The 83177-nt window shown below is 38.1% G+C and carries 71 protein-coding genes and 5 tRNA genes; 34 read left to right on the top strand and 42 right to left on the bottom strand.

What is annotated here, in order from left to right:
- From AC1M89_RS12320 to AC1M89_RS12305, 4 genes are all read right to left on the bottom strand, one after another.
- Positions 1–1891, bottom strand: a 1891-nt coding sequence (locus AC1M89_RS12320; RefSeq protein ID WP_481614267.1) for an Ig-like domain-containing protein, incomplete at its 3' end; no start/stop codon positions are given.
- Between the two features lie 577 nt (positions 1892–2468).
- Positions 2469–3968, bottom strand: a complete 1500-nt coding sequence (locus AC1M89_RS12315; RefSeq protein WP_179998547.1) for a cation:proton antiporter — start codon at positions 3966–3968, stop codon at positions 2469–2471.
- 203 nt (positions 3969–4171) lie between these two features.
- Positions 4172–5071: a KPN_02809 family neutral zinc metallopeptidase gene (ypfJ, locus tag AC1M89_RS12310; protein ID WP_481591661.1), complete on the bottom strand. Its 900-nt coding sequence runs from the start codon at positions 5069–5071 to the stop codon at positions 4172–4174.
- A gap of 55 nt (positions 5072–5126) precedes the next feature.
- A complete protein-coding gene (locus AC1M89_RS12305; protein ID WP_481614266.1) occupies positions 5127–6050 on the bottom strand; it encodes a DUF808 domain-containing protein in 924 nt (307 codons plus the stop codon).
- A gap of 202 nt (positions 6051–6252) precedes the next feature.
- On the opposite strand from AC1M89_RS12305, the gene trpS reads away from it, so the two are divergent.
- The 4 genes from trpS to AC1M89_RS12285 all read left to right on the top strand — a co-directional run bounded on the left by trpS (position 6253) and on the right by AC1M89_RS12285 (position 10926).
- Positions 6253–7266: a tryptophan--tRNA ligase gene (gene trpS, locus AC1M89_RS12300; protein WP_092767023.1), complete on the top strand. Its 1014-nt coding sequence runs from the start codon at positions 6253–6255 to the stop codon at positions 7264–7266.
- A gap of 386 nt (positions 7267–7652) precedes the next feature.
- Entirely contained in the window at positions 7653–8291 is a 639-nt protein-coding gene (locus AC1M89_RS12295; protein WP_481614265.1) for a YqiJ family protein, read from the top strand.
- Between the two features lie 18 nt (positions 8292–8309).
- Positions 8310–10019, top strand: a complete 1710-nt coding sequence (locus AC1M89_RS12290; RefSeq protein ID WP_092767021.1) for a flotillin family protein — start codon at positions 8310–8312, stop codon at positions 10017–10019.
- A gap of 169 nt (positions 10020–10188) precedes the next feature.
- Positions 10189–10926, top strand: a complete 738-nt coding sequence (locus tag AC1M89_RS12285; RefSeq protein ID WP_481609034.1) for a sulfite exporter TauE/SafE family protein — start codon at positions 10189–10191, stop codon at positions 10924–10926.
- Positions 10927–10957: 31 nt separating this feature from the next.
- Here the strand turns inward: AC1M89_RS12285 and AC1M89_RS12280 are convergent, their stop codons facing one another.
- Both AC1M89_RS12280 and AC1M89_RS12275 read right to left on the bottom strand, forming a co-directional pair.
- Complete coding sequence (locus tag AC1M89_RS12280; RefSeq protein WP_481609033.1) at positions 10958–11545, bottom strand: 1-acyl-sn-glycerol-3-phosphate acyltransferase; 588 nt, start codon at positions 11543–11545, stop codon at positions 10958–10960.
- Between the two features lie 194 nt (positions 11546–11739).
- Entirely contained in the window at positions 11740–13341 is a 1602-nt protein-coding gene (locus tag AC1M89_RS12275) for an isocitrate lyase (RefSeq protein ID WP_035267987.1), read from the bottom strand.
- A gap of 681 nt (positions 13342–14022) precedes the next feature.
- Between AC1M89_RS12275 and AC1M89_RS12270 the strand changes: the two genes are divergently transcribed.
- The 3 genes from AC1M89_RS12270 (at position 14023) to AC1M89_RS12260 (ending at position 18153) form a co-directional block, all read left to right on the top strand.
- Positions 14023–15015: a LysR family transcriptional regulator gene (locus tag AC1M89_RS12270; protein ID WP_035268043.1), complete on the top strand. Its 993-nt coding sequence runs from the start codon at positions 14023–14025 to the stop codon at positions 15013–15015.
- Between the two features lie 141 nt (positions 15016–15156).
- The gene (paeA, locus tag AC1M89_RS12265) at positions 15157–16479 is read left to right on the top strand and encodes a polyamine export protein PaeA (RefSeq protein WP_035267989.1); all 1323 of its coding nucleotides are present in this window, start codon (positions 15157–15159) and stop codon (positions 16477–16479) included.
- Between the two features lie 336 nt (positions 16480–16815).
- The gene (locus AC1M89_RS12260; protein WP_035267991.1) at positions 16816–18153 is read left to right on the top strand and encodes a CitMHS family transporter; all 1338 of its coding nucleotides are present in this window, start codon (positions 16816–16818) and stop codon (positions 18151–18153) included.
- A 58-nt stretch (positions 18154–18211) separates the two neighbouring features.
- On the opposite strand, the gene AC1M89_RS12255 is transcribed toward AC1M89_RS12260, so the two are convergent.
- From AC1M89_RS12255 to AC1M89_RS12210, 10 genes are all read right to left on the bottom strand, one after another.
- On the bottom strand, positions 18212–19753 hold the full coding sequence (locus AC1M89_RS12255) for a TolC family protein (RefSeq protein ID WP_481609032.1): 1542 nt from the start codon (positions 19751–19753) through the stop codon (positions 18212–18214).
- Complete coding sequence (locus tag AC1M89_RS12250; RefSeq protein ID WP_481607706.1) at positions 19750–21882, bottom strand: peptidase domain-containing ABC transporter; 2133 nt, start codon at positions 21880–21882, stop codon at positions 19750–19752. Before AC1M89_RS12250 ends, AC1M89_RS12255 begins: the two co-directional genes overlap by 4 nt.
- Before the next feature lie 11 nt (positions 21883–21893).
- Positions 21894–23162 (bottom strand): HlyD family secretion protein, encoded by a 1269-nt coding sequence (locus AC1M89_RS12245; protein ID WP_481609030.1) that lies wholly within the window; start codon positions 23160–23162, stop codon positions 21894–21896.
- A 235-nt stretch (positions 23163–23397) separates the two neighbouring features.
- A complete protein-coding gene (locus AC1M89_RS12240) occupies positions 23398–25185 on the bottom strand; it encodes a cholesterol oxidase substrate-binding domain-containing protein (RefSeq protein WP_481609029.1) in 1788 nt (595 codons plus the stop codon).
- A 95-nt stretch (positions 25186–25280) separates the two neighbouring features.
- Positions 25281–25619: a hypothetical protein gene (locus tag AC1M89_RS12235; RefSeq protein WP_481591651.1), complete on the bottom strand. Its 339-nt coding sequence runs from the start codon at positions 25617–25619 to the stop codon at positions 25281–25283.
- Positions 25620–25917: 298 nt separating this feature from the next.
- Positions 25918–26136 (bottom strand): hypothetical protein, encoded by a 219-nt coding sequence (locus tag AC1M89_RS12230; RefSeq protein WP_481596292.1) that lies wholly within the window; start codon positions 26134–26136, stop codon positions 25918–25920.
- A gap of 112 nt (positions 26137–26248) precedes the next feature.
- Entirely contained in the window at positions 26249–26761 is a 513-nt protein-coding gene (locus AC1M89_RS12225; protein WP_481610089.1) for a hypothetical protein, read from the bottom strand.
- A gap of 125 nt (positions 26762–26886) precedes the next feature.
- Entirely contained in the window at positions 26887–27795 is a 909-nt protein-coding gene (locus tag AC1M89_RS12220) for an AEC family transporter (protein WP_180028101.1), read from the bottom strand.
- A 140-nt stretch (positions 27796–27935) separates the two neighbouring features.
- On the bottom strand, positions 27936–28655 hold the full coding sequence (locus tag AC1M89_RS12215; RefSeq protein WP_481610126.1) for an HAD family hydrolase: 720 nt from the start codon (positions 28653–28655) through the stop codon (positions 27936–27938).
- A gap of 110 nt (positions 28656–28765) precedes the next feature.
- Complete coding sequence (locus tag AC1M89_RS12210; protein ID WP_481610090.1) at positions 28766–30052, bottom strand: MFS transporter; 1287 nt, start codon at positions 30050–30052, stop codon at positions 28766–28768.
- A gap of 137 nt (positions 30053–30189) precedes the next feature.
- Here AC1M89_RS12210 and AC1M89_RS12205 point away from each other — a divergent pair, with 137 nt between their 5' ends.
- From AC1M89_RS12205 to putP, 5 genes are all read left to right on the top strand, one after another.
- Positions 30190–30807 carry a lysophospholipid acyltransferase family protein gene (locus tag AC1M89_RS12205; RefSeq protein WP_481591646.1) on the top strand — a complete coding sequence of 206 codons (618 nt, stop codon included), beginning with the start codon at positions 30190–30192 and terminating at the stop codon, positions 30805–30807.
- Positions 30808–30881: 74 nt separating this feature from the next.
- Positions 30882–31811, top strand: a complete 930-nt coding sequence (locus tag AC1M89_RS12200) for a patatin-like phospholipase family protein (RefSeq protein WP_051586590.1) — start codon at positions 30882–30884, stop codon at positions 31809–31811.
- An 86-nt stretch (positions 31812–31897) separates the two neighbouring features.
- Positions 31898–32371, top strand: a complete 474-nt coding sequence (locus AC1M89_RS12195; protein WP_481610091.1) for an NfeD family protein — start codon at positions 31898–31900, stop codon at positions 32369–32371.
- A gap of 24 nt (positions 32372–32395) precedes the next feature.
- On the top strand, positions 32396–33250 hold the full coding sequence (locus AC1M89_RS12190; RefSeq protein ID WP_035268029.1) for an SPFH domain-containing protein: 855 nt from the start codon (positions 32396–32398) through the stop codon (positions 33248–33250).
- 168 nt (positions 33251–33418) lie between these two features.
- Positions 33419–34909 (top strand): sodium/proline symporter PutP, encoded by a 1491-nt coding sequence (gene putP, locus AC1M89_RS12185; RefSeq protein ID WP_481596299.1) that lies wholly within the window; start codon positions 33419–33421, stop codon positions 34907–34909.
- 36 nt (positions 34910–34945) lie between these two features.
- Here the strand turns inward: putP and AC1M89_RS12180 are convergent, their stop codons facing one another.
- The 3 genes from AC1M89_RS12180 to prpF all read right to left on the bottom strand — a co-directional run bounded on the left by AC1M89_RS12180 (position 34946) and on the right by prpF (position 38377).
- Positions 34946–35857, bottom strand: coding sequence for a polyprenyl synthetase family protein (locus tag AC1M89_RS12180; protein ID WP_092767007.1), 912 nt, complete (start codon positions 35855–35857; stop codon positions 34946–34948).
- A 135-nt stretch (positions 35858–35992) separates the two neighbouring features.
- Entirely contained in the window at positions 35993–36955 is a 963-nt protein-coding gene (locus AC1M89_RS12175) for a GGDEF domain-containing protein (protein ID WP_481607713.1), read from the bottom strand.
- A gap of 234 nt (positions 36956–37189) precedes the next feature.
- The gene (gene prpF, locus AC1M89_RS12170; protein ID WP_481609022.1) at positions 37190–38377 is read right to left on the bottom strand and encodes a 2-methylaconitate cis-trans isomerase PrpF; all 1188 of its coding nucleotides are present in this window, start codon (positions 38375–38377) and stop codon (positions 37190–37192) included.
- A gap of 322 nt (positions 38378–38699) precedes the next feature.
- Between prpF and AC1M89_RS12165 the strand changes: the two genes are divergently transcribed.
- The 5 genes from AC1M89_RS12165 (at position 38700) to AC1M89_RS12145 (ending at position 44898) form a co-directional block, all read left to right on the top strand.
- A complete protein-coding gene (locus AC1M89_RS12165; RefSeq protein ID WP_180028093.1) occupies positions 38700–40049 on the top strand; it encodes an amino acid permease in 1350 nt (449 codons plus the stop codon).
- Between the two features lie 72 nt (positions 40050–40121).
- Positions 40122–40197, top strand: a tRNA-Arg gene (locus AC1M89_RS12160).
- A 218-nt stretch (positions 40198–40415) separates the two neighbouring features.
- On the top strand, positions 40416–41705 hold the full coding sequence (locus AC1M89_RS12155; RefSeq protein WP_481614264.1) for an OmpP1/FadL family transporter: 1290 nt from the start codon (positions 40416–40418) through the stop codon (positions 41703–41705).
- Between the two features lie 335 nt (positions 41706–42040).
- A complete protein-coding gene (locus tag AC1M89_RS12150; protein ID WP_481614263.1) occupies positions 42041–43414 on the top strand; it encodes an OmpP1/FadL family transporter in 1374 nt (457 codons plus the stop codon).
- 296 nt (positions 43415–43710) lie between these two features.
- Entirely contained in the window at positions 43711–44898 is a 1188-nt protein-coding gene (locus tag AC1M89_RS12145) for an OmpP1/FadL family transporter (protein WP_481614262.1), read from the top strand.
- A 51-nt stretch (positions 44899–44949) separates the two neighbouring features.
- Here AC1M89_RS12145 and thrH read toward each other — a convergent pair whose 3' ends face one another.
- Positions 44950–45567, bottom strand: coding sequence for a bifunctional phosphoserine phosphatase/homoserine phosphotransferase ThrH (thrH, locus tag AC1M89_RS12140; protein WP_035269809.1), 618 nt, complete (start codon positions 45565–45567; stop codon positions 44950–44952).
- Positions 45568–45765: 198 nt separating this feature from the next.
- Between thrH and AC1M89_RS12135 the strand changes: the two genes are divergently transcribed.
- Both AC1M89_RS12135 and AC1M89_RS12130 read left to right on the top strand, forming a co-directional pair.
- Positions 45766–46500 carry a phosphoadenylyl-sulfate reductase gene (locus AC1M89_RS12135; protein WP_035269807.1) on the top strand — a complete coding sequence of 245 codons (735 nt, stop codon included), beginning with the start codon at positions 45766–45768 and terminating at the stop codon, positions 46498–46500.
- A 166-nt stretch (positions 46501–46666) separates the two neighbouring features.
- Positions 46667–48121: a WS/DGAT/MGAT family O-acyltransferase gene (locus tag AC1M89_RS12130; RefSeq protein ID WP_481587254.1), complete on the top strand. Its 1455-nt coding sequence runs from the start codon at positions 46667–46669 to the stop codon at positions 48119–48121.
- A gap of 52 nt (positions 48122–48173) precedes the next feature.
- Here the strand turns inward: AC1M89_RS12130 and AC1M89_RS12125 are convergent, their stop codons facing one another.
- The 6 genes from AC1M89_RS12125 to AC1M89_RS12100 form a co-directional block, all read right to left on the bottom strand.
- Complete coding sequence (locus AC1M89_RS12125; protein ID WP_171076802.1) at positions 48174–48341, bottom strand: PA1571 family protein; 168 nt, start codon at positions 48339–48341, stop codon at positions 48174–48176.
- A gap of 136 nt (positions 48342–48477) precedes the next feature.
- Positions 48478–49932, bottom strand: a complete 1455-nt coding sequence (rng, locus tag AC1M89_RS12120; RefSeq protein ID WP_035269804.1) for a ribonuclease G — start codon at positions 49930–49932, stop codon at positions 48478–48480.
- Between the two features lie 51 nt (positions 49933–49983).
- The gene (locus tag AC1M89_RS12115; protein WP_035269801.1) at positions 49984–50550 is read right to left on the bottom strand and encodes a Maf family nucleotide pyrophosphatase; all 567 of its coding nucleotides are present in this window, start codon (positions 50548–50550) and stop codon (positions 49984–49986) included.
- Positions 50538–51032 (bottom strand): rod shape-determining protein MreD, encoded by a 495-nt coding sequence (gene mreD / locus AC1M89_RS12110; RefSeq protein WP_481591637.1) that lies wholly within the window; start codon positions 51030–51032, stop codon positions 50538–50540. The genes AC1M89_RS12115 and mreD overlap by 13 nt, the downstream gene beginning before the upstream one ends.
- On the bottom strand, positions 51019–51876 hold the full coding sequence (gene mreC / locus AC1M89_RS12105; RefSeq protein ID WP_035269796.1) for a rod shape-determining protein MreC: 858 nt from the start codon (positions 51874–51876) through the stop codon (positions 51019–51021). Before mreC ends, mreD begins: the two co-directional genes overlap by 14 nt.
- A 30-nt stretch (positions 51877–51906) precedes the next feature.
- Positions 51907–52953 (bottom strand): rod shape-determining protein, encoded by a 1047-nt coding sequence (locus tag AC1M89_RS12100; RefSeq protein WP_035269793.1) that lies wholly within the window; start codon positions 52951–52953, stop codon positions 51907–51909.
- Between the two features lie 133 nt (positions 52954–53086).
- Here AC1M89_RS12100 and gatC point away from each other — a divergent pair, with 133 nt between their 5' ends.
- The 4 genes from gatC to AC1M89_RS12080 all read left to right on the top strand — a co-directional run bounded on the left by gatC (position 53087) and on the right by AC1M89_RS12080 (position 56993).
- Entirely contained in the window at positions 53087–53401 is a 315-nt protein-coding gene (gene gatC / locus AC1M89_RS12095; RefSeq protein WP_035269791.1) for an Asp-tRNA(Asn)/Glu-tRNA(Gln) amidotransferase subunit GatC, read from the top strand.
- 45 nt (positions 53402–53446) lie between these two features.
- The gene (gatA, locus tag AC1M89_RS12090) at positions 53447–54925 is read left to right on the top strand and encodes an Asp-tRNA(Asn)/Glu-tRNA(Gln) amidotransferase subunit GatA (protein WP_481597676.1); all 1479 of its coding nucleotides are present in this window, start codon (positions 53447–53449) and stop codon (positions 54923–54925) included.
- The gene (gene gatB, locus AC1M89_RS12085) at positions 54925–56400 is read left to right on the top strand and encodes an Asp-tRNA(Asn)/Glu-tRNA(Gln) amidotransferase subunit GatB (RefSeq protein ID WP_035269785.1); all 1476 of its coding nucleotides are present in this window, start codon (positions 54925–54927) and stop codon (positions 56398–56400) included. The genes gatA and gatB overlap by 1 nt, the downstream gene beginning before the upstream one ends.
- Before the next feature lie 158 nt (positions 56401–56558).
- Positions 56559–56993, top strand: coding sequence for a hypothetical protein (locus AC1M89_RS12080; protein WP_035269782.1), 435 nt, complete (start codon positions 56559–56561; stop codon positions 56991–56993).
- Positions 56994–57187: 194 nt separating this feature from the next.
- Here the strand turns inward: AC1M89_RS12080 and AC1M89_RS12075 are convergent, their stop codons facing one another.
- Positions 57188–58414 carry an SEC-C metal-binding domain-containing protein gene (locus tag AC1M89_RS12075; RefSeq protein ID WP_481614261.1) on the bottom strand — a complete coding sequence of 409 codons (1227 nt, stop codon included), beginning with the start codon at positions 58412–58414 and terminating at the stop codon, positions 57188–57190.
- 412 nt (positions 58415–58826) lie between these two features.
- Between AC1M89_RS12075 and AC1M89_RS12070 the strand changes: the two genes are divergently transcribed.
- The gene (locus AC1M89_RS12070) at positions 58827–59726 is read left to right on the top strand and encodes an NADP-dependent oxidoreductase (protein ID WP_481614260.1); all 900 of its coding nucleotides are present in this window, start codon (positions 58827–58829) and stop codon (positions 59724–59726) included.
- 138 nt (positions 59727–59864) lie between these two features.
- Here AC1M89_RS12070 and AC1M89_RS12065 read toward each other — a convergent pair whose 3' ends face one another.
- Complete coding sequence (locus AC1M89_RS12065; RefSeq protein WP_481589100.1) at positions 59865–60350, bottom strand: hypothetical protein; 486 nt, start codon at positions 60348–60350, stop codon at positions 59865–59867.
- 307 nt (positions 60351–60657) lie between these two features.
- On the opposite strand from AC1M89_RS12065, the gene salA reads away from it, so the two are divergent.
- The 3 genes from salA to AC1M89_RS12050 all read left to right on the top strand — a co-directional run bounded on the left by salA (position 60658) and on the right by AC1M89_RS12050 (position 64403).
- Positions 60658–61965, top strand: a complete 1308-nt coding sequence (salA, locus tag AC1M89_RS12060; RefSeq protein WP_481614259.1) for a salicylate 1-monooxygenase — start codon at positions 60658–60660, stop codon at positions 61963–61965.
- A gap of 58 nt (positions 61966–62023) precedes the next feature.
- Positions 62024–63388: an MFS transporter gene (locus AC1M89_RS12055; protein WP_051586596.1), complete on the top strand. Its 1365-nt coding sequence runs from the start codon at positions 62024–62026 to the stop codon at positions 63386–63388.
- A 124-nt stretch (positions 63389–63512) separates the two neighbouring features.
- Entirely contained in the window at positions 63513–64403 is an 891-nt protein-coding gene (locus tag AC1M89_RS12050; protein ID WP_228143106.1) for a LysR family transcriptional regulator, read from the top strand.
- A gap of 71 nt (positions 64404–64474) precedes the next feature.
- Here the strand turns inward: AC1M89_RS12050 and sbmA are convergent, their stop codons facing one another.
- From sbmA to AC1M89_RS12030, 4 genes are all read right to left on the bottom strand, one after another.
- Positions 64475–65674 carry a peptide antibiotic transporter SbmA gene (gene sbmA, locus AC1M89_RS12045; RefSeq protein WP_481589098.1) on the bottom strand — a complete coding sequence of 400 codons (1200 nt, stop codon included), beginning with the start codon at positions 65672–65674 and terminating at the stop codon, positions 64475–64477.
- Between the two features lie 165 nt (positions 65675–65839).
- Entirely contained in the window at positions 65840–66178 is a 339-nt protein-coding gene (locus tag AC1M89_RS12040) for an FKBP-type peptidyl-prolyl cis-trans isomerase (protein WP_035268363.1), read from the bottom strand.
- Positions 66179–66216: 38 nt separating this feature from the next.
- Entirely contained in the window at positions 66217–66747 is a 531-nt protein-coding gene (locus tag AC1M89_RS12035) for a YaeQ family protein (RefSeq protein ID WP_481614258.1), read from the bottom strand.
- 102 nt (positions 66748–66849) lie between these two features.
- Positions 66850–67851 carry a CobW family GTP-binding protein gene (locus AC1M89_RS12030; RefSeq protein WP_481607727.1) on the bottom strand — a complete coding sequence of 334 codons (1002 nt, stop codon included), beginning with the start codon at positions 67849–67851 and terminating at the stop codon, positions 66850–66852.
- 581 nt (positions 67852–68432) lie between these two features.
- On the opposite strand from AC1M89_RS12030, the gene AC1M89_RS12025 reads away from it, so the two are divergent.
- Both AC1M89_RS12025 and AC1M89_RS12020 read left to right on the top strand, forming a co-directional pair.
- Positions 68433–68663 carry a hypothetical protein gene (locus AC1M89_RS12025; protein ID WP_035268355.1) on the top strand — a complete coding sequence of 77 codons (231 nt, stop codon included), beginning with the start codon at positions 68433–68435 and terminating at the stop codon, positions 68661–68663.
- Positions 68664–68888: 225 nt separating this feature from the next.
- Positions 68889–69239 carry a hypothetical protein gene (locus AC1M89_RS12020; RefSeq protein ID WP_228143104.1) on the top strand — a complete coding sequence of 117 codons (351 nt, stop codon included), beginning with the start codon at positions 68889–68891 and terminating at the stop codon, positions 69237–69239.
- A gap of 31 nt (positions 69240–69270) precedes the next feature.
- On the opposite strand, the gene AC1M89_RS12015 is transcribed toward AC1M89_RS12020, so the two are convergent.
- The 5 genes from AC1M89_RS12015 to AC1M89_RS11995 all read right to left on the bottom strand — a co-directional run bounded on the left by AC1M89_RS12015 (position 69271) and on the right by AC1M89_RS11995 (position 74428).
- On the bottom strand, positions 69271–69786 hold the full coding sequence (locus AC1M89_RS12015) for an acyl-CoA thioesterase (RefSeq protein WP_035268353.1): 516 nt from the start codon (positions 69784–69786) through the stop codon (positions 69271–69273).
- 170 nt (positions 69787–69956) lie between these two features.
- Complete coding sequence (locus AC1M89_RS12010) at positions 69957–70136, bottom strand: hypothetical protein (RefSeq protein ID WP_035268348.1); 180 nt, start codon at positions 70134–70136, stop codon at positions 69957–69959.
- A 153-nt stretch (positions 70137–70289) separates the two neighbouring features.
- The gene (locus tag AC1M89_RS12005) at positions 70290–71285 is read right to left on the bottom strand and encodes a patatin-like phospholipase family protein (protein WP_481609010.1); all 996 of its coding nucleotides are present in this window, start codon (positions 71283–71285) and stop codon (positions 70290–70292) included.
- Positions 71286–71416: 131 nt separating this feature from the next.
- A complete protein-coding gene (gene gltS, locus AC1M89_RS12000; protein ID WP_481596313.1) occupies positions 71417–72664 on the bottom strand; it encodes a sodium/glutamate symporter in 1248 nt (415 codons plus the stop codon).
- A 510-nt stretch (positions 72665–73174) separates the two neighbouring features.
- Entirely contained in the window at positions 73175–74428 is a 1254-nt protein-coding gene (locus AC1M89_RS11995) for a DcaP family trimeric outer membrane transporter (RefSeq protein WP_481609009.1), read from the bottom strand.
- A gap of 376 nt (positions 74429–74804) precedes the next feature.
- Between AC1M89_RS11995 and AC1M89_RS11990 the strand changes: the two genes are divergently transcribed.
- The 5 genes from AC1M89_RS11990 to AC1M89_RS11970 all read left to right on the top strand — a co-directional run bounded on the left by AC1M89_RS11990 (position 74805) and on the right by AC1M89_RS11970 (position 82140).
- Positions 74805–75512: a nitroreductase gene (locus AC1M89_RS11990; RefSeq protein ID WP_481614257.1), complete on the top strand. Its 708-nt coding sequence runs from the start codon at positions 74805–74807 to the stop codon at positions 75510–75512.
- A gap of 146 nt (positions 75513–75658) precedes the next feature.
- On the top strand, positions 75659–77833 hold the full coding sequence (gene yccS, locus AC1M89_RS11985; protein WP_481607731.1) for a YccS family putative transporter: 2175 nt from the start codon (positions 75659–75661) through the stop codon (positions 77831–77833).
- A 101-nt stretch (positions 77834–77934) separates the two neighbouring features.
- Positions 77935–78495, top strand: coding sequence for a YcxB family protein (locus tag AC1M89_RS11980; RefSeq protein WP_035268336.1), 561 nt, complete (start codon positions 77935–77937; stop codon positions 78493–78495).
- Between the two features lie 155 nt (positions 78496–78650).
- The gene (locus tag AC1M89_RS11975; RefSeq protein WP_481614256.1) at positions 78651–81257 is read left to right on the top strand and encodes a PepSY domain-containing protein; all 2607 of its coding nucleotides are present in this window, start codon (positions 78651–78653) and stop codon (positions 81255–81257) included.
- Between the two features lie 142 nt (positions 81258–81399).
- Positions 81400–82140, top strand: a complete 741-nt coding sequence (locus AC1M89_RS11970; RefSeq protein ID WP_481614255.1) for a YdcF family protein — start codon at positions 81400–81402, stop codon at positions 82138–82140.
- Positions 82141–82145: 5 nt separating this feature from the next.
- Here AC1M89_RS11970 and AC1M89_RS11965 read toward each other — a convergent pair whose 3' ends face one another.
- The 5 genes from AC1M89_RS11965 to AC1M89_RS11945 all read right to left on the bottom strand — a co-directional run bounded on the left by AC1M89_RS11965 (position 82146) and on the right by AC1M89_RS11945 (position 83164).
- A complete protein-coding gene (locus tag AC1M89_RS11965) occupies positions 82146–82616 on the bottom strand; it encodes a DUF2750 domain-containing protein (RefSeq protein ID WP_035268330.1) in 471 nt (156 codons plus the stop codon).
- A gap of 76 nt (positions 82617–82692) precedes the next feature.
- Positions 82693–82768, bottom strand: a tRNA-Val gene (locus tag AC1M89_RS11960).
- A 92-nt stretch (positions 82769–82860) separates the two neighbouring features.
- Positions 82861–82937: transfer RNA gene (locus tag AC1M89_RS11955), tRNA-Asp, on the bottom strand.
- A 51-nt stretch (positions 82938–82988) separates the two neighbouring features.
- A tRNA-Val gene (locus tag AC1M89_RS11950) sits at positions 82989–83064 on the bottom strand.
- Positions 83065–83087: 23 nt separating this feature from the next.
- Positions 83088–83164, bottom strand: a tRNA-Asp gene (locus tag AC1M89_RS11945).
- Positions 83165–83177: the final 13 nt, after the last annotated feature.

Here is an 83177-nt window from a genome sequence, read left to right as displayed (position 1 = left end):
TATACGACCAGTTACCTTCTGGATCTACAGTCGCATCACCTGTTGCTACAGGGTTGCCATCTTTGTCTAAGATTTCAACTTTTACTGTTGCGCCTGGTTCAGTCTTACCATTAATTTCAGGAGTTGTATCACTAGTATCTTCTAGAGGATCGATTGTAATTTCCGGATCGATTGTATCAACTTCAACCGTAGTTTTAGCAGGTTGACTTACATTTCCTACCGCATCACGAGCTGAAGCCTCGACACTATATGTACCATCTGGTAACGCTTTAGATGGCTTATATGTCCAGCTACCATCGGCTGCAACATTCACAACTGCAGATTGAACAACCTTGCCAGCCGCATCCTTGATTTCAACACGTACTTGTGTTGCACCATCTTCAGTTTTACCTTTAAAGGTAGGCGCATCAATGTTAGTAAGTGGTAACTCTTCAATCGTTACTTTAGGTGGAGTAATATCCACAGTAAAGCTTGAAGTAGCGACTTTACTATTACCAGCCGCGTCATATGCTGTTGCTTCTAGTTTATAGTCACCTTCAGCTAATGTTACAGGTGATTTAAACTGCCATTTACCGTTGGTCACTGTAGCAGGACCTTCTGCGATAATCTTACCTGAACTATCGCGAATCACTACTTTTACGCTCTCACTATCTTTAGTGGTTCCCGTAAATGTAGGAGTTTGATTTTTAGTTGTAGTCACTGGATTATTCTCCGATTCCGAAAGAGTATTTGCGATTGCAGCGATTGCAAAAGTTGATTGATTCGTTGCTGTATCCCAACCCTCAGGTTCAGGATCAGTAGGGATTGGATCGATGTCTATGTCTGGAGGAGTTAAGTCAACATTGAATTCTTGTTTTTCTTCTTCACCTTTATTTCCTGATTTATCAATAGGCGTTACGATAACTTCGTATTTACCTTCATCCAGGTTTTTCTCAGGTGTATATTCCCATTTACCATCTTTATCAACAGGAACAGTTTCTTTATCAACCACGTTCCCATCTTTATCTTTAATTTCTATTTCAACATTAGATTCTGGCTCACCTTCACCTGATAATTTAGGTGTTTCTGAGTTTGTTTCACCCTTATTTCCAATTTCATCAATAGTGATGTCTGATGGTGGGACAGTATCAAGCGTGATTGTCTTAATCGGTGATTTATCACTTTCTTGACCACTTACAGTTTGTGTGACAGAAAGCTCATAGATACCATCTTTTAAATCTTGATCAGGTGTAAAACTCCAATCACCATTAGACAATGCAACCGTCTCACCAATTAGTTCATCGCCATTATAGATTTTGATGATTGCACCAGGTTGAGCTCCAGAACCTTTGATTTCTGGACGAGCATCATTTGTTACACCACCATCAGCAACTTCACCGATATGCTCTGGTACATCATCAATGACGATTGGTGCATTTAATAATGCATTTGGCTTTGGCTGAGGGTTAGGCGTAGGATTAGAGTCAGAACCATTATCTGCGACTGCCGCAATTGCACCAGCTGCACCAGCACCAATTAACCAAGGGAGAATACCACCGATAAAATCATCGGAATAAAGAAGAGGTTCGATTTCTTCGATTGGGTAATACAGAATTGTTTCTGCAATTGAGCCATCTTCATTGGTAAATTTAACCCAATAAAGTTGACCACTTTCATCTTGGAATACGAGGCTGTTATCAGCAAATGAAGGATTGAAATAGTTTTCAATCACAATCACTTCACCATTACGCAAATTGATTAGAGCATTATTATTATCACGAGTGATTGAAGCTACATCATCTTTAGATACTTGAACGACAACTACAGAGTTTTCGTTAAGCCCCACTTGACTAGAGTTGACATTCTCTAATACCTGATGACTCTCTTTAGATATTACGGAGATATTAGCCATGGTAAATTCTCACTTATAAATTTTATTTTTATCGATCTTTCTACATCTAAGATACAAAAAAGATAGACACTATTATCTATAAGTGAGATTTATATCACATTTTTAAGATTTAATGCGAATAGATTTTGCGTCTTTTATCAGCTTTTTGTAACCGCCTATCCACAATCAAAATATATCTTTTATTTACAAACACTTATGACATAAGAATTAATATTTTTACTTACTTTTAGGATATTTCAGGTCACCAAATTTCAAAGGCTTACTTTTCATAATTTCTGCTATATTTAGCTTAACTACATACGGTAACTTGCTCACCTAACATTTTAATGTTAGTAAACTAGTATACTTTTCATTTTATATTGAAAATTAATACTTACTTTTTAGTAAGTTAAGAAATAAAATTTGCTTTAAATATGATGTAATTTTCACATTTTAATTTTATATTTCATCGATAAAATTCTGCGTAACTGAATAAAATATTTAAACAATATCACTGTTATCTTCTGCATTGATCATGCTTAATTCATAAAAAAAAGAGCAAGCACTATCATGCTTGCCTCAATTAAATATAATTTTTTTAGAAATTTTCTGGATTTTCTAACTTCTTCACCTCTTCAGCTTTAGCGGGATGATGGACGATTGCCACACCATCATCAGAAGTCCGATCTAATATCACTTCAGGATTATAAATCGTAATAATCTCATTACCTTTACTATCTTCACCAACAATATATTTAAATCCTTTACGATTAAGCTTATTACATAATCGCTGATATATTCCCTTTAAGCCCTCTTTTTCCTCATTAGGGTTGTAATAGAAAGCATTCATGACTGCTGGCAAACCTAAACCACATACTACGCCCGATAATAAAACAACAATAAAAGTATAACCAATCAAGATACTACTGTATTGCCTTAACTCTGGGACATTAGCAACCGCAAGAATTAGAGCCAATGAAATCCCTCCTCTTACTCCCCCCCATGATAAAATTGCTAGGCTACCGTTATAGCTTTTCTTACGAAACGATGGGAAGAATGCAAAAGCCAGAAAGTTCGCAGCAAAACGTGAAATATGTAAAATTACAAATGCGATAATACCGCCAAGTATCATGCTGGCATTAAGATCAAGAATAAACAGCTCTAAACCAATTAAAGTAAATAAAAAAGAATTAATGATACCTTCAACTGTATGCCAAAAGTGATTTACTTCTTGGATTTCACGATTTTGTAAAATTTCTTTCCATTTATTACCAACAATAAGTCCACCAATCACACATGCGATTGGTGCTGATGCATGAGCAAATAAAGCAACCAAATATGAACCACAAGCCAGTAAAGCTGTCGTTAGGATTAATGATTCCATTTCATGCTTCCCGCGAAGCAATCGTAAAATCCCCCAACCAAATACCAAACCAATAATTACAGCTACCACAATTTCATAAAGGAGTGTTTGTAGTGTCAGCAACAGACTAAAATGCTCGCCTTCAAGAACATTCAACAATGTCATAAATACAGCGATACACATTGCATCATTGAACAGTGATTCACCCTCCAATTTCACCATTAAATGATGTGGTGCACGTACAGAACTGAGTACCCCTTTGATTCCGATTGGATCTGTAGCACCTAAAGCAGAACCGAGTAATAAAAGTACGAGTATTGGTACAGGGTTACCAATCAAATATTGAAATCCAAATAATAATCCACCAAACAATGCTGCACACAAAACCAAAGCAATAGTGGCAAGAATACTAATTGGCTTCCAATACACTTTTAGATCAGACACTTTAAATTTCAATGCCGACGATGTAAGAATGAAGCAAATAACACCATTTACGAGAAAATCATAAAAATCAATATGACGAACTGCTTCTTCAATATTTGCCAAATTAATAGTGATAAAACGATTATCCCCTAATAAATTGGCAGCCCATTGCAGAATAAAGACAAAAATTGCTGAAACAATTGGCACCCCTATCGCTTGGGGAAAACCTAGAATTCGTTTATTGAATATGGTTGTGGCAATTGAGAGGGCAAAAACCACTGTAAATACTTGGAGAAAAAAAAAGTTGCCCATTTTGCACTCTATGATATGTTTTATTTAAATGAGATCATTTAAATTTTAAATGAAAAAACTATAGCCATTTATTTATTTTATATAAAGAATGTTTACTCGCAATCCCTTTTTTTTAAAGATGTGTAGCCTTCCTAATAAATTATTCTATTAGCAGGCTACATGTTTTAACTTTGCAGAAAAACAATCGATTCTGCTTGGTAGATTTAGATTGAGGTATTGAATGTATCACATTGGTTCACATCACCTGTTTTCATGCCACGATCGAACCAATACATTCTTTGTTGGCTTGTACCATGGGTAAAGCTATCAGGAACCACATGTCCTCTCGCCTTTTTTTGCAGATAATCATCTCCGATCTTATGCGCAGCATCCATTGCCTCTTCAACATCACCTTGCTCCAAGAATTGAGTTCGTTGATGTGTATCTTTTGCCCACACACCAGCTAGACAATCAGCTTGCAATTCCAAACGGACTGATAATTGGTTCCCTTGAGCTTCAGTAGCTCGTTGTCTAGCTTGTTGGACTTGAGTTGAAATACCTAAAAGATTTTGAATATGATGTCCGACTTCATGCGCAATCACATAAGCTTGTGCAAAGTCACCAGCAGCATTTTGTGTAGATAATTCTGATTGATTGCGTTCACCCGAAATACCCATTTGCTGGCGCATATCTTTAAAAAAATCAGTATCAATATAGATTTTTTTGTCTGCAGGACAATAAAATGGCCCCATCGCGGACTGCGCTGTACCACAGCCTGAATTAACTACGCCACTAAACATGACAAGTTTCGGAGCTTGATATTGCATTCCCTGTTTTTGAAAAACGGTGGTCCATGTATCTTCCGTATCAGCAAGTACTGTACCAACAAATGCCGCTGTTTCTTGTTGCTCGGGTGTTGGGTTTTCAATCCCTATCGCTTGTTGCTGATTATTAGAAGTCACTTGTTTAGTTGCCTGATAGGCTTGTTGTGGATCAACCCCAAAAAATTTCCAAGCAACAAATGCAACAACTAAACCGAGAATACTAATTCCACCAGCTTTAGCCCCACCACCTCCACGGCGATCTTCTAAATTACTACTTACTCTCCGGCCTTTCCAACGCATAATCTCAGCCCTTTTAAATCATATAACTTCTTATAATACGTTATTTCATCAAACTCTAAACTTTTCTAGCGTTCCATAGTTTTTGTATTCCTGAAACAACGACCAAAACAATAAGTCCTGCAATAAAACCTATGACAAAGTTTAAGAGCGTCGGGGTTAAAGCACCGATGATACTGCCTACATTTGGAATATATTCAATATAATCGACGGAATCTTCAGTAAAATGATGAAATAATGGGATGGTATGATTAATAATACCACCACCAACCAAGAACATCGCGATTGTTCCGACAATGGTTAGTGTCTTCATAAGTTTAGGCGCAAAAGCAAGTAAGCCCTGACCAATTCTCTGTTTCAATGTAGACGTTTGTTTGACGAGATAAAATCCCAAATCATCAATTTTAACAATCATAGCAACTAAACCATAAACACCAATCGTCATTAAAATTGCGATGACTGACAAGACTGCAACCTTTATTCCAAAAGTAGCTGCTGCAACTGTACCCAATGAAATCACGATAATTTCAGCAGATAAAATAAAGTCTGTTCGTATCGCGCCTTTGATTTTATCTTTCTCAAAAGTTGCTAGATCTACATTTAAGTTTTCGAGTTCTTTTTCGGCCTGTTCAGATGTTTTAGCTTTTTTATGGTGTAATGAGTGAATTACTTTTTCTACACCTTCATAACATAAAAATAATCCACCTAACATCAATAAAGGATTTATAAGCCAAGGTGCAATCACACTAATTAATAATGCTAATGGAACCAAAATTAATTTATTAACAAATGAGCCTTTTGCAACAGACCAAACGACAGGCAATTCACGGTCGGCTTTCACACCACTAACTTGTTGAGCATTGAGTGCCAAGTCATCACCCAATACACCGGCCGTTTTTTTTGCAGCCATTTTACTCATCAGCGCAACATCATCAAGAATGGTGGCTATATCATCTAATAGCACTAATAAACTATTTGCCATTATTGTTATCCTTCTTTGTTTTTTGGAATTTTATTCTTCTATTTCAATTTATTCTGTATCAACATTATTAATACGATCTCAAATAAGGCGTTTTTAATTCGATTCTTTCGATGCTTTATGCTGACATAAAAAAAAATAATGCCGTACAATATTGCGAAATTTTAAAAATTCAGCCCTAGTGTTGATGACTTTGGTATAGAAAATGAGTAATCAAGATAATCGCCCTGTTATTTTGACAGGTGACCGTCCAACTGGACAACTTCATTTAGGCCACTTTGTCGGTTCTTTACGTTCACGAGTAGGTTTGCAAGATTCCCATCACCAACATCTATTATTGGCTGATGCACAAGCTTTTACAGACAATGCTGATAACTTCGAAAAAGTTAGACGTAATATTATTGAAGTTGCAACTGACTATCTCGCTGTTGGGATCGACCCGACAAAAACAACAATTTGCGTTCAATCAAGCTTGCCAGCTTTGAATGAGCTGACCATGCTTTATTTAAACTTTGTCACAGTTTCAAGACTAGAACGAAATCCTACGATTAAGTCTGAAATACAAATGCGTGGGTTCGAGCGTGACATCCCAGCTGGATTCTTATGCTATCCAGTTGCTCAAGCAGCTGATATCACTGCTTTTAAAGCATCGATTGTGCCCGTAGGTGAAGACCAAATTCCAATGATTGAACAAACAAATGAAATTGTTCGTCGTTTAAATCGTCAGATTGGGCAAGAGCTTTTGCCTGAATGTAAAGCTTTGCTATCGAATGTTGGTCGATTACCAGGATTTGATGGTAAAGCTAAAATGTCTAAATCATTGGGCAATACAATTGTTTTAGATGCTTCTGATAAAGACATTAAAAAAGCTGTAAATGCTATGTATACAGATCCTAACCATCTTCGTATTGAAGATCCAGGTCAGGTGGAAGGTAATGTTGTATTTACTTATTTAGATGCTTTTGATCCAAATCCAGAAGAAGTAGCAGAGCTTAAAGATCACTATCGTCGTGGTGGGTTAGGTGATGGTACAGTCAAAAAACGCCTTGAAGGTGTTTTAAAAGAGTTGATCACGCCTATTCGTGAACGTCGTATGGAGCTTGCTAAGGATCCTGATTATATTATGGATATCTTAAAAACTGGTACAGACAAGTGTCGTGATATTACGCAAGCAACATTGGATGAAGTCAAAGCTGGATTAGGTGTTTTTAAATTTTAATCCCTAAAAAATAAGCACACTTAAAGCCGCATCACATTGCGGCTTTTTTTATGGCTATTTATTAACCTAATTAAAATTAACCTTCAATTAAACTTATTAACGTAATCTTACACGTTTTAACCCGACTACCAATGAGTTGCTAAATGAAATTGAATATCATTTAATTACTGTTATGAATACCCCCAAAATTCATAACATTTCTCCTTAACCGAAACTGTGTAAGCAGATTCGTTGTTCTGCGCAGTGATCACCCCAATCACTGCGTATTTTTTATGTTGAATCCATTCAAAATGAAATCAATATTATATAATTGATAATTAGGTCACTTTATTTTATTATTTTGATTAAAATTTGATAAAAATTCTAATATCTATAAGAGACTACCCATGTGGGACATGTTTATAAATCCGTCGAACCTATTCTTCAGTATTAGTATCTGCTTGATGTTTTTTATAGGCATTCTTGAAGTCTTTCTATTAATAACAGGTCTCAGTAGTCAAGGATTTTTAGAGCAATTTCTACCTAGTTCATTAGATTCTTCTCCTGAAATGATCGTTGACCATCAATCTAGTATTTGGATGCAATTTTTAGATTGGCTTTATCTTGGACGTATTCCTGTATTAATTTGGCTGATCATCTTTCTCACGACCTTTTCAATTGTTGGCTTCTTAGCCCAATCTATCATCCATCATGTATTTGGATCATTTTTAACAGTCTGGCTCATTACTCCACTGGTACTTGTGGTCTGTATGCCATTCGTACGGCTATTCTCAAGATGGATAGCAAAAATCATCCCTAAAGATGAAACCACAGCAATTCATAGCGACGATTTAATTGGACTTCGAGCAGAAATCATTTTAGGCACTGCTCGACTGCACTATCCTGCGCAAGCAAAACTCAAAGATCGCTTTGGTCAAACACATTACATTTTGGTCGAACCTGAAGCTGACGAAATATTCGTACAAGGTCAGCAAGTCTTACTTACACAACGTAGTCTCAAAGGCTTTCAAGCAATTTCACAATAAATCAACTTAGAGAAAAAAATGTTTAGTTCAAGTTTTTATCAAATTATTATAATTGCAGGACTTATTCTCATTGCGCTGGTTGTCATCGGAACCATTATTGCAAGACTATATAAACGCTCAAGCAAGGAAGTTTCATTTGTCAGAACTGGTTTTGGTGGGGAAAAAGTTATATTAGGAGGCGGTGCAATTGTACTTCCTGTTTTACATGAAGTCATTCCTGTTAATATGAATACCCTTCGTTTAGAAGTTAAACGTGCAGCTGATCAAGCCTTGATTACGCGTGACCGAATGCGTGTAGATGTGATGGCTGAGTTCTATGTTCGTGTTAAGCCAACAGCTGAATCCATTGCTACCGCAGCACAAACTTTGGGTCAAAAAACCATGTCACCAAATGAATTAAAAGATTTGGTTGAAGGTAAATTTGTAGATTCCCTGCGTGCAGTAGCAGCAGAAATGGCTATGGAAGAGTTACATGAAAAACGTGTCGACTTCGTACAGAAAGTTCAACAAGTTGTTTCAGAAGATCTGTTCAAAAATGGTTTAGAACTCGAAACTGTATCTTTAACAGGACTTGATCAGACCAGCTTTAAATTTTTTAACCCACAAAATGCATTTGATGCAGAAGGTTTGACAAAATTAACAGAAACTATTGAAGATCGTCGAAAAAAACGTAACGATATTGAACAAGATGCTGACTTAGCCATTAAAGCAAAAAATTTAGAAGCTGAACAAGCACGCCTTCAAATCCTGCGTGAAGAAGAATACGCAAAGATGCAACAAGAGCGTGAAATTTCGATTCGAAAAGCTGAACAACTTGCTGAAATTGCAACACAAGAAGCTGCCAAAAAGCGTGAGGCAGAAGAAGCCCAAATCGCTGCAGAACGTGAAATTGAATTAAAACGTATTTCAGCTGCACGTGATGTCGAAAATCAAAATATTCAAAAAGCACAAATTATTGAACAAGCGCAAGTAGAACAAAAGAAAACCATTGAACTTGCGGAACAAGATCGCGCAATCGCGATTGCCGAGAAATCTCGTGCTGAATCCGAAGCCAAAGCACTTGCTGACCAAGCTCGTGCGCAAGCAGTGAAAGCCGAGGAAGAAGTTGTGACTGTTCGTGAAACACAGCGAGCTGAGCGAATTAAAGCGGTTGAACTTGTTGCTGCAAAACAGGCTGCAGAAACTGATGCTATTTCAATTACTGTGGCTGCCGAGGCATCAAAACAAGCTGCTGTAGATGAGGCTGAAGCTGTTCGTACTGCGGCTGAAGCAGAAGCTGAAAAAGTCCGCTTGAAAGCTAAAGGTGAAGCTGATGCTAAAATTCTTTTGGCTCAAGCTTTAGAAAAACAATACCAAGTCGATGCTGAAGGGACACGCGCAGTCAATGAAGCAAATAATATTTTGTCAAGTGAACAAGTTGAGATGCAAATTCGTTTGGCACTTTTGAAGTATTTGCCTGAAATCATCCGTGAAAGTGTTAAACCAATGGAAAATATTGATGATATCAAGATATTACAAGTGAATGGTCTGGGTGGCATTACTGGCGCCACGACTTCAGCTGATCAAGCAGATCAATCACAATCTGTTGCACTTTCAGACCAAGTGGTGAATAGCGCACTCAGATATCGTTCACAAGCCCCTCTTATTGACAGCTTAATGAGTGAACTCGGTATTCAGGGTGGAGACATCAACGGTCTTACACAAAACCTAAAACCTAAAACCAATTAATGATAAAAGCCCTGATTTTCAGGGCTTTTATTCGCTTTACTGCTAGCTATTGCTTTTCTTATTATTTTTAAGATAACAAATATTATTTTAAGATTGATCAGTTTTCCCTACCCGACGATCTCATGCATTTTTCTTTTACTCCTGCTTCAGCAATTGATGCAGTCACCTTATGACGTTATGTATCTTTATTCTAGGCGCAATTTTTGCTGGATTTATTCAAGGTCTCACAGGTTTTGCCTTCGCTCTTATTGCGATGTCTTTTTGGGTATGGATTCTACCGCCTCAGATCACCGCCCCCTTGGTCGTTTGTGCATCACTATGGTGTCATATCATTTCAATGTATAAAGAACCAAGAACCTTTATAAAGCCCTCTATCGTTTGGGTCTATATTATCGCTGGCTTAATTGGGGTACCTTTGGGTACTTTTTTGCTTCATTATATCAATGCAGACACGTTCAAATTACTACTTGGGATATTTTTATTAATTTGGTGTCCACTCATGTTCTTTAATCCGCAACTACATTGCTTAAAAGATACCGAACTCAGGATGGACGGCTTGATTGGTTTTTTGGGTGGAATTTTAGGTGGGCTCGGTGGATTCTGTGGTGCAATTCCCTCAGCTTGGGTGATGCTAAAACAACTTCCTAAACATGAGCAACGCAACATTCTTCGACATTTTAATTTCGCCATTCAACTGTTTACTTTGCTCATCTATTTATTTAACCAGACCATTAACGTGAATCACTTGTCTTATTTGTGGATTTTGATCTTTGCAGTTAGCCTACCTACGATCATTGGTGCAAAAATTTTTTATCAAATATCTGAGCAAAAATTTAAATCGATTGTCTTAACTTTATTGTTTTTTTCAGGCTTTATTTTAACCCTAAACGCAATTTTCTTGTATTAAAAAAGGCAGATTGTTCTGCCTTCTCCATATATTAACTGTTGTGTGAATATCGTTGGTCAACACTAAATTTTTCGGGGAATTTAGCTGAAATCTTTGAATAAAATTCCATAATTTCTGCCATATCCACTTCTATATCTCCAGTAGGATAAATAATTTTACCTACACCGCATTTTTTTTGCCTGTAATCCATATATGCTAAAGCGATTGGGACATTCGCTGTAATTGCTACATGGTAAAAACCCGTTTTCCATTTTTCTTGTTTTGACCTTGTTCCCTCTGGCGTCACCAACATGACCAATTTTGGATGATCTTTAAAAAGATCTGCCATTAATTGTACCATGCTTGGTCTTTCCTCTCCCTCTTTCTTCGGTCGGCGATTAATTCCGATCCCTCCCATAGCCCGGACAAAAGGACCAAATGGAAACTTCATATAGCTGTCTTTAATTGTAATTCTGACATTTACACCTAAAGCTTTGAGCGCTAATCGCGCGTATAAAGCATCCCAGTTACTGGTGTGTGGTGCAGCAATCATGACACATTGGTCTAAATCTAAGGGCCAATGGTTATCAATTTCCCAACCTAATGCATTTAAACTCTGTTCAGCAAATTTTTCAAACATATAAATATACAAATGTAAATTTTCGGGATTGTAACAGCTTTGGCATTACTTTTATTCAAAATATGTATTAGGTTTTACTACCGCTGTTTTTCTATCTATACATCAATTAAATTGGCTCATGTATTTAGTTAAATAATTTCATTAACAATAAAAAAACCCTGCTTACGCAGGGTTTTTTTGAATCAGTTCAGTGCTTATGCAGAGAATTGGTTCATTGTATTTTTCGCATCGTCACCCGCTTTAAGCGCGTTGTCGCCAGCGAAGATTTCTTTATGGTCATCACCGATGTCTGAACCAGCCATTGCTTGATGTTTAACACAAGCGATACCACCACGGATTTCTTTACGTTGTACACCAGCAACATAAGCCAACATACCTTCAGAACCGAAGTAACCTTCTGCAAGCTCATGTGTAGAAAGCGCAGCAGTGTGGTAAGTCGGAAGTGTAATCAAGTGATGGAATACACCTGCTTCACGAGAAGCATCAGCTTGGAACGTACGGATCTTCGCATCAGCATCAGCAGCTAATTCAGTATTGTCATACTCAGCGCTCATTAACTTAGCACGGTCGTAAGCAGATACGTCTTTACCTTCAGCAACCCAACGGTCGTAAGCTTGTTGACGGAAGTTTAACGTCCAGTTGAATGATGGTGAGTTGTTATAAACAAGTTTTGCATTTGGCACAACTTCACGTACACGGTTCACCATGTGAGCGATTTCTTCAACGTTTGGCGTTGCAGTTTCGATCCAAAGAAGGTCAGCACCGTTCTGTAAACTTGTTACACAGTCAAGTACAACACGGTCAATTTGAGTACCTTCACGGAATTGATATAGACCAGAAGCTAAACGCTTAGGACGGTGTAATTTACCATCACGTTTGATTAGGATTTCGTCTTCTTGCGCTTCTGAAATATCAATTTCAGTAGTGTCTAAGTAGCTGATGTATTGAGAAGCGATATCGCCTGGCTCTTTAACCACTGGGATTTTTTGAGTCAAGTCAGCGCCTTCAGAGTCAGTACGTGCAACGATGATACCATCGTCAAGACCCATTTCTAAGAATGCATAGCGAAGTGCATGGATTTTCGCAATGAAGTCTTCGTGTGGAACAGTTACTTTACCTGCTTGGTGACCACATTGTTTCGCGTCAGAAACTTGGTTTTCGATTTGAAGTGCACATGCACCCGCTTCGATCATTTTCTTCGCAAGTAAGTAAGTTGCTTCTTCGTTACCGAAACCAGCATCGATGTCGGCAATAATTGGCACAACGTGAGTTTGGAAGTTGTCGATTTGTGAAGTGATTTCAGCAGCTTTAGCAGTATCACCCGCTTCTTGCGCTTTTTTAAGTGCACGGAATAAGTCGTTTAATTCTTTTGCGTCTGCTTGACGTAAGAATGTGTAGATTTCTTCGATCAATGCAGGAACTGAAGTTTTTTCGTGCATAGATTGGTCAGGAAGTGGACCAAACTCAGAACGAAGTGCAGCAACCATCCAACCAGAAAGGTAGATGTAACGGCGTTCAGTAGTGCCGAAGTATTTTTTGTTCGCAATCATTTTTTGTTGTGCGATGAAACCATGCCAGCAACCCAGAGATTGAGTATATTTGCTAGAATCAGCATCATAAGCAGCCATATCACGACGCATAATCGCAGCTGTGTATTTCGCAATATCTAAACCAGTTTTGAAACGGTTTTGAAGTTGCATACGTGCAGCATCTTCAGGACTGATGTCTGCCCAAGTGTTGCCGAATTTTGCTTTTAATTCGCGGATTGCATCAATCGCTGTTTGGTATGTAGTCATGATATTTTACCCTGTATATAATTTTAGGATTTATCAATCGAAGGACTAAATCTACTCGGTATTAATTGTTCAGATTTAGAGCGCTTCGTTGCTATGGACTTAGCTTAGATTGACTCTAGAAATTAATCCAATATTTTCGTTTAATTCTCAGTATTTATTTAAAAAATATGTAGATTAAAGTCGTAACATAAATGAAATACCATTCTATAAATCATTGATTTTAATAAAATTTATAAAATAAGTATTTGTACACTTTTAACACAATTTGAGTGATTCTTATTCATTAGACTTAAGTATCAAGCTCACAATTACGTTTAATTTTTCTTCAAACATCTTTAGATTTTAATCTTCAATTGACTTTTCTGACAGAGCCTCGTTATTAAACTGTTAGTTTTAAATGAATATTTTTTAAACTGTGAACCATATTGATGGAATTACCAATAAAGCATTTAAATTGAGATAAACCTAAAAACAATTTAGAACATAGCATAGTAATTTCAAAAACAACTAAAGCCCTATTTCTTAAATAAATGTATAGGGTCTGTCTTATGACAAAAAAAACGTAAATTTGATGAATATATGTTAAATTCTGCTGAAAAAATCAGCATAAAAACACACAAACCTAAGCGCTTATGGCATAATTCCCCACGATTTCAAAAATTTATTTTCGGTATTTTTTTTATGAATCTTGAGCGGGTTGATCTCAATCTCTTAATTTACTTAGATGTTCTTTTGCGAGAGAAGAATGTTACACGTGCAGCAGAACAATTGGGTGTTACTCAGCCTGCAATGAGTAATATTTTACGTCGTCTTCGTAACTTATTTAATGATCCGCTTTTAATTCGCTCTTCTGAAGGAATGACTCCTACAGAAAGGGCTTTAGAACTACAGCCTCGTATTCGTGATGCTCTTTCTGATCTATCTATGATCTTAGAACCACGAACAGAATTTAGACCTTATACGTCAAATCGTGTTTTCCGCATCATGACTTCAGATTATGCTGAAGCTACACTTGTGCCTCGCTTAGTTAAGGCTCTGCGTTCAGAAGCACCAAATGTTGTTTTAGATTTTCTAACACCGAGTGATGTATCTTATCGTGATATGGAACAAGGTAAAGTTGATCTTGCCATCAACCGTTTCAACGAAATTCCACAAAGTTTTCATCAGGTTCTGGTGTGGCGTGACAGCTTTTCATGCTTACTGAATAATAAGCATCCTGCCGTCAATAATTTGAATCTTAAAAGTTATCTAGATGCGCAACATATCTGGGTTTCTAAAACTGGAATGGGGGTAGGATTTGGTGTTAACCCAGAAAAACAAGCTGGTTTAGGTTGGATTGATCAAGCTTTAGAACGTATTGGTCAAAAACGCAAAATTTCGGTATTTACACGTCATTATCAAATGCCAGGTTTATTAGCGTCTAATGTCGATCTCATTGCGACATTACCGACGAAAATCGCTCGCCTACAAGCTAAAAGTCAAAACTTGATGCTCAAAGACCCTCCATTTTACATTCCTGAATTTGAACTCAAAATGGCGTGGTGCCCTCTATTACATCATCATCCTGCTCATCGTTGGTTACGTCAGTTGATTTTATATGTAGCTCGTCAAATGACTGAGGAAGAAAATCGTGAATTTCTTTCAAATAACAATACCCACTTCTCACAATTTTGATTGAGTAGAGCTGATTTAAATCAATACTTTAAAATTTTTTACTCAATAACTATGATATTGAGGTAGTGTAAAAATTCACTACCTCTATGTTTTTTGTGATAAAACTTTCCTCATAAATAATTTAAAAACAAAGGTGTTCGTGTGAGCCTCTTTCAGAATTTCGTGATCATTATGATTTTGATTGCTGGAGCTGGATTCTTATCATTAAGTGAAATCGCACTTGCAGGATCACGTAAAGTGAAACTGAAAATTTTGGCTGAGTCTGGTGATGATCGTGCACAAAAGGTGCTTACGCTTCAAGAGAATTCAGCTGATTTCTTTGCTGCCTCTCAAATCGGCTTAAATGCTATTGCAATTTTGGGGGGGATTTTAGGTGAAGCTGCATTTAGACCTTATTTTGTGATTTTGGTCGATCGTTTCTATGATGGTCCTTGGTCACAATCAATTGGTTTTGCATTATCATTTACTTTAGTGACATCACTGTTTATTTTATTTGCTGATCTTATGCCTAAACGATTGGCAATGATTGCACCTGAAAAAATCGCTGTCTCTTTAATTAATCCTATTCAGGTATTCATTACTGTTTGTCGTCCATTAGCTTGGTTTATTAATGCAATTGCCAACCTCTTATTCCGTTTATTCAAAGTAAATACTACTCGTGATGATAATATTACTTTTGATGATATTTCCGCGGTAATGGATGCAGGGGCACAAGCAGGTGTCTTACAAAAACAAGAACATCACTTTATTGAAAATGTATTTGAACTTGAAGAACGAAATGTTCCTTCGAGCATGACTACACGTGAAAACGTAGTTTTCTTTACCATCAATGAATCAGAAGAAAGTATTCGTCAAAAACTGGCTGAATTTCCCTATTCAAAATATTTAGTCTGCAATGAAAATATTGATCAAGTGATTGGCTATGTTGATGCTAAAGATATCTTGATTCGTATTTTAAATAATCAAAAATTTAATCAGTTGAATGAATCCACTATCCGTAATGTATTAACGATTCCAGATACACTTACACTGTCAGAATTACTTGATCGCTTCAGATCTAGTAAAGAAAAGTTTGCCGTAGTCATCAATGAATATGCCTTGGTGGTTGGTGTTATTACCCTATCTGATATTATGATTACCGTGATGGGTGACTGGGTTACGCCAACGGATGAAGATCTTCAAATTATCAAGCGGGATGATCATTCTTGGCTTATTGAAGGCAGTACACCTATTGAAGATGTCAAGCATGCATTAGAAATTGATGAAATGCCTGATGATGAAAACTATGAAACTTTAGCTGGGTTTATGATGTTTAAACTTCGTAAGATTCCACGTCCTGCTGATAGTGTAGTATTTAATGGTTATAAATTTGAGGTGGTCGATGTTGACCATTTTAAAATTGACCAACTACTCGTGACCAGATTACTTGATGAAAAAGCAGAATTAGAATCAACTGTTGAATAAGACACTATCCACCACTCAGGTGGATTTTTTATTCAGTTTATCTAATTAAACTTGAGATTTTTCGCCTTCAAAAATTATTAAAATTAGAATTTATACTCAATTTTTATTACAACTATCACACTTAAAAATCATTTTTAATGTCTCCAATCACAAAATATAAATCTTAAACTTATGAATTTTAACTACTATTTTTTATAAAAATTATGGTTATTTTAATATTTTCTAAACAATATTTAGTTTAATCATAAATTTCTCTAAGATGGTCGGCGTTTTCGAAGATAACAAATACTGTAATAGAAACAATATTGATTAAAACGCTAATCTAAGGATAGATCCATGTTGACCTTGCTTGGTTTGGGCATGATTTTGTGCTTTATGTACCTCATTATGTCTAGACGTATGACTCCCCTCGTCGCACTCACGCTTATTCCCGTTCTTTTTGCGCTAATTGCATATGGATTAGGTTTTTTTGTAGATAGTTTGAACCATATTCAACTTAATGAACTTGGTGAAATGATGTTAGATGGTGTTAAAAAGTTAGCACCTACCGGCGTCATGTTGCTATTTGCTATCTTGTATTTTGCCATCATGATTGATACGGGTTTATTCGATCCATCAGTGAAATTTATTCTCAGATTGGTAAAAGGTGATCCCCTCAAAGTAGTATTAGGTACGATTACCTTAACATTGATCGTGTCTTTAGATGGTGATGGCTCTACCACTTATATGATTTGTGTTGCTGCCATGTTACCGCTTTACAAGCGATTAGGCATGAGCCCTTTAATTATGGCCTGTCTCATGATGTTAGCCAGTGGAATCATGAATTTAACGCCATGGGGTGGACCTACTGCACGTGCGGCAAGTGCACTCCATGTAGATCCTAGCGATGTGTTTGTTCCTATGATTTTACCGATGCTGTTCGCCATTGCTTGGTTGTACTTTTTAGGAACCATGTATGGCCGAATGGAGCGAAAAAGATTAGGCATCATGGAATTGGATATTAGCCATGGCGACAATATTCAAATTTCATCAAACCCAGAGGCAAATCGAGCGCATTTGAGATGGTTTAATGGATTATTAACTCTTGCACTGATGGCCAGCCTAGTCATGGGTATTTTGCCTATGCCTATTTTATTTATGATTGCATTGTGTATTGCTTTAGTCGTGAACTATCGTGATATTGATATGCAAAAAAGCTTAGTCGCTCATCATGCTGGTAGTGCTTTAAATGTCGTTGGTATTATTTTTGCCGCTGGTATTTTTACAGGTTTACTCACTGGCACGGGTATGGTCGATGCCATGTCAAAAGAGTTAGTAGCGATTATTCCAGATAGTATGGGTCCATATTTGGCACCAATCACAGCCGTTTTAAGCATGCCTTTAACGTTCTTTATGTCAAATGATGCTTTTTACTATGGTGTTCTGCCCATCTTATCTGAAGCTGCAGCACATTATGGCATCTCTCCTGTGGAAATGGCTCGTGCATCGATTGTTGGTCAACCCGTTCATCTGCTCTCACCCTTAGTTCCATCTACCTTTTTACTCTGCGGGCTTGCTGGGATTGAGTTTGGTCAACACCAAAAATTTACCATTAAATGGGCGATTATTACGTGCTTAGTGATGCTTGCAAGTGGATTAATATTTGGGATGTTCCCATTCTATTCTGCTATTTAATCGTATCTCGAGTTTCGGAGTGATTTTTTGATCACTCCAATCTCTTATTTATAAAGACTTATTGAGCTTGGGTCTCATTCCAAATATTCAAGTTCCCCATGTTAGATAGAAGTTGATACCTCACCACTAAAAACTCTGTCAACAAGGTGGAATAATTCATTTTTGCTTCACTCAACACATTCTGAGCATTAAGCACTTCGAGTAAATTTCCTACACCCGCTTTATAACGTCCTTGGGCGACTTCATAGGCTTCTGAAGCACTTTGATTCAATATCGTTAGCGCCTTAATATTGTCATGGATTGCATTTAGCTCATTATAGCTTTTCCAGATTTCAGCATTAATTTCAAGCTTCAATCTTTCTTGCTCTAATTGCTTTAATTTTAAGTTTTCTTGAGCAACGACAATTTGATTTTTTCGATTATAACCATCAAACAATGGGAAATTGACTTGCACACCTGCTTGTAGAGATTGGCGATCACTTCCATAACTGTCACTCGTTTGTTTTTGATGATCATAAATGCCGTTAAAACTTACAGATGGATATCTAGACCGCTGTATTTCCTTAATTTTATTTTCAGCTGCGAGTGAATCATACTGTGCAGCTTTAAACTTTGGATGCATTTTTTCAGCATCCTGAATGAGGATTTCAATCGGTTTAAGATCTAGCTCTTTTGGAATTTTTAATTGATTATTAATTTTGAAATTTTGGTATGCAGGCACACCCATTAATGATGCTAAAAGTCCTTTTGCTATTTTTAAATCACCTAAAAATTTAGTTTGATCTGACTTTGCTTTCGCCAAATTTGCGGACATTTGTAATGCATCTGATTTGATGCCAACACCCGCACGATATCGAGCATTTGCAATTTCATAGTTTTTTTCTGCAAGTACAACCAACTCATTAATATTATTTAACTTTAACTCAGCCTGAATAATTTGATAATAAGTCGAAATCGTTTTGATGATCATATTTTGCAAAGCAACATCATGCTGTGCCAAAGACATCGCTAATAATTTTTCGGCTTCTTCTGCTTGATAAAATCGACTACCAAAATCATAAAGTAGCCAATTGGCTCTTATTCCAAGTCCGTAACGGCGTAGGTCAGTGTCATAACTCAAAACAGGACGATCTTTTACTTGATTATCATCACGTGACCAATCGTAATTCAAGGTGCTATTCACTTGAGGATAATAATTTGCTTTGGAGATTTTAAGCTGAGCAGCTTGAATACGCGTTTGTACCCAAGCACTTTTAGTCTCAGGATTACGACAAACTGCACGTTCAATGGCATCAATCAGTTCTATTTGCTGTTCATTCTTGAGATTATTTTGAGATAAACAATGTTGAGGTTGACTTAACATTTTCTGATTTTGAAGATCAAGTGACACACTTTGATTGAGTTGTTGTTCTATTTGCTTACGTTTTGTCTCATTCTCACGGGCTTTACGCTGAGCCGTGAGCTCATCAAACCATAAAGTCTCGCGCTGTTTTTTTAGATTTGGAGTCAGTTTTGACAACCAACTCTCTGCATAAGCCAACGAACTATGTCCGAATAGAGACCCTGCAACAACAATGAAAGCGATGTATGTAATTTTCATTTAGGTTGCAAATCCTTGGTCAACATATCACGGACAATCACGCCATCTTGTAAAGCGATAATCCGCTCAGCAGATGAAATCGTTTCTGGACGATGTGCAATAATCAATTTGGTAATATTCAAATGCTTGAGATTTGCATTGACCTCTTGTTCTTTTAATACGTCTAAACTACTGGTCGCCTCATCCATAAATAAAATCTTTGGTTTTTTATAGATAGCACGAGCCAATAAAATTCTTTGTTTTTGTCCTCCTGACAACATATTACCAATATCCCCCACTAAGGTTTGATATCCCATTGGCATACGGCTAATGTCATCATGAATTGCAGCATAGGCTGCACATTGTTGTACCCATTGCATATCTGGATTTGAATCAAAAAAGCAAATGTTTTCTGCGATTGAACCAGCAAATAGAATGTCATCTTGTAACACTGTCGCGACTTGATCTCGCACAGCGTTTAATCCTAATTGTTCAAAGTCACGCCCCATGATTTTGACTTCACCTTCATTCTGTTTAAATACGCCTAACAGAACATGTAGCAGTGTGGTCTTACCGCAACCTGTTGCCCCGACAATGGCGACAGATTGATTTTGGGGAATCTTAAAACTAATCCCCTTGAGTACATAAGGATCATTTTCTGAATATTTAAAGTGCAGATTTTCGACTTCAATTGCATTCTCAACCTGATCTACATTTGTGATTTCAGCATCACCGTATAATTTTTCTTGTTCTGTTAACACAATATCGGATAAACGCTCTACATCAATTTGAAGCATTTTAACTTCGATAAACTTATCGATTAGTCCTGCAACCCGACTATCAAATTGGCCTTTATACGCCATAAATGCCATCAGCACACCAACTGTAAAATTACCCTCCAATACCAATGTGGCACCTAACCAAATAATTAGAATGTTCTGAATCCCAAATAAGACTCCATTCGCCAATGAGAATCCTAAACCTAACTTTTGGGTCGTTAATCCAGCATTGACTTGATTGACCATAAGGTTTAACCAAGTCGAACGGCGAACATCTTGTCGCTGGAACAGTTTTATGGTTTTAGCTCCACGCACAGTTTCCATAAAATGGCTGCTTTGCTTCGCTGCATGAATAATTTGCGCTTCAGTCGCTCGCTTCAAAGGTGCATACCAAATCCATCGGATTAAGGCGTATAAGCCCATGGTAAAAATTGCAATCCAAGCTAACTTCGGACTGTATACAAACATTAAAATCAACGTAAATACTGTCATTAATCCATCAAGAATCGCAGCTAAGAACGTTGTGGTGAGCGTGGTTTGAATGTTACCAATTGATCCAAATCGCGAAACAATGTCACCGAGTGATCGTCTTTCAAAATAAGAGACAGGAACATTAATCATGTGATTAAAGACGTTGGCTTGCCACTGCACACTTAAATGTGTGCTCATATACATCATGATCCAAGAACGAAGTAGCCCGATAAACTGCTGAAGCAACATCAACATGCCAAACCCAATAGCCAGTATCGTTAAGAGATCCCGATCTGCAGATACGATCACATGGTCGATCACCCATTGCATAAAAAATGGGCTAATTAATGAAAAAACTTCTAAGGCTAAGGCCAAGATTAAAATTTGCCCGAGAGATTTCCATAAACCACGAACATGACCGATTAGACCTTTAAGCTGAATCTGATTTTTATCTTCTTTTTTTTCAAATTCAGTATCTGGCCAAAGCTCTAATGCAACACCCGTAAAATGTTCAGACACCTCATTGAGTGTCAGTACACGTTTACCAAATGCTGGATCTAAAATCGTGACTTTATTGGCACTGACTTCTTGCAATACCACAAAGTGGTTGAAATCCCAATGTAAAATACACGGGGTTTTAAGCTGATCCAAATCTTCTAAATCCAGCTTTAATGGGCGTGTAACCATTTTCAACTGATTACTAATTTTGATCAGCTGATTGAGATTTGAACCCTTTTGAGAAACTGAAAAACGACGTCTTAACGTTAATAAATCAGACTCATAGCCATAATAATGCGCAATCATCGCAATACAGGCTAATCCACATTCTGTCGCTTCCGTCTGTAAAATGGTTGGAATTTTCCGTCCAAATCCAAGAGAAATTTTGTCTAATATCTGCATGTTATTTCTTCTTATATCTTGCCAGTGATGCTATATAACGGTTCGAGTACCCATTCATATAGTTTTCTTTTTTCTTGCATGATATCTGCATCAAAGGCCATGCCCACTTTAAGAGGCTTACTTTCACCATAGGCTTTTACAAACTGTTGTTTTAATTTGACTTTGACTAAATACACAGGTTCACTTTGGTTAAGTGTTACACCCTGACTTAACTCGCCTAAATTGGTCAGTTCTTGTGGGTTCATCGTCGTCGCTGAGATTGAATGAATCACACCTTCACCTTGACCAAATTTTTGGTAAGGATAGGCTTGAAAACGAAGTTTTACGGTTTGACCAGTCCTTATAAATCCAATTGCTGAACTGGGTACAAAAAGATGTGCTTCTAAATAAGAAGGCGTCGGAACAATATTCATAACAGGAATATTAGGAGAAATAAACTGACCAACCTCTGCATTAATCGATGCTATTTTTCCTGTCGCATTGGCTTGTAATAGCAAACTATCCCGCGCTTTATTTTCTAAAAATTCTTGCTGATTCGAAGCTAATTGACGATCGACCGAAGTCAGCTCACTTTCCAACTTCGATGCTAGTCCTTGCTGAGCCAATAATTTATTTTCTAATTCAGCTTGTTTAGTATTTTTTTCTCGCTCATAGCTCTGTAAAGCAACTTTTAGGCTGATATAGTTATCTTGCTTCAGTTGATATTCTTCAATCGAAATATATTCTTTATCTTTTAAATCTCGATAACGATGTGCATTTTCTTGTGCAAGTGCTAGACGTTGGCGTTGCTCGGCAATTAAGCCATCTAATTTTATTAAATCTAAACGTATAGATTGAATTTCTGCATTTAATTGTTGAACACTATTTAAATGTAAGTCTTTTAGTTTATTTTTTTCAGTATCTAAACTTTGTTTTTTTAACTCAATTTGTTGTTGTACAGACTCATTATAGTTACCTGTACTATTATAACGCGTCATTTTTAATGCAATTAATGGTGTCCCTTTCTCCACTAACTGACCTTCTTTGACGAATTTTTCACTAACTGTGCCGCCTTCGGCACTATAAACTCGGATTAAACCCGTATTAGGAATCAATAATCCTTTAACACTCGTCCTCTTCGTATAGCTTCCAAAAAAAATAAAACTCACTAATAAAACAGTAAAAATGGCGACAACAATCGTGAGTACCGTAAATGAAAATGGTCGAATCAAAATGACTTCACCAATCCACTTTGACTTTTGTGCATCAATCGCTTTGTCTCTAAACAGCTTATTTGTCATATATATTTGTAATTAATTTTTCAAGTACGGGTTTTTATATTGAATTTTCATCAAGTTGACTGCATTTCAACAGCGTGCTTAAAAGAGACAAACATAAACCAAAAGTTTTCAATAAAATAGTCATGATCTGTGTTGTCTCCTGTTCTATCCCACACTTCGCTCAGCTAAATCTGCTTTGAATAAACTCAGTTGGATACTGATTTCAATAGATTAAAAACGAAGCGTTCATCTTGTTTTATTTCAAAACTCGATTGACTAAAGGTGCTGTGAACAAAGCATGAGGATCATATTGCTTTAAAATATGACTACTCGACTGAATAGTTAAATGATTAGATTGACCCTGAGCATGGACGCGTGGAATTTCGTAATCGATATAAGTTGAACTATCCCAAGCTTTTTGATTGGTATAGCCCCACCCTTTAGACCATTCTGGTCGCATCAAAGAATCACCTTGATAACGTTGTGACATCCACTCCTCAACTTCTGTGTAAAATTGCGCTGAGAATGGCGTACCTGGCAAGGTTAAAATATCAAACCAAACGGCACAGTCCCATTCGGGATGATCAGGACAAGGTTTAATGGCTGATAATGCTGCTGTTTGAGCGCCGTGAACAATTGAATCTTCTGGATGATCCAAGCCCGTAACTCGAATTTCAACAGGTCCATTCATTGGGAAACGACCCATTTTTTGATATTGCTTCATCTTAATGCCGTAATAATCACAAAAATCAGCAATAACCCGTTGAACGTTTGCACGACTGGTAATGACAGCATAGCCATTTGCAGTAACACGCAAAGTTGTTGGTTTGACATACAGTAAAACGTTTTTTGACGTTCCCCATAAATCATAAGTTTGAGTAGAAGCCAAACCACCAGTCAAAATCGTCGTGATTCCAGATAATGGCGTACCATTTAAACCTAGTTTAGAGATTTCATACTGAGTAAAACCGAAGGTTGGCGTGAGATAAGTACTTTTATTGACGATGATTTTATGAATTAAATCTGTAATAGGTTTGATTAAATTATCTGAGAACCAATAATTGAATGGTTTGACTGTCTGTCGAGCAGTCAAAGGACGATACGGAGTAACAGTCCAAACTTTTAACCAAGGATAATCGGTGAATGGAAACCAAATTGCTTCTGCACGACCAGATTTATCCAGGAAATGTGAGAAGGTACGTCCAGCATGCTTATCTTGAGCAAATAGCTCATTGATATGAATGTCGGTATAGCTTTCACAACGAATATATTGATTTTTTGACGTTTGTAATTGTGCAGATAAAATAAATGCACGACCTATATGGACTAAAAATGCACGAATTTCAGGATCATTTCGCAGGAAGGTTTTTGCAACGTATCGACCTTCTCGTTGGTCGAAAACAGCAGCAGTGATCGATACCACTAAATTACTGATCGAACCATAAGTTTGACCTTCTTGTTTTATTTCCCCTACGGCAGGTACACCTGTGCCATGACCGTCGATGGCCAACACACCACCCAAAGTTAAATCTCCAGGTGCTGGCACTGCCACAAATCCACGATTACGGTATTCCATTGCGGTTAACAATGCTTCCATTTGAATGCCTGCTTCGGCAGTCACAATACCGTTTGCATCAATACTGACTTTGTTGATATGCGTTGGCATATCAATCAATAAAATTTTAGTAATCTTGTCTTGATCATCCAACAATAAAGGTGACCAATTATGTGACATCCCTTTGGCTCTGACTTTATAACCATTTTGATAAGCCCAATTAATCGCTTTTAAAACTTGTTCTTGATTACTGGGTGATGCTGTCCATGCATTTTCATAACGAGATTCCCCAGACCAATTTTCATATTCCTGTTTAAAAATTGAGATTTCAGTTGGGAAATTTACCAATCTTTCTTGTAAAGGAAAAAACCAAGCTTCTGCCTTTTGTGTTGGGAACCATGCTGAAACAGCACCAACAGCAGCTAAGCTACCCATTGTTTTTAGAAAGTTTCTTTTATCGTGATCTATTTGTTCTGATGAGTTTTGCATTGTTATAGCCACCAAAAGTTTTAGCTTTATTATTTCTGTTACTGAAAGCAGACCAGTACTCATGACCAGTCTGCCTTTAACACTTTATTTAAAACTTATGAGAGCCAAGCACGAACGCCATTCAAAGTCGGAAGAAGTTTATATTGACCTTCTGCCTTTTCTTTTTCGTAATGGTTTGGAGTTTCATCTACATCGCCACCAAGTGCACGACCTAGACCAATTAATGTTTTTGATGCCACTAAACCAGTAGTATCAGCAGCTTGGTGTACTAGCCCTAAACCTACTGCACTAAATACAACACCAACTGATGAAATCAGTTTTGAATTAAGTGTTTGATTGAATAAGTTCACACCGTGGATGATTGAGTCACCAATCAATGTTCCAGCACCAGATACTTCATTGATTTCTTCTTGCTTTAATTCAACTAAGCTCATGATTAAAACCTCGTTATAAAGAATTTATGTTAAATACACCTAACTTTTGTTAAGCATTTTTTTAATATACAGGATGAAATATGTAGTATTAATGACAAACAACTAACGTTTTTTAATTATTTTGTGATTTATTTAACATTATTTATGATAATCTAGTCGACTATTTTTATCGAAAATAACTGTTCAATTTCAAATGATAGATACATCATTGGCCCGTTCATCACCATTGATAGAATATTTAGGAGCATTACAGACATGGCAATAAAAAACTAAATTTTAAGGTCTATTTTAGAAGGTCTTAATATTTACTAATCCAAAATACACCATGATCATCATGAGCAATAGCACTTGAAAAGTCAGCACCAAGACAAAGCAAAACTGAATACAAAGCAATAAGTATGGTTGTATAACTGTCATAGGGGGTCATAGTATCTGCAGCAATTCCGATAAAGAATCCTAATACAGCGGGCAGATTAAAAAAGTATCCCAGTGCAATGTCCGAGTAGAACAACACCATGGTTGATGGTAAAAGAAAAAACCGATTTAAGTCTGTTACTTAAATCGGTTTTCAGCCAGTTGATTCACTGAACTACGTTTTCAATTTTTTGTTTAACTTAAATAATAAAGTATTAACGACCATAGATTTCTAAAAGTATATCTAAAGTTGCTTGATAATGAATATTAATGTCTTCAGCTAAAATAGCATACGCATTATCTAACTGAACCATTGGCCAGCCTTCTTTCCAAAATGGAAAAATATTGTGTAGATCATGCGTTACGATTGCTTCTTCACGTGTAATCGCCTGTGCAACCTGCGATAAAACTTGTGCTGTTTCAGCACCATCAATCTCAAGATAATCAATACCACGCGCTTTAAGAATACGAATTCTGTCTTTTTTATATTTAATTTTTTTTGCTTGTGCTTCATTTAAGCCTAGCGCAAGTGTCACTGCTTCAACAAACTTTTCTTCAAAAGATTGATGTAATGCAACCAAGGCTTTTTTATGTGCTTCCTGACGCCCCTCTTTACCACCACTTCGAATCAGTTTATTCGCCTCAACATTAAGTTCGTCAGATTTCATTGACTGCAAAATATCTAAAATTTCGATATCACTTAAAGATTCAGCATTGTGGTGTGTCATGGGAGTACTTCAATTCAACTTAATCTTGCATTTTCTCATAATTCAACACAAATACATAATCTAATTCAAATTGAATCGATAAGCTTTCAAATGATTCTAAATATTTGGAATTATACTTCTGAGTTTTAGTGCAATATTAAAGTCAGAACGATGGGTAGTGTGATTGCAGCACCGATAATTTGCAGACTAATTACGCCAGCCATTAATTGACTGTCACCACCCAATACTTTTGTCAGAATATAAGCAGCTGAAGCCGTTGGTAATGCAAAATATAAAATAAAGATTTGCGTCTCTAAAGCATTGAAGCCCAGCATTTTACAGACCAACCAAGCCAAAATCGGCATTAAACATAAACGCGATAGCGTGTTGATCATTAGCGGAAATGATTCTTTTTTAAGAGCCACAAATTGCAATGCAGCACCGACACACATTAGTCCCATAGGTAAGCTACATATCGCAAGTTGGTAAATTAATGACTCTGCACCCTTCCATAATGGCAGCCCGGATACATTGTAGAGCACCCCAACCAGACAACCTAAAATTAAAGGATTTTTGAGTAACGATATAATCACTGCGCGAAAATTCATATTTTCATGATCGGTCAGTGCCAATACCGAGATGATATTCACAACAGGAATACTGATCGCCAACAGTAATGCAAAAATCGTCATGCCTTCTGCTGGAAAAAGCGAAGCAACAACTGCTAAACCAATATAGGTATTAAAACGTACATTACTTTGAACATAGACTCCAAATCTTCGTGTTGGGGTCTGAAAAATTCTTTTTAAAATATATAAAACTGCACAAGCAATTGGAAAGACCACGAGTAAAATGACTAAAATTTTACTCACCATCTCCATATGAATATCAGCTTGAGCCAAATTACCAAAAAGCATGGCAGGAAAAAACACAAAATAGTTAAGTTTCTCTGCACCCGCCCAAAACTCGTCTGTTAAATACGATTTCTGTTTAAGAAAATATCCAATTAATATGAGCCCTATCAGCGGCACTAAGGATAAAACAATGCTGTACATAAATGATGAGCCTAATCGAGTGCAGATCGCTCAGCCCTAATACGCTCAATCAACCACAGTGGTTTATTGCATGCATTTTGAACTGATCATTTTATATTACACTGCATCAAGCTGATCGTCTCAAAAATTCATCATTTACATCATGCATTGACTTGTTTTTTATACGCTAAAATTTCAGGCAAAGTCTGAATTGTTTTATTTAACGGCGGTTGATGTTCAGCTAAGGATTGGTGAAACCCCGCCAAATATAGTCCATCTAATCCAGCCTGAGTAGCACCCCAATAATCATTCACTGGATGATCACCAACATAAAGACAATGGTCAGGTGCAATTCCTAATTGTTGACAAGTCATATGAAATATTTCTGCTTGAGGCTTTGACACACCTGCCTTCTCAGAACTCATGATCACATCAAAATAATGCGCGATTCCTAGACCTTCGATAATTTTGTGTCGAGTAAAATGTCCTCCATTCGAAATGATTGCCAACTTAAATCCTTCGCTTCTAAGCTGATCAAGCGTCTGAATAGCATTTGGCATCATGACTGCGTTTAGTCCAAATTGATTAAACCAATAGTCACTTAATTCATCTAATTCTGGTGCTTTTTTCCATTTCAACTGCTTGAGTAATGCATGAGCGACTGAACCACCAATGGTAGGTGCAGTCATTCTTTCTCGGATGGGATAGCCACCATGATCAATATATCGAATCGTTTCGAGAATCTCAGCTTGCGCAGACGAGGCAGATTGATCAATTTGCTGTTTATAAGTATTAAATAATGCCCGACTAAAAGTTTGAACACTTAAATCTCGGTGTGTCAGTGTATTGTCCAAATCAAAAATAACAGCTTGAATTTTCATAGTGCTTAGAGGAGTGTATTCATTTGCCCATGCTATCAACTCTCCGTAATCTCGATTATTCATTTTTATTTCATCCTAAGCATGAAAATGAATAAAAGATAGATTACAGACTAATTCCATTGATGTTTGTTTTGAGCTGTATACCGACTCCATACTAAAATCGGTATGAACAAAAATAATCCTAATATACAGATCAAAATGAGATATGAGGTATAACCGAGCCAATCGCCTAATATGCCACTCACGGTATACAGTGCTCCCGCAATGGAAGCCATCAATGCGACTTGGAAAGTAAAATCTGTTCCTGCAAATTCTTTCCGACTGTATTGCATCACCATGGTTAGAATAATCACCAATAACATCGCAGCGAACATATCTTCTAAAGCATTGATGATATAGATCCACACGACGTTCAATTCAGAAGGTCGCGCCTCATAATGCGATAACCATGCAAATCCAATGAGACTCAATAATTTAAGCAGTGAAAAAGTAATTAAAGCACTTTGACGCGAATAAAACCTAAGTAGCCAACCTGCAATACCTGCTCCGATCAAAGCAGCAAATGCTCCAAGCATGGTCACATTGACACCAATTTGCGTCTTAGATAGTCCTAAATCGACCAACAATGGTTTAAGAATGGGTCCAGACAATCCATCCGTCACTTTAATGCTACACAATACAAAAAACCAAAGTCTGAGTTCTCGATTTTGAAAAAAATATTTTAAGTAATGACTTAAAGCTTTCACGAAACTTTGAGTTTTAGATGATGAATCATCATCTTGATGATTATTGATACTTTGTGAATCATGTTGAGGCTCACGATACAATAATACGGGTAGCGTATTAAATGCCACCAAAACAGCCAAGCATAAAAAAGTGGTTTGCCATGTCAATGCATCTAATACCCACAATATCGCACCGCCTCCCACAATAAAGCCCAATCTTGAACCAATCACTTGGAACATATTGCCTAGATGCTGTTGTTCGCCTTTTAGAATATTCACAGCTAAGCCATCAGTTGCTATATCTTGAGTCGCTCCGATACTGTTCATTATCAACAGTGCCACGAAAAATCCAAAGAGATATTGAGGTTGATTCAGTGATTGAATGGGGATAAATGAAAAGATAACCAGCGTAATCATTGTGAGTAACTGAGTGGGTATAATCCAACTGCGGTAACGCCCTTGATTGAACAAATGATGGCGATCAACCAATGGAGCCCATAAAACTTTGAGTGCCCACGGAGCCATCAGCAATCCAAATCCACCAATATGCGTTAAGGAAACACCTTCAGCACGCAGAATCACGGGCAAAGCATGTGTCATAAATCCTACTGGCAATCCTTGCGCCCAATAGAGTGAAAATAAAAGCACATACATTTTGGTATTTGGTGACATGAAAGAGGTGTCCTGCAACTGATGTTTTCTTAATCAATCCGTATTGAGATGTCCTTGTCACTTGATTCTTATTCTGCCAATGTATCTCATACACAAGGTCTTTATAATAAGTTTAATAAGCAATTATACAACGCACAATGAACAATAGATTTCCAAAATTACCATCACAAGTTCCTCAACGCGGTTCAACGTTGAGTCGAGCAGCGTTCAAACAGCTTTATCTTCGACAAGGCTGGTCTTTTGAAGGAGAATTTCCAAATTTTCCCAAAGCTGTCGCAATTGTGTCCCCGCATACATCAAATTATGATGGACTGTATGCCTTTCTCGCGATGCTTGGCATTGGTATTGAAGTCACAATCTTTGGAAAAGATAGTCTGTTCAAATCTCCACTCAAACACTTACTCAAATGGATCGGGGTGATTCCGGTAAAACGCGATACCCCCCAAGGCTTGACTCAACAAATTGTTCAAGCTATTCATGAACGAGATAAAATTTGGGTGGCAATGGCACCTGAAGGTACACGAAAAAGTGCTAAAAAGATTCGCAGCGGTTTTTATCACATTGCCTTAGGTGCAAATATACCAGTGGTAATGTTTGCATTTGACTATGATCATAAAGTCATACGATGTTTAGGAAGCCTTGAAATGACGGGAGACTATGAATCTGATCTGCACAAAATATTAGAATATTATCGTGGAAAAATTTCTCCTAAAAATATAAGTCGTTTAGCATTACCCTTTAAAGAACTTTTGTAAAAATGCTAGAAAAATAGACAGCAATCTGTTGAGATATGCCTAAAATTTTGACACTTTTTAGCAGATTAATGTCTATGTCATTGCTCCTCAATCTTCCCAAAATCAGCTTCATTGGCCTGAGTTTATTGGCGCTATCAGGCTGTAACTCTACTGTAAAAAATCCTACACAATCCACTCAAATTCAAGCACGCGAGCCAGTGATCGCCATTGCTCTAGGCGGTGGTGGTGCAAAAGGTTTTGCGCATATTGGTGTATTAAAGGTTTTAGAATCTCATGGTATAAAACCCAAAATTGTTACGGGTACAAGTGCTGGAAGTTTTGTCGGTAGTATTTATGCTTCAGGCAAATCTCCCTATCAACTACAGCAAATTGCACTTCAGCTGAAAGAGTCCGATATTCGTGATTTAACTTTAAATCGACAGGGTGTGGTCCTCGGTCAAAAGCTCCAAGATTATGTCAATCGACAGGTTGGGAACAAACCGATTGAACAATTCCCGATTCGATTTGCTGCAGTTGCCACACGTTTAGATAATGGTAAACGCGCTGATTTCGTCAAAGGTAATACAGGTCAAGCCGTAAGAGCGTCATGTAGTATCCCTAACGTCTTTGTTCCAACAACGATTGGCAAAACCAAATATGTTGATGGTGGACTCGTGAGTCCAATTCCAGTTCAAACTGCCAAAAATATGGGTGCAGATATTGTGATAGCAGTTGATATTTCTGCACGCCCTGCAGGCAATAAGCCGATGAGCATGTGGGGACTGTTGGATCAAACGATTAATATTATGGGTCAACAAAGTATCAATACTGAACTCAATGCAGCTACAGTCGTGATTCAGCCAAAAGTTGGCCATTTAGGAACTTTGGATTTGAAAGCCAGCAATGAGGCAATACTTGAAGGTGAGAAAGCAGCGCAACTGAAAATTAAATCAATAGATACCGCAATTGCCAATTTCAAAAAATCTCCTGCTGCTTTCAAACCTGCACCAACAGCTCGCTTTTAAGCATTTTTTATAGGCTTCTCTGCCCTAGTCTGTTATCTTGATATAGATGTTTTCGTCTATAACAAGATAACGATTAGAGTAGATGTATGGACTTATTGATTGAACCTTGGCATTGGTTTGTATTAGGTATTTTGCTCATCCTGTCTGAGCTCATTTTACCGGCCTTTGCTGCACTGTGGTTTGGTATAGCTGCAGTCATTATTAGCATACTGGTGTGGCTATTTCCTTCTATGGGGCTTCCAGCTCAAATTATTTTATGGGTTGTCCTATCGATTTCATGTACGGTGATTTGGTTTAAATTTATTAAACCACTTTCCGTTGATAAGACTAAAGCGGGGCTCTCACGTGAAGCGACAATCGGACAAGTTGGGATGGTGATTCAAATTGGTCATGAACCTGAATTAGTCAAAGTTCGGTTTCAGCTTCCAGTTCTCGGCTCTGACGAATGGAATTGCAGAACACTGAACCCTGTTCAGGTCGGTGATCGTGTCAGAGTTACAGATATTTTAGGTAATGAGCTGGTCGTTCAAGCGCACAGTAACCTCAACTCACCGTTATAAACAATAATTCTTAAAGGAGTAGAAATGTCTGGTTCAATTATTGCCATCGCATTTTTGGCATTCGTCGGGATCACTATTTTTAAAGGGGTTCGTATTGTTCCTCAAGGCTATAAATGGATCGTACAACGTCTGGGTAAATACCATACAACCTTAAGTCCAGGTCTAAACTTTGTGATTCCTTATGTTGATGAAGTCGCATATAAAGTCACGACAAAAGATATCGTTCTCGATATTCCATCTCAGGAAGTGATTACAAGAGATAACGCAGTTCTTTTAATGAACGCTGTTGCCTATATCAACATTACTACACCAGAAAAAGCAGTCTACGGTATCGAAAACTATACTTGGGCAATCCAAAACCTTGTCCAAACTTCTTTACGTTCAATCGTAGGTGAAATGGACTTGGATGATGCTTTATCTTCACGTGATCACATTAAAGCGAAGCTAAAAGCAGCAATTTCTGATGATATTTCAGATTGGGGAATTACGCTTAAAACGGTTGAAATCCAAGATATTCAACCATCAGGTACAATGCAATCCGCAATGGAAGCCCAAGCCGCAGCTGAACGTCAGCGTCGTGCGACAGTGACACGTGCTGATGGTGAAAAACAAGCTGCGATTCTTGAAGCTGAAGGTCGTCTTGAAGCATCACGTCGCGATGCTGAGGCTCAAGTTGTACTCGCTGAAGCTTCAGAAAAAGCCATTAATATGGTTACCAATGCTGTAGGCGACAAAGAGATCCCTGTCGCTTATCTACTTGGTGAACAATATGTAAAAGCAATGCAGGATATGGCTAAATCTAATAATGCTAAAACTGTGGTATTGCCTGCTGACATCATGAATACGATTCGTGGGGTAATGGGTCGTAATAATCCTTAAATCGCTCAAACACTCTTCAAAATTTAAAAAGGCAGCTTCGGCTGCCTTTGTTATTGATATGACTCAAGATTCAATTCTTCAGCATTTATTTTAAATTTATGGTTAAATTTCGCATCCTGAAAGATTGCATGAAAACAATCTATCGTCTAACTGCATCATGGAAATTGTATGAGCACCTTTGATCCCACCTTAATCACTTTCTTGTTCTATATTGTCGCCATGGTCGTGATTGGTTTAATCGCGTATCGAGCGACCACGAACTTTTCAGATTATATTTTGGGTGGACGACGCTTGGGAAGTTTTGTAACAGCCCTTTCAGCTGGTGCTTCTGACATGAGTGGCTGGTTACTTATGGGTTTGCCAGGTGCTATTTATCTTTCCGGTCTATCAGAAATGTGGATTGCAATTGGTTTAATTATTGGTGCATGGCTCAACTGGCTGTTAGTGGCAGGACGTCTCAGAGTTCATACTGAAGTTCAACACAATGCCCTTACACTCCCAGATTACTTTTCCAATCGTTTTAATGATCAGAAAAAAATTCTACGAATCGTTTCTGCATTTGTCATTTTAATCTTCTTTGCCATTTATTGTGCTTCAGGCATGGTGGCAGGCGCTCGATTATTTGAAAGTATGTTTGATCTTTCTTACAGCACTGCCCTTTGGATTAGTGCAATTGCAACGATCAGTTACGTTTTTATTGGTGGGTTCTTAGCTGTTTCTTGGACAGACACCATCCAAGCGGGATTAATGATTTTTGCCTTATTGCTTACCCCCATCGTGGCTTTACTGACTTTTTCCGATTTATCTCAAGTGAATCTAGCACTTGAAGCAGCGCGACCAGAAGCAAGCAGTTTAATGGGTAACTTAAGTACCGTCGCAATTATTTCATTACTGGCTTGGGGTTTAGGCTATTTCGGACAACCTCATATTCTCGTACGTTTTATGGCTGCTGATTCAGTTAAATCGATTCCTAATGCTCGTCGTATTGGTATGACTTGGATGATTCTGTGCCTTGGTGGTGCAGTGGCTGCTGGATATGTCGGTATTGCTTATTTTCAGCAAAATCCACAGTTCGCTAATATTGTGAATGCTAACCCTGAAACTGTATTTATGGAGTTAACGAAAGTTCTATTTAACCCATGGATCGCCGGCATTGTATTAGCTGCCATTTTGGCTGCGGTAATGAGTACATTGAGTTGTCAACTTCTTGTTTGTTCAAGCACTTTAACCGAAGATTTTTATAAATCTTTCATCCGTAAAACTGCTTCTCAAAAAGAACTGGTTTGGGTGGGTCGCTTGATGGTGCTACTGATTGCTTTACTTGCGATTGTTTTAGCGTCAAACCCTGAATCTAAAGTACTTGGTCTAGTTGCCTACGCTTGGGCAGGCTTTGGGGCAGCATTTGGCCCGCTCATTATTCTGTCTTTATTCTGGAAACGCATGACATTAAATGGCGCTTTGGCGGGGATGATCATTGGTGCAGTGACCGTTATTGTATGGAAAAATATTTGGGCTGATACTGGAATCTATGAAATCATTCCTGGCTTTATTTGCTCCCTCATCGCAATCATTGTTGTGAGTTTATTAGGTAAGCAACCGACCTCAGATGTTACTGACCGATTTGACGAAGCAGACCGATTATATAAAGCGACAAAATAACAAATGAAAAAGAGGACTTTCAGTCCTCTTTTTTTTTTAACTTTTTCGAGCAAGTAAAAAAGCTGAAATCTGCTTAAGTTCAGATGCCGAATCACCAAAATAATCTAAAGCACTAATGGCTTGCTGATGAAGCTTATTTGCATATTCTTTTGCAGCATCTAAGCCCAATAAAGCTGGGTATGTTGATTTTTCTACAAGTTCATCTTTTCCAGCGGTCTTTCCAAGCGTTTCAGTATCCGAAACTATATCTAAAATATCATCTTGTACTTGAAATGCTAAACCTAATGCCTGACCAAATTCACGCAATTTCGGTATTCCTGCATCTACACCGTCCATCACTGTCACTGCTGACATCATGATTGCGGCCTGAATCAGTGCACCAGTTTTATTACGATGAATATTTTCCAATGCTTCCTGATCAATTTTCTTGCCTTCCGCTTGCAAATCTAGGACTTGACCACAAACCATCTTAGAAGATGATGTCGCCAATATCTGCATTTGCTTCAACACAATAGAAGGATCTACAGTGACTTGTGTATCAAAAAGGCGACTTCCTAAAACCTCAAATGCCATCGACTGCAAGATATCTCCTGCAAGTAGTGCTGTATCTTCACCATATGCAACATGGCAAGTTGGTTGACCACGACGCAACAAATCATTATCCATACATGGTAAGTCGTCATGAGCAAGTGAATAGCAATGAATTAACTCGACTGCAACTGCTGCACGTCGCACAGCAGCAAAATTTTTATGATCTTCACTTAATTCTGCTGTTGCATACGCTAAAGCTGGACGAACCCTTTTTCCACCTAACATGACTGCATGATTTACAGCACTTTTCAATGGCTCTGGAATGAAAAATGCATCTAGGGCAATTTTCAAATCCTGTTGGATTTGCTGTTGAGCACGTTGTAATACTTCACTATTCACAGAGATATGTACTGTCACTGCCGTCTTTGAACCTCAAGTTATACCGTTTCATGTCGGTATATATAAAATTGTCCTTATTCTACAACCAATTGTGATTGCTACAAAACACAATGCTGATTTGTTTTATTTAGTGATAGTTTAAATGAAGAGTGACTATTCATCTAACACATGAATCGAGTTTCGACCCAATACATGTGCAATGTCAACAGCACGATCTAAGGTTTCTAATATTTGCTTTTCTGAGTACATTTTCTGGCAATTAGGATGAAAAATCCCAATCGCACACGTGAGTACCTCATCCTCTTGAGGATCGAAATAAATTTTTTCACGGACCAATGTTTGTTTTAGCCGTTCAGCAATGGTGAGAATTTTCCAAGGAGTCGATTCTTGAATCACCAAGATAAAACTTGCAGAATTCAAACGATAGACTTCTGCTAAATCTTGATTCAACTCCTCTTTAATCAGAGATCCAATACGACTCAAAATTTCATCGCCAATGGTATAACTATTGAGCTGATTAAACTTTTTAAAATTTTCGACTTCAAACTTGATAAAAGAATAATTCTTCCGATCTTGAATAAGGAAGCGATCTTTTAAAAACTGTTCAAATGCCAGCTTATTGTTCATCCCAGTCACAGGGTCCAAATATAGCTCTTCAAACAACCTTTTATTATTTTGGATCAAGACACGTTCACGTCTTTTCAATTTTGTTATATCTGCACATACGATCAACACGCAATCCAAAGAGGATGATTTATCTCTTAAAGCACTAAAATAAATTTGAAAAAAATGCCCTTTTGAATAGAACTCATTTTCAATTTTGTATAAGCGTGAATCATGTCGAAACAATTGCAGCGCATCTTGAAATAATTGGTAAACAGTTGTTGATACGAAACCTAATTTCTTTCCGAGTAAATAGAGTGCATCACTCTCATAGATATCAGCAAATAATTGATTTGCACTAATAAAGACACCATCATGCTGAACTAGCGCCACAGGCACAGGGATTTTGGCAATCACGGATACCAAATCTAATTTATTTGTAGCATGAATTTGGTTTAGAAACTCTTGATCAATCTTGGGCGTATCCTGCTCAAAATTATTATCCTTCTTCATTGGTCTTTCTCATTTTAATTATTCGTGGAGCGAAGGCTATTCAGCAACTTAATTTTATGAATTCGGTGAATATAATCACGTTGACTTATTTCCTTAATATAACATGTCAAAATTGTCATAGTCTTATTTATTTATGAGTGAATCGTACTGTTAGTAATGCTTTCAGACTAATTTAGTATACTTATCACATATTTTAAGCGCGTAAAAAAACCACTCGAAAGTGGTTTTTTCATCTTAAAACGTATCGCCAGGAATTCGCACCCATCCTTCCATGAGTACTCGAGCACTGCGACTCATAATGGCCTTTTTTACCGTCCATTGGTCATTAATTTTCTCCGCTTCAGCGCCTACTCTGAGTGTTCCAGAAGGATGCCCAAATCTGACTGATTTTTTTTCACCACCACCTGAGGCTAAATTGACTAATGTTCCAGGAATTGCAGCGGCGGTTCCAATCGCTACAGCTGCGGTTCCCATCATGGCATGGTGTAGTTTACCCATAGATAAAGCACGAACCGTCAAGTCGATCTCATCAGCGTGTACTGCTTTTCCGCTAGATGAGATGTAATTTTTAGGCGCAGATACAAATGCAATTTTAGGTGTATGCTGACGTTGAACCGCTTCATCAATATGCTGAATAATACCCATCTTTACAGCACCATAAGCACGAATTTTTTCAAACTTGACCAAGGCCTCGACATCATTATTGATATGATCCTGAAGTTCAGTTCCTTCATACCCTAAGTCTGAAGCACACATAAAAATAGTTGGAATACCCGCATTAATCAGCGTCACCTGAAAGCGACCAATATCTGGGACTTCCAGCTCATCAACCACATTTCCTGTGGGAAACATGGCAGCCCCATGCTCTCCATCATCTGCGGGATCTAAAAATTCTATTTGCACCTCTGCAGCTGGAAATGTTACCCCATCAAGCTCGAAATCACCTGTTTCCTGAACCTGACCATTTGTGATTGGGACATGCGCAATAATCGTTTTCTGAATATTGACCTGCCAAATCTTTACCGTACAAATTCCATTCTCTGGGATCTTTTCTGCACTCACGAGACCATTTGAAATCGCAAATGAGCCTACAGCAGCCGTAAGATTGCCACAATTACCACTCCAATCGACGAATGGTCGATCAATTGCAACCTGTCCAAAAAGATAATCTACATCATGATCAGATTGAGCGCTTTTAGAGAGAATGACTGTCTTACTGGTACTAGATGAAGCACCACCCATTCCATCAATTTGTTTGCCATAAGGATCAGGGCTTCCTATCACACGTAATAAGATTTGATCTCTTGCTTTACCTGGAACTTGAGCTTCTTTGGGTAAATCATTTAAGTTAAAGAAAACACCTTTACTCGTTCCTCCACGCATATAAGTGGCTGGAATTTTAATTTGTGGTGTTGAACTCATAGCTCATTCCTTCTCTTTTAATATTTGTTATCAATCGTGATTTTTAGTTCAACACAGTATAAATGATTTTTTATGTGAACATGAGCACTTAACACTATGGTATGAATTTCCATCAATTACGATAGATTAAATTTAATTCACTCTAACAAAAATAAACTCTAATAAAATTAAATGATTGATTAAAAAATAATTAAATCATTTTTCTATAATAATTTTATTTTATTTAAATCATAAAAAACATTCATGAACGCTGACGTACTAGGCTAATGCAATTTGATCTATTACAATCTTGTAACTTATTTCAATCGTCGGGCTGAATACTTTGAATAACAAGTCTTCACAACTTCAGCGTGGCTTAAAGAATCGTCATATCCAATTAATCGCTATGGGTGGTGCAATTGGTACAGGCTTATTTTTAGGTTCCGCACACGTGATCCAATCTGCCGGCCCATCTATTATTTTGGGTTATGCAATTGGTGGTTTAATCGCTTTTTTAATTATGCGCCAATTAGGCGAAATGATTGTTCATGAACCTGTTGCAGGATCATTTAGTCATTTTGCAAATAAATATTGGGGTAAGTTTCCTGGATTCCTAGCAGGTTGGAACTATTGGATTCTTTATATTTTGGTCGCGATGACCGAATTAACAGCTGTTGCAAAATATATTAACTATTGGTGGCCTCACATTCCTGCTTGGTCATCAGTTCTTTTCTTCTTTATTATCATTACCTTAGTTAACCTCTGTAATGTTAAATTTTATGGAGAATCAGAGTTTTGGCTGTCTATTATTAAAGTAGCAGCTGTCGTGTCGATGATTATCTTCGGTCTATTCTTGTTGTTTACAGCAGGATCTGACTCTACTGCATCATTCAGTAATCTTTGGACTCACGGTGGTTTCTTCCCTCATGGATTCGAAGGTTTATTCTTCATGTTGGCATTCCTGATGTTCGCCTTTGGTGGTATTGAACTGATTGGTATGGCGGCAGCTGAGGCTGAAAATCCAGAGAAAACGATTCCTAAAGCAATTAATCAAGTTGTTTTCCGTATTCTGATTTTCTATGTTGGGTCGCTTACAATTCTTCTTTCTTTAGTTCCATGGAATCAACTGCAACTTGGTGGTCTAGATAAAAGTCCATTCGTAATGATCTTCAGTCAACTGGGTATTGATTGGGCTGCTCACCTGCTCAACTTTATTATTTTGACTGCTGCGCTATCGGTATATAACAGTGGAATGTACGCGAATAGCCGTATGCTTTTTGGTTTAGCAAAACAAGGTAATGCCCCTAAAATTTTTGAAAAAACCAATAAACAAGGAGTACCTGTTCCTGCGGTATTGTTGTCAGCAGTGTTAATTTTCGGATGTGTTTTATTAAACTATTTTGCACCTGAAGATGCTTTAAGTAATTTAATTTATATTGTCGTTGGTGCTCTAGTACTTAACTGGGCGATGATTGCTTTGACTCACTTGAAATTTAAGCAAGCGATGAAACAGTCGAATACCACTTCTAAATTTCCTGCTTTATGGTCACCAGCGAGTAACTATTTAGTTCTTGGGTTTATTCTTGTCGTGCTTTACATCATGTGGACTCAGGGCTTAAGCGGTGCTGTGATCATGATTCCGATCTGGATTATCCTGATGTTGGTATTATTTAAATTACTTTACCGAAAATAGTAATATTCATTAAAAAAAAGTTATTGTTAAGCAATAACTTTTTTTCAAAAGTTTATTTGATCAGATTAGCATGCGTCCTTAGCTTAACTGGATAGAGCAGTTGCCTCCTAAGTGACCGGCGTGGGTTCGAGTCCCGCAGGGCGCACCATTTTTGAGTTTAATACACTTATCAACAAATTGACCCAAAATAAAAAAAATAATGTCATTTCAGTCAAATTTTTGTTGCATCTCATTACCTTTATGATATGTTGTTTGTAGAGTAAAAAATAAACATTTTAGCATAAATCGTTTATTTATCAGCTCTTAAGGAAATAACTAAAAAAATTCTATTAAATTAAAAATTCACATTATCTAAGGATAGATAACATGAAATTAAAAACCATCAGTGCATCTGTATTATTTGCTTTATTACCGATTTCTGGGGCTTATGCAGCCGCTATGGATCGCTCAGGTCAATCGATAGGAGCATTTTTACAACCAAATAACTACTTTGAAGCTGGTATCTCCATTATTGACCCTTCAGTTGGAGGTATTACAACAGATGGAGATAGAGTTTCAGATATGGCTGAAGATTACTACTTCCCAAGCGCAGCTTTAAAATTACAACTGAATGAAAATTTCTCATTTGGTTTACTTTACGATCAACCATTCGGGGCTGCAGCAGACTATACTGATGGAGGCAAATATACAGGTACCAATGTAAAAGTTAATTCGAATAATATTTCTGCCATAGTTGGTTTTCAACCAAATGAGCAGTTAAATTTTTATGCTGGGGGCGTCTATCAAGATGTGAGAGGCAATCTAACACTATCAAGTCTTGAAAACTATCAAGCTAATTTTAAACGGGACGAGGGGTATGGCTGGTTAGCTGGTTTCGCTTTTCAAATCCCAGAGATCGCCTTAAAGCTATCAATTACTTATCGCTCTGAAATTGATCACGAATTAGAAACTAAAGAATCATTAAACGGAATAATAAATCTATACAATAGTCCTAGTGTACAGCTTTTAGCCCCTTTAGCTAGTACCTTATTAAGTACAATGGATTTATTAGGAGTTAATGAATTACAACCAATCCCAGGTACTACAGTTACTCGTGAACAAGCTCAACTTGTTGCTGGCTTGAATCAGCTTGATGCGGCAGGTTTATTAGAGCCAAACCTGCCATCAAAAGATACTAAAATATCTACACCACAATCTGTTAATTTAGATTTCCAAACAGGTATCATGGCCAATACAGTCGCTTTTGCGAATGTGCGCTGGGTTGAATGGGGCGGCATGAAAATTGATATCGAGCAATTTAGAAATCTCTCTGCAGGCTTAACAGGCACTCCTCAATACATTATAGAATATGATAAAGATCAATGGTCTGCCACAGTTGGTGTTGGGCGTAAAATTAATGAAAAATGGAGCGGTGCTATTTCTGCTGGCTGGGACTCAGGTGCTGGCAATCCTGTTACCGCACTTGGCCCTACAGAAGGTTATTGGAATTTTGGTTTAAGTGCTCAGTTTAGCCCTACCCCTGCAACCTTTATCGGTGGTGGCGTAAAATATTTCATATTAGGAGATGCTGATGGCCGATCAGCTGGTCGACCAGTCGGCAAATTTGAAGACAACGATGCTTGGGCATATGGCCTAAAAATGGGTTATCGTTTCTAAACTCTATTCATTTTATGAAGAGCACTTAAGTGCTCTTTTTTTTTTAATCATGAATGCCATTGACTGACTGTATAGTTCATTTATGTATTAACGATAAGATAGTGTCATTCAAAATTAAATAACTCATAAATTCAATAATTTATATAAAAATAAAATTCCTATTATTTTTATCAGAATTAAAATTCAATTATAAATTTATTTCCTTAGAGTATTTACTCTGATTCTTAATGTGTTATTTTGTGAACATAAGATTTAGGATCAGTTTAAGATAACTAATCCTCAATTCAATTGGAAAATACAAAATAATTCATTGAAGAAGATCAGGGAAAATTCAAGTGAAATTAACAAAATTATCAGCTGCTGTATTATTCGGTTTAGCATCATCAGGCACTTTTGCTGCTGCATTAGATCGTTCTGGACAATCTATTTCATCATTCCTTCAACCAGGAAATTACTTCGAAGCTGGCATCTCAATTTTAGATCCATCTGTCTCTGGTAAAGACTTATCTGGTAATTACACTGGTGATATGGCTGGTGATTACTACTTTCCTTCTGCAGCATTAAAAATTCAAGCGACCGATAAAATTTCATTTGGTTTGATTTATGACCAGCCTTTCGGTGCTGATGCAGCATATAAAGGTAACAATAATTTTACCACACAAGGTTCTGATACCATTTTAGGTGCACTCCCAGTTTACCTTGGTGAAAAGCCAGCAAGTGCTCCTATAGGTGTAGGTTTAAATACTGGTGTAACAGGTGGCACATCAGTCGAAGTAGATACACAAAATATTTCCGCTATTATCGGCTTCCAACCTAACGAAAATTTTAATTTCTATGGCGGAGCTGTTTATCAAACTGTTAAAGGAAATGTAAAATTAAGAGGATCGACGTATAGTATCTTTAATGGATACGATGCTGATATTAAAGAAGACGGCGACTTCGGTTGGTTAGTCGGTGCAGCTTATCAAATTCCTGAAATCGCTTTAAAAGCCTCTTTAACATATAGATCTGAAATTAGTCATGACGTTGAAGTAAATGAAAGTATTCCTGCTGCAACCGCATTAGCAAATCCAGCAAATGCTCCTCAATTGATTAACCTCATTACAACTTTGACTGCACTTGGACAAATCGATGATCGACAAGCACGTAGCCTACAAGGAGCAATCGGTGCTTTAGGTGCTGGCTTCAAACCTGGATCTACAAATGTTACTACTCCACAATCTGTCAACTTAGATCTACAAAGTGGCATTATGGCGAACACCGTAGCATTTGCAAACATACGTTGGGTGGATTGGTCTAGTTTCTCAATTAAGCCTAATAACTTCGGTCAATTGGCTGATGCACTTGGTAGTGCCGGACTTATCCCTGGCAAACCTAATGGATTTAACCTAGTTGATTATTCTAAAGATCAATGGTCTGTAACAACAGGTGTAGGTCGTAAATTTAACGAGCAATGGGCTGGTAATGTATCTGTTGGATGGGACTCTGGTGCAGGCAATCCTGTAACGACACTTGGACCAACAGAAGGTTATTGGAACGTAGGTTTAGGTCTTCAATATAGCCCTACTCCAGCTACGTTTATTGCAGGTGGTGTTAAATACTTCTGGCTAGGTGATGCTGATGCTCAGACAGGTGCACATAGTGCAGCAGGCAAGTTTGAAGACAATGACGCTTTAGCTTATGGACTTAAAATCGGCTATAAATTCTAATCATTCGTCAATAAAAAAAAGACCACATGATTGTGGTCTTTTTTTATTTTTATACAAGTATAAATTAATTGTCTGTTATATCATCATTTAAAATAAGAAAACGACTCAAACTACAATTCCTTTTTTGCTCAATAATACTTTTTAAAAACATGGACATAATTATTTAATCTCATAACTTGATAATAAAGCAATATAAATTTGATTATATTTCAATCACTTCCGAGTATTTACTCTTTTTTTATTTATGTTATTTTTCATGCAATTTTTTCGCCATATGGCATTCATGGATGAACATCATGAAATTTAAAGTACTTTCATACTCAGTCTTATTATCTACGCTCCCATTAACTTCAATTTACGCCGCAGGATTAGATCGTTCAGGTCAGTCGATTTCAGCATTTCTCCAATCAGGTAATTATGCAGAAGCTGGCATTTCTGTTTTAGATCCCACCGTTAAAGGTTCTTCCACAGTGATTAATAAAATCACTGGTCAGGATTTAACAGGCGAAAAAATTACAGATATGGGCAGTGATTATTATTTTGTAAACACTGCTCTTAAACTACAGGTTACTGACCAAGTTTCTTTAGGTTTAATTTACGATCAGCCTTTTGGTGCAGATGCATTATACGATGCTAAAAATCAATCATTTGGCAATAGTTTAAGTGGTACATCAGTTGAAGTTAAGACACAAAATTTAACTGCACTCATTGGTTATCAACCCACTGAAAATTGGAATTTTTATGCTGGTCCAGTATGGCAAACAGTTGAAGCTGATATCAATTTAAAAGGTAGTGCATACCAAGTCTTAAATGGCTATAACATCCATGTAGACCAAAAAGAAGCTTACGGCTGGATTGCAGGTACTGCATACCAAATTCCAAAAATTGCATTAAAAGCATCTATCACTTATCGCTCTGAGATTAAACACAAAGCTCAGTCGAATGAAACCTCGCTCCTTCCACTTTACGCCGATGCATTAAAAAAGCCTGAGTTTAATAGATTAGATAAGATCGCTGCAGTAACTGAAGCAGTTACTCCACAATCTGTAAATATTGATTTACAGTCTGGAATTGCAACAAACACTTTGGCGTTTGCTAACCTGCGTTGGGTTCATTGGGATCAATTTACGGTTACACCTAAATTACTTGGATTAGTTGGACAGGACCTCATTTCGTATTCTGATGATCAGTACTCTGCAACCTTAGGTGTTGCACATAAATTTAATGATCAATGGGCAACAACCACAACTGTAGGCTATGACTCTGGAGCTGGAAACCCTGTAACCACTTTAGGTCCAACTGAAGGTTATTGGAGTGTAGGCTTAGGTGGTCAATTCAACCCATCACAGCAAAGCTTTATTCAAGCTGGTGTTAAATATTTCTGGTTAGGCGATGCAACTGCTCAAACGGGTGGCATAAATGTTGGAGAATTCAGCAACAATTATGCATTAGGTTATGGCATGAAAATCGGGTATCGATTCTAACAATTGTTATAAAAAAAGGACGCTAAAGCGTCCTTTTTTCAAAGTAATAACTTAGGCTGGAATATCACGTACAGAAGCGTTGCGGATCGCTTCTTTCAATGCAGCATAACCATTAATCGCAGGAAATTGTGGGAATTCTGCAATTACATTATCCGGCGCATCAAATAAGAAACCTTGATCTGCTTCACCGAGCATCGTAGTATCGTTATACGAGTCGCCTGCAGCAATTACACGGAAATTTAAACCGTGTAAAGCTTGCACTGCTTTACGTTTTTGATCAGGTTGACGTAGTTTATAATTTGTAATCATACCATTTTCGTCAGTTTCTAATTTGTGACAGAAAATCGTAGGCCAACCTAACTGCTTCATCAATGGATGAGCAAATTCATAGAATGTGTCTGATAAAATGATGAGTTGGAAATGAGTACGTACCCACTCGACAAACTCCTTAGCGCCTTCAAACGGTCCCATATCTGCAATAACAGCTTGAATGTCATTTAAACCTAAACCATGCTGTTTAAGAATATTTAAACGCTGAGTCATGAGCACATCGTAGTCTGGAATATCTCGAGTTGTTGCTTCAAGCTCTTTAATTCCTGTTTTTTTTGCAAAATTAATCCAAATTTCAGGAACCAAAACGCCTTCAAGATCTAGACAAACGATTTCCATGATACTGCCCTCAGCATTAATAAAATTTGCAATATCATAGCCGAAGATTGTTGAATATCGATGTAATTTTTTAAATCTATTTTATTCATAAGTATTTATTTTTATTTCATAAGATAAATCTCTGAATTCAACTAAAATATACATCAAATATTTTAATATAGGACTTGTTGTTTCCAAGCCTATATCGCCAGGATTCTCATGACTACCATTCCAAGCATAGATTTAATTGATGCACTTGCATCAGAGTATGAAGATAAATCCCCTTCGGAAATTATAGCCTTAGCTTTAAATCAAACAGGTGAAATTGCCATTTCATTTTCAGGTGCTGAAGATGTTGTATTGATTGATATGGCTGCAAATTTAGGTAAACCTTTTCGCGTGTTTAGTCTAGATACAGGTCGCTTGCATTCAGAAACTTATCAATTTATTGAGACTGTTCGTAAGCACTATAATATCAACATTGAAATATGTTTCCCGGAAGCTGAAGCTGTTCAGAATCTAGTCAACGAAAAAGGACTGTTTAGCTTTTATCAAGATGATCATAAAGAGTGTTGTGGTATCCGTAAGGTTCAACCTCTTCGTAAAAAGTTAGCAACACTTGATGGTTGGATCACGGGTCAACGTAAAGATCAAAGTCCGGGTACACGTACTGAAATTCCAGTCATTCAAGCTGATCTAGGTTTTTCAGGTGAAGGTAAACAACTCATTAAATACAACCCTTTGGCGAATTGGACGAGTGCTGACGTTTGGAATTATATTCGCATGATGGAAATTCCATATAATCCATTGCATGAAAAAGGTTTTATTTCAATTGGATGTGAACCATGCACGCGTCCAGTACTTCCAAATCAGCACGAGCGTGAAGGTCGTTGGTGGTGGGAAGAAGCAACGCATAAAGAATGTGGTTTACATTCAGGTAATTTAAAAAAGTAAAAACTGTCTCACAAAGTTTTAAGCCACTGATTTAAAGTGGCTTTTTTGTACTGACCATTCATTAAAAAAATTTATGCCCCCTCCAACAAATACGTCTATACTGATCTCTTGGATTGATAATTCTAAAAAACAATTTTAGAAATTTGCAGTGAGGCAAACCTAGACTATGCGCCCATTACACCCGCTTGATTTTATTTTCTTATCTTTGGAAAAAAGACAACAGCCCATGCATGTTGGCGGATTATTTTTATTTGAAATTCCAGAAGATGCACCACCAACCTTTATTCAAGATTTAGTGGCAGATATTCGCAACTCAAAATCTATCCCAATTCCACCGTTTAATAATAAATTAAACGGACTGTTTTGGGACACAGACACTGAATTCGATCTTGATCATCACTTCAGACATATTGCTCTACCACATCCTGGTCGTATTCGTGAGCTACTCACCTACATTTCCCAAGAGCACAGTTCATTAATTGATCGAGCTAAGCCATTATGGATGTGTCATATCATTGAGGGCATTGAAGGCAATCGTTTCGCCATGTATTTCAAAATACATCATGGGATGGTCGATGGTATTGCAGGCATGCGTTTAATTGAAAAATCACTCTCTCATGATCCAAATGCAAGAAGTATCGTTCCGCCATGGTGTGTCGAAGGTCCGCGTGCTAAGCGACTTAAAACACCTAAAGTAAGCCGTGCAAAACAAATCTTGTCTAATTTGAAAGGTCAAGTGCAGTCTACACCAGGTGTATTCAAAGTGCTGTCTGAAACTGTCTTTAAAGATATGGGACGTAATCCGGACTATGTATCCAGTTTCCAAGCCCCAAGTAGTATTCTGAATCAAAAAGTCAGCTCATCGCGTCGTTTCGCTGCTCAGTCATATGAGTTTAAGCGCCTCAACCATATTTCAAAATCATTGGGTGTGACCATTAACGATATTGTTCTCGCGATTTGCTCTGGTGCTTTGCGTGAATACTTAATCAGTCAAAGTGCTTTACCTGAGAAACCATTAATCGCTATGGTTCCTGTCTCCGTTCGTACGGATGATTCAGACATGTCAAATCGTATTACGATGATTCTGGCGAACTTAGCGACACATAAAGCCGATCCATTAGAGCGACTCGATCTTATTCGTCGTAGCGTAATGAATGCGAAACAAAAATTCAAACGCATGACTTCAGATCAGATTCTCAACTATAGTGCCTTCGTATATGGTCCTGCAGGTTTAAATATCATCTCTGGTTTAGCACCTAAACGTCAGGCATTTAACCTCGTTATTTCTAACGTACCAGGACCTAAAGAGCCGCTATATTGGAACGGAGCACGTTTGGACGCACTTTACCCTGCTTCTATCGTACTTGATGGTCAAGCGTTGAATATCACAATGACCAGTTATATGGATAAATTAGAAGTCGGTTTAACCGCATGTCGAAATGCTTTGCCTAAGATGCAAAATTTATTGACCCATTTAGAAGATGAGATTCAACGATTTGAAAAAATTGTGGGTCTACCTGAAGATGACAAACCGCAGATTATGAAAAAGGCTACTAAGCGTAGTGCAGCAAAGAAACAAGTAGTAGCGGATATAGAAATTGCAAATGAAAAACCAGCTTAAGGCTGTATATTTCGATATTCACAAAAAAATTAAGGGGCTTTAAAAAGGCCCCTTAATTTTTAATATTACGACACTGCTTGATTAATTGCTGACAGAGCGAAACGACCATCGCTTGTGTAACTCGAACTTCTTGACCTTGATCGTTGAGCATCAAGCAAGCGCTTTTGTTTGAATCCACAATTTGACGATGGCTACCCGCTAATTGTTCCGTTAAATTCATACCCACTTTGACCTCACTTTGCTAAGACAACATCGCTGTCTTTGGCTATTCGATTTGATTTCTTAAGTATTGAGAAATCGAGATCGAATGTAAAATCTCAGTTGTAACAAGTGTTTAACGATATTCTGTTACAATTTCAGTTCAAAATGATATCGTATTGCTCTTGCGTGTATAAATTTTCGACTTGGAACTTAATGACACGTTTCACAAAATGCTCTAAATCAGAGACGGCCGCAGCTTCTACGGTTAATAATCGATCCACAACCGATGGATGCGCAACGACAGTAAAGTCAGTCTGAGACTCAAAATCTCGAGCATATCTTAAGATCTCTCGAAAGATTTCGTAACAAACAGTCTCGGCACTTTTCACATAACCACGTCCCTGACACGTCGGACAAGACTCACATAACAAATGCTCAAGTGATTCACGCGTCCGTTTACGCGTCATTTCTACCAAGCCAAGCTCAGACACTTGGGTGATTTTAGTTTTTGCATGGTCACGTTCTAAGACTTTTTCAAATTGCTTAAGCACTTCATCACGGTGTGAGGCCTCTTGCATATCAATAAAGTCAATAATGATAATTCCACCTAAGTTGCGCAGTCTGAGTTGACGCACAATGACTTGTGTCGCTTCCATGTTGGTCTTAAAGACGGTGTCCTCAAGAGAGCGTCCACCTACATATGAGCCTGTATTGACGTCAATAGTGGTCATGGCTTCTGTCTGATCAATCATGAGATAACCACCAGACTTTAATGCAACACGTGTTTGCAGTGCTTTTTGAATATCTGTTTCAACATTGTATAAGTCGAATATCGGACACTCACCAGGATAATGTTTCAGACGATCAACCATATTTGGTACAAACTCAGCCACGAACTCTTGTAGCTTGCCAAACACTTCTCTTGAATCGACTTGAATTTTTACCGTATCTTCATTTGCCAGATCACGGATGATACGTTGAGGAAGTGGTAGCTCTTCAAAGATAAGTGATGGCACCACGACACTTTTTTGTTTACGTTGAATAAATTCCCAAAGTTTTGCCAAATACGCCATATCTTGCGCAATAGCGGCTTCTTCGATCCCCTCTGCTGCAGTTCGTACAATGACAGAACCGGGTAACTTATGTTCAGCTTGAATACGCTCAATGATCGAACGTAAACGATCACGCTCTTCTTCTGATTCGATTCGCTGAGACACGCCAGTATGATGTCCATAAGGCATCATCACCAAATAGCGAGAAGGAATGGAAAGATCAGTACTTAAACGCGCACCTTTCGTGCCTAACATATCTTTCATGACCTGCACTGTCAGAATCTGACCTGGTTGCAGAAGATCAAAGACATTTGGCGTCGGTTGATTACGAGGCCAAATCATGTCATTGATATGTAAAAAAGCAGTACGAGATAAGCCAATGTCTACAAATGCCGCTTGCATACCAGGCAATACACGTACAACTTTGGCTTTATAAATATTCCCGACTAAACCACGTTTAGCGTTGCGTTCAACAAATAGTTCGTTGACCGTCCCATTTTCAACTAACGCCACCCGACACTCCATTGGGGTGACGTTAATCAACAACTCGTCAGACATAAAAAACACTCAAAACATTATAAAAATTTTTTAAAAGGTTAATTTAGTGCCTTAACCACTTTTCAATATTTGATTCAGTAACTGTGATGTTTCATGTAAAGGCAAACCCACCACATTGGTGTAGCTACCTTCAATACGAGGAACAAACTTTGCGGCGATTCCTTGTATTGCGTAAGCCCCTGCTTTTCCTACAGGTTCCCCAGTTGACCAATATTCTTCCATATCATGATGACTGAGTGATTGAAAATCAACCTTTGTGCTCACTACCGTACTTATTGTTTTATGTTGTGAAGCCACACAAAGGCCACTGAGAACTTCATGCTGACGTCCTGACAAGGATTGCCAAATTTCAAACGCATGTTGCTTCGAGTCAGGTTTGCCAATAATTTGCCCATCTAAACTGAGGCTTGTATCTGCAGCAATGACCACCGCATCTGGAAATTGTGCTAAAACAACCTGAGCTTTTTGTTCTGCCAAACGTCGAACATAATCATGTGCTTGCTCACCATCATGTACAGACTCATCGATTTCTGGACTAAAAATATCAAATTTAAGTCCAAGCTGTGCAAGCAGTTCTTTACGCCGAGGCGAGCTCGACGCCAGGATTAAATTCGCCATTTTCTAAGCAAATAATACAAGATGGGCCAAGTTAAAATACTGCTCATTAGTGGCTGCCAATGACGAGTTATCGAAAATTGCATATCGGAAATAATTTGTGCAAAAAGGACGTAAATCAAATGTGCCAATATAGCAACACTAGCGATTGCCCAAGTATTTCCAAACGTCATTAAACGGCGTTCACGCACAAACCAACGGATGCTAAATGTTAGTAAAACGAAGCTTAACGCATGTAATCCAAGGGGTGCATCAAGCAGTAAATCGGTAAATAATCCGACTGCAAAAGCAAACCAAACACCACACCATGTCGGTTGAAGCAAGATCCAATACATCGTAATCATCAGCATGATCAGCGGTCGCCATCCTGCCAATGAATAAGACAGCGGATACACCACCAAGACTGAACCAATAATGATTGAAAGCACGATGATCCATAGTGGATCACGTGTTTTAACTGATGATATTTTTTTAGCGCTGAGCATGAGGTTGCTCCATGGCTAATGAGTCTGAGAACAGTACCACTACATGGTGTCCACCGGCCAACTGAGCTGCAGGTTTCACGTCTATCTGCGCAAACTCACCGGTATTTTCACGCTTAACTTTGGACACTGTTCCGACCAAATAACCCGCAGGAAAATGTTGTCCTAAACCTGAACTATACACCTTGTCCCCGACTTTGACGTTAGCGCTGGTCGGTACATATTCCATTTTCAGACGACCTAAATCACCAGTGCCTGACACAATGGCACGCATGCCAGAGTTTTCAAGACGTACTGATAGGGAGTGTTCTTTATCAGACAATAACATGACACGGCTACTGTGCGGATAAACATTGATGATCTGCCCCATGATACCGTTATCATCCAACACCGTTTGCCCGACACGCAGTTGGCTCGCAGCACCGCGGTTAATGATAATGATATGACGTAATGGATCAGCATCTGTGCCGATCACCTCAGAGATTTCCATACGACCGTCAATGATCAAAGGCGTATCCAATAATCCACGTAAGCGCGTATTTTCAGCGGAGAGTTCTGAGAGTTTTTGAAGGCGAACCTGAGCCTGAAGCAGCTCTGCCTGCATCGCAGTATTCTCACGACGCAATTGCGCTTCAGACTTGGTTTGTTGACTGAGCCATTCTTTCGATAAAACGGGATAACTTGCAATGGCATAAATGGGATTGTATGCCGCGTACAAGACATCTCTTGCTGGTTGAATCAAGTGTGGAGCACGCCAATTAAACATTAACACGAACAAACACACGATGACTGCAATGATGAAAGAGCGAAAAGATGGCGGTTGTCTTGAAAACAGATTCGGTTGCACCGCCTCGTCCTTAAATTAAATTACAGAAAATTAACCAACAAACAGCATGTCATGGTTCGGGTTGTCAAAGAGTTCTAAGACTTTACCACCACCACGTGTTACGCAAGAAAGCGGATCTTCAGCAACTACTACTGGCAAACCTGTTTCTTGTGACAATAACTTGTCTAAGTTACGTAATAGCGCACCACCACCAGTCAATACAATACCGCGCTCCGCGATATCTGATGACAACTCAGGAGGTGTTTGTTCAAGCGCAGATTTCACTGCAGAGACAATGCTTTGCAATGGATCAGTGATTGCTTGAGTAATTTCATCAGAAGTCACCGTAATTGCGCGCGGAACACCTTCCGCCAAGTTACGACCTCGAACTTCGATTTCTAGCACTTTGCCATCTTCATCCGGAAGTGCCATACCCACTTCTTTTTTGATGGTTTCAGCTGTCGTTTCACCAATGACGCAACCGTGTGCTTTACGAACATAATGAATAATTTGTTCGTCAAAAACATCACCACCAATGCGTAATGAGTCTGCATAGACACAACCTTGCAATGAAATGATTGCAATTTCAGTTGTACCACCACCTACGTCTACGACCATCGAACCACATGCTTGCTCAACTGGCATGCCTGCACCAATCGCTGCTGCCATTGGCTCTTCGATTAAACGTACATCACGTGCGCCTGCATTGAATACAGCCTCACGAATCGCACGACGCTCAACCAAAGTTGATTTACATGGCACACACACCACAACACGCGGCGCTGGTGGGAAAAGACGCTTTTCATGCACTTTACCAATAAATTGGTTTAACATGGTCTCAGTGACTTCGAAATCCGCAATCACGCCATCTTTCATTGGACGAATTGCAGAAATATTCGCAGGGGTACGACCAAGCATTTGCTTAGCATCCAAGCCAACAGCGGCAACTATTTTTTGTGAACCACTGTGACGAATTGCCACAACAGTCGGTTCATTTAATATAATGCCCCGTCCTGGCGCATAAATTAGTGTATTAGCGGTGCCTAAATCTATGGCTAGATCTGGCGAAAACAAGCCAATTAGTCGTTTTAGAATCACGGGTCGTTCTCAGTTCAACGTTATATAGACGTAAGATGGCAACTTTAACTAAATGTGATGCTTTGGACAAGTCAATCGCTTATTATAACGCATGATATTTTGAATATTTTTATTACTGATTAGGTGAGACAGCATGTCAGCATCAGATGCTCAGCAATCTGCAGATTTAAATGCACAAACCGTTTCAAGCATTGCACACTTAGCACGCTTGTCTTTGGATGATACTCAATCTGCTGAATATGCTCAAAGTTTGAATAAAATTTTAGGTATGATGGAAACCTTGAAAGGCATTGATACCGAAGGTGTTGAGCCATTAAAGAGCCCATTTGACCATCCACAGCCATTACGTGAAGACGCTGTGTCTGAACAAAACCATCGTGATGACTATCAAGCCGTTGCACCAGCTGTGCAAGACGGTTTGTATCTTGTTCCACGTGTAATTGAATAATTGTTCAGTTTTGCCCTATTTAAATTTTAGTTAAGAATTTTTCTCATGACAGATTTACATCGCTTATCGGTTCGTGAACTTATCGATGGTTTAGCAACCGCTAAATTCTCTTCACGTGAATTGACGCAACATTATTTAAACCGTATTGAAAAAATTGATGCACAAGTCAAATCATATGTCACTGTGACTGCTGAACAAGCATTGGCTCAAGCTGATGCAGCTGATGCAGCGATCAAAGCAGGTACAGCGACCACTTTGACTGGTTTACCTATTGCACATAAAGATATTTTCTGTACGCAAGGCATTAAAACCACGGCTGGTTCTAAAATGCTAGACAACTTTATCTCTCCGTACGACGCAACCGTTGTAGCGAAAGGTAAAGCTGCGGGCCTAGTGACTTTAGGTAAAGTGAACATGGACGAATTTGCCATGGGTTCTACATCAGAATCATCTTACTTCGGTGCAACGGCGAACCCTTGGGCTTTAGATCGTGTCCCAGGCGGGTCATCAGGTGGTTCTGCTGCGGCTGTAGCAGCTGACCTTGCACCGTTTGCGACTGGTACAGATACAGGTGGTTCAATCCGTCAACCTGCATCGTTCTGTGGCCTTACAGGCTTAAAACCAACCTATGGTCGTGTATCACGTTTCGGTATGATTGCCTATGCATCATCACTTGACCAAGGCGGTCCAATGGCACGTTCGGCAGAAGACTGTGCGTACCTTATGAACGTGATGGCAGGTCATGACGCAAAAGATTCAACATCTGTACAAAAAGATGCTGATGACTACGTTGCAAACTTGAACGGCACGTCTGTAAAAGGATTACGCATTGGTATTCCTAAACAGTACTTTAATGTTGAAGGTTTGGCTGCTGACGTTAAAGCACGTGTTGAAGAATCTCTAAAAAAATTGGAAGAGATGGGCGCAACGCTTGTTGAAATTGACCTCAACATGACTGAAGCTTATGTTCCAACCTATTACCTGATTGCCCCTGCTGAAGCATCTTCTAACTTGTCACGTTTTGACGGCGTACGTTATGGCTACCGCTGTGAAGATCCAAAAGACATCATGGACTTGTACAAACGTTCTCGTTCTGAAGGTTTTGGTGCTGAAGTTCAACGCCGTATCTTGATTGGTACTTATGCGCTGTCTGCAGGTTATTACGATGCGTACTATGTCAAAGCACAAAAAGTACGTCGTTTAATCCAACAAGATTTCTTAAAAGCATTCGAGTCTGTTGACGTGATTGCTGCGCCTTCTGCGCCGACAACGGCGTATAAGATTGGTGCAAACCTTTCTCCAGTTGAAATGTACTTGGGCGATATCTATACCATCGCGGTCAACCTTGCAGGTCTTCCTGCGATTAACGCGCCTGTTGGTTTTGATCAAAATAATTTACCTGTTGGCTTACAGTTGATTGGTAACTACTGGTCAGAATCTCAATTGTTGTCTGTGGTGCACCAATACCAACAAGCAACTGATTGGCACACCAAACGCGCTGCAATTGCTGAGGAGAATGCATAATGGCGAAGAACAATGCAAAACCTAAGTCAAATTTGATTGATGGTTGGGAAGTCGTTATTGGTATTGAGATTCACACTCAACTTGCGACTAAATCTAAAATCTTCTCAGGTTCTTCAACTGAATTTGGTCAAGACCCAAATACACAAGCGAGCCTTGTTGATTTGGCAATGCCGGGCGTACTGCCTGTATTGAACAAAGAAGTGGTCGATCTTGCCATTCGCTTTGGTTTGGGTATCGATGCTTACATCGACCAAGCGTCAGTATTTGCACGTAAAAACTACTTCTACCCTGACTCTCCAAAAGGCTACCAAATCAGCCAAATGGACAACCCGATTGTGGGCTTGGGTCATATCGACATCCAACTTGAAGATGGTACAGTTAAACGCATTGGCGTAACCCGTGCGCACCTTGAGGAAGATGCAGGTAAATCGATCCATGACCAATTTGAAGGCATGTCAGGTATCGACTTAAACCGTGCTGGTACGCCATTACTTGAAATCGTATCTGAACCTGATATGCGTTCGGTTGAAGAAGCCGTTGCCTACATTAAAGCGATTCACACGCTTGTGCGTTGGTTAGGCATCTCTGACGGTAACATGGCAGAAGGTTCGTTCCGTGCCGACTGTAACGTGTCTTTACGTCGTCCGGGTCAGCCGTTTGGTACACGTTGTGAGCTTAAAAACCTCAACTCATTCCGTTTCATTGAACAAGCGATCAATGTTGAAATTGAACGTCAAATGGAAATCTTGGAATGGGACGGTACCATCGACCAAGAAACTCGTTTGTTCGACCCTGTGAAGATGGAAACGCGTTCAATGCGTTCGAAAGAAGAAGCGAACGATTACCGCTACTTCCCTGACCCAGACTTGTTGCCTGTGATCATTGCAGATGAGCAAATCGAAGCGATTAAAGCCACGATGCCTGAGCTTCCTGCTGCACGTCGTGCGCGTTTTGTGGCGGACTTTGGTGTGACTGAATACGATGCGCACGTTCTTACGCTTACGCGTGAAATGTCAGAGTTTTATGAAGAAGTTGTTAAGGCTGCGGGCGGTGCTGCACAAGGTAAGATTGCTGCAAACTGGGTGATGGGTGAATTCTCAGGTGCTTTAAACAAAGCGGGCTTAGAGTTGGCGGACTCTCCTGTATCAGCAGAAAAACTTGGTGGCATGATTGCACGTATTGTGGACAACACGATTAACGGTAAGATCGCGAAACAAGTGTTCGGCTTTATGTGGGAAGAAGGCAAAACTGCGGACGAGATTATTGCTGAAAAAGGCCTGAAACAGGAAACTGATACAGGCGCAATTGAAGCAATTATTAAGGAAGTACTTGCTGCCAATGAGAAAATGGTTGAAGAGTATAAATCTGGTAAAGAGAAAGCCTTTAACGGTCTTGTTGGTCAAGTGATGAAGGCTGCGAAAGGTAAAGCTAACCCTGCGCAAGTCAATGAATTAATGAAGAAATTGATTGGTTGATCTGATCTTTCTTTAAAAGAAAACCCGCTTTAGAGCGGGTTTTCTATTTGAAATTTTGATTGTATTAGACTAAATTATTAAATATTTATTAACTATATATTTATTTTTAATTAATTATGACAAATAAGAAACTTAAATCTGAAGAAATCGAATTCTCCATGTCTATCCAATCAGAGGAAATTGAAAGTTTAAAAGATGAAAATGATACAAACAAGTCTGAGACTTCAGAACCCATTGAAAATGAAGAAGAATCTAGAACAAAAAAGTTAGAGATGGAGAAAATTGCTAAAGAATACTATAGCCATCTCAATGGTACTTTATCATTCATTATGTTAGGAATTTATTTCAGTATAATCGAGTTAGATTATTTTCAAGTTTATGCAATTTTAACATCGATATTATTTACGATATATCTCACTTTTAATTTTAAAGAATATTCCACTGTAGCTAATGAATACTTAGCTCAATTCTCTGGTTTCGAGAAGATTAGAAATGCTCTACGTTTATTTATCTTTTTTATAGCATTTTTTCTTTTATTAACTGCCGCTTTTGGATTCACAGTACTCAAATCATTATCCAATTGGTTGTTTTAATTCCTGATCATTAGTTATAACACTCCTTATTTTTTACATAGGCAAGATGTCAATTCTAAAGTCTAATTCGTCAAGTAATGAAAGTAGCAAAAGGGGAAGCAAACGCTGCACAAGCCCATGAATTGATGAAGAAGTTGATTGGTTGATTTAATCTTTCTTTAAAAGAAAACCCGCTTTAGAGCGGGTTTTTTTATTTAATTCATTCCATGACATTTTTTAAATTTTTTGCCGCTTTGGCAAGGACAAAGGGCATTTCTTTGAATACCGTTGAAACGTTCCAAAATTAATTTCCTTTCCTCTTGTACTTTAAAATTATTCTCCAATTGTGTTAACTTTTTCCCAAGTACATCATCAAGAAATAAGTTTGGATTCCAACCTTGAAGAATTTTAGAAATAAAAAAATTTTCTACTAATGAAGCGGCAATCCCTAAAGGAGTATTAAGAACCCCAATGATTGTTGGCACGATCCATTTGATTAAATTTATTTTTAAATTTAAACCATGCTCTTTTAATAATTCATAATAAATATCCTGTTCGGATAAATCAGGATTAGCAAACCAATTTCTAAAAAGTTTAGAGTTAAAACTTTCTCTAATATCTAGAATTTGGTCTATTTCAACAGTTCCTTTCTTAAACATTTGATAGAAATTAGGAATCCTCTTGTTTTCACTAACCTTTTCAAATAATTCTATCTTTTCATTAGCTTTGTTAATATTTCCACTAATTGAAATAAACTTTGATCCTAAATAATCTTTTGCATAATCATCCATAATACTATTTGATAAATTATGTCTATTTTGCATCTGCAAACTATCTACAATTTCATACAGTCTCATAATTTCGAAAGTAGTCTTATAATCTAGATTATTAAAGTCTATATGCTCTTCATTTTTTATAATGTCTATATTCTTTAAAAATATAGAATCATCACGCTCATCTTTATTAATAAGCGCATTATCAAAATATTGAACTATTTTCGATCGATGACTTTCATTTACAGAGTATTTTTTATAATTTCTATCCAAATCATGCAATCCTCCTAAATACATAAGTGGTTCAATTTCATACCTAGTCTTATTGAGTAATAAATTTTTACTTCTATGAACAATAACATTAGGATTTTGAAATCTTGGAATGATTTTAATTATTTTCCGTTCCAATAATTTTGTTGAATTTACAACACCTATAAAACTAACAATCTTTAAAAAGTCTTCATCATTTATAAAAATTTCATCGTATAACATTAAACTTAAAAAAAGCTTTTCGGTACTATTTTCTATTAAGGTTCTATATTCATCGCGTTTCACAAAACCAGAATATCTGTATTCATTCTGCTGTATATCTCTTCCATTTTTATCAATAGCTGTCAAAGTTCCTAAAAGTGATGGAAAATTAGAAAGCATCACATGATTATGATTCATTAATATCAATCTCAATTTTATTATTCTTTTAAAATATCTTGAAGTAATTCAAAAGTCTAAATTATCTAAAGATTATTTCATGTTAATGCCATCAAAAAAGTATCCTCTGTTGCCAAACTCGAAGAGTAGGACGTATCTAATCTCCTCACCCCCTTGCTAAGCAGTGCTTCTCATCCCAGAGGGAGTGTCATGTAATTATTTTGATACGCGGTGTTCCCTCTCTTGAGCAAGATTTAAAGCATTGCTTTTAAATGGAAGCGCAAGTGATGAGAATCCTCAAAATATATTTTGAGTTCGCAAGGGAGAGGTAAAACAAAAAAATAAAAGAAAACACTGTTCTATTTTTCGATCTTCATTTGCTTGCTTTCACTCTTCTATACTGATTTCATCATCAAGAAGAATGAAACAAATCATGAAATCAACAGTACTCAACGCCCAAAGCTACGGACAACCCGAAGTCCTCGAATTTACAGACTACACACTCCCACCATTAAACCCTGACATGGCACGCATCCAAGTCAAAGCCGCAGGGATTAACCCTATTGATGCTCGACGTATGACAGGCGAATTCAAACATGCACAACTCCCACAAACCTTTGGAACTGAGTTTGCAGGGGTAATCGTAGACGTACCTGAAAACAGTGTATGGAAAATCGGTGACGAAGTTTTGGGTTCTGGTGGAGCATTTACCCATGCCACAGTGATAGACGTTCCTCTCGCCAATTTAGTCGCAAAACCTAAAAATCTAGAATGGTCGTTTGCAGGCTCGATTGCAGGAGCAGCTCAAACTGCGATGACTATTTTAGATGAAACTGGTCCAATGCAAAGTTTATTGGTACACGGTGGGTCAGGCGGTGTAGGTTCAATCACCATTCAATTGGCAGTGAGTCGCGGCATTACCGTCGTAGCAACGGCATCAGCAAAAAACCAAGACTATATCCGCAGTTTAGGGGCGATTCCTGTCGTGTACGGCGAAGGATTGATTGAGCGTCTGAAACAAGTCCATCCAGATCAATTTGATGCTTCGATTGATATGGCAGGTAACGAGGATGCCACTCAAGCCTCATTGGCAACAGTGAAAAATGGCGGATTTATGGGCACGATTGCAGGACGCAAACTGTCATCCGCTAAAATTCAAGCGGTCTGGGTTAAACGTAATGTTTCCAATTTAAAACATGTGGTCGAAGGCGTTGCAAATAACACCTTCAATTGGACAGTCAGTCGTGAATATCCTTTTACAGAAGCACAGCAAGCCTATCGAGACATTTTAGAGGGTCATACGCAAGGTAAAAGTGTGCTGCTATTCAAATAATTTCTGTGCGTACAATGTGAAAAAGGCAGGATATCATCCTGCCTTTTCTCTAGTTTGAATTATGATGTTGAGTAACTCTACCCTACATTCATCAATCGCTAAATTATGTATATTCTTACGATTGATTGAAATTCGAGATTAGCGAGTGATCCCAAGCTTGTTCCAAATATCTGGGGTGAGGAATGTTGTCACCAATTTATTTAAATCAATATAACGCACCACCCCTTTCAGCTGATTATTCACTTCAGGGTTTTTAATAATTTCTTCGCCTGCACTACGACCCAATGCTTGGAAACTTTCACCAACAGCTTGAATACCCTCAGCTTGAATCACCGCTTTAGTCTGTGTTGAACATTGCTCTACGATCACACGTTGCAAGACTTGCGCTAACTTTTGATCCAATGCAGTACGTTGTTCAGCACTGACATTACTAAACCCTTTTAAATCAGGATGAGTAGACAGTGCTGAATATGTCCACTGTAATACTGTCGTTTTATCAGCAGCAGTCGTCGACTTAACCAAACAATCACTCAATTGATCTACAGCTGCTCCCGCATTCGAAAATGTCGATACGCCCATGATCAAAGCAGATGCACATAGTGTACGTAAAGCAGTTTTATTCATTTTTAATGTCATCACTTAAACTCAATTTTCATCGTTGTCATTATGTTTTTGTTGTATCACATCCTGAACGCATTTCCCTACAGATACACTGTAAAACAAGTAAGCACATGAAAATTTAGGTAGTAAATTTGCTAAATCACGCACATCAATGATCATATATTGACAATAAAGCTTCTAAACCAGTGGGAATAGACGTCAAATTTAAACTATCAATTTTTTAAATAGTTTTCACCAAAATATATAAATTGGATAAGTACTTAAAAATCAGTAATGATCTTATTCAGGGCAAAAAACTCGGAATTGAATCATGGAAAGAAGAATTAAGATTGCGCTCATTGGTGGTGGTATTGCTGGATTAGCTTTAATGACCAACTTAGTAAAAAATAAAAAATTTGATGTGCATTTATATGAGTCAGCAGCACAATTTTCAGAAATTGGTGCAGGCATTTCATTTGGTGCCAATGCTGTTAAAGCAATTGAGCTTCTAGGCTTGGGTGAAGAATATCACGCCATTGCGGATACAGTTGCTGCACCTTATCAAGATATTTGGTTCCAATGGCGTAATGGCTATACCGATGAATACCTATCAGCTTCGATCGCACCTCAAGTCGGTCAATCTTCTGTGCATCGTGCTGATTTTCTAGATGCACTTATTCCATTCGTTCCTTCACAAAATGCACATTTCAATAAACGTGTACAATCTGTTGAAGCTTCAAGCGCTGGTGTTCGTTTAACTTTCCAAGATGGTGAAGTGGTTGAAGCTGATTACGTGATTGGTTGTGATGGTATCCATTCTGTTGTGCGTGATCATATATTGGCATCGCATCAACTTCCAAAAGTCGATCCTCAGTTTTCAGGAACATGGGCTTATCGCGGCATTATCAAGTATTTAGATTTTAAACAGGTCATTGCAGAACTTGGACACGATCCTGAACTTGCAGATGTCCCACAAATGTTATTGGGTAAAGACAAACACATCTTAACTTTCCCTATTCGTAAAGGTGAAGAAATCAATATTGTTGCCTTTAAGTCAGATCGCAAGAATACAACTCTGCCAGAAGGTACCCCTTGGACACGACCAACAACCAAAACTGAAATGCTGGCTGATTTTGCGGATTGGAGTGAGAGCTGTCGCGCATTACTGAACTTAATTGAAAAACCTACCATCTGGGCGCTTCATGAGATTGAGCCACTTAAGACTTATCAGAACAGCGAACACAATGTCATTTTGATTGGTGATGCAGCACATGCGATGTTGCCACACCAAGGAGCTGGTGCTGGTCAAGGTCTTGAAGATGCTTTAATTCTTTCTGCATTATTCAAACATCTGGAACATCACTCAGCGCAAATCTGCACTGAAGATCTTGCACAACTCTCTCATGTCTATGAGCAACTGCGCAAAGAGCGTGCCATCCGTGTACAAAACACATCACGAGAATCTGGTGAGATTTACGAATTATATTCGCCGCTATATCCAGATTTTGACAGTGTAGGTCAACATTTGGCACACCGTTTTGATTGGTTATGGCAACACGATTTAGAGAAAGACGTTGAACTTGCACAACAACGCTTAGGCCAAGCAATAGAGAAACATCTCGTGGCTGAAGCCATATAAATAAGCAAAAACATTAACAGGACTGTTATCAACCGATTCATTGACCAGGGAGGTCTCCATGAATACGTTAAATGCAAATGAAATTATTGATCATGCCAAACTCAAAGCCATTCACTGGCGAGTCATCTTACTCAGCGCATTGATTATTATTTTTGATGGCTATGACTTAGTCATCTACGGTGTGGCATTGCCTAAACTCATGCAAGAATGGGCAATCGATCCAATGACGGCGGGCTTCTTAGGAAGTCTTGCCCTCTTTGGCATGATGTTTGGAGCCATCATTTTTGGCAGTATGAGTGACAAACTTGAAAAATATGGCTTTAGCCGTAAAAAACTGATTGCAGTTTGTATTGTCATTTTTAGTGGTTTTACCGTGATGTGTGGCCTAGCGAGCAATCCTCAAGAGTTCGGAATCTATCGCTTTATTGCTGGCTTAGGTCTTGGTGGCGTGATGCCGAACGTTATTACACTAATGACAGAGTATGCGCCTAAGCGTTTACGCTCCACCTTAGTGTCATTGATGTTTAGTGGTTACGCTGTAGGCGGAATGTGTTCTGCCATTTTAGGCATGTGGCTAGTACCGCAATTTGGCTGGAAAATCATGTTTATGATTGCAGGTATTCCACTCATTCTATTGCCAATCATTTGGAAGTTATTGCCTGAATCCATCGATTATTTGGTTCGTCAAAATAAGCATAAAGAAGCTGCTCATATCTTAGAACAAATTGACACAAATCTAAGAATTCCTGCTGATATGCGCATTAGTCTACATCAAGAAAACCAAGAATCGTCTAAATCACCAGTGAAAGACTTATTTACTGAAAGTCGTGGTGTAACTACTGTTCTATTCTGGGCAAGTGTCTTTATGGCATTGGTATTGGTATACGCGCTAGGTAACTGGTTACCTAAACTGATGATGGAAGCTGGCTACAACCTCTCAACCAGTTTAGTGTTCCTATTTGCGCTCAATATTGGTGGTATGCTGGGTGCAATTTTTGGTGGTTTTTTTGCTGATAAATTCAGTTTACCTAAAGTTCTTTGTACCTTGTTTGTTAGCGGCGCAATTTCCCTATTCTTGTTAAGCTATAACTTGCCAACCATGGTGCTTTACTTCTGTGTAGCAGTCGCAGGTGCAGCATCGATTGGCGGACAAATTTTATTGTTGGCTTATATGTCACAGTATTATTCATCTAACATACGTGCGACAGGTCTAGGTATGGCACTTGGCGTAGGTCGTTTAGGCGCAATTTTGGGTCCAATCTTATGTGGATGGTTACTTAGCCTTAATTTGCCAGTGCAATATAATTTCATTGCCTTATCTATCCCTTGTATGATTGCAGTGATCAGTGTGACTGCGATCCATCTCCGCAATAAAAAAATTGCAGGCGCAGCAAACGGCGTTAAAAACGTGGCTTATGAGTAAATGATTCATCAATAACATGTAAGTCATTAAAAAATAAAAGAGAGAGTTAACTCTCTCTTTTTTTGTTACAGTGGTTATTCGATATAGCGACTGTCTCTAAATATTTACAAGGAATGTAAAGTTGATCGATTTAAGTCTGATTAAAGTTTTTATTATTATTTATCAAACTCAAAATATCAGTCACGCCGCAGAGCGCTTGAATCTCAGCCAACCTTCTGTCACCTATAATTTAAATCGACTGCGGAAAATGCTGAATGATCAGCTTTTTGTACGTGACAAGTTTGGTGTTAAACCCACTAAGCTTGCACAAAGTCTTTATCCAAGTTTCTACGAAGCAATTGTTAAAATTGATATGGCAATTGATTCTGCCAAGCATTTCGACCCGCTAACCTCTTCAAAAGTATTTCGTTTAGGCATTTCTGATTTAGGAGAAATTTGTTTACTTCCCTCGCTGATTGAATATTTAGAACAACATGCTCCCAATATCAAACTTGAAATTGAGGAAATTCACTCAGAAAAAGTAGAGGAATGGCTGGTTGAAGGCTTTTTGGATGTCGCTGTTTTTAATAGCAGTCACACCATTATGCCCAAAATTGAATCTCGAAATTTGTTTGAGGAACGTTATGTCTGTATCGCTAAAAAAGAGCATCCGCGCATACAGCAGAAGCTCAGCATGGAAGCGTATTTATCGGAAAAACATGTTGCGATCAAATCGAGTACTGGTCATATTGAAATTGATCAGCGTTTAAAAGAGCTTGGTCATTCTCGTCAGATCATGCTTGAAGTCCCCCATTTCAGTGTTTTGCAGAACGTGGTGAAACACTCAGAACTTCTGGTTACTTTGCCTTCGAGAGCCGCGAAGGTTTATCAACAGCATACGGATATCCAAATTTTTGAACTCCCGTTTGAAGTTCGCCCATTCAATGTCAGTGTTAACTGGTATAACCATAAGGATGACTTAGACGCACGTAAATGGTTTTGTAAGATTCTAAAAAATATTTTCAGCACCCTCTAAATCCACACTCAGACATAAAAAAGGCTCGTATATACGAGCCTTTTTTTAATAATTTAAATCCATGATGGGCACTACTTATCCAAAATAGATTCAAATGCTTTTAGACGTTTACGGATAGAAAGTAGTTCAATAATCGTTTTCCACGAACTCACCAAGTATTGGAATGACTCACGAACACGATTGAATACACCCATAATTTGTTGGATCAATCCCAGTGTCAACAGGCCTGCTGCAATCGCGGGGAACAACACAAATAACATATACAGATTATCCAGTTGTCCATACCAACGTGCAAACAAGTTGAAATAGGCATAATGGAAATACAATTTAAAATAGTTAGCACGAATATTCTTAAAAAGTTGTTTTAAGGTTGCAGGTTGCGCACGATTTTCATGGTCTTCGCCGTATACCAACTCTTTACGATATGCCGCTTCCACTTTTTGATTATTAAATTCTAATCCTGGCAGTTTCATACCCACCACCATTAATAAGACAGTACCAAATACCGCCCATCCAATCGCAGCCCATACTAAAGAATATTGCAACTCACCAATAAACGGTAGAACAGGCACTTTCGCAGACAATGCAAATAATAAAGGAAGAAAGGCAATTAACATCAGTACTGCACGGACTAACTCGACCCCTAAATCCTCAACGATCGTTGCAAAACGCATGGTGTCTTCCTGTACACGTTGCGAAGCACCTTCGATATGACGTAATTTCTCCCAATGCTGAACATAGTATTCGTTCATTGCTGTACGCCATCTAAAAATATAGTGACTGGTAAAGAAAGCGCTGATGACGCCTGATGTCACTGAAATACTGGCCAAGCTGATAAAAGTCCATGATTCCGCATAGAGTTTATCCACCTCACCACCACCAGAATTTAAAATCTGTTGAATAGAATCCCAAAATGGTACATACCATGCATTCACAGCAACGCTGACTTGTACTGTTAACCAAATATTAAAAAGGATAAATGCAGATCCCCATACTGACCAACGTTGCCACGGATTGTCTGATTTTATTTTCCAAAACAGTGCAAATAAGGCGGTCGCCACCAAGAACCATAGATAAAACCACAAAAATTGCGGTGACCAAAAACGACTGATATTAATCGCAAGTTCAGCTTCTGCATAACCTTGAGGAAAACCTAAATATTCGCCCCATTGTTTTCCATCCGCAAAAAACCATAAAGCGAGATTAATAAAAAACCATAAGACGACAGAGAGAAAAAACCACTTTGGGTTCGGAAAAAATGACTTAAACATTCAGCGCTTATATCCCTAATTTTGTTTGAATGAATTTTCTGAATAGTAATCCTAATTCTGCTGAGTCGGTGCGTTTTTTAGAAATTTTTTGTTATATCTATTGCACGCTCAGGATTGTTGTAACATAAAAAAGCCCCGCAATGCAGGGCTTTTCATCGACTTTAATTAATCGCGAGTTTTTACATCGTACAATTCAATTTCAAAGATTAGATTAGAATTGGCTGGGATAATATTCCCCATTTTACGCTCACCATAAGCCAAATGTGCAGGCACAATCAGTTTACGCTTACCCCCAACTTTCATTCCAATAATACCTTGATCCCAGCCTTTAATGACACGACCTGTACCAATCACAGTCTCAAAGTAATTACCACGGTCTAATGATGAATCAAACTTCGTACCATCTTCCAACCAACCAGTATAATGCGTGGTAATTAAAGCACCTTTTACAGCCTCTTTACCTTCACCTACCACCAAGTCAATAATTTCTAATTCAGCCGTCATGTGCTTACTCCAAATTTAATCGTTAAAATCTTAGTGGCTTACTGTAATTGAGTCCACTCAATCTCAGCTTGACCTTGATCTGAAATCAATGTCCACTCGCCATCCATCACATTCAATTGCAGTTGCATTGTACGTTCGCACAATGTTTGGATTTGTGCCGTTGTTTTTTCACTGAGTTGCCAGATTTGCACATTTTTCAATGTTTTCAATTTACTGTTGCGCTTATACCATTCATCCACTGATGATCCATAAGTGACCACCGCAACTTCCTTACAACGCGCACTCGCTTTTTTTACTTTATCTTCGTCTGGACTACCCACTTCAATCCATTTTTCTAACTGACCTGTTAAATCTTTCTGCCAAAGTGCTGGCTCATCAGTTTCAAATAAATCTTTAGTAAATTCTAAATGCTCATCTGCAAAACGAGCATATGCCAATACTCGAACCATCAAACGTTCAATCGTTTCCGACGGATGTAGAGCCATCGTTAACTGATAGTCGCCATATTGATGAACATCCATATTGGCTATGTTTAAATCTGCTTTATAAATCGTCGCTTTTAACGCCATAAGGGGTATCCTCAAATTTGGTGCTAAGCATACCCGATTCAGCGCACATTGAGAAAATGCATTTCAATTCATCTGCACTCTTAGTTGAATGATCTAACGTATTTATTGATCATCGATTCGTGCCTTAAGAATTGATTGCTCTAAATGCTCCCAATCTTGATTCTGCTGGGTTATCACTTCAATCCGATTATCAATATTCTCTTCACCTGATTTGTAATTGAATTGATCAGGATTAAAATTGAATGTCATCCAACCTTTGTTGGTATTGAAGATGCCTTTAATACGTACCCAGTGTTTTAGCTCACAAAGGATGTCTAATAATTCATAAAAATCAAACTGCCAACGTTTTGGAAGCTTCCATCCTGCCACAATATACCCTTGAGCCTGTTCGACGTAATGATATGGAAGTTGCTTTACAGCTGGCATTTCCTCATCAGCTTTGAACTGTCGCTGAACCTTGAATAAGGGTTGCATTGAACGCTGAATTCCCACATAAGGATAATCAATTTGTTCTAAGCGAATATTGCCTTGATCAGCTTCAAGCCAATGTGGAATATAAGCTAAATATTGTTGTTTTAAATCAGCCAATTCTTTTCGATCCATGTCATTCATGTCCGAAGCATGAGACACAACCACAACTTGAGCCGCTTTTAACTGATCTTGATATAAACTCTGCCTCATCCAATCAGAGTCATGTAAACGAGATCCATCAATCACGGTCACTACAGAACGCATGGCAACTAGATGTTGCCAATGTGGTTCAGTCAGTTGTTCAACCAACTGTGCAGGATGACCCAACCCTGTCGGCTCTATAAATAGCCGATCTGGGTGAGATTCTTGTAATAACCGAGACAATGCAATTTGCATTGGCAATTGACTTGTACAACACAGACATCCACCCAATAGCTCTTTGATTTCATAGCCATCATTATTTGGCAATAACTGTTGATCAACGCCAATTTGACCAAACTCATTCATCAATACAGCCCATCGCTCATTTTTAGGTTTAAATTTGAGAAGTTGTTGTAAAAGCGTGGTTTTCCCTGCACCTAAAAAACCTGTAATGATATGTGTAGGCACTGACTGAGTTGCAAGTACTTTCAAAATGGATCTCTGAATTTGAAGAGGTGTACGGATTCTTGTCGGAATTTATCTAAAAAACAAGTCTAGGATAATTTTCCTCATAATTTATATGAATGCATGAATTCAAAAGACTAAATGATTGGAATTAAATAGGATAAGTGAACTGTTGAATCAAAATTGAAAATATGTAAATCTATTTCACAGATCATTACTCTGAATTTAATTCAAAACTTCAATTTTGATTTTCTAATTTAACCTTTTCAAATGTAAAACTAAGTAAAAAAATTGCTGTTTTTTTCTTCACCATGACATATTTTTTGACAACTTTATGAGGCATATTGACTCTCATTGAGACAAAAAAACTACATTACACCTTGGTTTGTTAGTCGTGCGTTAACTATCGTGTTTCACTTTGTTGCATTGATTGCCCAATTGAGCTTCTGGACTTAGGATGAATTTCGTTGACTCGCTAACCGTATTAGATGCGATTCAGCTTTTAACATTTTACGCGATGATCTAGATTTAATTTCATATTCGCTTCTCTCCTCGGAAAGCTTATGAGATTAAATTCTAATTTATTTTATTGAATAAGGATGCCACTCATGAATTTAGTTAAAACTTTATTAGCAACTACACTTGCCTTCACAGCTTTCTCAACATTTGCTGCAACAGAAGCAAAAGATGAAAAAAAACAGGAAGTGTTGATTTCTTCTCAAGAACAACCAGTGAATGCTGAAACTACTGCTGCTGGTCAACCAACAGCTGCTCAACCGGGTACAGAGGTTGCAGCTGAAGAAGGTACTGAAGCTCCTGTAGCTCAACCTGCTCAGTAATTAATCAAAAATAAATTGACTGAATTTTAGACCAAGTCTTCCCCCGATGGCTTGATCTGATTAAAAGTAGAGCTTTGCTACAGCTCTACTTTTTTATGCCTGTTTTTTTGAATAATTCTCTATAAATTACGATAAACACATATACATAATTATTATAAAACGATATAAATGAAAAATAAATCACATATTTTAACCAAAAAGCCAATTTAATTCTAATCACGTGACATGAAAATGAAGAAATTTCTTGGGATAGCTATACTCAGCCTATGGCTGGTTGCATGTTCCAAACCTTTACCAGAGGATAAACTGGATTATGTAGGACATTGGATTAGCGCGGACAGTCGTGTTCAATTGAATATTACTGCTAATGGTCGTATAGAATATAGTAACAATCAGCTCAGTAAAAAAACCGCCGTTTCAGCTCCAATTAAACAGTTTTCAGATACTGGATTTGAAACAGGTTTAGGTCCTATCAACACGAAATTTATTGTCACTCGTCACCCCTACAAGGATGCACAAGGGAATTGGTACATGATTGTCGATGGACATACCCTCGCCAAGCTACAAAATCCATAAAAAAAGACTTCACCATGTGAAGTCTTTTTTCTTAAACCGATTTCTTATATATGCTGCAAGAAGGATGATGATTTTCATTCAAACGAGCAATTTTACGATGCTCAGCAGCTTCAAAACGACAGCGTTTCCAGTCATTATCTAGGTTTAGCGGTGGAATTTGTTTTGGTTTCCCATGTTCATCCACAGCGACCATTGTGAAATAACAACTATTGGTATGTCGTACCGTACGTTTTTGAATATTTTGTGCTTCAACGCGGATCCCAATTTCCATTGAGGTACGCCCCACATGATTCACACTGGCTAAAAAAGTCACCAACTCACCCACGTGGATTGGTTCTTTAAAGTTCACTTTATCAACAGATAAAGTTACCACATAAGAACCTGAATATCGACTTGCACACGCATAAGCAACTTGGTCAAGCAGCTTTAAAATTGTTCCACCATGTACATTACCTGAGAAATTCGCCATATCCGGCGTCATTAATACAGACATCGTTAATTCAGACTGATCATCTGCAAGCGGTAACGCTTGGTTAAATTCGGACATAAATATTAGAACTCAATCATGACAGGAGATTTAATACACTATTATAACTTTTTTCTTGATTATAAAATGTTTAAATCAGAAACAAACTCCAATAATTTCAAGACTTGATAGCTTAAAAGTATCAGAGGAAATCATTCGCTCTCAGAAACTATGATAAATTTGCTTAAAATTTATTCATCTTTGACTAAACGAAGCATCTCAGCAGAAATATTATCGTATTTTAACTTTAACGATGCTTGATTCTTGACTTGGATTTCATAGGTTTCATCATAGTTAATTCGTATTATTTCGAATGTAATATCTGAATTTGACGCTAAATAAACAATTTGACCAACTTGAAAAACTGACACACTACACCTTAATTTATATTTCATCTTTTTAAGGGTTAGATAAAGTACTAACCCTCATTTTTATGACCCCAATATAACAATCATTCAATTTATAACAATGATTTTACTTATTTTTTTTATATATTTTATGAGACAATTAAGATCTGATTCAATTTAGCAATTTAAACAAACAGCTCTTTTACTATCATCATGGGCAGGATACTGATGAGCATCATATTGTCCTATCGTCCGATGACGTATCTGATCTAATAAACTAACTTTGTTCAATGCTGCAGTCATACCTGCTTGAATCGTATTTTCACGACCCTTAACATCAAAGATATGTGCTTTTTCTCTTAGATCTGGCTGTATCACAATATCTGCATTTTTTAGCTCGTTATACGCGATCTTATTTTGCATAATATTTATATTTTGATTAAACATCCCCCACACATTCGAGGTTTCCGTGTGCTCTGGCTGGGCCAAAATATCAACAGCAATGACAATATCTGCCCCTAATTCTCTCGCCACATTGACTGGTACAGGGCTCACTAAACCGCCATCAACATAATCCTTATCAGCAATTTTTACGGGAATAAACATACTTGGAATAGAGATAGAAGCTCTCACTGCTTGCCCAGTATTACCATAGTTAAATACTGTTAAATTTCCATTTTTTAACTCTGTTGCCACCACATACATTGGAATAGGAAGCCGTTCTAAGGGCATAAAGTCCACTTGTTTATTGACATAGTTCTCAACCTTAGCGCCATCAAAAAATCCTTGAATACCAATGTTAAAATCACGTACATCATTGACTTGCATATTTAATGCAACTTCACGTAACGATTTTGCTGATTTTCCACTGGCATATATTGACCCGACTATACTCCCTGCGCTGGTACCAACAATAAAATCAGGCTTGATTCCACGTTGCTCTAAAACTTCAATGACACCAATATGCGCATAGCCTCGCGCTCCCCCACTCCCAAGCACCAATGCAATACTTGGAGCATCAGTTTTCTTATGCTTATTTTTAATGATATGAGATGAAGCATCCACCAAAGGTGTAGACACAGATTTTGAAAGCTGAGCTTTGGCTACAACCTGTTGACAGGCTTGTAAGCCAATCAAAGGTAAGAGGGAAATCAGGAGTACAAACTTCTTCATTGCATCAGAAATTAAAAATCAAAACTGAATGAAAGCATATCATTGACAAGTCGTCTGTATGAATTTTTTATGACAAAAAGCCCCAGATGCGGGGCTTTTTGTACATGACATTTTATTAAGAAGATTTTATGTTAAGCAAAGAATTTTAAAATCATCTGAATTACAGTTGCATTAATTAAGTCAACAAAAAATGCGCCACATAAAGGTACAATGAGGAATGCTTTATGTGAAGGACCATACATATTTGTAATCGCCTGCATGTTTGCAACAGCTGTTGGTGTTGCTCCCATACCGAAACCACAGTGACCTGCTGCAAGAACTGCTGCATCGTAGTTTTTACCCATCACACGGAAAGTGATAAATGCTGCGTACAAAGCCATAGTTAAGGTTTGAGCTGTTAAGATTACAACCAATGGGCCTGCAAGATCAGCCAATTGCCACAACTTAAGTGAAAGAAGTGCCATTGCTAGGTATAACGATAAAGAGGCATTACCAAATACATCAATTGCACGATCGAAGATTTCCACTTTCATGAGACCTTCGAGGATGTTACGCAGGATAACACCACCACCTAATGCCCAAACGAAAGTTGGAAGCTCAAACCAAGTGCCTTTACTATAACCTGTCATAAATTCAGCAAATGCCAAACACGCAGCAAATAACCCTAATGTGGTAATCGCATTGTCCGCAGTGATTAAACGAACTTGATTACGGTTTTCAAAAGGCACAAACTCGCCTTGATCATTCGGATTTGCAATTGCATTCGCATCACGTGTGTCTTTTTCAACCGAATTCGTCACTGGTGATGAAAGCTGGTGCTTATTAATCAATAATTTCGCTAATGGACCACCAATCAAACCACCAATAATCAAACCAAATGTCGCACTTGCCATACCCAGTGCTAAAGCACCTTGAATACCATGCTCGACTTCTAAAATCTCACCCCATGCACCAGCAGTACCATGACCACCCGTTAAGGTAATAGAACCTGCAATTAAACCTATAAGTGGATCAATACCAAGTAACGTTGCAAGGCTCATACCGACAAAGTTTTGTACGATAATAAATGATGCGACACAGATCAGGAAGATCACCAGTCCCATACCACCTTCTTTGAGTTTGGCGAAGTTTGCACTCAAACCAATCGAGGCAAAAAACACCAACATGAAACTGGTTTGCAATTCACTACTCGTGGTAATGCTGTAACCCCACAAATTGTGAACAATTAACGAAACTATGGCAGCAACCAAACCACCAGCTACAGGCTCTGGGATATTGTATTTTTTTAAGAAGTCGATTTTGTTGACAAGAAAACGGCCAAGCAATAAAACTATTACTGCAGCAATTAACGTGTAAAAAGCGTTAAAAGTAAATTCCATCATTAATTCTCAGCAAATACAGATGACTGTTAATTCATATTATGCTTGTTTTTTAATCAATAAGATTTATTTCGAATCTCACATCCAAAAATAAACATATCCTTATTCAATATTGATTATCTAAAAGAATAGATAAATTTTTTAATTGAGTAACAATATATTAATTCCTCGATTTCATTGGATTCAATCTTGTTAATAAAAAACATACACTTTTCAAAATAAATCAGTTGCTCAAAACGCACTCTATTCTTAGACATACGTTTGGCTAGATACAATTGATTTATGGCTCAAACAAACACTTAAATATGTTTTAGTGAACTTAAAATGATTAAGAAATTCCTGATGATCAGGACTGCTCACTGTTTAAGCCGAACATTATGCACTTTTTTTTATAATTCGCATTACTTTTGTTTATTCAATCAGCAAAATTCAGACATTCTTTAGTCTGAACTGATGAATGACAAGTGAATAAAAAAACCGAGACTATGCTCGGTTTTTTATAACTCATGCTTAGAAGCTGTATTTCGCCATTAAGCCTACACGGTCATCATTATAGCTTTGACCTGCGAAAGTTTCACGCTTACCATTGATATATTCAACACCTAAATCAACAGGTTTCACAGGTGTATAGATAAAGTTAATCCATGCTTGTTGAACAGTTTCATTTGCACTTGGGTTCGCTTTAGCATATCCCGTGCTGTCATCAGCATAGTGTGCGCCATAAGCCAGTGTTGAGCGTAACTGAGGTGAGAACTTATATGTAGCACCAAGTTGGGTTGCAATAAACTCATTTTGTTCAATATTGTTATTTGCATCGACAACATAAGCACTATTTGAGCCATATAAATAGTTGCTGTTTCCTTTTACATAAGACACGTCAGCAGATACTTTGAGTGGTTCGCTAATTTGGTAATTTGTACCGATCGCTACACCAAAACCAGTCTTATCATCACCAGCGGTATCAGATTTATAATTTTCGATTAAGGCACGAGCTGAAGCATTACCTTTACCCTCTGCATAAGCTTGCGTGACTTTTGCAGTTAAAGTTGGAAGACGGTATTTAATACCATCTCCAGTAGAATTACCCTCTTCAGCTGAAATAAATAATTGAGTTGTTGGCGCTAATTTGTGAGACCAACGCACTTGCGGTAAACGGTTTGTTCCGCCACCAATGTTGGTACCAAAATCGATCATTTCTGGAGCATGATTTGACAAGAAGTTTGAAGTAGTTTGACCGAATAACCAATTATTTAGTGTTAAATACGCATGACGAATACGTAATGCTTCATTTGAGCCTGCAAAGTCCACTTCTACTTTACCACCAACGTCTGCCCCTTCTACTTTAGATTTGAAATCTAAACCAAGACGTGTTGTTTTTGCAGTTGCACGTAATTTATCTTCAACTAACGGATTATTACTCGTTCCAACGCTGTTTACAGCATTAAAGTCATTGTCAGCACCTTCAATGATATAGTTCGCATCCCCACGTACAAAACCATATAGATTCACTTCAGCACCTGCTTTAGTTTTCAAGTTTGTAGGCGCTGCTGCTACTGGTTGAGCTTTAACTTCAGCCAATCGTACTTGCTGCTGTTGTTGTACTTGATGTTGCTGTTGAATTAAAGCTTTTAACGCTTCAACTTCTTGGCGTAATTTTTGAATTTCATCTTTTTCAGTCGCTGCTTGTGCAGTAGAAACTGCAAAAGTTGCAACTGCGATTGCTAAACTTTTCTTTAAAAATGTTTGATGTTTTGATTGACTCATTAAAAATCTCCAATTATTTCATCTTGCATCCGTGCACATATGCTTGGTCAACCTGCTGAATCCCAATCACAACGTTTGATTAATTTAAAATAATCAACGATGCACTAAACTGCTTTTTTTTAAATTTGATGAATTGATTAAAATAAATACGTAACATAATGTGTATTCGTTGTAACTTAATCTAGCAACTTATGTTTCATAATTAAATGTTTTTTATTGTCAAAACCAATTTTCTCAATCACAATTTCTGATGATGAATTGAAAAAAGTTTATATCTGTATAATTTATAAAATCTTTATTTAAAAGCATATTCAAAATTATACCTTAGTCGTAGAGACATCATGGATCATCCAAAATTATTCAAATAGGAGTTGCAATGTCCACAGAACATACTCAAGCCGTTGATGAAGTGATCACTGGCCGCCAATCTATACGTGCCTTTTTAGATCACCCCGTAGACACAAAACTTATCCAAGAAATCTTAGAAGTCGCATCAAGAGCACCTTCTGGCACAAATACTCAACCCTGGAAAGTCTATGTGGTGACATGCGCACGTCGTCAACGTTTAATTGATCAAGTTTGTCATGCACAAATGCAACTTTATCAAAACCCTGAACTTGCTCAACAATACAACGAGACTTTTGCTTATTATCCAGAAACATGGATTTCCCCGTATATCGATCGTCGTCGTGAAAATGGTTGGGGACTTTATGGGTTGCTGGGCATTCAAAAAGGTGAAAAGGATAAGATGGCTGCACAACATCTTAGAAACTATCAATTATTTGATGCACCTGTTGGCATTTTCTTTACCGTGGATAAAGCCATGGGCATTGGCTCTAAAATGGATATTTCCATGATGATTCAAAATGTTATGCTAGCAGCAAAAGCACGTGGTTTAGATACATGCCCTCAAGCGGCATGGAATCATTTTCATCAAATCGTCACTGATGTTCTGGATGCTCCTGCCAACGAAGAACTCGTTTGTGGGATGGCTTTAGGCTATGCCGACCCTGATGCGCTTGTGAATACTTTCAGAACACCTCGAGTTCCAGTTGAAGAGTTTGCTGTTTTCTTGGAAGATTGATTTTTTAAGGATCAAAACGCTCATTCAGTTAGGGTGGTTTTATAAAGACAAACAGTTAATTTCAAGCATATAATCCCTATTTAAATTAGATGAATATTCAACTTATATTCATCTCCCCCTATCCTCTATTCATAAAGGATTCTGGTTTGAACAAATGGCTGATTCAGCTTAAAAAAGCGACCTATAATACTTCATTTATGTATAACCTGCGGATGATCGTCGCTTTCGCAGGTACCGCGTTTATTCCCTATCTGTTAGATCAGCAATTGATGACGATCCCATTAACATTAGGGGTTGTTGCTGCTGGGCTGAGCGACATCGATGATCGCTTCTCAGTACGTATCATGAATCTGATTTATACCTATATTGGTTTCTTTATTGCGGCAGCTTCTGTTCAACTGTTATTCCCGTATCCTGTGCTTTTTGCTTCAGGCCTGATCATCTCTTGTATTGGTCTCATTTTACTAGGCTCATTAGGCAGACGTTATGCCACCATCTCATATGGTTGCTTAGTAATTTCTGTATATGCCATGCTAGGTGTTGATATTTTTGACGAATGGTACATGCAACCTAGTCTTTTGGTGATTGGTGCCATTTGGTATGGGATTTTGTCTACGCTTAGTTTCTTAATTTTTCCAGCTCGACAAGTTCAAGATCAGCTCTCGAAAAGCTATTCTTCACTCGGTGATTTCCTTTTTGCTAAATCCAATCTCTTTGATGTGGATATGACAGCGAATAGCTACCAAAAAAGTATGATCAGCTTGTCGCTGGAAAATGGGAAATTAGTAGGTATCTTTAATGATATGAAAACCACACTCCTTACCCGATTAAAAGGAGATCGTGGTCAAAGTGATACCCGTCGCAGCTTACAATATTATTTTATTGCACAGGACATTCACGAGCGAGCTGACTCGGCACATATTGATTATCAACAATTAACCAAAGCCTTTGAACATAGTGATATTTTATTTCGCTTCCAACGTATTCTTACACTGCAAGCAAAAGCATGTAAAGATTTAAGTGAAAGCATCTTAAATCGCACAACTTACCAGCATAATCCACGTTTTGAACATGCATTTAGTAATCTCAGAAAGTCATTAGAAAAAATCCGTGATGAACAAAAACATGATCTTATCTGGGTTAATGCTCTTTTTGCCTTACTCCAGAACTTAAAAGCCATCGATGCTCAATTACGAAATCTTGAAACTGAACGGCATATTAAATTTGACCGCACTAAACATTTAGAAAACCAACTTAAAGATGACGATCTGAAAGGTTGGGAAGATATCGTTTCTCGTATCAAACAAAATTTAACCCCTGAATCCGTACTCTTTCGACATGCAATTCGTGTTTCCATCGTACTTTTCATCGGATATGTTTTTGTTCAAGTCACCAATATCGAATACGGTTATTGGGTACTGTTAACAGCCCTATTTGTTAGTCAACCAAACTTCAACGCCACAAAACGTCGACTCAGACTCAGGATCATGGGAACACTCGGTGGCATTATTCTTGGTTTTGCAATTCTGTATTTCGTTCCTTCTGTCGAAGGTCAACTCTTATTATTAATTGTGAGTGGCGTCCTATTTTTTGAATTACGCAGTAAGCAATATGCGCAAGCCACTGCCTTTATTACGATCTTAGCCTTAATTAATTTCAATTTGGACGGTTTAGGTTTCCAAGCGGCATTTCCTCGAATGTTAGATACTTTAATTGGCTGTGCATTGGCATGGTTTGGGGTGAGCTTTATTTTTCCAGATTGGAAATTCAGACGACTCCCCCATTCAATCAGACGTTCACTTGAAGCTCAATGCCAGTATCTTACTGAAGTCGTACAACAGTATCATCATGGACGTAATAACAGTTTGAACTACCGCGTAGTCCGCCGCACTGCACATAATCGTGATGCTGATGTTGCATCACTCATATCGACATTAGCAACAGAACCTGATTTTGATCCAACACAAAAAGCTTTAGCATTTGAGTTCCTCTGTCTCAATCATACGTTTATCAGCTATATTGCTGCGCTAGGTGCACACCGTGAAAAAATTCAAGATCAGTCAACATTAGAACTACTTCAACAAGCGTTAAATGATATCCAAGGTGCTTTTTTGCGAGATGAATTCCCTGAGCTAAATCTGACAAATTTGGAGTCCGCGATTCGTGAACGTTTGAATAAAGATGATCAGGATTCACATAAATCATTGATTGTTTTACAGCAACTTTCTTTAATGCTTGGTGTATTAAGACGATTAAGTACCTTAAAACAAAGTTTAAGTCATGAACATGATACTCAATCCAGCGCATTGGCATCACTGTAAATGTTGAATTTTCAAGGCAGTAAATTAGTACAATATACTCCCTGATTGTATTAATTTAATGCTAAACTCTGCTCAGATATACACATTTTGTTAACGAAACTATGACTGCAAAAAACTTATACGCCTACACTTTACAACCCGTTCCTTACGAGGTTACTGAAGCTGAACAACGCCATGCGCAACTCGCAATCTGGCGCAGCACAAATAAAATTGGAACTAAAGCTTGGGCTATTATGGGTGCAATTACTGCGCTTGCAATTTTGGGTCTAATTTTTATTAAAAATTACTCTACTGTATTTTGCTGGGTGGCTTTAGTCTGTGTGCTGACATACTTTTTAGTGCGAAAGTTTGGACTAGAATGGTACGCTAAACGTAAAATGAATGAGTTTCCAGTACAAGAAATTACTGGAATTAAATTAGGTGTTCAGCCTCATGGTATCGTGATGCGTCAAAAAATGGGACTACAAGAAGGTGTAGGTTCAATTGGTTGGAAAGATATCTATGAGTGGTATAACACGCCAGATTTCATTTTGGTGAACTTTAAAGTTAAAGGTCAGCAAGGCGCTTATATCTTGCCAAAACGAATGAACAGCAAAAATTTCTCTTTCGAGACCATCCGTAAACATCTAAAAGAAAGCGTTGGTGAGCCAAAATCACTGTAAATACGGCTTTATATTAAAACCTCCAACTTTGGAGGTTTTTTTATCACAATTTTTTATATGAGAATGAGAATAAATATTATCTTCAAATACATTCCACTTTTTTTGAGTTAGGTTATAATCGCACCATTCAAAAATTCCAATTCACTCAGACCCTTATGTTCAAGAAAATATTTTTCCAGTTACACTGGTTTTTCGGAATAACAGCAGGCCTTATTTTGGCACTTATGGGTGTCACTGGGGCGATATATTCTTATGAGCAGCAAATTATCAAGCTGATCAATCAGGAAAGTTATACAGTTGTTGCTGAACAACGCCCAAAATTAACACCAGCTGAAATTTATCAACATTTCCAGCAGGAGCATCCTGATCTTAAAATCAATAGCATTACAATTGCTGCTCAACCTACTGACTCATCGAGTATCAATGTTGCGAAAGAAGGCGAACGTCGTGGTTTGACCATGATGATCAATCCCTACAGTGCTGAATTACTACCTGAAATTAAAGGTCGAAAATTCTTCGCATTCGTACAACAACTACATCGTAACTTGACAGTCGGACCAGCTGGAAAACAAATTACCGGTGCATGTACACTGATTCTTATTTTCTTTGTCCTCAGTGGCTTATATCTACGTTGGCCGAAAAAACACAGTTTCAAACAATGGTTTTCAGTTAAACCCAAATTAAAAGGTCGAAACTTTATTTGGGATTTACACGCAGTCGTTGGAACATGGGTGGCCATCTTCTATCTCATGTTGGCTTGCACAGGTTTATATTGGTCATATGACTGGTGGCGCAACGGCATGTTTAAAGTGCTTGGTGTTGAGCGCCCGCAACCCCAAATGCAAGCGGGAGGTCCTGGTTCAAATGCTGGACCAAATGCTCAACGTGAAGGACGTGAAGGACGTGAAGGACGTGAAGGACGTGAAGGACGTGAAGAGCGTAAATCACTCCAAACAGAACAGATTCACTTTGCGCTCAACCAATCTTGGTCTACTTTTAATCAACAGTTTAAAAATCAATTTTCTTCCGTAACCTTCACCATTCCTAAACGTGCAAACGGTGAATTAGAACTGAGTTTCGTTGATCCTGTTCCGCAACATGAACGTGCTCGTAACAAAGCGACTGTCGACTTAAATACGAATCAATTGAAAGATGCTGAATTGTACGAAGACAAAAAGCTCAATGAAAAAATCATGAGCAGCATGTTACCTGTACACCGTGGCAGCTTCTTTGGTCCTATTTACCAGTTCTTCGCGATGTTAGCTGCACTCGCTATGCCGTTATTCTTTGTGACGGGTTGGATGCTCTACCTCAAACGCCGCAAGCAAAAACAATTGACCCGTGAAGCGAAGCAAAATTTAGCAGTGGTTGATGTTGATCCAAATGCCAAACCTTGGCTCATCGCTTATGCAAGTCAAACTGGTGTATCCGAGCAATTGGCTTGGCGTACAGCTTCAATTCTGCAAGCAGCACACCAACCCGTCACTGTTAAATCAGTGCAAAGCCTGACCACTAATGAGCTACAAACAGCATCTCAAATTCTAGTGGTCGCGAGTACTTACGGTACAGGTGAAGCTCCAGACTTAGCTGCAAGCTTTGAAAAGAAATTGATGTCTCATCCACTGAATCTAAGTCATGCTCAATTCGCAGTTATGGCACTTGGTTCACGTGAATATCCTGACACTTATTGTAGTTTTGGTCATCGTATTTATGACTGGTTCAATGCATCTGGTGCAACTCCCCTCTTTAATGTGATTGAAGTGGACAATGCCAATAACCAAGATATTCAAAATTGGACAGATGCACTCGCACAAGCGGCTCAATTGGAATTAGCAACACTATCTATTGATAAAGTCTTTGATCAATGGAAACTTCAAAAACGTACACTGCTTAATCCAAACAGTTTGGGTCAACCAGCTTATAATTTAGAGCTTGAGTCTGATCACGACGCGATCTGGCAAGCTGGAGATATTGCGGAAATTCAACCCGGCAATAGCATTGAACGTATTCAAGCATTTTTACAACAGCACAACTTAGATGAGGCTTTAGTTCTCGCAACTACAGGTCAAACCTTAGTTGAAAGCCTGTGGAATAAAAATTTAAATAGCGAGATTCAGCCATTTGCTACAGCTGAGGAACTCGTTGAGCAGCTTGAAAATTTACCTACTCGTGAATATTCGATCGCAAGTATTCCAACTCAAGGCATGATGCGCTTGGTGGTACGTCAACAACGTGATGAACAGCAGCAACTCGGCTTAGGCTCAGGCTGGTTAACACATCATGTTGCGGTTGGTAGTCAGGTACAACTTCGTATTCGAACCAATGAATCATTCCATTTAATTGATGATAATCGACCGATTATTTGTATCGGTAACGGGACAGGAATCGCAGGTCTAATGAGCTTAATTTCAGCTCGCGTACGTTTGGACTACACTGACAACTGGCTCATCTTCGGTGAACGCCAACGCGAACATGATTTCTTTTATAAAGAAACAATCGAAGCTTGGCAAAATACAGCGATGTTAAAGCGTATTGATCTCGCGTTCTCTCGAGACCAACCAGAAAAAGTCTATGTACACCATATTCTGCGTCAAAATGCGGATGAAGTCGTTAAATGGATTCATCAAGGTGCTGTAATCTATGTGTGCGGCAGTATCAATGGTATGGCAAGCGATGTTGATCTAGCCTTAATTGAAATCTTAGGTGAAACTACTGTAGATGAATTAAGACAAGCTGGTCGCTACCGTAGAGACGTTTACTAACACGGTTATTATGATCAAAACCGAGCACGATTTTTATTTAATCTGCTCGGTTTTTTTATGCGATATACTTTTTCTCATTTCCCACTAGTGATGACATCGAATGTATATAAGGATTTTAAAATTTTTCGCTTGGTTAATAGCATTGATACTATTAATCGATGGAATCATTTTAATCAGTCAAAATAAAACTCATTTAGGTACTGTACTTCCAGCATTTATTGGCATAATGATTATTGTATGTCTGTTTTTTAATAAGAAAATCCAACACTACCGTTTGAATCATTCTAACTTTAACTTGTTTTGGAAAATGGGATGGACAATTTTTTCCATCTGGTTAATCAGCTTGGCTATTTTTTTTTATTTTTTAGCTAAATCAAATCATTCCCCCATCATGAATACACCACCTGATGCGATTATTATTTTGGGTAGTGGTTTAATCAATAACCAACCCTCCCCAACGCTTCAGGCTCGATTAGACCAAGGTGCAACGATCGCCGCTCAATATTCCAGTAGTTCTATTATTGTAACTGGCGGTTTAGGTTTTGATCAGAAAATTACTGAAGCTGCAGTTATGAAAGCATATTTGATCGACAAGTATCGTATTCACCCACAGCGTATATTTGAAGAAAGTCAAAGCACCAGCACCGAACTCAATCTAAAAAACAGTGTTCCGCTGCTAAACAGAATAGGCTTAAACCAAGATAGTCATATTGTGGTTGTGACTAGTGATTTTCATACACCACGTGCTGCAGCCATTGCCCGATTTCAAGGTTATACCCAAATCACATCAGTCAGTGCTGAAACTCCTTTAACCACACGATATAACGCATGGCTTAGAGAATATTTTGCTTATATTAGTGGTTGGATTTTAAGAGAATACTAAATTTTCTATTTATCATGTATTCGGATTTTTCGAGGCGAAGGAACCCCTTCTCTATTTAATTTTTCAGGTTGATCGATCGATAACTGGTATAGATAAGCTTTTAGGTCAATTAGAAATTGTCGCCCCGATACCAAAACATTTTGACCTTCTGGCATCAAGTTAAGTGACAAATGAGTATTGTGTTGTCGAATATAAGGAACAACTTGTTCAATAAATGGTATCAGTTGGATTTCCTCCACATGATATTTTTCCCACTTATCACGAACCAATAATTGTGCCATACCTTTACTTTGCCAAACAGCAAGCGTGCGCTGACCAGATGGAGTGGAGCACAATGCCCAGCCATCATTATATAAACTATAAACTTTAGCCTGAGCGACAATTGTTTCCATAAATTGTTGGTATTGTTCTTTTGGAGAGACAACTGTAGAGGCAATAGAGGTACTTGAAGGCTTACGCTGGTATGGATTTCTCATAATTCTATTATAAACATGAATTCATCATATTTTATATAAATTATAGAAACTTAAAAGACTTTTTATAGAAAGAATATGGTGGGCGCTGACGGGATCGAACCGCCGACATTCTGCTTGTAAGGCAGACGCTCTACCAACTGAGCTAAGCGCCCTTGAGGAATAAAAATAGCATCGCTATTTTTACGATGCAAGAAAGAAATCTTGCTGATTGAAACCATCATATCTAGACAAGGGATCTAGAAAATGGCGCAGCGGACGGGACTCGAACCCGCGACCCTCGGCGTGACAGGCCGATATTCTAACCAACTGAACTACCGCTGCAACGGTAACTGCTTACGCAATTAGGGTCATATAAGCTTTTCAGCTTGAATATGGTGGGCGCTGACGGGATCGAACCGCCGACATTCTGCTTGTAAGGCAGACGCTCTACCAACTGAGCTAAGCGCCCTTATTAGGCTTTGATTTTTAGGATGGCGCAGCGGACGGGACTCGAACCCGCGACCCTCGGCGTGACAGGCCGATATTCTAACCAACTGAACTACCGCTGCACTTATGTAATAT

The sequence above is a fragment of the Acinetobacter sp. ANC_7635 genome (genome assembly GCF_056779945.1).
The sequence above is the reverse complement of the archived record's forward strand: the minus strand, read 5'-3'. Positions and strand labels throughout refer to the sequence as shown.

Bases quoted from the DNA above. Each gene is read 5' to 3' on its own strand.
- AC1M89_RS12220 (WP_180028101.1), bottom strand. From the start codon at position 27,795: ATGTACAGCATTGTTTTATCCTTAGTGCCGCTGATAGGGCTCATATTA.
- AC1M89_RS12305 (WP_481614266.1), bottom strand. From the start codon at position 6,050: ATGGCAAATAGTTTATTAGTGCTATTAGATGATATAGCCACCATTCTT.
- AC1M89_RS12040 (WP_035268363.1), bottom strand. From the start codon at position 66,178: ATGACGGCTGAATTAGAAATTATTGACTTGGTGGTAGGTGAAGGTAAA.
- AC1M89_RS12285 (WP_481609034.1), top strand. From the start codon at position 10,189: ATGACGTTATGTATCTTTATTCTAGGCGCAATTTTTGCTGGATTTATT.
- gatC (WP_035269791.1), top strand. From the start codon at position 53,087: ATGTCAGCATCAGATGCTCAGCAATCTGCAGATTTAAATGCACAAACC.
- AC1M89_RS12195 (WP_481610091.1), top strand. From the start codon at position 31,898: ATGGACTTATTGATTGAACCTTGGCATTGGTTTGTATTAGGTATTTTG.
- prpF (WP_481609022.1), bottom strand. From the start codon at position 38,377: ATGAGTTCAACACCACAAATTAAAATTCCAGCCACTTATATGCGTGGA.
- gatB (WP_035269785.1), top strand. From the start codon at position 54,925: ATGGCGAAGAACAATGCAAAACCTAAGTCAAATTTGATTGATGGTTGG.
- thrH (WP_035269809.1), bottom strand. From the start codon at position 45,567: ATGGAAATCGTTTGTCTAGATCTTGAAGGCGTTTTGGTTCCTGAAATT.
- AC1M89_RS12125 (WP_171076802.1), bottom strand. From the start codon at position 48,341: ATGAATTTAACGGAACAATTAGCGGGTAGCCATCGTCAAATTGTGGAT.
- AC1M89_RS12315 (WP_179998547.1), bottom strand. From the start codon at position 3,968: ATGGGCAACTTTTTTTTTCTCCAAGTATTTACAGTGGTTTTTGCCCTC.
- AC1M89_RS12270 (WP_035268043.1), top strand. From the start codon at position 14,023: ATGAATCTTGAGCGGGTTGATCTCAATCTCTTAATTTACTTAGATGTT.
- AC1M89_RS12245 (WP_481609030.1), bottom strand. From the start codon at position 23,162: ATGACAAATAAGCTGTTTAGAGACAAAGCGATTGATGCACAAAAGTCA.
- gatA (WP_481597676.1), top strand. From the start codon at position 53,447: ATGACAGATTTACATCGCTTATCGGTTCGTGAACTTATCGATGGTTTA.
- AC1M89_RS12065 (WP_481589100.1), bottom strand. From the start codon at position 60,350: ATGAATAAAACTGCTTTACGTACACTATGTGCATCTGCTTTGATCATG.
- AC1M89_RS12255 (WP_481609032.1), bottom strand. From the start codon at position 19,753: ATGAAAATTACATACATCGCTTTCATTGTTGTTGCAGGGTCTCTATTC.
- AC1M89_RS12055 (WP_051586596.1), top strand. From the start codon at position 62,024: ATGAATACGTTAAATGCAAATGAAATTATTGATCATGCCAAACTCAAA.
- AC1M89_RS12145 (WP_481614262.1), top strand. From the start codon at position 43,711: ATGAAATTTAAAGTACTTTCATACTCAGTCTTATTATCTACGCTCCCA.
- putP (WP_481596299.1), top strand. From the start codon at position 33,419: ATGAGCACCTTTGATCCCACCTTAATCACTTTCTTGTTCTATATTGTC.
- AC1M89_RS12070 (WP_481614260.1), top strand. From the start codon at position 58,827: ATGAAATCAACAGTACTCAACGCCCAAAGCTACGGACAACCCGAAGTC.
- AC1M89_RS12005 (WP_481609010.1), bottom strand. From the start codon at position 71,285: ATGAAGAAGTTTGTACTCCTGATTTCCCTCTTACCTTTGATTGGCTTA.
- AC1M89_RS12260 (WP_035267991.1), top strand. From the start codon at position 16,816: ATGTTGACCTTGCTTGGTTTGGGCATGATTTTGTGCTTTATGTACCTC.
- trpS (WP_092767023.1), top strand. From the start codon at position 6,253: ATGAGTAATCAAGATAATCGCCCTGTTATTTTGACAGGTGACCGTCCA.
- AC1M89_RS12135 (WP_035269807.1), top strand. From the start codon at position 45,766: ATGACTACCATTCCAAGCATAGATTTAATTGATGCACTTGCATCAGAG.
- rng (WP_035269804.1), bottom strand. From the start codon at position 49,932: ATGTCTGACGAGTTGTTGATTAACGTCACCCCAATGGAGTGTCGGGTG.
- AC1M89_RS12175 (WP_481607713.1), bottom strand. From the start codon at position 36,955: ATGAAGAAGGATAATAATTTTGAGCAGGATACGCCCAAGATTGATCAA.
- AC1M89_RS12025 (WP_035268355.1), top strand. From the start codon at position 68,433: ATGAATTTAGTTAAAACTTTATTAGCAACTACACTTGCCTTCACAGCT.
- AC1M89_RS11995 (WP_481609009.1), bottom strand. From the start codon at position 74,428: ATGAGTCAATCAAAACATCAAACATTTTTAAAGAAAAGTTTAGCAATC.
- AC1M89_RS11990 (WP_481614257.1), top strand. From the start codon at position 74,805: ATGTCCACAGAACATACTCAAGCCGTTGATGAAGTGATCACTGGCCGC.
- AC1M89_RS12200 (WP_051586590.1), top strand. From the start codon at position 30,882: ATGTCATTGCTCCTCAATCTTCCCAAAATCAGCTTCATTGGCCTGAGT.
- AC1M89_RS11975 (WP_481614256.1), top strand. From the start codon at position 78,651: ATGTTCAAGAAAATATTTTTCCAGTTACACTGGTTTTTCGGAATAACA.
- ypfJ (WP_481591661.1), bottom strand. From the start codon at position 5,071: ATGCGTTGGAAAGGCCGGAGAGTAAGTAGTAATTTAGAAGATCGCCGT.
- AC1M89_RS12020 (WP_228143104.1), top strand. From the start codon at position 68,889: ATGAAAATGAAGAAATTTCTTGGGATAGCTATACTCAGCCTATGGCTG.
- AC1M89_RS12250 (WP_481607706.1), bottom strand. From the start codon at position 21,882: ATGCAGATATTAGACAAAATTTCTCTTGGATTTGGACGGAAAATTCCA.
- AC1M89_RS12035 (WP_481614258.1), bottom strand. From the start codon at position 66,747: ATGGCGTTAAAAGCGACGATTTATAAAGCAGATTTAAACATAGCCAAT.
- AC1M89_RS12230 (WP_481596292.1), bottom strand. From the start codon at position 26,136: ATGGTGTTGTTCTACTCGGACATTGCACTGGGATACTTTTTTAATCTG.
- sbmA (WP_481589098.1), bottom strand. From the start codon at position 65,674: ATGTTTAAGTCATTTTTTCCGAACCCAAAGTGGTTTTTTCTCTCTGTC.
- salA (WP_481614259.1), top strand. From the start codon at position 60,658: ATGGAAAGAAGAATTAAGATTGCGCTCATTGGTGGTGGTATTGCTGGA.
- AC1M89_RS12205 (WP_481591646.1), top strand. From the start codon at position 30,190: ATGAACAATAGATTTCCAAAATTACCATCACAAGTTCCTCAACGCGGT.
- AC1M89_RS11965 (WP_035268330.1), bottom strand. From the start codon at position 82,616: ATGAGAAATCCATACCAGCGTAAGCCTTCAAGTACCTCTATTGCCTCT.
- AC1M89_RS12215 (WP_481610126.1), bottom strand. From the start codon at position 28,655: ATGAAAATTCAAGCTGTTATTTTTGATTTGGACAATACACTGACACAC.
- AC1M89_RS12275 (WP_035267987.1), bottom strand. From the start codon at position 13,341: ATGACTACATACCAAACAGCGATTGATGCAATCCGCGAATTAAAAGCA.
- AC1M89_RS12295 (WP_481614265.1), top strand. From the start codon at position 7,653: ATGTGGGACATGTTTATAAATCCGTCGAACCTATTCTTCAGTATTAGT.
- mreD (WP_481591637.1), bottom strand. From the start codon at position 51,032: ATGCTCAGCGCTAAAAAAATATCATCAGTTAAAACACGTGATCCACTA.
- AC1M89_RS12080 (WP_035269782.1), top strand. From the start codon at position 56,559: ATGTCTATCCAATCAGAGGAAATTGAAAGTTTAAAAGATGAAAATGAT.
- AC1M89_RS12155 (WP_481614264.1), top strand. From the start codon at position 40,416: ATGAAATTAAAAACCATCAGTGCATCTGTATTATTTGCTTTATTACCG.
- AC1M89_RS12225 (WP_481610089.1), bottom strand. From the start codon at position 26,761: ATGACACACCACAATGCTGAATCTTTAAGTGATATCGAAATTTTAGAT.
- AC1M89_RS12240 (WP_481609029.1), bottom strand. From the start codon at position 25,185: ATGCAAAACTCATCAGAACAAATAGATCACGATAAAAGAAACTTTCTA.
- AC1M89_RS12280 (WP_481609033.1), bottom strand. From the start codon at position 11,545: ATGTTTGAAAAATTTGCTGAACAGAGTTTAAATGCATTAGGTTGGGAA.
- AC1M89_RS12075 (WP_481614261.1), bottom strand. From the start codon at position 58,414: ATGAATCATAATCATGTGATGCTTTCTAATTTTCCATCACTTTTAGGA.
- AC1M89_RS12235 (WP_481591651.1), bottom strand. From the start codon at position 25,619: ATGAGCTTAGTTGAATTAAAGCAAGAAGAAATCAATGAAGTATCTGGT.
- AC1M89_RS12210 (WP_481610090.1), bottom strand. From the start codon at position 30,052: ATGTCACCAAATACCAAAATGTATGTGCTTTTATTTTCACTCTATTGG.
- AC1M89_RS12115 (WP_035269801.1), bottom strand. From the start codon at position 50,550: ATGGCGAATTTAATCCTGGCGTCGAGCTCGCCTCGGCGTAAAGAACTG.
- AC1M89_RS12190 (WP_035268029.1), top strand. From the start codon at position 32,396: ATGTCTGGTTCAATTATTGCCATCGCATTTTTGGCATTCGTCGGGATC.
- AC1M89_RS12130 (WP_481587254.1), top strand. From the start codon at position 46,667: ATGCGCCCATTACACCCGCTTGATTTTATTTTCTTATCTTTGGAAAAA.
- AC1M89_RS12290 (WP_092767021.1), top strand. From the start codon at position 8,310: ATGTTTAGTTCAAGTTTTTATCAAATTATTATAATTGCAGGACTTATT.
- AC1M89_RS11980 (WP_035268336.1), top strand. From the start codon at position 77,935: ATGACTGCAAAAAACTTATACGCCTACACTTTACAACCCGTTCCTTAC.
- AC1M89_RS12015 (WP_035268353.1), bottom strand. From the start codon at position 69,786: ATGTCCGAATTTAACCAAGCGTTACCGCTTGCAGATGATCAGTCTGAA.
- gltS (WP_481596313.1), bottom strand. From the start codon at position 72,664: ATGGAATTTACTTTTAACGCTTTTTACACGTTAATTGCTGCAGTAATA.